Source organism: Agrobacterium tumefaciens (assembly GCF_031801495.1).
GTDB lineage: Bacteria > Pseudomonadota > Alphaproteobacteria > Rhizobiales > Rhizobiaceae > Agrobacterium > Agrobacterium tumefaciens_K.
On record NZ_JAOEGC010000002.1, the window covers coordinates 569,945 to 683,108 of the forward strand.

The 113,164-nt window shown below is 59.6% G+C and carries 106 protein-coding genes (1 of these 106 only partly in view); 62 read left to right on the forward strand and 44 right to left on the reverse strand.

The features are described 5' to 3' along the window. Positions 1–25 precede the first annotated feature (25 nt). Positions 26–1,663 carry a chaperonin GroEL gene (gene groL, locus N7578_RS12185; protein ID WP_311110587.1) on the reverse strand — a complete coding sequence of 546 codons (1,638 nt, stop codon included), beginning with the start codon at positions 1,661–1,663 and terminating at the stop codon, positions 26–28. Between the two features lie 77 nt (positions 1,664–1,740). Continuing rightward, on the reverse strand, positions 1,741–2,037 hold the full coding sequence (gene groES, locus N7578_RS12190; RefSeq protein WP_138794654.1) for a co-chaperone GroES: 297 nt from the start codon (positions 2,035–2,037) through the stop codon (positions 1,741–1,743). Between the two features lie 310 nt (positions 2,038–2,347). Between groES and N7578_RS12195 the strand changes: the two genes are divergently transcribed. From N7578_RS12195 to N7578_RS12215, 5 genes are all read left to right on the forward strand, one after another. Beyond that, positions 2,348–3,196 (forward strand): TIGR01459 family HAD-type hydrolase, encoded by an 849-nt coding sequence (locus tag N7578_RS12195; protein WP_311110588.1) that lies wholly within the window; start codon positions 2,348–2,350, stop codon positions 3,194–3,196. A 36-nt stretch (positions 3,197–3,232) separates the two neighbouring features. Then, the gene (locus tag N7578_RS12200; RefSeq protein WP_311110589.1) at positions 3,233–4,213 is read left to right on the forward strand and encodes a bifunctional riboflavin kinase/FAD synthetase; all 981 of its coding nucleotides are present in this window, start codon (positions 3,233–3,235) and stop codon (positions 4,211–4,213) included. Between the two features lie 261 nt (positions 4,214–4,474). After that, complete coding sequence (gene ileS, locus N7578_RS12205) at positions 4,475–7,378, forward strand: isoleucine--tRNA ligase (RefSeq protein ID WP_311110590.1); 2,904 nt, start codon at positions 4,475–4,477, stop codon at positions 7,376–7,378. 144 nt (positions 7,379–7,522) lie between these two features. Next, positions 7,523–8,164 carry a hypothetical protein gene (locus tag N7578_RS12210; protein WP_311110591.1) on the forward strand — a complete coding sequence of 214 codons (642 nt, stop codon included), beginning with the start codon at positions 7,523–7,525 and terminating at the stop codon, positions 8,162–8,164. A gap of 84 nt (positions 8,165–8,248) precedes the next feature. Next, positions 8,249–8,728, forward strand: coding sequence for a GNAT family N-acetyltransferase (locus N7578_RS12215; protein WP_311110592.1), 480 nt, complete (start codon positions 8,249–8,251; stop codon positions 8,726–8,728). 3 nt (positions 8,729–8,731) lie between these two features. Here N7578_RS12215 and N7578_RS12220 read toward each other — a convergent pair whose 3' ends face one another. Further along, positions 8,732–9,190, reverse strand: coding sequence for a nucleoside deaminase (locus N7578_RS12220; RefSeq protein ID WP_311110593.1), 459 nt, complete (start codon positions 9,188–9,190; stop codon positions 8,732–8,734). A 71-nt stretch (positions 9,191–9,261) separates the two neighbouring features. Between N7578_RS12220 and N7578_RS12225 the strand changes: the two genes are divergently transcribed. The 3 genes from N7578_RS12225 (at position 9,262) to N7578_RS12235 (ending at position 12,723) form a co-directional block, all read left to right on the forward strand. After that, positions 9,262–11,184, forward strand: a complete 1,923-nt coding sequence (locus N7578_RS12225) for a pseudouridine synthase (protein ID WP_311110594.1) — start codon at positions 9,262–9,264, stop codon at positions 11,182–11,184. Next, a complete protein-coding gene (rsmD, locus tag N7578_RS12230) occupies positions 11,165–11,722 on the forward strand; it encodes a 16S rRNA (guanine(966)-N(2))-methyltransferase RsmD (RefSeq protein WP_311110595.1) in 558 nt (185 codons plus the stop codon). Before N7578_RS12225 ends, rsmD begins: the two co-directional genes overlap by 20 nt. A 98-nt stretch (positions 11,723–11,820) precedes the next feature. Continuing rightward, positions 11,821–12,723, forward strand: coding sequence for a patatin-like phospholipase family protein (locus N7578_RS12235; protein WP_422646705.1), 903 nt, complete (start codon positions 11,821–11,823; stop codon positions 12,721–12,723). Positions 12,724–12,733: 10 nt separating this feature from the next. Here N7578_RS12235 and N7578_RS12240 read toward each other — a convergent pair whose 3' ends face one another. After that, the gene (locus N7578_RS12240; protein ID WP_311110596.1) at positions 12,734–14,551 is read right to left on the reverse strand and encodes a monovalent cation:proton antiporter-2 (CPA2) family protein; all 1,818 of its coding nucleotides are present in this window, start codon (positions 14,549–14,551) and stop codon (positions 12,734–12,736) included. A gap of 115 nt (positions 14,552–14,666) precedes the next feature. On the opposite strand from N7578_RS12240, the gene N7578_RS12245 reads away from it, so the two are divergent. The 6 genes from N7578_RS12245 (at position 14,667) to lpxK (ending at position 20,615) form a co-directional block, all read left to right on the forward strand. Further along, positions 14,667–16,013, forward strand: coding sequence for a TldD/PmbA family protein (locus N7578_RS12245; protein WP_311112488.1), 1,347 nt, complete (start codon positions 14,667–14,669; stop codon positions 16,011–16,013). 89 nt (positions 16,014–16,102) lie between these two features. Next, on the forward strand, positions 16,103–16,909 hold the full coding sequence (locus tag N7578_RS12250; protein ID WP_311110597.1) for a 3'(2'),5'-bisphosphate nucleotidase CysQ: 807 nt from the start codon (positions 16,103–16,105) through the stop codon (positions 16,907–16,909). A gap of 62 nt (positions 16,910–16,971) precedes the next feature. Next, positions 16,972–17,211 (forward strand): DUF4170 domain-containing protein, encoded by a 240-nt coding sequence (locus N7578_RS12255; RefSeq protein WP_311110598.1) that lies wholly within the window; start codon positions 16,972–16,974, stop codon positions 17,209–17,211. A 212-nt stretch (positions 17,212–17,423) separates the two neighbouring features. After that, the gene (gene waaA / locus N7578_RS12260) at positions 17,424–18,746 is read left to right on the forward strand and encodes a lipid IV(A) 3-deoxy-D-manno-octulosonic acid transferase (RefSeq protein WP_311110599.1); all 1,323 of its coding nucleotides are present in this window, start codon (positions 17,424–17,426) and stop codon (positions 18,744–18,746) included. Continuing rightward, positions 18,746–19,480 carry an HAD family hydrolase gene (locus tag N7578_RS12265; protein WP_311110600.1) on the forward strand — a complete coding sequence of 245 codons (735 nt, stop codon included), beginning with the start codon at positions 18,746–18,748 and terminating at the stop codon, positions 19,478–19,480. The genes waaA and N7578_RS12265 overlap by 1 nt, the downstream gene beginning before the upstream one ends. Positions 19,481–19,580: 100 nt before the next feature. Further along, positions 19,581–20,615, forward strand: a complete 1,035-nt coding sequence (gene lpxK / locus N7578_RS12270; RefSeq protein ID WP_311110601.1) for a tetraacyldisaccharide 4'-kinase — start codon at positions 19,581–19,583, stop codon at positions 20,613–20,615. 82 nt (positions 20,616–20,697) lie between these two features. Here lpxK and N7578_RS12275 read toward each other — a convergent pair whose 3' ends face one another. Both N7578_RS12275 and mutL read right to left on the reverse strand, forming a co-directional pair. After that, positions 20,698–20,919, reverse strand: a complete 222-nt coding sequence (locus tag N7578_RS12275; RefSeq protein ID WP_311110602.1) for a DUF2093 domain-containing protein — start codon at positions 20,917–20,919, stop codon at positions 20,698–20,700. Between the two features lie 143 nt (positions 20,920–21,062). Further along, positions 21,063–22,886: a DNA mismatch repair endonuclease MutL gene (gene mutL, locus N7578_RS12280; protein WP_311110603.1), complete on the reverse strand. Its 1,824-nt coding sequence runs from the start codon at positions 22,884–22,886 to the stop codon at positions 21,063–21,065. Between the two features lie 381 nt (positions 22,887–23,267). On the opposite strand from mutL, the gene N7578_RS12285 reads away from it, so the two are divergent. Then, positions 23,268–24,902 (forward strand): response regulator, encoded by a 1,635-nt coding sequence (locus N7578_RS12285; protein WP_311112489.1) that lies wholly within the window; start codon positions 23,268–23,270, stop codon positions 24,900–24,902. 107 nt (positions 24,903–25,009) lie between these two features. Further along, a complete protein-coding gene (locus N7578_RS12290) occupies positions 25,010–26,362 on the forward strand; it encodes an EAL domain-containing protein (protein WP_311110604.1) in 1,353 nt (450 codons plus the stop codon). A 101-nt stretch (positions 26,363–26,463) separates the two neighbouring features. Here the strand turns inward: N7578_RS12290 and N7578_RS12295 are convergent, their stop codons facing one another. From N7578_RS12295 to N7578_RS12310, 4 genes are read right to left on the reverse strand one after another with little or no spacing between them, the layout of a single operon-like run. Continuing rightward, a complete protein-coding gene (locus tag N7578_RS12295; RefSeq protein WP_311110605.1) occupies positions 26,464–27,351 on the reverse strand; it encodes an SMP-30/gluconolactonase/LRE family protein in 888 nt (295 codons plus the stop codon). A gap of 4 nt (positions 27,352–27,355) precedes the next feature. Beyond that, positions 27,356–27,985 (reverse strand): 2-dehydro-3-deoxy-6-phosphogalactonate aldolase, encoded by a 630-nt coding sequence (locus tag N7578_RS12300; RefSeq protein ID WP_311110606.1) that lies wholly within the window; start codon positions 27,983–27,985, stop codon positions 27,356–27,358. An 11-nt stretch (positions 27,986–27,996) separates the two neighbouring features. After that, positions 27,997–28,911 carry a 2-dehydro-3-deoxygalactonokinase gene (locus tag N7578_RS12305; RefSeq protein ID WP_311110607.1) on the reverse strand — a complete coding sequence of 305 codons (915 nt, stop codon included), beginning with the start codon at positions 28,909–28,911 and terminating at the stop codon, positions 27,997–27,999. Further along, complete coding sequence (locus N7578_RS12310) at positions 28,911–29,681, reverse strand: SDR family oxidoreductase (protein WP_311110608.1); 771 nt, start codon at positions 29,679–29,681, stop codon at positions 28,911–28,913. Before N7578_RS12310 ends, N7578_RS12305 begins: the two co-directional genes overlap by 1 nt. Before the next feature lie 109 nt (positions 29,682–29,790). On the opposite strand from N7578_RS12310, the gene N7578_RS12315 reads away from it, so the two are divergent. From N7578_RS12315 to N7578_RS12380, 14 genes are all read left to right on the forward strand, one after another. Continuing rightward, positions 29,791–30,633, forward strand: a complete 843-nt coding sequence (locus N7578_RS12315) for an IclR family transcriptional regulator (RefSeq protein WP_311110609.1) — start codon at positions 29,791–29,793, stop codon at positions 30,631–30,633. A gap of 154 nt (positions 30,634–30,787) precedes the next feature. Continuing rightward, entirely contained in the window at positions 30,788–31,528 is a 741-nt protein-coding gene (locus tag N7578_RS12320) for an autoinducer binding domain-containing protein (RefSeq protein ID WP_311110610.1), read from the forward strand. 78 nt (positions 31,529–31,606) lie between these two features. Beyond that, positions 31,607–32,830 (forward strand): CmpA/NrtA family ABC transporter substrate-binding protein, encoded by a 1,224-nt coding sequence (locus N7578_RS12325; protein WP_311110611.1) that lies wholly within the window; start codon positions 31,607–31,609, stop codon positions 32,828–32,830. 113 nt (positions 32,831–32,943) lie between these two features. Next, the gene (locus N7578_RS12330) at positions 32,944–34,077 is read left to right on the forward strand and encodes an Mrp/NBP35 family ATP-binding protein (RefSeq protein WP_311110612.1); all 1,134 of its coding nucleotides are present in this window, start codon (positions 32,944–32,946) and stop codon (positions 34,075–34,077) included. 340 nt (positions 34,078–34,417) lie between these two features. Next, positions 34,418–35,395, forward strand: a complete 978-nt coding sequence (locus tag N7578_RS12335; protein ID WP_311110613.1) for a magnesium transporter CorA family protein — start codon at positions 34,418–34,420, stop codon at positions 35,393–35,395. Positions 35,396–35,410: 15 nt separating this feature from the next. Then, on the forward strand, positions 35,411–37,330 hold the full coding sequence (locus N7578_RS12340) for a potassium transporter Kup (RefSeq protein WP_311110614.1): 1,920 nt from the start codon (positions 35,411–35,413) through the stop codon (positions 37,328–37,330). A 146-nt stretch (positions 37,331–37,476) separates the two neighbouring features. Further along, positions 37,477–38,625: a cell wall hydrolase gene (locus tag N7578_RS12345; protein WP_311110615.1), complete on the forward strand. Its 1,149-nt coding sequence runs from the start codon at positions 37,477–37,479 to the stop codon at positions 38,623–38,625. 270 nt (positions 38,626–38,895) lie between these two features. Beyond that, positions 38,896–39,261 (forward strand): AtpZ/AtpI family protein, encoded by a 366-nt coding sequence (locus tag N7578_RS12350; RefSeq protein ID WP_311110616.1) that lies wholly within the window; start codon positions 38,896–38,898, stop codon positions 39,259–39,261. A gap of 62 nt (positions 39,262–39,323) precedes the next feature. Continuing rightward, the gene (locus N7578_RS12355; RefSeq protein ID WP_311110617.1) at positions 39,324–40,073 is read left to right on the forward strand and encodes a F0F1 ATP synthase subunit A; all 750 of its coding nucleotides are present in this window, start codon (positions 39,324–39,326) and stop codon (positions 40,071–40,073) included. A 74-nt stretch (positions 40,074–40,147) separates the two neighbouring features. Continuing rightward, positions 40,148–40,375 (forward strand): F0F1 ATP synthase subunit C, encoded by a 228-nt coding sequence (locus N7578_RS12360; protein ID WP_003494147.1) that lies wholly within the window; start codon positions 40,148–40,150, stop codon positions 40,373–40,375. An 80-nt stretch (positions 40,376–40,455) separates the two neighbouring features. Continuing rightward, positions 40,456–41,091 (forward strand): F0F1 ATP synthase subunit B, encoded by a 636-nt coding sequence (locus tag N7578_RS12365; RefSeq protein WP_311110618.1) that lies wholly within the window; start codon positions 40,456–40,458, stop codon positions 41,089–41,091. 2 nt (positions 41,092–41,093) lie between these two features. Beyond that, positions 41,094–41,579: a F0F1 ATP synthase subunit B gene (locus N7578_RS12370; RefSeq protein WP_311110619.1), complete on the forward strand. Its 486-nt coding sequence runs from the start codon at positions 41,094–41,096 to the stop codon at positions 41,577–41,579. A gap of 243 nt (positions 41,580–41,822) precedes the next feature. Then, complete coding sequence (locus N7578_RS12375; RefSeq protein WP_311110620.1) at positions 41,823–42,542, forward strand: YafY family protein; 720 nt, start codon at positions 41,823–41,825, stop codon at positions 42,540–42,542. A gap of 44 nt (positions 42,543–42,586) precedes the next feature. Further along, on the forward strand, positions 42,587–42,958 hold the full coding sequence (locus tag N7578_RS12380; protein ID WP_311110621.1) for a DUF1330 domain-containing protein: 372 nt from the start codon (positions 42,587–42,589) through the stop codon (positions 42,956–42,958). A 140-nt stretch (positions 42,959–43,098) separates the two neighbouring features. Here N7578_RS12380 and N7578_RS12385 read toward each other — a convergent pair whose 3' ends face one another. Both N7578_RS12385 and N7578_RS12390 read right to left on the reverse strand, forming a co-directional pair. Then, positions 43,099–43,752, reverse strand: a complete 654-nt coding sequence (locus tag N7578_RS12385; protein WP_311112490.1) for a ribonuclease HII — start codon at positions 43,750–43,752, stop codon at positions 43,099–43,101. Between the two features lie 243 nt (positions 43,753–43,995). After that, positions 43,996–45,153, reverse strand: coding sequence for a PA0069 family radical SAM protein (locus N7578_RS12390; RefSeq protein ID WP_311110622.1), 1,158 nt, complete (start codon positions 45,151–45,153; stop codon positions 43,996–43,998). A gap of 287 nt (positions 45,154–45,440) precedes the next feature. Between N7578_RS12390 and N7578_RS12395 the strand changes: the two genes are divergently transcribed. Beyond that, a complete protein-coding gene (locus tag N7578_RS12395) occupies positions 45,441–45,959 on the forward strand; it encodes a glycosyl transferase (protein WP_311110623.1) in 519 nt (172 codons plus the stop codon). 14 nt (positions 45,960–45,973) lie between these two features. Here N7578_RS12395 and moaB read toward each other — a convergent pair whose 3' ends face one another. From moaB to N7578_RS12415, 4 genes are all read right to left on the reverse strand, one after another. Beyond that, positions 45,974–46,513 carry a molybdenum cofactor biosynthesis protein B gene (gene moaB, locus N7578_RS12400; RefSeq protein WP_311110624.1) on the reverse strand — a complete coding sequence of 180 codons (540 nt, stop codon included), beginning with the start codon at positions 46,511–46,513 and terminating at the stop codon, positions 45,974–45,976. Between the two features lie 18 nt (positions 46,514–46,531). Next, on the reverse strand, positions 46,532–47,416 hold the full coding sequence (locus N7578_RS12405) for a 4-(cytidine 5'-diphospho)-2-C-methyl-D-erythritol kinase (RefSeq protein ID WP_311110625.1): 885 nt from the start codon (positions 47,414–47,416) through the stop codon (positions 46,532–46,534). A 6-nt stretch (positions 47,417–47,422) separates the two neighbouring features. Next, positions 47,423–49,258, reverse strand: a complete 1,836-nt coding sequence (locus tag N7578_RS12410) for a tetratricopeptide repeat protein (protein WP_311110626.1) — start codon at positions 49,256–49,258, stop codon at positions 47,423–47,425. 170 nt (positions 49,259–49,428) lie between these two features. Next, positions 49,429–50,445: a polyprenyl synthetase family protein gene (locus N7578_RS12415; protein WP_311110627.1), complete on the reverse strand. Its 1,017-nt coding sequence runs from the start codon at positions 50,443–50,445 to the stop codon at positions 49,429–49,431. A gap of 121 nt (positions 50,446–50,566) precedes the next feature. On the opposite strand from N7578_RS12415, the gene N7578_RS12420 reads away from it, so the two are divergent. From N7578_RS12420 to N7578_RS12465, 10 genes are all read left to right on the forward strand, one after another. Then, complete coding sequence (locus tag N7578_RS12420; RefSeq protein WP_311110628.1) at positions 50,567–50,797, forward strand: DUF2007 domain-containing protein; 231 nt, start codon at positions 50,567–50,569, stop codon at positions 50,795–50,797. 5 nt (positions 50,798–50,802) lie between these two features. Beyond that, positions 50,803–51,603 carry a tRNA1(Val) (adenine(37)-N6)-methyltransferase gene (locus N7578_RS12425; RefSeq protein WP_311112491.1) on the forward strand — a complete coding sequence of 267 codons (801 nt, stop codon included), beginning with the start codon at positions 50,803–50,805 and terminating at the stop codon, positions 51,601–51,603. A gap of 89 nt (positions 51,604–51,692) precedes the next feature. Continuing rightward, positions 51,693–52,562 carry a S49 family peptidase gene (locus N7578_RS12430; protein ID WP_311110629.1) on the forward strand — a complete coding sequence of 290 codons (870 nt, stop codon included), beginning with the start codon at positions 51,693–51,695 and terminating at the stop codon, positions 52,560–52,562. Between the two features lie 24 nt (positions 52,563–52,586). Continuing rightward, positions 52,587–52,781 (forward strand): hypothetical protein, encoded by a 195-nt coding sequence (locus N7578_RS12435; protein ID WP_311110630.1) that lies wholly within the window; start codon positions 52,587–52,589, stop codon positions 52,779–52,781. A 103-nt stretch (positions 52,782–52,884) separates the two neighbouring features. Further along, a complete protein-coding gene (locus N7578_RS12440; protein WP_311110631.1) occupies positions 52,885–53,841 on the forward strand; it encodes a glycine--tRNA ligase subunit alpha in 957 nt (318 codons plus the stop codon). An 82-nt stretch (positions 53,842–53,923) separates the two neighbouring features. After that, on the forward strand, positions 53,924–54,475 hold the full coding sequence (locus N7578_RS12445; RefSeq protein ID WP_004432753.1) for a LemA family protein: 552 nt from the start codon (positions 53,924–53,926) through the stop codon (positions 54,473–54,475). Between the two features lie 52 nt (positions 54,476–54,527). Next, positions 54,528–55,805, forward strand: coding sequence for a 3-phosphoshikimate 1-carboxyvinyltransferase (aroA, locus tag N7578_RS12450; RefSeq protein ID WP_311110632.1), 1,278 nt, complete (start codon positions 54,528–54,530; stop codon positions 55,803–55,805). A 22-nt stretch (positions 55,806–55,827) separates the two neighbouring features. After that, a complete protein-coding gene (locus tag N7578_RS12455) occupies positions 55,828–57,765 on the forward strand; it encodes a DUF2207 domain-containing protein (protein ID WP_311112492.1) in 1,938 nt (645 codons plus the stop codon). Between the two features lie 100 nt (positions 57,766–57,865). Beyond that, on the forward strand, positions 57,866–60,019 hold the full coding sequence (gene glyS / locus N7578_RS12460) for a glycine--tRNA ligase subunit beta (RefSeq protein WP_311110633.1): 2,154 nt from the start codon (positions 57,866–57,868) through the stop codon (positions 60,017–60,019). A gap of 14 nt (positions 60,020–60,033) precedes the next feature. Then, positions 60,034–60,519 (forward strand): DUF523 domain-containing protein, encoded by a 486-nt coding sequence (locus tag N7578_RS12465; RefSeq protein WP_311110634.1) that lies wholly within the window; start codon positions 60,034–60,036, stop codon positions 60,517–60,519. Positions 60,520–60,713: 194 nt separating this feature from the next. Here the strand turns inward: N7578_RS12465 and N7578_RS12470 are convergent, their stop codons facing one another. The 3 genes from N7578_RS12470 to purD form a co-directional block, all read right to left on the reverse strand. Beyond that, positions 60,714–62,543, reverse strand: coding sequence for a methyl-accepting chemotaxis protein (locus N7578_RS12470; RefSeq protein ID WP_311110635.1), 1,830 nt, complete (start codon positions 62,541–62,543; stop codon positions 60,714–60,716). 327 nt (positions 62,544–62,870) lie between these two features. Beyond that, entirely contained in the window at positions 62,871–63,368 is a 498-nt protein-coding gene (locus N7578_RS12475) for a plant virulence effector HPE1-like domain-containing protein (protein WP_311110636.1), read from the reverse strand. A 133-nt stretch (positions 63,369–63,501) separates the two neighbouring features. Next, positions 63,502–64,773, reverse strand: a complete 1,272-nt coding sequence (gene purD, locus N7578_RS12480) for a phosphoribosylamine--glycine ligase (protein WP_311110637.1) — start codon at positions 64,771–64,773, stop codon at positions 63,502–63,504. A gap of 184 nt (positions 64,774–64,957) precedes the next feature. Here purD and N7578_RS12485 point away from each other — a divergent pair, with 184 nt between their 5' ends. The 4 genes from N7578_RS12485 (at position 64,958) to ubiA (ending at position 70,689) form a co-directional block, all read left to right on the forward strand. Further along, complete coding sequence (locus N7578_RS12485) at positions 64,958–67,270, forward strand: Tex family protein (RefSeq protein WP_311110638.1); 2,313 nt, start codon at positions 64,958–64,960, stop codon at positions 67,268–67,270. 169 nt (positions 67,271–67,439) lie between these two features. Continuing rightward, positions 67,440–68,696 (forward strand): cyclopropane-fatty-acyl-phospholipid synthase family protein, encoded by a 1,257-nt coding sequence (locus N7578_RS12490; protein ID WP_311110639.1) that lies wholly within the window; start codon positions 67,440–67,442, stop codon positions 68,694–68,696. Between the two features lie 131 nt (positions 68,697–68,827). After that, a complete protein-coding gene (locus N7578_RS12495) occupies positions 68,828–69,628 on the forward strand; it encodes a MipA/OmpV family protein (protein WP_311110640.1) in 801 nt (266 codons plus the stop codon). A 107-nt stretch (positions 69,629–69,735) separates the two neighbouring features. Next, the gene (gene ubiA, locus N7578_RS12500; protein ID WP_311110641.1) at positions 69,736–70,689 is read left to right on the forward strand and encodes a 4-hydroxybenzoate octaprenyltransferase; all 954 of its coding nucleotides are present in this window, start codon (positions 69,736–69,738) and stop codon (positions 70,687–70,689) included. A gap of 84 nt (positions 70,690–70,773) precedes the next feature. Here the strand turns inward: ubiA and N7578_RS12505 are convergent, their stop codons facing one another. Further along, positions 70,774–71,340 (reverse strand): DUF6101 family protein, encoded by a 567-nt coding sequence (locus tag N7578_RS12505; RefSeq protein WP_311110642.1) that lies wholly within the window; start codon positions 71,338–71,340, stop codon positions 70,774–70,776. 303 nt (positions 71,341–71,643) lie between these two features. Between N7578_RS12505 and N7578_RS12510 the strand changes: the two genes are divergently transcribed. Further along, positions 71,644–74,079: a DUF1217 domain-containing protein gene (locus tag N7578_RS12510; protein ID WP_311110643.1), complete on the forward strand. Its 2,436-nt coding sequence runs from the start codon at positions 71,644–71,646 to the stop codon at positions 74,077–74,079. 4 nt (positions 74,080–74,083) lie between these two features. Here N7578_RS12510 and N7578_RS12515 read toward each other — a convergent pair whose 3' ends face one another. Genes N7578_RS12515 through N7578_RS12525 form a run of 3 tightly spaced genes read right to left on the reverse strand, consistent with a single transcriptional unit; the run spans position 74,084 to position 77,208 of the window. Then, positions 74,084–75,514, reverse strand: coding sequence for an FAD-binding oxidoreductase (locus N7578_RS12515; RefSeq protein WP_311110644.1), 1,431 nt, complete (start codon positions 75,512–75,514; stop codon positions 74,084–74,086). Positions 75,515–75,567: 53 nt separating this feature from the next. After that, on the reverse strand, positions 75,568–76,545 hold the full coding sequence (locus N7578_RS12520) for an L-threonylcarbamoyladenylate synthase (RefSeq protein ID WP_311110645.1): 978 nt from the start codon (positions 76,543–76,545) through the stop codon (positions 75,568–75,570). Between the two features lie 54 nt (positions 76,546–76,599). Beyond that, positions 76,600–77,208 carry a DUF6656 family protein gene (locus N7578_RS12525; protein WP_311110646.1) on the reverse strand — a complete coding sequence of 203 codons (609 nt, stop codon included), beginning with the start codon at positions 77,206–77,208 and terminating at the stop codon, positions 76,600–76,602. A 324-nt stretch (positions 77,209–77,532) separates the two neighbouring features. Between N7578_RS12525 and N7578_RS12530 the strand changes: the two genes are divergently transcribed. The 4 genes from N7578_RS12530 (at position 77,533) to N7578_RS12545 (ending at position 81,202) form a co-directional block, all read left to right on the forward strand. Continuing rightward, positions 77,533–78,777: an aromatic ring-hydroxylating dioxygenase subunit alpha gene (locus tag N7578_RS12530; RefSeq protein WP_311112493.1), complete on the forward strand. Its 1,245-nt coding sequence runs from the start codon at positions 77,533–77,535 to the stop codon at positions 78,775–78,777. Positions 78,778–78,784: 7 nt separating this feature from the next. Beyond that, on the forward strand, positions 78,785–79,867 hold the full coding sequence (locus N7578_RS12535) for a hybrid-cluster NAD(P)-dependent oxidoreductase (protein ID WP_311110647.1): 1,083 nt from the start codon (positions 78,785–78,787) through the stop codon (positions 79,865–79,867). A gap of 162 nt (positions 79,868–80,029) precedes the next feature. After that, positions 80,030–80,491 (forward strand): BA14K family protein, encoded by a 462-nt coding sequence (locus tag N7578_RS12540; RefSeq protein ID WP_311110648.1) that lies wholly within the window; start codon positions 80,030–80,032, stop codon positions 80,489–80,491. A gap of 219 nt (positions 80,492–80,710) precedes the next feature. After that, positions 80,711–81,202 (forward strand): BA14K family protein, encoded by a 492-nt coding sequence (locus N7578_RS12545; RefSeq protein ID WP_311110649.1) that lies wholly within the window; start codon positions 80,711–80,713, stop codon positions 81,200–81,202. Positions 81,203–81,265: 63 nt separating this feature from the next. On the opposite strand, the gene N7578_RS12550 is transcribed toward N7578_RS12545, so the two are convergent. Continuing rightward, positions 81,266–82,261 (reverse strand): transporter, encoded by a 996-nt coding sequence (locus N7578_RS12550; RefSeq protein ID WP_311110650.1) that lies wholly within the window; start codon positions 82,259–82,261, stop codon positions 81,266–81,268. Positions 82,262–82,485: 224 nt separating this feature from the next. Here N7578_RS12550 and N7578_RS12555 point away from each other — a divergent pair, with 224 nt between their 5' ends. From N7578_RS12555 to N7578_RS12565, 3 genes are all read left to right on the forward strand, one after another. Next, on the forward strand, positions 82,486–84,270 hold the full coding sequence (locus N7578_RS12555) for an acyl-CoA dehydrogenase (RefSeq protein ID WP_311110651.1): 1,785 nt from the start codon (positions 82,486–82,488) through the stop codon (positions 84,268–84,270). 10 nt (positions 84,271–84,280) lie between these two features. Next, a complete protein-coding gene (locus N7578_RS12560; RefSeq protein ID WP_311110652.1) occupies positions 84,281–85,039 on the forward strand; it encodes a crotonase/enoyl-CoA hydratase family protein in 759 nt (252 codons plus the stop codon). A 92-nt stretch (positions 85,040–85,131) separates the two neighbouring features. After that, positions 85,132–85,458 (forward strand): hypothetical protein, encoded by a 327-nt coding sequence (locus N7578_RS12565; RefSeq protein ID WP_311110653.1) that lies wholly within the window; start codon positions 85,132–85,134, stop codon positions 85,456–85,458. On the opposite strand, the gene N7578_RS12570 is transcribed toward N7578_RS12565, so the two are convergent. Continuing rightward, the gene (locus N7578_RS12570; RefSeq protein ID WP_311110654.1) at positions 85,459–86,709 is read right to left on the reverse strand and encodes a class I SAM-dependent RNA methyltransferase; all 1,251 of its coding nucleotides are present in this window, start codon (positions 86,707–86,709) and stop codon (positions 85,459–85,461) included. Continuing rightward, the gene (locus N7578_RS12575; protein ID WP_311110655.1) at positions 86,706–87,458 is read right to left on the reverse strand and encodes a TlyA family RNA methyltransferase; all 753 of its coding nucleotides are present in this window, start codon (positions 87,456–87,458) and stop codon (positions 86,706–86,708) included. Before N7578_RS12575 ends, N7578_RS12570 begins: the two co-directional genes overlap by 4 nt. A gap of 290 nt (positions 87,459–87,748) precedes the next feature. Between N7578_RS12575 and N7578_RS12580 the strand changes: the two genes are divergently transcribed. Continuing rightward, the gene (locus N7578_RS12580; RefSeq protein WP_311110656.1) at positions 87,749–89,770 is read left to right on the forward strand and encodes a methyl-accepting chemotaxis protein; all 2,022 of its coding nucleotides are present in this window, start codon (positions 87,749–87,751) and stop codon (positions 89,768–89,770) included. Between the two features lie 90 nt (positions 89,771–89,860). Here the strand turns inward: N7578_RS12580 and dxs are convergent, their stop codons facing one another. The 7 genes from dxs to N7578_RS12615 form a co-directional block, all read right to left on the reverse strand. Further along, positions 89,861–91,780, reverse strand: a complete 1,920-nt coding sequence (gene dxs / locus N7578_RS12585; protein ID WP_311110657.1) for a 1-deoxy-D-xylulose-5-phosphate synthase — start codon at positions 91,778–91,780, stop codon at positions 89,861–89,863. Between the two features lie 92 nt (positions 91,781–91,872). Next, positions 91,873–92,796 (reverse strand): pirin family protein, encoded by a 924-nt coding sequence (locus N7578_RS12590; protein ID WP_311110658.1) that lies wholly within the window; start codon positions 92,794–92,796, stop codon positions 91,873–91,875. Positions 92,797–92,904: 108 nt separating this feature from the next. Beyond that, complete coding sequence (locus N7578_RS12595) at positions 92,905–93,159, reverse strand: exodeoxyribonuclease VII small subunit (RefSeq protein WP_003503059.1); 255 nt, start codon at positions 93,157–93,159, stop codon at positions 92,905–92,907. Positions 93,160–93,161: 2 nt separating this feature from the next. Further along, positions 93,162–94,097: a histone deacetylase family protein gene (locus N7578_RS12600; protein WP_311110659.1), complete on the reverse strand. Its 936-nt coding sequence runs from the start codon at positions 94,095–94,097 to the stop codon at positions 93,162–93,164. A gap of 25 nt (positions 94,098–94,122) precedes the next feature. Continuing rightward, on the reverse strand, positions 94,123–94,686 hold the full coding sequence (locus tag N7578_RS12605; RefSeq protein WP_311110660.1) for a biotin transporter BioY: 564 nt from the start codon (positions 94,684–94,686) through the stop codon (positions 94,123–94,125). 30 nt (positions 94,687–94,716) lie between these two features. Further along, positions 94,717–95,322: an energy-coupling factor transporter transmembrane protein EcfT gene (locus N7578_RS12610; protein ID WP_311110661.1), complete on the reverse strand. Its 606-nt coding sequence runs from the start codon at positions 95,320–95,322 to the stop codon at positions 94,717–94,719. After that, positions 95,319–95,999 (reverse strand): ABC transporter ATP-binding protein, encoded by a 681-nt coding sequence (locus N7578_RS12615; protein WP_311110662.1) that lies wholly within the window; start codon positions 95,997–95,999, stop codon positions 95,319–95,321. Before N7578_RS12615 ends, N7578_RS12610 begins: the two co-directional genes overlap by 4 nt. A gap of 112 nt (positions 96,000–96,111) precedes the next feature. On the opposite strand from N7578_RS12615, the gene N7578_RS12620 reads away from it, so the two are divergent. Further along, complete coding sequence (locus tag N7578_RS12620) at positions 96,112–97,302, forward strand: winged helix-turn-helix domain-containing protein (protein WP_311110663.1); 1,191 nt, start codon at positions 96,112–96,114, stop codon at positions 97,300–97,302. Between the two features lie 183 nt (positions 97,303–97,485). Here the strand turns inward: N7578_RS12620 and ribB are convergent, their stop codons facing one another. Together ribB and aroC are read right to left on the reverse strand one after the other, a co-directional pair. Further along, positions 97,486–98,595: a 3,4-dihydroxy-2-butanone-4-phosphate synthase gene (gene ribB / locus N7578_RS12625; RefSeq protein WP_311110664.1), complete on the reverse strand. Its 1,110-nt coding sequence runs from the start codon at positions 98,593–98,595 to the stop codon at positions 97,486–97,488. A gap of 12 nt (positions 98,596–98,607) precedes the next feature. Continuing rightward, positions 98,608–99,705, reverse strand: a complete 1,098-nt coding sequence (gene aroC / locus N7578_RS12630; protein WP_311110665.1) for a chorismate synthase — start codon at positions 99,703–99,705, stop codon at positions 98,608–98,610. A gap of 440 nt (positions 99,706–100,145) precedes the next feature. Between aroC and N7578_RS12635 the strand changes: the two genes are divergently transcribed. Next, positions 100,146–100,406 carry a DUF1344 domain-containing protein gene (locus N7578_RS12635; protein WP_311110666.1) on the forward strand — a complete coding sequence of 87 codons (261 nt, stop codon included), beginning with the start codon at positions 100,146–100,148 and terminating at the stop codon, positions 100,404–100,406. Between the two features lie 75 nt (positions 100,407–100,481). Here N7578_RS12635 and N7578_RS12640 read toward each other — a convergent pair whose 3' ends face one another. The 4 genes from N7578_RS12640 to N7578_RS12655 form a co-directional block, all read right to left on the reverse strand. Beyond that, complete coding sequence (locus N7578_RS12640; RefSeq protein WP_311110667.1) at positions 100,482–101,075, reverse strand: histidine phosphatase family protein; 594 nt, start codon at positions 101,073–101,075, stop codon at positions 100,482–100,484. Between the two features lie 32 nt (positions 101,076–101,107). Then, positions 101,108–101,926, reverse strand: a complete 819-nt coding sequence (gene fabI, locus N7578_RS12645; protein ID WP_311110668.1) for an enoyl-ACP reductase FabI — start codon at positions 101,924–101,926, stop codon at positions 101,108–101,110. Positions 101,927–102,057: 131 nt separating this feature from the next. Beyond that, positions 102,058–103,173, reverse strand: a complete 1,116-nt coding sequence (locus tag N7578_RS12650; RefSeq protein ID WP_311110669.1) for a DnaJ C-terminal domain-containing protein — start codon at positions 103,171–103,173, stop codon at positions 102,058–102,060. A gap of 207 nt (positions 103,174–103,380) precedes the next feature. Next, positions 103,381–103,830: an RT0821/Lpp0805 family surface protein gene (locus tag N7578_RS12655; protein WP_311110670.1), complete on the reverse strand. Its 450-nt coding sequence runs from the start codon at positions 103,828–103,830 to the stop codon at positions 103,381–103,383. Between the two features lie 57 nt (positions 103,831–103,887). Here N7578_RS12655 and pdxH point away from each other — a divergent pair, with 57 nt between their 5' ends. Next, positions 103,888–104,508 (forward strand): pyridoxamine 5'-phosphate oxidase, encoded by a 621-nt coding sequence (gene pdxH / locus N7578_RS12660; protein ID WP_311110671.1) that lies wholly within the window; start codon positions 103,888–103,890, stop codon positions 104,506–104,508. An 18-nt stretch (positions 104,509–104,526) separates the two neighbouring features. Here pdxH and N7578_RS12665 read toward each other — a convergent pair whose 3' ends face one another. Then, the gene (locus N7578_RS12665; protein WP_311110672.1) at positions 104,527–105,318 is read right to left on the reverse strand and encodes a sulfite exporter TauE/SafE family protein; all 792 of its coding nucleotides are present in this window, start codon (positions 105,316–105,318) and stop codon (positions 104,527–104,529) included. A 169-nt stretch (positions 105,319–105,487) separates the two neighbouring features. Here N7578_RS12665 and N7578_RS12670 point away from each other — a divergent pair, with 169 nt between their 5' ends. Then, positions 105,488–105,826, forward strand: coding sequence for a MazG nucleotide pyrophosphohydrolase domain-containing protein (locus tag N7578_RS12670; protein ID WP_311110673.1), 339 nt, complete (start codon positions 105,488–105,490; stop codon positions 105,824–105,826). On the opposite strand, the gene N7578_RS12675 is transcribed toward N7578_RS12670, so the two are convergent. From N7578_RS12675 to N7578_RS12690, 4 genes are all read right to left on the reverse strand, one after another. Beyond that, positions 105,799–106,482, reverse strand: a complete 684-nt coding sequence (locus N7578_RS12675; RefSeq protein WP_311110674.1) for an HAD family phosphatase — start codon at positions 106,480–106,482, stop codon at positions 105,799–105,801. The genes N7578_RS12670 and N7578_RS12675 overlap by 28 nt on opposite strands. A 2-nt stretch (positions 106,483–106,484) precedes the next feature. Then, positions 106,485–106,922 (reverse strand): VOC family protein, encoded by a 438-nt coding sequence (locus N7578_RS12680; protein ID WP_311110675.1) that lies wholly within the window; start codon positions 106,920–106,922, stop codon positions 106,485–106,487. A gap of 139 nt (positions 106,923–107,061) precedes the next feature. Next, positions 107,062–108,477: a metalloprotease TldD gene (gene tldD, locus N7578_RS12685; RefSeq protein WP_311110676.1), complete on the reverse strand. Its 1,416-nt coding sequence runs from the start codon at positions 108,475–108,477 to the stop codon at positions 107,062–107,064. 81 nt (positions 108,478–108,558) lie between these two features. Next, complete coding sequence (locus N7578_RS12690) at positions 108,559–109,080, reverse strand: invasion associated locus B family protein (protein WP_311110677.1); 522 nt, start codon at positions 109,078–109,080, stop codon at positions 108,559–108,561. Positions 109,081–109,477: 397 nt separating this feature from the next. Between N7578_RS12690 and coxB the strand changes: the two genes are divergently transcribed. The 4 genes from coxB to N7578_RS12710 form a co-directional block, all read left to right on the forward strand. After that, positions 109,478–110,341 (forward strand): cytochrome c oxidase subunit II, encoded by an 864-nt coding sequence (gene coxB / locus N7578_RS12695; protein ID WP_422646723.1) that lies wholly within the window; start codon positions 109,478–109,480, stop codon positions 110,339–110,341. Between the two features lie 18 nt (positions 110,342–110,359). Then, complete coding sequence (gene ctaD, locus N7578_RS12700) at positions 110,360–112,060, forward strand: cytochrome c oxidase subunit I (protein ID WP_311110679.1); 1,701 nt, start codon at positions 110,360–110,362, stop codon at positions 112,058–112,060. A 144-nt stretch (positions 112,061–112,204) separates the two neighbouring features. Beyond that, positions 112,205–113,158, forward strand: a complete 954-nt coding sequence (locus tag N7578_RS12705; RefSeq protein ID WP_311110680.1) for a heme o synthase — start codon at positions 112,205–112,207, stop codon at positions 113,156–113,158. Continuing rightward, on the forward strand, positions 113,158–113,164 hold the 5' end (the start) of the coding sequence (locus tag N7578_RS12710; protein ID WP_003521105.1) for a hypothetical protein. Its footprint extends 125 nt past the window's final position; only the first 7 of its 132 coding nucleotides appear in the window; the start codon lies at positions 113,158–113,160; its stop codon lies off the right edge, out of view. Before N7578_RS12705 ends, N7578_RS12710 begins: the two co-directional genes overlap by 1 nt.

Below are 113,164 nucleotides of genomic sequence, written 5' to 3' on the forward strand. Positions count from 1 at the left end.
TGAGACTGTCTGGAGACAGGACTTCTTAGAAGTCCATGCCGCCCATGCCGCCCATGCCGCCGCCAGGCATAGCCGGAGCGTCTTTCTTGGGCAGTTCTGCAATCATGGCTTCCGTCGTGATCAGCAGCGAAGCAACCGAAGCTGCGTTCTGCAGAGCCGTGCGAACAACCTTGACCGGGTCGACGATGCCGAGAGCGATCAGATCACCGTACTCGCCCGTCTGAGCGTTGTAGCCATAATTGTCTTCGTTCTTGTCGAGGATCTTGCCAACAACGATGGAAGCTTCGTCACCAGCGTTTTCAGCGATCTGGCGAACCAGAGCCTGAAGAGCGCGGCGAACGATGTTGACGCCGGCTTCCTGATCGTCGTTTGCACCCTTTACGGTGATCTTCGTGGAGGAACGCAGCAGCGCAACGCCGCCGCCCGGTACGATACCTTCCTGAACAGCAGCGCGCGTCGCGTTCAGAGCGTCGTCGATGCGGTCCTTCTTTTCCTTGACTTCAACTTCCGTCGAGCCGCCAACGCGGATAACGGCAACGCCGCCAGCGAGCTTGGCAAGGCGTTCCTGCAGCTTTTCGCGGTCGTAGTCGGAAGAGGTTTCTTCGATCTGGGCCTTGATCTGCGCAACGCGGCCTTCGATGTCGGACTTCTGACCTGCACCGTCAACGATCGTCGTGTTTTCCTTGGAGATCGAAACCTTCTTGGACTTGCCGAGCATGTCCAGCGTAACGTTTTCGAGCTTGATGCCGAGGTCTTCGGAGATCACCGTACCACCGGTCAGGATGGCGATGTCTTCGAGCATGGCCTTGCGGCGGTCGCCGAAGCCAGGAGCCTTTACGGCAGCGATCTTGAGGCCGCCACGCAGCTTGTTGACGACGAGCGTTGCAAGAGCTTCGCCTTCTACGTCTTCAGCGATGATGACGAGCGGCTTGCCGGTCTGAACGACAGCTTCGAGAACCGGCAGCATGGCCTGGAGGTTCGAAAGCTTCTTTTCGTGAAGAAGGATGTATGCGTCTTCGAGGTCCGCAATCATCTTTTCCGGGTTGGTCACGAAGTAAGGCGACAGGTAACCGCGGTCGAACTGCATGCCTTCAACGACTTCGAGTTCGGTTTCAGCGGTCTTGGCTTCTTCGACGGTGATGACGCCTTCGTTGCCAACCTTCTGCATTGCTTCAGCAATGTCGAGACCGATCTGACGCTCGCCGTTTGCAGAGATCGTGCCGACCTGTGCAACTTCTTCGGACGTGTTGATCTTCTTCGCCTTTGCCTGCAGGTCCTTGACGACTTCTGCGACAGCGAGGTCGATACCGCGCTTCAGGTCCATCGGGTTCATGCCGGCAGCAACTGCCTTTGCACCTTCGCGAACGATGGCCTGTGCCAGAACGGTCGCGGTGGTGGTGCCGTCACCGGCGATGTCGTTGGTCTTGGAAGCGACTTCGCGAACGAGCTGTGCGCCCATGTTCTCGAACTTGTCTTCCAGTTCGATTTCCTTGGCGACGGAAACGCCGTCCTTGGTGATGCGCGGAGCGCCGAAAGACTTGTCGATAACGACGTTACGACCCTTCGGGCCGAGCGTGACCTTCACTGCGTCAGCGAGGATGTCGACGCCCTTGAGCATCTTTTCGCGTGCGCTGCGGCCGAATTTTACTTCTTTAGCTGCCATTTTCAAAACTCCTGGTTTCGAATGGCCGGAACAATGTCCGGCTTGAAATTTTTAAGGAACGACGGGTTCGGCGAAAATCAGCCGATGATGCCCATGATGTCGGATTCCTTCATGATCAGAAGGTCTTCGCCATTGAGCTTGACTTCGGTGCCGGACCACTTGCCGAACAGAACGCGGTCGCCAGCCTTGACGTCGAGAGCGACGACCTTGCCGGACTCGTCACGTGCGCCAGAACCGACGGCGACGATTTCGCCTTCCTGCGGCTTTTCCTTGGCGGTATCGGGAATGATGATGCCACCCTTGGTCTTTTCTTCGGACTCAACGCGACGAACGACAACGCGGTCGTGCAGCGGGCGGAAATTGGTGCTTGTCATTGTCTAATCCCTCGATCAAATGACTTGGTGCGTTTTGGGCGCACATGATGGTTGTTAGCACTCGCCTTGCTGGAGTGCCAGCGAGACCGAGATAAGGAGGCCGTCACTGGGAGTCAAGGATGGCCTGCCGTAAAAATTTCGCGCCTTATGGTTATCAGCGCTTCATGACAGAAATTTCCGCATCCTGAAGAGAGGCGGGCATCGCGGCGCAAGGCTTTGGCTTGTTCGGGTGGCCTGTCTTTTTTTCTTGCCATCGCTGCCCGGCTTTGCGATGTCAGCCCTGTCTCATTCAGCATCCGGAAAGCGCATCATGGCCCATCGCATTGCAACCCTCGGCGAAATCACGGCGGAGTTCGATGTCGTTCTCTCCGATGTCTGGGGCGTGCTGCACAACGGCGTCGCGGTGTTTCCCGATGCGGCGATTGCACTGCATGAGGCTCGCAAGGCGGGCAAGACGGTGGTGCTGATTACCAACTCCCCGCGTCCGGCGCCTGGCGTCATCACGCAGCTGCGCGCGCTCGGCGTTCCTGACGAAGCCTATGACCGGATCATCACCTCCGGCGACGTCACCCGTGGCCTGATCGCGGAAGGTCCGAAAAAGGTCTTCCTGCTCGGTCCCGAGCGTGACCTGCCGCTGCTGGATGGTCTGGCTGTCGAGCGGGTCGACGAGGCGGAAGCCCAGGCGGTCGTGTGCACCGGCTTCTTCGATGACGAGACGGAAACGCCGGAAGATTGCACCGACATGCTGAAAGGCTTCATCGCCCGCAAGGTGCCGATGATCTGCGCCAACCCCGATCTGGTGGTGGAACGCGGCGAGCGCATCATTCCCTGCGCCGGTGCCATGGCGGCCTATTACGAGCAGCTCGGTGGCGAGGTCCGCATCGCTGGCAAACCGCATACGCCGATTTATGAAGCCTGCCTCGCTGCCGCAAAAGAAGTGCGCGGCGATTTCGACAAATCCCGAGTGCTGGCCATCGGCGACGGCATGCCGACGGACGTGAAGGGCGCGATTTCGAACGGTCTGCAACTGCTCTATATCAGCGGCGGTATCCATGCCGCGGAATATACGCTGAATGGCCAGACGGACGAGGCGCTTCTGAACGCCTATCTGAAAGGTCAGGGCGCGGCACCCGGCTGGTGGATGCCGCGTCTTGGCTGAAGAACGTCTGATGTGAGAAGAAATAGGCAGGCTGTCATGACCGTCTTTCATCGCAACGAGAAGAAAGAGCCGTTGCCCGAAAATCTTCGTGGCGGCGTCATCGCTATTGGTAACTTCGATGGCGTTCACCGTGGTCACCGGGCCGTGCTGGATCGGGCACTTGAACTGGCGGACGCGCGCGGGGTTCCGGCTCTCGTGCTGACGTTCGAGCCGCATCCTCGTTCCGTCTTCCGGCCTGACATGCCCGTCTTCCGTTTGTCTCCGGCGCCTCTGAAAGCGCGGCTTCTGGAAGCCATCGGTTTCCAGTCCGTTATCGAATATCCTTTCGACCGCGAATTTTCGCAAAGGTCCGCCGACGAATTCGTCAAGTCTATCCTCGTGGACTGGTTGGGCGCGAGCGCCGTTGTCACCGGTTTCGACTTCCACTTCGGCAAGGGCCGTGAAGGCGGTCCTGCTTTCCTGATGGAAGCCGGGAAACGCAACGGTTTCGATGTGACGCTGGTGGATGCCTTTCGCGACGAGGGGGCCGATGTCGTCTCGTCGAGCCGCATCCGCGATCTTTTGTGCGAAGGCGACGTGGCCGCCGCGGCCGGTCTTTTGGGCTATCGCTTTACGGTCGAGGCCGAAGTGATCGGCGGGCAAAAGCTTGGCCGCACGCTCGGGTTTCCCACCGCGAACATGGCTCTGCCGCCGGAAACCGAACTCAAGGCGGGCATCTACGCCGTTCGCTTCCGCCGCGCCGATGGGACGCTTTACGACGGCGTGGCGAGTTTCGGCTATCGCCCGACGGTGACCGACAACGGCGCGGCCCTTCTCGAAACCTACGTCTTCGATTTCTCCGGCGATCTCTATGGCGAAATCTGTTCGGTGTCCTTCTTCGGCCACCTGCGCGACGAACTGAAGTTCGACGGTCTGGAGCCGCTGGTCGCCCAGATCAGGCGTGACGAGGAAGAGGCAAGGGCGCTGCTGGCCGGTATCCGGCCGCTCAGCGAACTGGACGCCAGAATATCCTTCTGATGTGCTGGGTACCCTACCTCTCTGATACAAAGACGGAACGGCATACAAAAAACTTCCTTTTTGCCCGGAAAGGTCTTAAACAACCGGTCATGCACCAATATCGGTCGACGTTCATATCCCGAATTATTGGCCCGGCCTTCCGCCCGCTCTGAGAGCCGGAAGGTCCGGGATTTTGGCGTTTTCTTAAAGCGCCCTCCGTTTTGCCCTCTTTGCAATTAAGACGGCGCGGTCCTTCGGGGGCGCCGCGACAATGGTACGATCATGAACGACACCGCAGAAAAAATCGATTACTCCTCAACGCTTTACCTGCCGCAGACGGATTTTCCGATGCGTGCTGGCCTTCCGCAGAAAGAGCCGGAAACCGTCAAGCGCTGGCAGGAAATGGGCCTCTACAAGAGGCTGCGCGCCTCTGCCGCCGGCCGCGAAAAATTCGTGCTGCATGACGGCCCTCCCTATGCCAACGGCAACATCCACATCGGCCACGCGCTGAACAAGATCCTGAAAGACGTCATCACCCGCTCGTTCCAGATGCGCGGTTATGACTCGAACTATGTCCCAGGCTGGGATTGCCACGGCCTGCCGATCGAATGGAAGATCGAGGAAGCCTACCGCGCCAAGGGCAAGGACAAAAACGAAGTTCCAATCAACGAATTCCGCAAGGAATGCCGTGAGTTTGCGGCTGGCTGGATCAAGGTTCAGGCGGAAGAGTTCAAGCGGCTCGGCATCGAAGGCGATTTCGAAAATCCCTACACGACCATGAATTTTCACGCGGAAGCCCGTATCGCTGGCGAACTGCTGAAGATCGCGAAGTCTGGACAGCTGTATCGTGGCTCGAAGCCGGTCATGTGGTCGGTCGTCGAGCGCACGGCGCTTGCGGAAGCCGAAGTTGAATATGCCGATGTCGAAAGCGACATGATCTGGGTGAAGTTCCCGATCGTGGAGGGCACTGCCGATCTCAAGGGTGATTTCGTCGTCATCTGGACGACGACGCCCTGGACGATCCCCGGCAACCGCGCCATCGCGTTCTCGTCACGCTTCCCTTACGGCCTTTATGAGGTCGAGAGCGCCGAAAACGACTTTGGTCCGCAGCCCGGCGAAAAGCTGATCTTCGCAACGAAACTTGCGGATGAAGCTGCCAAAAAAGCAAAGTTGACATTCAAGCTGGTTCGTCCTGTCTCAGCGGATGAACTGGCCGCCGTCACCTGTGCGCATCCGTTGGCTTCGCTCGGTTACGATTTCAAGGTTCCGCTGCTGGATGGCGATCATGTCACCGATGACGCCGGTACGGGCTTCGTGCACACAGCGCCGAGCCACGGCCGCGAAGACTTTGATGCGTGGACCTCGAATGCTCGTGAAATCGAGGCTCGCGGCATCTCGTCCAAGATCCCGTTCCCGGTCGGCGATGACGGTTTCTACACCGAAGACGCGCCCGGTTTCGGCCCGTCTGCCGAAGGTGGTGCGGCTCGCGTCATGGATGACAACGGCAAGAAGGGCGATGCCAACGAACGCGTCATCAAGGCGCTGATCGCGGCAGGCAACCTGTTTGCCCGCGGCCGCATGAAGCACAGCTATCCGCACAGCTGGCGTTCGAAGAAGCCGGTCATCTTCCGCAACACGCCGCAATGGTTCGTCTACATGGACAAGGAACTGGGCGACGGCACCACGCTGCGCTCGCGTTCGCTCGCTGCCATCGACCAGACGCGTTTCGTTCCGGCCTCCGGCCAGAACCGCCTGCGCGCCATGATCGAAGGCCGTCCAGACTGGGTTCTGTCGCGCCAGCGCGCCTGGGGTGTGCCGATTGCCGTGTTTGCAGACGAGAAGGGTGAGGTACTGGTCGACGACGCCGTCAACCAGCGCATCATCGATGCCTTCGAGGTGGAAGGCGCCGATGCCTGGTTCGCGGAAGGCGCCAAGGAGCGTTTCCTGGGCAAGGATCATGACCACGCCAAGTGGGTGCAGGTCATGGACATTCTCGACGTCTGGTTTGATAGCGGCTCCACCCACACATTCACGCTGGAAGACCGCCCCGACCTCAAATGGCCGGCGGATGTCTATCTGGAAGGCTCCGACCAGCATCGCGGCTGGTTCCACTCGTCGCTGCTGGAAAGCTGCGCGACGCGTGGCCGTGCGCCTTACAATGCCGTTGTCACCCACGGCTTCACCATGGATGAACAGGGCCGCAAGCAATCCAAGTCGCTCGGCAACGTGGTTGCCCCGCAGGATGTTATGAAGGAATCCGGCGCGGATATCCTGCGTCTGTGGGTCATGACCACGGATTACTGGGAAGATCAGCGTCTCGGCAAGGCCATCATTCAGACCAACGTGGACTCCTATCGCAAGCTGCGCAACACCATCCGGTGGATGCTGGGAACGCTTGCCCATTATGAAGGTGAGGAAGTCGCCTATGCCGACCTGCCGGATCTGGAGAAGCTGGTGCTGCATCGCCTCTCCGAACTGGATCAGGTCGTGCGTGACGGGTACGACGCGTTCGAGTTCAAGAAGATCGCCCGCGCGCTGATCGATTTCTCGAATGTGGAGCTTTCGGCCTTCTATTTCGATATCCGCAAGGACACGCTTTACTGCGATGCGCCGTCTTCGCTGAAGCGCCGTGCCGCGCTGTCGGTCATCGCCAAGCTGTTCGATTGCCTGGTGACGTGGCTTGCGCCGATGCTGCCCTTCACCACGGACGAGGCATGGCTTTCGCGTTATCCGGATGCCGAATCTGTGCATCTCGTGCAGTTCCCCGGCATCCCGGCGGAATGGAAGAACGATGCGCTGGAAGCGAAGTGGGAAAAGATCCGCAAGGTCCGTACCGCTGTTACCGGCGCGTTGGAAATCGAGCGTCGTGAAAAGCGCATCGGTTCGTCGCTGGAAGCAGCCCCCGTGGTTCACATCGCCGACGCCGATCTCATGGCGGCGCTAGAAGGCGAGGATTTTGCGGAAATCTGCATCACCTCGGCCATCTCTGTGGTTGCCGGCGAAGGTCCGGCCGATGCCTTCCGTTTGCCGGAAGTGCAGAAGGTTGCAGTCGAACAGAAGCTGGCGGAAGGTCGCAAATGTGCCCGTTCCTGGCGCATCACCACCGACGTTGGTTCTGACCCGCAATATCCCGATGTCTCGGCGCGCGATGCCGAGGCGCTGCGTGAGCTTGCCGCTCTCGCGTGAGGAAAATGGCCGGATGAATTGCGCTTTGCCTCTTCATCCGGTACATCTGCCTGAAAATGGCCGGATTTTCGCGGCAATGCGGGCTGCCGCGTGCTGATTGACAAGTGGTCTGGCGAAACGGGACGGACGGCTGGAAGGGTTTCGATGAAGACGTTGCAGGGTAACGGGCAGGGTTTTGGCATGGTTCGAACGGTTGCGGGCATCACGGCTGTGGGCATTTTGCTCGGCTCGTGCACCAGTCCGACTTACGGAACCGGCAAGACCGCCGCCGAACAGCTTGTCGATGACCTTGGCAGCGCCACCTCCATCACCGGCGACCAGTCCAAGCGCAATCTGAAGTATAATCCGCGTCCGGGTCTTGTGGTTCCCGCGCAGGCGCGTGCCGAACAGCTGGCCGAGCCGCAGCAGAACATGGCAAGCCGCGAAACCAACCCGCAATGGGTTGAATCGCCGGAAGAAACACGCGAACGTCTGCGTGAAGAGGCCGACGCCAACAAGGATAACCCGCACTATCGTTCGCCGCTTCTGGCTGGCAACGGTACCGCAGGCCAGATGACCGAGAGCCAGAAGTGGGAAGCCTTCCGCAAGGCAAAGGCCGATGCCCAGGGCGGCACCGTCATCAATTCGCAGCGGAAGTTCCTGACCGATCCGCCGACCGAGTATCGCAGCGTTCCGCAGGAACAGCTGACCGATCTGGGCGAGCCGGAGCAGAAGAAGGAAAAGCGCCGCAAGAAGGAAGCGGCGGTTGCAGGTTCCGGCAAGAGCTGGTGGAACCCCTTCCAGTAAAAGCTGCCTTCATGGAGATTTTTTCAAACGCGGTGCTTCGAGCACCGCGTTTTGGTTTCCGGGCCATTCATGGTGGAGATGTGCGTGACATTCGTAATTCGTGAGGCCGTGGCGGGTGATGCCGAGGTTATCCTTCGTTTCATTCGCGAACTGGCGATCTATGAGAAGGCTGAACACGAGGTTGAAGCGACTGTGGAGAGCATCACCACCTCGCTGTTCGGTAATGGCTCGGTTTCGTCCGGGCTGATCTGCGAAAAAGACGGACAGCCCATCGGTTTTGCGATCTGGTTCCTGAGTTATTCCACGTGGCTTGCGAAAAACGGTCTGTATCTGGAAGACCTGTATGTCACGCCGGATGCCCGTGGCTCGGGCGCGGGGAAAGCCTTGCTGAAGCGGCTCGCGGCGATTGCCGTCGAAAAAGGGTGTGGCCGTTTCGAATGGAGCGTTCTGGATTGGAACGAGCCGGCCATCCGCGTCTACAAGGGCATCGGTGCCGAGGCTATGGACGAATGGACGCGCTACCGGTTGTCCGGCGATGCCTTGAAGGAATTTGCTGCCGATTGACCGTCAACGCTCCGGTCTGCGCTCCTGAAAGAAGTGTTGCAGAATATCCCGAGCTTGCGTCTCGGCGAACCCTGAGTAAACTTCCGGCGCATGATGACAGGTGGGTTGGCTGAAAAAGCGTACGCCGCTGTCGACCGCGCCGCCCTTGGGATCTTCCGCGCCGTAATAGAGACGCCGGATGCGTGCAAAGGAGATTGCCGCCGCGCACATCGTGCAGGGCTCCAGCGTCACATAGAGGTCGGCGCCCGGAAGTCGTTCCTGTCCAAGTGCCTCGCAGGCCATGCGGATCACGGCGACTTCGGCATGCGCTGTCGGGTCGTTCCCCTCGCGGGTCCGGTTGCCAGAACGTGCGATGACCTTGCCGTCGAGGACCAGAACGGCACCGATCGGAACCTCCCCACGTTCGGCCGCGGCGTGGGCTTCTGCCAGCGCCAACTCCATGAAATGCGTCCTTTCGGCCATTGCGTTTCAATTTCCTCTTAACCCTTGTGCTTGGACCTGATAGGACAGCCCAAACAACAGGCAAACAGCAAATGACTTTTAAAGACAAGCCGAAGCGTGACGGCGGCAAGACATTTAGCCGCGACAAGAAGCCGAAGGGTCCGGGCAAGCCGGACGCCGCTCGCGAAAAGAAGCCGTCGGTTGCGAAAACCGAGACGGTTGAAAGCACTGCCATGGCCGGTGGGAAGCCGGAGCGCATCTCCAAGATCATGGCCCGCGCAGGGGTCGCTTCGCGTCGCGATGTGGAGCGCATGATCATGGAAGGCCGCGTGTCGCTGAACGGCGTCAAGCTGGACAGTCCGGTCGTCAATGCCACGCTCGCGGACAAGATCGAAGTGGACGGCATGCCGATCCGTGGTGCTGAACGCACCCGTCTGTGGCTCTACCACAAGCCTGCCGGTCTGGTGACGACCAATTCCGATCCGGAAGGTCGCCCGACCGTCTTCGACAATCTGCCGGGTGAATTGCCGCGCGTTCTGTCGATCGGCCGTCTCGATATCAACACCGAAGGCCTGTTGCTGCTGACCAATGATGGCGGCCTGTCGCGTGTTCTGGAACTGCCGACGACCGGCTGGCTGCGCCGCTACCGCGTGCGCGCCCACGGTGAAGTCGAACAGGCGGATCTCGACAAGCTGAAGGACGGTATTGCCGTCGACGGCGTGCTCTATGGTGCCATCGACGCCACGCTCGACCGCACGCAGGGGCATAACGTCTGGATCACGATGGGCCTTCGCGAAGGCAAGAACCGCGAAATCAAGAACGTGCTCGGCGCGCTTGGTCTTGAGGTCAACCGCCTGATCCGTATTTCCTACGGTCCTTTCCAGCTCGGCGATCTGGCCGAAGGCAAGGTGCTGGAAGTGCGCGGTCGCATGCTGCGCGACCAGCTCGGCCCGCGTCTGATCGAGCAGGCCGGTGCCAACTTCGATGCGCCGATCTACGATACCCCCGCTGACGAGGACGAGGAGCAGCCTGCAAAGAGCGCGGTGAAGTCCGAATGGGCCAGGAGCGATGCCCGCGAAGGCAAGCCTCGCTTTGACAAGGCCGGTGGCAAGCCTGAAGACCGCCGCGAACGTGCGCTTGGCCGTCTGGACACCAAGCGTGGCGACAAGCCCGCTGGCAAGTTCGGCGCCAAGTTCGCAGGCAAGGGCCGCGACGAGGAAGATGGCGAGCGCCGTCCTAATCGCCCGCCGTCTGGAACCAGCCGCACCGCGAACGTATGGATGGCGCCGGGCGCCAAGCCGACACGCGACGGTAAGGCCCGCAAGTCTTTCCGCGATGAAGCCGAAGCTGTTTTCAAGAAGCCTTCCGCCGAAGCAGAGGCCCGTCGCGCAATCGTCAGACATGCGGACTCCGAGGGTGAGTGGATCCGTGCGGACAAGCCCGCGCAGGACGAAAGCCGTGGACGCGGCAGGGATGGCGGACGAGGCGAGAAGTCGTTCGGCGACCGCAAACCGCGTGAAGCTGGCGATCGTCCGCGCGGCGAACGCTCCTTTGGAGATCGCCCCAACCGAGGCGAAAAATCGTTTGGCGACCGCCCGGGTCGTGGCGGCGAACGTGGGGATCGTCCGCGTGGAGATCGCCCTGAACGCGCCGGAAAACCGTTTGGTGATCGTCCCCCGCGTGGTGAAAAATCCTTCGGCGACCGTCCTGCACGCGGGGACCGCCCGTTCCGTGATCGTCCCCGCGAAGAGGGCGACAGCCCGCGTGGCGAGCGGCCTTTCGGTGACAAGCCGAGAGGTGGAAAGCTCGGTGGCAAACCTGCATTCGGTAAGCCTTCCTTCGGGAAGTCGGGTGAGCGCGGCGAGCGTTCGGGTTTTGCAGGCAAGGGCAAAGGCGCTGGCGGCAAAGGCCCCGGCGGCGGCAAGCCTGGCGGTAAAGGCCCCGGTGGTAAACCTGCTGGTGGCAAACCTTCTGGTGGCAGGGGAATGACACGTAATGCGGATCGTAGGCGGTGAGTTCCGCGGCCGGACACTGGCCGCGCCGAAAACAAATTCCATTCGTCCAACGATCGACAGGACACGGGAAAGCCTCTTTAACATCCTGAGCCACGCTTATCCGGAAAGTCTGGACGGCACACGCGTTCTGGATGTTTTCGCCGGTACGGGCGCCGTCGGGCTCGAAGCGCTGTCACGCGGTTGCCGCGTGGCGCTCTTCGTCGAAAACGGCGTCGAGGGCAGGGGGCTTCTGTGGGAAAACATTGATGCTCTCGGCCTGCATGGCCGCGCCCGCATTCTGCGGCGGGATGCGACCAAGCTCGGTGGCGTCAACAATATCGAGCCTTTCGACGTGCTGTTTGCCGATCCGCCCTATGGGTACGGTCATGGTGAGAAAGCCTTTGCGGCCGCCCACGCGGGCGGCTGGCTGGTGCCCGGCGCACTCGCGATCCTAGAGGAACGTGGTGATGTGGCCGTGACCGTCGATCCTGTGTTCAAGCTGCTCGAAAGCCGTACCTTCGGCGATACGAAAATGCATTTTTACCGCTACGAACCCTGACGGGACGGTTTTTTCCGTCTCGCCATGGCTCTGTCGTGTTTGCGCAATAGGCAAGCATTTCCCGTCGAGCGAAGTGGTTGTTGGGTATGAAGCAGGATATGGGCGAGAATCCCCCGGTTGTCAGCGATTTGCTGCATAACCGGATCAGCGGCGATGAACCGACCTTCGGGCTTGCGCTCGGTGGCGGGGGCGCCCGCGGCATCTGCCATATCAATGTCGTCGAGGCGCTGGACGAACTTGGCATCCGCCCGGTTGTCATCTCCGGCTCCTCCATCGGTTCCATCATCGGCGCGGGCATGGCGGCGGGAATGACCGGGCGCGAAATTCGCGACTACACGCTTGAACTGATGGGGCGAAAAGGCTCTGTCGCCAACCGGCTCTGGAGCCTCGGCCCGGCGTCTATGCGTCATGCGGTCGATGGTTTCCGTCTCGGCCAGTTCAATCTTGAACTCATTCTCCACGCGCTGATGCCGCAGGCTTTGCGGAAGGATTTCTCGCAGCTTGCAATTCCGATGAAGATCATCACGACCGACTATTACGCCCAGACGGAAGTGGTCGTGGAAAGCGGCGAGGTCATCCAGGCGCTTGCGGCGTCGGCGGCGATCCCCGCGCTGTTCATGCCGGTGCGGATGAACGGCCGGATCATGATTGACGGAGGCATCTTCAATCCCGTTCCCTACGAACACCTGCTGGATCAGGCCGATATCGTCATCGGGGTGGATGTCGTCGGCGGACCGGAGGGAGATGGCACAACCATGCCAAACCGGCTGGACAGCCTCTTTGGCGCCAGCCAGCTGATGATGCAGGCGGCGATTGCCCTGAAACTCAGATTGCGCCCGCCGCACATTTTCCTGCGTCCGCCCGTCAATCGTTTTCGTGTGCTGGATTTTCTCAAGGCCGATGAGGTTCTGGCGGCATCGTCCGCTATCAAGGACGAGTTGAAGCGGAAGATCGAGGTGGAGGTGGAACAGTTCCACCGTGGGCGCGGTGTCGAAGCCTGACCAGCGACATTCAGAGCACCGCTTCGTCTTCTTCCGTTTCCTCTTCGCGTTTTTCTGCCCGGCTCTTGGGTTTTACCAGCGGCTCAGGTTTCACCTCCCTGACCGGCTTGTTGTGCAGCATCTGCGTGCCTGCCGCCAATCCTTCCACGGCCTGTAACTGCAACCGGTCTTCGTCGCGTTCGCGAATGTCGTCGGCGATCGAACGCGCCAGGTCACCATCCATGTCCAGACCTTCCAGCATACGCCGGCCGAACAGCAGGCCGGATTCCAGCGTTTCGCGCAGTTCGTATTCAACCCCTTTTTCCCGAAGCGCGATCGAATGGATGCGGTCATAGGATCGCGCAAAGATACGTACGGTCGGAAATTCCGACTGGATCATGTCGATGATCCGGTCGGTGGTCTCTCTTTTGTGAGTGCATACGGCGACGATATCGGCCCGTTCTATACCGGCGGCGATCAGCACATCCTTGCGGGTGCCGTCACCGAAGAAGATCCGGAAACCGAAACGCGCCGCCTGCCGCACGCGATTGGCGGAGCTGTCGATGACGGTCACGTCTCGCCCGCCCGCCAGCAAAATCTGCGAGGCGATCTGGCCGAAACGGGAAAAGCCGATCATGAGCACATCCGCGCCAGCACCATTGAAATCTTCGTCCAGTGCGTCCTCTTCCGCTTCATCTGCAGTCAGGCGTCGCGATATAACGGCCAGAAGCGGGGTCAGCGCCATCGAAAGCGTCACGATCGCGACCAGTATCGAGGCCGTCGCCTGCGGGAAAAGCCCGGAAGCCGCTGCCGTCGTGAACAGCACGAAACCGAATTCGCCGCCCTGCGCGAGAAGCAGCGCGATGCGGCTGGACGCGTAGCGGGACGAGCCCGCGATGCGGCAGAGCGCGTGGATAAGCGTGGCCTTGACGAGCATCATCACCGGGACCGCCACGAGGATGAGCACGATATGTTCGTAGATGGTGTGGATGTGCAGCGACATGCCGACGGCCATGAAGAACAGCGCCAGAAACAGCCCGCGGAAAGGCTCGATGTCAGCCTCCAGCTCGTGCCGATAGGACGATTCCGAAAGCATCAGGCCCGCCAGCAATGCGCCCATGCCCATGGAAAGGCCGACCGCTTCCATGATGGCGGCAGCGCCGATCACCACGAACAGCGCGGCGGCAATCATCACCTCGCGCGCGCCGGTGCGTGCGATGATCTGGAACATCGGCGTCAACAGGTAACGCCCGGCAAGGATCATGCCGGTAACGGCAACGACGGAGGCGAAGAGATCCGACACCATGGAATCGGTGGGAACATCAGGCCGGTTGGACAGGATGGTAACGAGCGCAAGCAGCGGCACGATGGCGAGATCCTGAAACAGCAGGATCGAGAAGGAGCGGTTGCCATGTTTCGTGTTCATGTCGCCGTCATCGGCAAGGATCTGCAACGCGAAGGCGGTTGAAGAAAGCGCCAGCCCGAAACCGGCCACGATGCTGCCTCGCCACTCGATCAGCCCTGCCCACCAGACGATTGCCGCAAGCGCTCCGCCGGTCACGAGGACCTGCGCCAGCCCCAGCCCCAGAATATCCCGCCGCATCTGCCAGATGCGCGACGGCTTGAGTTCCAGGCCGATGATGAACAGCAGGAAAACGACGCCGAGTTCGGAAACGTTGAAGATGTCCTTCGCATCCGTGACCAGATGCAGGAACGGCCCGATGATGAGGCCGGCGACCAGATAACCAAGCACGGTTCCAAGCCCGAGCTTGCGGAAAATGGAGGCCGCGATCACCGCGCCTGCCAGAAGCAGCAAGGGTTCTGAAAAGAGAGCGTCGTGCTCGGTCATGCGGGCGGACTTTCGAATATGATGGCGAGATGGCCATTCGGGCAGAGAATGCGGCTTACACCCTTGATGCGGGGGTGATGGCACAATAAATGGAACAGGAATGAAAGGCCAACTCATGTCCGCAGAAATAGATTCTTCCAAGCTTCTTGATCGTGCCAGCCAGCTGGTCGACCTCGCCCGCGCCGCGGGTGCGGATGAAGCCGATGCTGTCGTCGTCCGTTCCCGCTCCCAGTCCATCGGCGTGCGGCTCGGCAAGGTGGAAAATACCGAGTCCTCCGAAAGCGATGATTTTTCGTTGCGCGTTTTTGTCGGCCGCCGTGTCGCAAGCGTGTCCGCCAATCCTGGTTTCGACCTGAAGACGCTGGCGGAGCGTGCCGTGGCAATGGCGAAGGTTTCGCCGGAAGATCCCTATGCATGCCTGGCGGACAAGGACCGGCTGGCGACATCCTATGACGATCTCCAGCTTTTCGATGCCACCGAAGTTTCGTCCGACAGCCTGCGCGAGGCAGCCCTTGCTGCGGAAGAGGCAGCGCTGGCTGTAAAGGGTGTGACCAATTCCTCCGGTGCCGGTGCATCGAGCGGCATGGGTGGCCTTGTCCTCGTCACCTCTCACGGCTTTGCGGGCAGCTATATGGGCAGTCGCTTCAGCCGTTCCGTCAGCGTCATTGCCGGCGAAGGCACGAAGATGGAGCGCGACTACGATTTCGACAGCCGCCTCTATTATGCCGATCTGGACACGGCAGAAGAGATTGGCCGCCGCGCGGGCGAAAAGGTGGTGCAGCGGGTAGGCCCGCGGCAGGTCGACACCGGCAGCAACATGACGATCGTTTTCGATCCACGCATCGCCCGCGGTTTTGTCGGCGCCATCGCTGGTGCCATCAATGGCGCATCTGTCGCCCGTAAGACCAGCTTCCTGCGTGACAGGATGGGCCAGCAGGTTCTGAAGAACGGCCTCAGCCTGACCGACGATCCGCAGATCGTGCGTGGTCCTTCCTCGCGCCCCTTCGACGGCGAAGGTGTAAGGGGCGAGCGCATGGTGATGATCGAGGATGGTGTGTTGAAGCACTGGTTCCTCTCCACCTCGGCAGCGCGTGAACTCGGGCTTGAAACCAATGGCCGCGGCGTGCGCGGCGGCACGGCGGTTTCTCCGGCCTCCACAAATCTTGCACTTGAGCCCGGTGATGTCTCTCCGCAAGACCTGCTGCGCCAAGTCGGTACGGGCTTTTATGTCACCGAACTCATCGGCCACGGCGCTAACATGCTGACAGGCGAGTATAGCTGCGGAGCGAGCGGTTTCTGGATCGAGAACGGTGAAAAGTCCTTCCCCGTCTCGGAGGTGACGATTGCTTCGAACCTCAAGGACATGTTCATGCGGATTACGCCGGCGAACGACATCGATCGCAAATATGGCATTGCCGCTCCGACCCTTGCCATCGAAGGCATGACGATCGCTGGCAAGTGATGCCTCTTGCCGATTGCTTTCGTCGCTGGTTCGTGTGCAAGTGCGAATAACAACAGCGCGCGGTTTGAGCGCGCGGAAAAGACAGCGCGATGAAAGACCTGGACGAAGCCCGATGGGCTTCCGATTTGACGCTTATTCTGGAAGCGGCGCGTCGCGCCGCTGAAACCGCTCTCGGGTTCTTCCGCAAGGATCCGGAAGTCTGGTGGAAGAATGGCGGGCTCTCGCCCGTCAGCGCTGCCGATTATGCGGCGAATGAAATTCTCGAAACAGCTTTGCGCTCCGCCCGGCCCGATTACGGTTGGCTTTCGGAGGAGACGGACGATGACGCAGCGCGTCTCGCCCGTGATACGGTTTTCGTGATCGACCCCATCGATGGTACGCGGGCGTTCATCGGCGGACGCGACACCTGGTGCGTCAGTGTCGCGGTCGTTCATAAGGGCAGGCCGGTTGCCGCTGCCCTTGTCGCGCCCGCTCTCGGTGAGGAGTTCACCGCGGTTGAAAAAGGCGAGGCGTTGAAGAACGGCCAGCCCATTTCCGCCTCGCATGGCAATGATGGCGTCTTGCATCTGGCCGCGCCGGAAGATGTGATCGCGCACCTCTCTCCGGATGTTCGCGCCGTGGTACGGCGCATTCCGCACGTGCCTTCCCTGGCCTACCGGCTGGCCATGGTGGCAGATGGCCGTATCGATGGAACGCTGGTCAAGGCGAACTCCCATGAATGGGATCTGGCTGCCGCCGATCTGATCCTCGAAAGGGCAGGCGGACAGCTCGTCGGCCTTGATGGGAAACCTCTGGCGTACAACCGGAGGCAGGTGAACCACCCGGCGTTGTGCGCCGCAGCAAATTATGCGCTTCCGGAGCTTCTGGACGCATTTTCGCATCTGTATGAGAGTTGACGTTTACCGGGAAATCCCGCAGATGAAGGGCTCTCTCAGCCATATAGAAAGAGACAAAGAAAATGACCGAAACTGGCAAACCGAAACAGCTTCTGCACCTCGTGTTCGGCGGCGAACTCGAAAACCTGCAGGATGTTCAGTTCCGGGATTTGAATGCGCTGGATATCGTTGGCATCTATCCCGACTATGCGACTGCGCTCACGGCGTGGAAATCCAAGGCGCAGATGACGGTCGACAACGCCCATATGCGATATTTTATCGTGCATATGCATCGTCTTCTCAATCCTGACGACAAAAAATAAGTACCTTTGCCCTTGCGTTGTAATATCATCGGGAAACGGCGGTTTCCCGGTGATTCTGGTTTGAAGCATGCAGATCGGATGCCAGTGTGCAAAAATGTGATCGTGCAAATGCCTGCCGTGACAAAAAATGACGCAATTTGAGAAGAATTAGGCGGCAATAACTCGAAGAACAGGGACAAGGCATTGCGCGGAACGATCAGGGGCAGAATGTCATGAGTAGCCGTATCGCACGTTTTGCCCTTTCCGGTTATCGGATTGCCGGCATCGCGGCATATCCCTTCGCCAAGCCCTATCTTTCCTATCGCGCTGCGAAAGGAAAGGAAGACAGGCGCCGTCGTCTTGAACGCTTTGGTTATGCCAGTGTCGAACGCCCCCGCGGGCCTCTCGTATGGTTCCACGCGGCAAGTGTGGGCGAAACGCTGGCGCTTATTCCGCTCATCCGTGAAATACGCAAGCGCGACATCTTCGTGCTCCTGACCACCGGCACGGTCACATCCGCCGAACTGACACGGACGCGTCTCGGTGATGACGTCATCCATCAATACGTGCCGCTTGATATCAAGATCGCGGTCAATCGTTTCCTGACCTACTGGGCGCCGGATGCGGCGATCACCGCTGAATCGGAAATCTGGCCGGTCACGATGATGGAACTGGAGCGTCGGCATATCCCGCAGATCAGGGTCAATGCACGACTGTCCGACCGTTCGTTCGGACGTTGGAGAAACCGGCAGGATATTGCCGAGTCGCTGTTTTCCAAACTCGCTCTGGTGGTTGCGCAATCCGATCTCGATGCCGAGCGCTTTCGTGATCTCGGCTCCTGGCCGGTGGTGATTTCCGGCAACCTGAAGGGCGATACCGACCCGCCGCCCTGTGACGAGGCCGTGCTGGAGCGTTACCGCCAGCAGGTCGGCAATCGCAAGACATGGGCGGCGATCTCTACGTTCGAGGGTGAGGAAAAGGCGGCCGCCACCGTGCATGCGGCGATAAAATCCCGCAATGGCCAGCTGACGATCATCGTGCCGCGCCACCCGGAGCGTGGTGATGACGTGGAAGCCATGCTCAAGGGTATGGGGCTGACCGTGGCGCGCCGCAGCCGCGATGACGCGATCACACCGGAAACGGACATCTTCCTGGGGGACTCCATCGGCGAGATGGGGCTTTACCTGCGCCTGACGGAACTTGCATTCGTCGGCCGGTCGCTCACGGCAGAGGGTGGGCAGAACCCGCTCGAACCCGCCATGCTCGGCTGCGCCGTTCTCTCGGGCGCACATGTCCAGAACTTCCGCGAAGCCTATCAGAAGCTTATCCGCGCCGGCGGCGGACGGATCATCCGCGATGTGGAGATGCTGGCCAAGGCCGTTCACTACCTGCTGGTCAACGACAATGAGCGCTACAAGATGATCGATGCGGGCAACCGCGTCATTCAGGACATGCGCGGCGCGCTGTCTGCGACCGTCAAGGCTCTGGAACCCTATATCAATCCTTTGACCGTTTCGGCCAAGCTTCAGCCCCGCAGCGCGGTTGGATCATGGTAGTGGAAACTTCGGCCCGCTCGATCGCGGCCGTTCTGTTCGACAAGGACGGGACGTTGCTCGGTTACGATGCAAGCTGGGGGCCCGTCAATCGCGAGCTCGCGGCTATTGCAGCCAAGGGCGACGCCGAACTGGCAGACAGGCTCCTTGCCGCCTGCGGCATGGATCCGGTAACGGGTCATGTGGTCGCTGACAGTCTTCTGGCTGCGGGCAACACGGCGGAAATCGCCGCAGGCCTCGTGGCCGCCGGTTCCCCGTGCGATGTCGGCGAACTGACGGCGCGTCTCGACCGGCTTTTTACCGAAGCTGCCGACAAGTCCGTTCCCGTCACTGACCTCAAGGGCTTTTTCAACCGTCTGAAGGCGCGGGGCTACAGGCTTGGCATCGCCTCCAGCGATAACGAAAGCTCCATCCGCCGTCTGGCGGCTCGTTTCGGCTTTGAAGCCGATATCGATTTTGTTGCCGGTTATGACAGCGGCTACGGCACAAAGCCACAGCCGGGCATGGTGCTTGGCTTCTGTGAGGCGATGGGTGTTGCGCCCGAACAGGTGGCGGTCGTGGGGGATAACAACCACGATCTGCACATGGCGAAGAACGCGGGCGCGGGCCTGCGCATAGCGGTTCTGACCGGGACCGGATCGCGTGAAAGCCTTGGTGCCGATGCCCACTATTGTTTCGACGACATCACGTCGCTGGAAACCCTCCTGCCGGAGCGCGCCTTTCTGGAAAGAGCCTGACGTCAAAGGCGCAGTTTTGCAATTCCCTGCTTTTTCTGGCACATACCACTTTCGGCACGACAAGTTAAAACCGCAGGATGTGCGGCGGGAGCGGGTATAGATGGTTTCTGAAGCGCCGCCTTTCTGGTGGCAGAAGGCAGGCTGGCAGGCATGGGCTCTGTCGCCGTTTTCCCTTCTCTACGGCAGGATTGCCGGGCGCCGGATGCGTACCGCAAAGCGTGCAACTGTTCCCGTCCCCGTTATCTGCATCGGTAATTTCACGGTTGGTGGAGCGGGAAAGACCCCGACCGCCATCGCTGTCGCCCGTGCCGCGACGAGCAAGGGTCTGAAACCGGGTTTTCTCAGTCGCGGTTATGGCGGCACGCTTGACGTCACGACACTGGTGGACCTCGAACATCATCGCGCCGCCGATGTCGGTGATGAGCCGCTGCTGCTGGCGCGTGAAGCGATGACGGTCATTTCCCGTAAGAGGGTGGAAGGTGCCGAACGGCTGGTGAGGGAGGGCGTCGATCTCATCATCATGGATGACGGATTCCAGAGCGCCCGTCTGACGCTGGACTATGCGCTGGTGGTGATCGACACGGTGAGAGGTATCGGCAACGGCCACCTCGTCCCCGGAGGGCCAGTTCGTGCGCCGCTTGCCGAACAGATGCGGCATATGACCGGACTTCTGAAAGTGGGGAAGGGGCATGCGGCGGACATGATCGTAAGAGCCGCGGCCAAGGCGGCGAAGCCGGTTTTCGTTTCCACGATAGAGCCGCGTGAACTGCCGGACATCGGCGGGCGACGCGTTCTGGCTTACGCGGGCATCGCCGATCCGGCCAAGTTTTACAGAACGGTCGGGGCTCTGGGCGGCGAGATCGTCCAGCAACGGTCATTTCCCGACCACCACCATTTCAGCGATGACGAAATCGCCGATCTTCTGTCCGATGCGAAGAAGGAAGACCTGCTGCTCGTCACGACGGCCAAGGATGCGGTCCGTCTGAACGGGCATCACGGACGGGCTGAGGAGCTGCTCTGGAGCAGTCTGGTGGCGGAGATCGACATGGTGTTCGACGATCCGAATGCCACCTCCATCATCATCGATCAGGCCGTGGAGCACTGCCGTATCCGCAGGCTCAAGTCATCGGACTGAAAAGCGTAACGCGGGCTTCGAAAAACCGATGCTGGACATGGAATACCATCCCGCCGGGTGACCACCGCCGGGATGTGATGTGTTACGTGGGCAGGTTGCCAGCCTTTGTTTCGGCTTCCAGTGATGCAGCGGCATCCACATAGGCCTCCTGCCGCGCGACGCTCCAGTAACGCAACTCGTCGAGCGGAATGATCTTGCCCGTTACGGCACAGATGACGTGGGAACCCGTCTGCACGATCCGGAAGTCTGCATCGAGATACTCGATGATCGCGGCCCGGTTTCCGCCCCCCTCAAATCTGTTCATCCGTTTTCGTCTCCTGCCATTTCCAGTGAATGCACCCAGCCCCAAACGTCGCAGCGTTTTTCTGAACAATGCGGATGCTCCAGTGATTTTGATTTATACCGCCCGGCGGCGCATAGCGCCAGACCGATCCAGTCATTGTAGCATCAGCTACGGCCGAACAGTCGCTCTATATCGGAAAGTTTCAACTCGATATAGGTCGGGCGACCATGATTGCACTGTCCGGAGCCAGGGGTGTTTTCCATCTGCCGCAGCAAAGCGTTCATTTCTTCCGGTCGCATGCGACGCCCGGAGCGCACCGAGCCGTGGCACGCCATGGTCGCCGCCACATATTCCAGCTTGTTGGCAAGCGAGGATGCGGCGTCCCATTCGGCGATCTCGTCCGCCAGCTGTCGCACCAGACCCTGCACATTGACTTCGCCCAGCATGGCGGGTGTTTCGCGCACGGCGACCGCGCCGGGGCCGAACCGCTCAACCACAAGTCCCAGCTTGTCGAAGCCTTCGGCATGTTCCATCAGCCGGTCGCAATCCTCTTCCGGCAGATCGATGATTTCAGGGATCAGCAGAACCTGTGAGGCCGGGCGCTTGGCGTGCAGCGCGTTGCGCATTTCCTCGAACACCAGCCGCTCATGCGCCGCATGCTGGTCCACGATGACAAGGCCATCTTCGGTCTGCGCGACAATGTAATTCTCATGCAACTGCGCCCGTGCCGCGCCAAGCGGAAAACGGGCCGGCTCAGTCGATGCTGCCGATGTGGGCGCGACATAGGGTTCGACGGCTTCCGCACGGGCTGTGGGCATGGTGATATCGGTGAAGCGGGATTGAACCGCTTCCGCAAACTGTGTGTCGCCGGAAAAGCTCAGCGGGCGCGAAGGGGAGGCAGACGGCGACCATGCCGCTGACGGAAAGGGCCGCACATTGGACGGGCTGTATCCCGGACGGAAAGCGTTCACCATCTGGCTGGAGCCCGTGGTTGCCGCCCTGTCGCCATCTCGCATCAGTGCCTGACGGATAGCGCCGACGATCAGGCCACGGATCAGGCCGGGGTCGCGAAACCGCACGTCGGACTTGGCGGGATGAACATTGACATCCACCAGCGCCGGATCGAGCGTAATCGACAGCACCGCGACCGGATAACGTCCATGCGGCACGGTTTCCGCATAGGCGCCGCGGATGGCGGAAAGCAGCAGCTTGTCCTGCACCGGACGGCCGTTGACGAACATGTACTGGTGCGCGGAATTGCCACGATTGAAAGTCGGCACGCCCGCAAATCCGGTCAGCGTCACATCTTCGCGTCCGGCATCGATCTCGATGGCGTTGTCCTTGAATTCCGCCCCGAGGATCTGGGCCATGCGCGCAAGGTGGTCGTCGCCGGTCGCCGGAATTTCCAGCGTCGACCGGTCGGTGCCGGACAGCACGAAGCGGATATGAGGAAAGGCGATCGCCATGCGCTTGACCACCTCGGTGATGGCGGCAGCCTCGGCGCGTTCCGTCTTCAGGAATTTCAGGCGGGCGGGGGTCGCGAAAAACAGGTCGCGCACTTCGACGATCGTTCCGGCATTGGCCGCAGCAGGCCGCACCTCGGAAACCTTGCCGCCGGTCACCGAAATGATCGAGCCCTGACCGGCACCCTGACGGCGGCTTGTGATCGAAAGTTTTGCGACCGATCCGATGGACGGCAGCGCCTCCCCGCGAAAGCCGAGCGTGTGAATATCGTCAAGCGTATCGGAGATTTTGGATGTACAATGCCGTCTGACGGCAAGCTCCAGATCCTCAGGTGTCATGCCGGAGCCGTTGTCGGTCACGCGCACCAATCCCTTGCCGCCGCCCGCCGTCGCGACCTCGATGCGGGTTGCGCCTGCGTCAATGGCATTTTCGACGAGTTCCTTCGTCGCGCTGGAGGGCCGTTCGATGACCTCGCCCGCGGCGATCTGGTTGATGAGGGTTTCGGAGAGTTGCTTGATGACCATGCTGGTTATTTTCGCGGATTCGCGGTGTGTTCGGAAGTAAAATCGGTTTCCGGCGAAAATATGCACATGTTTTGACGGCAGTTGATGGAGTGCCGTATTCTTCCTGCATTCTTTACAATGTTAATCGCCCTTTAATCGGCCCGGGATAAGGTCGGCCGACTTGAAATGAATGCATGAATGAGGCCTTCCCCTCAGGAAGGAAATCGACGGCGATGCGGGTACCCGTCCTATTATCCTCGGGATTGCTTCAAGCGACATACCCTGATGTCTCTTTTTTGGAAACGCGACGATTCCAGCAGAAGCATGAGCCTGATTGAAAGAACAGGTGGGGGTGTGCAGTTGAGCGATTTGGCGCCATCCGGCGCAGGCATTTATACGGCTATGCTTGATGCTCTTTGCGACGCACTTGGTGCGGCGGTCGTCGTCTATGATCGTAATGACCACATCGTTTTTGCCAGCCGCAAGCTTTTATCCTTTTTTCCCTTGAATGAAGCGGCAATCTCCGCAGGGACGCGTCTGCGCGATTATCTCGGCGCCCTCTACGATTGTTGCCTTGATGACGCTGGCAATCCCGCCGTCAGTGCCGGTCGGTTTGGTCGCGAGGAGTGGATCGGAGAGCGCCTTGCGCTGCACTGGCGTGAGCGGTCTGAGAAGACGGAGCGTCACAAGGGCGAGCGCTGGCTGCGGTTCGTCATGAACCGGTTGCCTTCCGGACTTGGCATCAGCGTCATTGCCGATATTTCCGAGCAAAAGAAGCGGGAGGAACAGTGGCGGCTGGATCTCGAGCGCGTACAATTGGTCGAGGATATTCTCGACAATCTGCCGTTTTCCATCTTCGTGAAAGACCGCAACACTGCTTACGTCGCGGTCAACAAGGCTGGTTGTGCGCTGCTTGAAACCAGCGCCGAAACCATTCTCGGGCGCACGGTTTTCGATCTTCATTCGCGCAATGTCGCCGAAAGGATCGATGCGGCGGACCGGCTGGTTCTCGACAACGGCACACAGACGACTCTTCCGGAGCGGGTAACGCGTCTGAACGGCGAAGAAGTGCTCACCATCACCCGCAAGCAGCGGGTCGGCCGTCCGGGACGCTATTTCCTGGTGACGACGATGGAGGACATTACCGCGCTGGCGGTGAGAGACGCGCAGGGAACGCCGGTCATTCCCTCGTTGGAACACCTGTCCTTCGTCGTGTCTGCGTTCGGTAAAGGCGGTGACGATGCTGAAACCCCGGCGGCGGATGACAGGGCTCTGAAAGGCAGGGCGGTTCTTCTGGTGACGGCAAATCCCCGATTTGCGGAAGCGGCTGGACGCCGGCTTGCAGAGTGCGGAATCGAGTATGCCGTTGTCGCAAGCGAAGATGAGCAGCGCGACTTCATCGATATCGCCGCCTCTGCCGGTGTGGCGATCGATATCGTCGTCGTAGACAATCAGATGAGTGTTGCCTGCCTCGATCACGCCGAGGCTGGAAAACTGCCTGTCGTGACGATCGACGGGAATCAGATCGAAGCGACACTGTTGCGCAGCCTTGCATCCGCCTTTGAGATGTCGGATCGGGAAGTTTCCGACGAGGATGACAGCTGGGAAATCGTGACGGAGGATACGCCGGCATTTCTCCGGTGCGATGACACCGGTGATGTGCTGCTCGTCGAAGACAACAAGGTCAACCAGATCGTCTTTTCTCAGATACTCGAGGGACTTGGGCTCGGATGCAGGCTCGCGACCTCGGGTGAAGAGGCGTTGCGACTGTTTGCCGAACAGCGCCCATCCGTGGTGCTCCTTGATACCACGCTTGTCGATATCGACGGTTTTGAAGTCGCTCGCCGGATGCGTGAACTGGAAAATGGAGAACGTGTTCCCATTGTTGGCGTCATCACCCATGCATTCGAAGGTGATCGGGAAAAATGCGTATCGGCGGGCATGGACGAAATGTTGCTCAAGCCCGTCAGCCCCGACATGGTGGAGGCGGTTTTTCAGCGTGTCTTCGGAAAGAGGGACGTTCGCGAGCGGGCCTGACGGCAGGTGATGGCCATGTTTCGTGCATCTGCTTGGGGAGCTATGGCTTTTTTAATACTTGCCCTGCATTGTGAGCGCGGTCGACGGGCGATTCATAGGGATGAGGTATGAAACGGGCAGAACCGCACATGTTGCAGGTCAGCCAGAACGAGTTGCAAGCCATGGCGTACAGCGATCCGCTGACCGGGCTTGGTAACCGATACCGTCTGCGTGACAAGGTGCGCATGCTCGCCAGCGAGCGCTCAAACGATCCGGCGCCGTTTACCGTCGGCATTGCCAACATCGATGGCTTCAAGCCGATCAACGATCTTTTCGGTGCGCAGGCCGGTGATGAAATCCTCTGTCAGGTTGCTCATCGTCTCAAAGCCTGCATTCCCGATGGTGCTGTCGTCACCCGCCATGATGGCGATGAATTTGCTTTCGTCCTGCCGCTGGTGTTCGAAAGAACCGGTGCCGAACGCATCGGCAACATGATCAAGGATGTGCTGTCCGCGCCCTACGATTTGGGTGACCGCAATGTGCGCCTTTCGTCGTCTTTCGGTTTTGCGATCTATCCTTTTGCAGGCCATGAGTTCGAGGATCTTCTGAAAAGCGCCGAAACGGCCCTCTACCGGTCCAAGCGTCGCGGACGTGGCCAGATCACCGTTTATTCGCGTGAAATCGCGCAGGAAATGAAGCGCGCCACGCAGCTTGAGCAGGCGTTGAGAAACGCCATCATTGCCGATGCCATCGATGTGCATTTCCAGCCGATCGTCAGGTTGGAAGAAGCAAAGGTCGTCGGCTTCGAGGCGCTGGCGCGCTGGAACGATCCCGATCTCGGTTTCGTTTCGCCGGCAGTCTTCGTGCCGCTTGCCGAAGAGCGCGGCTTTATTGACGCTCTTTCGGAAACCCTGTTGAGAAAAGCGGCGGAAGCCGCACTGTTCTGGCCGCGCGAGCTGTTCCTGTCTTTCAACCTGTCGTCCGCGCAGCTGATGGACCCGGGCACGGCCGACAACATTCTTTCCATTCTGGCCCGCGTTGGCCTCGATCCGCATCGCGTCGAGCTCGAAATCACCGAAACGGCGGTAATGACATCGGCGGACACCGCCCAGCGGATCATTAGCGATTTGCAGGCCGCTGGCGTTCGCATCTCGCTGGATGATTTCGGTACGGGCCAGTCCAGCCTCGGTCGCTTGCGCGATTTTACCTTTGACAAGGTGAAGATCGATCGGGCTTTCGTTTCCCGCATCAGCACGGACCGCCCTTCCGAACACATCATCAAGGCTATCGTCGCCATGTGCGAAGGTCTTGATCTGGAGGTCGTAGCCGAAGGGATAGAGGATCGCCTGGAAGAGGAAAAGCTGCGTGCGCTTGGCTGCGCCATGGGGCAGGGCTATTTTTACGGCCGTCCCGCCGATGCCGCCGCTACGCAGCGCTACCTTCACGAAAATTACCGGGAAATGCCGTTCGAGACGCCATAATGCGCCGTCCGCTAGCAACCAAGGTTCAAAAAAACGCCCCGAAACAGTCTTAAACCGTTTCGGGGCTTTTTTTGATTAAAGCGCGAGGGGCCAGTTCCCCGTCAGAGCCGGTAGGCCGGTTCGAAGACGCCCTTGACCTCGATGCCCAGATCGAATGTCTGGCCGTGCTGCGGATTGGCGGTGACGGCGTCATCATCCAGGTTTTCGCGGGCGGACGTGACGAGCAAGCGTGAGGCATCCGGTCCGATGAAGGCCGGGCAGGTTGTCTGGCCCGCTGGCAACATGTACCGCGCTACATGGTTGCCGTCGGGATCGTAGCGGTCGACCGCGCCGATGCCCCAGCGCGCATTCCAGATATGGCCTTGCGCGTCGCAGACCGAGCCGTCGATCCCGCCGTCCGCATCCGAAGAGTCGACAAAAACTTCGGCCGGTCCGACAGGCAGACCCGTCTGTGGGTCGAGCGGCACCTTCATCAGCTTGTTGACCTTGGTGTCGGTGTAATAGCCGATCGTGCCGTCCGGCGAGAAGCAGATCGAGTTGGGAATGCTGACGTTCGAAAACAGCTTGGTCACGACGCCCTTCGCGACGTGATAGATACTGCCTGCACCGGTTTCCGCCTTGCGCCCCATGGTGCCGATCCACAGTGCGCCCGAAGGGTGCACGCGTCCGTCATTGGAGCGGTTGCCGGGAATATCCTTCTCGAGTTCGGCGTGAAGGGTAAAAGCGCCCGTCGCCGTGTCGCGGATGAACAGGCCATCGTCCGATGCGATCAGCTGTCTGCCGTCATCGATCTTCGCAAGGGCGCTTCCCATGAACGGCAATGCGTGCACGGTCTTGCGACCGGAGGCAAGGTGCAGCTCATGAAGTTCGCGCTTGAGAATGTTGAACCACCAGGCGGTGCCCGTTGCGGGGTCGAAGGTCGGACCTTCGCCAAGCATCAGCGGCGCGGTACAAAGCACTGTTCCGGCAAAGGGATGGGTGGTCGTCATCAGCTCAGCCTCCGATTGCTGCATCATAGGCGGCAAGCGTGACGACCGCCCGCTCGCGAACATCTGCTGCGGTCATGCCGGGTTTGTAGAGGCTTGTGCCGAGGCCGAAGGCGGTGATGCCAGCGCTTGTGTATTCGCCGAAGTTCTTGTCCGAAACGCCACCCACTGCGGCAATGAGCAGATCCTTCGGCAGGATCGTGCGGATCGCGTTGATGCCGGAAGGGCCGATGATGCTGGCCGGGAAGAATTTCAGACCCGTTGCGCCAGCCTTGGCGGCGACCAGTGCCTCGGTCGGTGTCAAAACGCCCGGCATGGTCACCATGCCCTTTACGCGGGCTGCGATGATGACGTCCGGGTCTGCGTTGGGGCTGACCATCAGCTTGCCGCCAGCCGCATCCAGTTGATCGACCTGTTCCGTCGTCAGCACGGTTCCGGCGCCGATCAGGCAATCGGCAGGGGCCATTTTTGCTGCGATCTCGATGGAGCGGAACGGATCGGGAGAGTTCAGCGGAATTTCGATGGCGCGGAAGCCGGTTTCGATCAGGGCGCCAACGACACCCTCCGTTTCTTCGGGCTTGAGGCCGCGCAGAATGGCGATCAGCGGATATTTGATGGAAGGAAAGGGAATGCGCATGATGGTTTTCCTTATGCCCAGATGGCGTTTGCGGCGGCGAGCAATCCGCGCCGTACGGCCTCGTCTGCGTCAATGACCGTATAGTGGATGGACAGTGTTTTGAAGGCAGCTTCGTACAGCGCGCTGAGTGGACCGGAGCCGATCAGCACCACGGGCGTGTCTTTCGAGGCGATAGAGTGTGCACCGGCGATTTCGAGGCCGATCATGATGCCGGAGAGCTTGGCCTTGGCGTCTGTCGGGGAAAGTCCGTGCAGCAGCTGTCCCGAACGCAGGGTGAAGAAACGGTTGGTCGCCATATGCGGTCGTTCGTAGATATCGGCGACGGCTGCCCGGAACGCTTCGTGTTCGCCGGTGAAGCTTTCGGCCTCGGCCAGCGCGTGCGACAGGATCGTCTGTTTGGAGATGACGTCGAACAGCTCCCCGGTCATAAAGGTCGCGAAACCCGTGACCTTTTCGCCATCGACCGTAACCCACTTGGAATGCGTGCCGGGCATGCAGACCAGTTTTTCGCCTCCGCCCGCTGACGTGAGCGCGCCCAGCAATTGGGTTTCCTCACCGCGGATGACATCCGGAGACGTCGCGGCTCTCTGGGCCAGACCCGGCAGAATGCGGACATCCCGTGCCTGTCCGGGAACGCGCACCGCGCTCTCCATGACGGAGGCAAGCGTGGCAGGAACGTCGATGTAACCGGCCTCGACCCAGCCTTGCCGTGCTCCCGCCATGCCGCAGACGAGAACCGGCAGGTCTTGCGGAGCCTGAATGGCGTCGAGATGCGTTTGCAGCACCTCGGGGAAGCCGGTTCGCATGGCGGTCGTCATGCCTTCTGCGCTGCGCCGTTCGGCAAGCACCTCGCCCGATCGGCTGAGAAGCCATAGCCGGAAGCTGGTGGTTCCCCAGTCAACGGCGATGAAAGCGGGTTCGGACATTATAAAAGACCTCCGTCTACGATAATGGATTGCGCCGTGATGGCGCGTGATGCCGAGGATGCGAGAAACAGGCATGGGCCTGCCAGATCTGCTGCGTAAAGCGTGTTCTTGAGACACTGCCGCCCGGTCGTCGTGGCGATGCCGTCGTCCGTCAGCCACAGTTCCTTTTGCCGCTCCGTCACGATCATGCCGGGCAACAGCGCATTGACGCGGATGTTTTCCGGCCCAAGCCGTCCGGCGAGGCTTTTCGTCAGCCCGATGATCCCGGCTTTTGCCGCGGCGTAGGATGGCAGCTCTCCCATGTTGAGCAGAAAGGAGATCGACGAGAAATTGATGATGGACGCATCGCGTGCTTGTCTGAGGTGGGGCAGCGCCGCCTGGATGGTGAAGAACATCTGCTTGAGATTGACGGACTGGTTGTTGTCCCAATAGGCTTCCGTCACGGTATCGATGTCGTGGCGGTCATCCCAGGCAGCGTTGTTGACCAGCACCTTGATGCCGCCCGTGCTCGTGGCAGCTTCGTTCACCACGTCGCCGATCGCTTTCACATCGCGCAGATCGGCCTTGAAAAATGTCACGGGATGACGCGCCGTTGCCGAAAGCCGGGCTGCGAGGGCAGCGCTTGGCTCCTCGGCGATATCGATGAAAGCAACTCTCGCGCCCTGAGCGGCAAAGGCTTCCACCAACGCGGCGCCAATGCCGGAGCCTCCACCTGTAATCAGAACGCCTGCGTCCTTGAGGTCGGGAAACTGCGCTTCGATCATCGGCATCGTCTCGTGATTTGAACTTGCGTGTTCCATTATTTGGAACTAGATTTTAATAGGTGGAATTATTCTCTTGGCTTCGAACGGATGTCAAGGCGCTAGCGGAAGATGCGGCATGGGCGATAACGAAAAGCGTGACGTGGTTCCGGTCGAGGGCCAGCAGACGGAAAATGCGACCGGCACGCTTGGCAAAGCGATGTCGCTGCTCGAGCTGATTGCGCTATCTGAAAGGCCGATGCGCTTTACCGATGTTCTGGAAGCGTCCGGCCAGCCACGGGGGACTGTCCATCGCCAGTTGAGCCATCTTCTTGCGGAGGGGTTGATCGAGCAGTCGACCGACCAGACCTACGTGGCAGGTCTCAGGCTTCTGAGATTTGCTGCCCGCGCGTGGAGCAGCAACGATCTTCGCAACGTCGCCGCACCTCATCTGGCCGCGCTGCATGAAGCGACCGGTGAGTCCGTACATCTTGGCGTTCTCCACGGTGGAGAGATAACCTATCTGGACAAGATAGAGGGCAAACACGCCCTGCGCATGCATTCGCAAGTCGGCAATGCGTCTCCGGCCTATTGCACGGGGGTCGGCAAGGCGGCGCTGTCGCTTCTGCCCGACGACGAAATGCGGATTGTCGCGGAAAGTCTGGATTTTCGCCGCTTCACGGAGAATACCCTTGCAGGGCCGGAGGCGCTTCTCGCTGAGGTGGCCGCGATCCGCGCTGCTGGATTCGGGTTCGATCTCGAGGAGCATGAGGTCGGCATTCACTGTGTCGCCGCACCCGTTCGGGCGGAGGGGCGTGCTTTTCAGGCTGCGATTTCGGTAACAGGTCCCGCATACCGTATCAGCCTGGAGCAGTTGACGCAGTGGGGGCCGCTTGTGCGTGAAACCGCTGGAAAGATCGCGTTGGAGCTTGCCTGCAGGTTGCCGCCCGTGGCCACGCGCGGCTCACAGTACAAAGCATGATGGCCTGTGTGGAAATTTCTTCCAACCGTGCGTGTGTGATCGAATATTCAACTTGTGTTTGCATGAATCATTATCCAGAGTAAAACTCACAACAATTGCCGTGTGAAGGATTTGGCTTTCGCAAAGGCATTCCCCATTTTCGAAGAATCGCTTCATGCAGAATACAGAGACGACCGCCATTTCGACGATTGGTGTTGATTGCGTTCGCGAGATCGCACTTCTCAACACCCAGTTCGATATTTTCCGTTTTTTGAAACGGTTGACCGAGGCATGGGGCTTCAAGGCCTTCATGGTGCTCGATCTGTCCGCGGAAATCATGAGCGACCTGTCGCAGCACACCATTATCACCAGCTGGCCGGCCGAGCTTTTGCAGCGTTATGACGAAGAAGGCCTTTTGCAGAAAAGCAAGGTGATGGCGCAGCTGAGAAAGACCACGACGCCATTTGCCGTTTCGCTTGATTTTCTCTCAAAGGAGGCGGATGCGACCGTCAAGAAAACGGCCACCGGCCTGTTCGAGCGGTTTGAAATGGTCAATTCGGTCTGGTTTCCGGTCCATGATGTGACCGCTTACAGGGGGGCTGTTTCCTTTTCGGGGAACAAGACGCCTCTGCAGCAGGGCCAGATCGCGGAGCTATTTTATATCGCGACTCATATATTCGCACGTCTTTCGGACATCCGCCGTCTCGACCTGCGCGTTCCCGAAACGTTGAGCGAACGTGAGATTGATTGCCTGAATTGGACGGCCGCCGGCAAGACAAGTGCGGAAATCGCCGAAATCATGATGTTGTCCGAACATACCATCAATCATTATCTGAACCGGGCGACAAAGAAACTTGATACCGTGAACCGCACGCAGGCGGTTGCCAAAGCACTGAGAGTTGGCCTGATAAAATAACGAAACCGCTATTTTATCATTGTGATAAACGGTTTCGTGGGCGATCCTCTTTCCGAATCACCGGAAAGGAGAAATCGTTTGCCGGAAAAGCGTAAGGTAAAAGCGGGATTTTCTCCTACCGTCGATTGCGCTGTGCTGGTCATTGCTGCCGAAAAGGGCTTTGCTGCCGATGAAGGGGTGGCTCTGGAGCTTGTCCGCAAGAAAACCTCCCGCGCCGTGATCGGCGCACTGAGCGAGAACGAAGTCGAGATTGCCCATGTTCCGGCACCTGTTCCGGTTGGTTCAGCACTGGGACTGGACGATCTTCCGGAAAATATAATCGGCGTGTTCACGCTGGCGCTTGGCGGTTCGGCCATCGCTGTTTCCCACGAATTTTATGATGAGCTTTATCGCGAGGGCATGAAACTGCCCGACCCGGCGGCGTTTGGCCGCGCCATGGCGCGTGTCTGTGCGGCCCGCAGGTCTGCAGGGGAACATCCGCCCGTATTTGCAGTCGAGAGTATCTTTTCCACGCCGTTTTATACGCTGCGCTACCTGCTCGGAAGTTGCGGCGTTCTGCTTGGGCGGGACATGGAAATGATCGAGGCGTCTCCGCAAACCTTGCCGGAATTGATGGAGGCCGGAAAGGTCGACGCGATTTTCAATTCCGAACCCGCAGGCAGTGCTGCCGTTCTCGGCGGCGCTGGCAGGATTGTCACGACCGGCGCCCTGATATGGCAGAACGCGCCCGAGAAACTTCTTGCCACCAGACGCTCCTGGGCGGATGAAAATGCGGGCACGCTGGAAGGCCTGCTGCGTGCACTTTACCGTGCGGGGGAGTGGTGCAGCAATCCTGCCAATATCGAGGAACTGGCCGGCATTCTGGCCGCTCCTCATTATCTTCACACGGGGGGCGATTTTCTCCTGCCCGCCTTGACCGGTTATATCTCGACGTCGCTACGCGACATGCAGCGATATCCCGATTTTTTCATAACGAGCGCCAAGGCAGCCAATTTTCCCTGGCAGAGTCAGGCGTTGTGGTTCTTCAGTCAGATGATGCGCTGGGGCGAGGTCCATGGAAACCTGCGCCATGATGCGGCCACGGTGGAAGCCGTGCGGAACTCTTACAGGCCGGATATTTTTCGCAAGGCGATGAAACCGCTTTTCGTGCCTGTCCCGGCTGCGAACCTGAAACTCGAGGGTACGTTGATACATCCTGTTTATGTCGGAGCCTCACGAACAGGTCTTGTGCTCGGTCCGGATCGCTTTTTTGACGGCCACGTTTTCGACCCGGAAACGCTCGATATGGACGACGAAATCTGAAAGCTGACGACGGATGATGCTTTGACAGATTGTCGGAGCGCTCCGGCTTGTCTATGGGTGACGTGGAAACGCATCCCTGTTCCAGGCGGATGATGCAGTGGAGTACGAAGCACATGGCAGAGGTCAGCAAACATCAGGTCGAAAAGGCGCTGGAGGCTATCGTGTATCCCGATAGTGGCAGAAGCATCGTCAGCCTCGGTATGGTGTCGGAAATTTTCATTGCCGATTCCAAGGCTTATTTCTCCATCACCGTTCCCGCCGACAAAGCCGAGGAAATGGAGCCGCTGAGACTTGCCGCTGAAAACGCCGCAAAGAGCGTGCCGGGGATTGCAGGAGCGGTCGTCGCCCTGACGGCGGATCGCAAGCCGGGCCAGCAGCAACCGGCGCGCCCGGCGGCTGCAGCGGGCCGTCCGCCAGCGCAGACCCAGGCACCGCGCGGGGCGAAAGTGGGCGTACCCGGCATCGCTGCCATCATTGCTGTCGCTTCGGGCAAGGGCGGCGTCGGCAAGTCGACGACTGCCGTCAATCTGGCGCTTGGGCTTCAGACCCTCGGCCTGCGCGTGGGCATTCTCGATGCGGATATCTATGGTCCGTCGCTTCCCCGGCTCCTGAAAATTTCGGGGCGGCCGCAGCAGCTTGAAGGCCGCATTATCGTTCCGATGGAAAATTACGGTCTGAAAGTCATGTCCATGGGCTTCCTTGTGGATGAGGAAGCGGCAATGATCTGGCGCGGCCCGATGGTGCAGTCTGCCCTGATGCAGATGCTGCGCGAGGTTGCCTGGGGCGAGCTGGATGTGCTGGTGCTGGATATGCCGCCCGGCACGGGTGATGCGCAACTGACCATTGCCCAGCAGGTGCCGTTGGCCGGTGCGGTCATTGTTTCCACCCCGCAGGATCTTGCCCTCATCGATGCGCGCAAGGGCATCACCATGTTCCGCAAGGTCGAAGTGCCGTTGCTCGGCATCATCGAGAACATGAGCTACTTCATCACTCCCGATACCGGTGCCCGTTACGATATTTTCGGCCATGGCGGCGCGAAGGCGGAAGCTGAACGTATCGGCGTGCCGTTCCTCGGAGAGGTGCCGCTGACCATAGGCATCCGCGAAATGTCGGATGCGGGAACGCCGGTCGTTGCTGCCGAGCCGAATGGTCCGCAGGCGCAGGTCTACCGTGAGATCGCCGAAAAAGTATGGGCCAGAATTGGCTCCGGTGAACGGAAAGCGGCACCCAGAATTGTTTTCGAATAAGACCAAAGTATAGGTCCGGTATTTTGAAGACTATACCCGCCGCGCGAAATAAGCCGGTCAAAACAGTTCGTTAAATGGTCGTCGTCCGAAACTGATACGCATGTCAGGACGTTGATGCAGCAAGCTCCCGACACGTTTGAAAAAATAGTTCTTGATTCCATCTTGCATTGGGCGCATACGCCAGCGCCGTTTGGCTCATGGATCACCTCAAGGCAGGTGGAACGTGAAATCTGGGGCGGTAGAATGTTCTTTCATGCGACATTCTACGGTTTGCCGATAGCGAGTTGAATGTGTTAATCAGCACTGCGGTCGGAGCGCGAACGCAGACCGGAGAAACAGATTGATAAAAGCCTATCGCGCCAATTGCGAGGCAATCGGCCTGTCACCAGAAGATGGGACCGGTCAGATTCCGGGCGATGTCGTGTGGATTGATCTGGTCAATCCCGATAGGGCGGAAGAGCAGCATGTGGAAAGGCTGCTCGGCCTTGACCTGCCGACCCGCGAAGATCTCAAGGATATCGAACCGTCCAGCCGCCTCTATATCGAGAACGGTAATGTCTTTATGACCGGCTCCCTGGTTTGGAAGGCGGATTCAGACGATCCACGCCTCACCGATGTCGCCTTCATTCTTGCGGGCGAGCGCCTGGTGACGATCCGTTACGCCGAGCCAAAATCGTTCCATCTGTTCATCGCCGCCATCACCCGCGTACCGCAGGAGATGCGCAGTGGGGCCGCGCTGCTGCTGAAGCTGCTGGAAACCATCGTCGATCGCACGGCGGAGATTCTCGAAAATTCCGTGGCGGGTATCGACAGTCTCGCGGCAGACATTCTTGGCAGCCAGTCACGCAACAAGCGCAAGCAGCCGCGATATCTCGAAGACCGCCTTGCCAACATCGCCGCCTATCACCGCCTCATCTCGAAGGTTCGCGACAGTCTGGCCTCGCTGGCGAGGGTGCAGACCTTTCTGCACACCAGTGTCCAGATCCAGAAGGACAAGGAGGCGAGAGAGCTGGGCAAGGTGATCGCGCGGGATATCCAGTCGCTATCCGAGCATGCGTCTTTCGTTTCCGGCAACCTGACCTTCCTGCTGGATGCATCGCTTGGCATCATCAATGTCGAGCAGAACGCCATCATCAAGATTTTTTCCATCGCTTCGGTGGTGTTCCTGCCGCCAACGCTCGTGGCATCGGTTTATGGTATGAACTTTGAGTTCATGCCGGAGTTGAAATGGGCGCTCGGTTATCCGGCAGCGCTCGTCATCATGCTGATGTCCGCAATCATCCCGTTTCTCTTTTTCCGCTGGAAGGGCTGGCTCTGAAGGGCCAGGATCATCATGTCGCAAGTCTTCGACAAGGACACTACCGAAAAACCGGAAGCCGATGAAGGGCACGAGAACAAGGGACTTTATGCAGCCATCCTTGGGTCCATCGGCGTTGTCTATGGCGATATCGGCACAAGCCCGCTCTATGCCTTCCGCGAAGCGCTGCGGCCGATTTCCCATGACGGCGTTACCCCGGAGGAAGTGATCGGCCTGACATCGCTGATGATCTGGGCGCTGACAATCATCGTCACCTTTAAATACATCAGCCTCCTTCTGAGGGCGGACAACGATGGTGAAGGCGGTACGCTTTCGCTGCTGGCGCTGCTGATGAAAACGGCTGGCACGCACCGCAGCGTTCTTATCTTCCTTGGCCTGATCGGTGCGGCGCTGTTCCTTGGCGATGCGATGATCACGCCGGCACTTTCCGTCCTTTCCGCGGTTGAAGGTCTGAAACTCGTGACGCCCGAGATGGACGCGTTCGTGATCCCTATTTCCGTAGGTATTCTGATCGGTCTTTTCGCCATCCAGTCGCATGGCACGGGAACGGTCGCAAAATTCTTCGGCCCGATCACGGCAATCTGGTTCATCGTCATGGGGCTGGCAGGTCTTGTCCACATCGCGGATGACTTCAGCATTCTGTATGCGTTCAACCCGTGGCACGCCGTTGAGTTTCTGGCCAGCGAAGGCTTTTACGGTGTCATCGTCCTTGGTGCGGTGTTTCTGACCATCACCGGCGCGGAAGCGCTCTATGCGGACCTTGGCCATTTCGGCCGCCGTCCGATCCAGTGGGCATGGTTCTGCCTGGTGTTCCCGGCGCTGACGCTCAACTATCTCGGTCAGGGCGCGCTTGTCCTGAAAGACCCGGCCGCGATGGCCAATCCCTTCTACCTGATGTTCCCGCAATGGGCGATCCTGCCTGCCGTCATTCTGGCGACGGCCGCCACCATCATTGCAAGCCAGGCGGTCATCACCGGCGCGTTTTCTCTCGTTCGCCAGGCCATTCACCTTGGCTATCTGCCGCGGATGGAGATTCTCTTCACGTCGGAAACCAATACGGGGCAGATCTACCTTCCGGCCGTCAATACCGTTCTGCTCTTCGGTGTCGTGGCCCTCGTTCTGACCTTCAAAAGCTCGGACGCGCTTGCGACGGCCTACGGCATTTCCGTGACCGGCGCGATGGTCGTGACCAGCCTGATGTTCTTCGAATTCGTCCGCAAGCGCTGGCAGTGGCCGCTTTATCTCGCCGTGGGCGTGCTCGCGCCGCTTCTGGCGCTTGAACTGGTCTTCCTTGGCGCGAACCTTATCAAGATCCACGATGGCGGCTACGTTCCCGTTCTGCTGGCGATTGCCTTCACCATCATCATGACCACCTGGCAGCGCGGTTCGAAAATCCTGTTCGCCAAGACCCGCCGCACGGATGTGCCGCTGAAGGCATTCATCGCTTCGGTCGAGAAGGAAAGCGCGCATGCGCCGGTGCGCGTGGCGGGAACGGCGATCTTCCTGACGGGCGATCCGGAAACCGCGCCTGCTGCCCTGCTGCATAACCTCAAGCACAACCACGTTCTGCACGACAAGAACGTCATCCTCACGATCCGCACCGAGGATCAGCCACGCGTTCATCCGGAAGATCGATATACCCTGACGAAGATGAGCGAGCGTTTCGCCGTGGTGGAGCTGCATTTCGGCTTCATGGAAACGCAGAACGTCACGCAGGCGCTCGGTTATCTCAGGCGCACGGGCTACAAGTTCGATATCATGTCGACATCGTTCTACCTCGGTCGCCGCAAGCTGGTGCCGGACCCCAAATCAGGCATGCCAGGGTGGCAGAACCGTCTCTTCATCGCACTTGCCGAAACCGCCGCCGACCCGTCGGATTATTTCCGGCTCCCGGCAAACCGGGTGGTGGAACTCGGCTCTCACGTCGTCATCTGAGTGTTAGAAACTCGTTACACATTAACGTGAAGCCGTATCCACGCCCGGCGTTAACCAACCATCAAGGTTAATAAGAGATTCTCGAACGCATGTAACAAGTATGGTTGCCTGCGTTCGGAGTGCTGGTTTTGCGTTCGAAAAAAGTCATGCGTGGTCGGTCCTTCGGGTCTGTTGAGAAATGGGCTTCGCCCGCTGTGTTCGGTTTGGCCGTCTGGCTCGCCTTTCCGTCATTGGCCGCTCGTGCGGACCTCGCCTCACTGCTGGCGGGGCTCGACAGGGGCGGTGAGCAATGGCGAATGGTACTGACCAATTCGCCTGCGGGCTCCGTGCATAATGCTTCCCTTGCGTTTGACGATGCCGATGATGGCGTGCTCTCGGGCAGCGGCATGACCCTGCCGGATGGTCGCAAGGTCGCTTTCGTGACCAACAAGAAGGGCGAACAGACGTCGCCGGACAGCGATCGCGTCAACCGTTCGACAAAGAAGGGCCGGGTGGTTGCGACCGAAATCATGCAGCCGCCAAAGGCATTCACCGCGGGTTCGGTTCTTCAGCGCACCAGCATGCTGGATCTAGAGCCTCTGAAGCGCAAGGATCGCGCCGTCTTCGTCAAGCCGAAACGCGGCAAGGACGTGGAACTGGCATCTTTCTACTTCCGCCGTGAGAATAAGAAGCAGGACAAGTCCGTTTCGCCCATGCTGGCAGAACTTGTCACGAACCGTACTCCGGATATTCTCGCCACCGCTTACGCGCCCGCCGAACCCGATTTTGCCCGCGAATCGCCTTTCGATGCGATCCTGAAGAAACCGGAAGCGGGTCGCTTCGTGCCGCAGATCGGCGAGGGCGATCACGCCTGGGCCGCGACGCCATTGCCCGCTGACGTGTTCTCCGCCACCGAACAACAGTGCCTGGCATCCGGCATCTATTTTGAGGCGCGTGGCGAATCCGTCAAGGGGCAGGCCGCCGTCGCACAGGTCATCCTGAACCGTGTCCGCAACCCCGCTTATCCAAAAACCATCTGTGGCGTGGTTTACCAGAACAAGGACTGGCGCAATCGCTGCCAGTTTTCCTTCGCCTGCGACAACATCAAGGACCGCGTGAATTCGCAGCGTCACTGGAAAATGGCGCGTGAAGTTGCCATGGCCACCACTGCCGGCAAGATCTGGTTGACGGAAGTCGGCTCTGCCACCCATTATCACGCCGTCTACGTCCGTCCCGCATGGGGCAAGACGATGAAGAAGGTGGGAAGAATCGGGTTGCACGTCTTCTACCGCACGTATGGCGGCGGCTGGAGCTGATAAGCGCCCGAAATTGGCGCATTTTTCGTGTCAAAAATGCCGATTCCCGCGACAAACATCGACCGCAAATGGCAGATTGAAGGCAAGTCATTGTTTTTCAATGATTAATTTGTGCTGAATCAAGCGGTGTCAGTGCCTTGACTACAGAAGCCCCTAAAACTATGTTGCGGCCGACTTCAGAGCGGGCTGGAACAGGCTTAATCCGTAACCGTTTACAACTCCAAAGGGTTCTGGCATGGCTGGAACGGAGGAAATGGGCAGGATTTCGAGATGACCGGCAACCGTAACGATAGTCTGGACGAGCGCCGCAAGCGCCTTGCCGATGAGTTGGCGAAGGTGAAGGCGGAGGACGAGGCGGAAGAGAGGGCGGAGCGCAACGCAGCCGAGAGCCGTAAGGGTTTTGGGGTAGCGGTAAAGCTTTCCTCCGAGTTCATTTCGGCCATCGTGGTCGGCGCTATGCTGGGTTATCTTCTGGACTATTTTGCCGGCACGTCGCCGTGGGGGATGATCATTCTTCTTCTTCTCGGTTTCTGCGCAGGCGTACTGAATGTGTTGCGCTCGGCGGGCATGGTGGCAAAGCCGCTTTCGCCGGAGAGCACAGATAAACAGGACGAGGGTGGAAAGCGCGGTCGCTGACCAGCTTTTCGAACAGTTGAGATGGTGCCGCTATGTGCGGCGACAGGTAAAGAGGGCAGCCGGTGGCAAACGATCCGACCCATCAGTTCTTGGTGCAGCCGATCATTCCGATCGAAATCGGTGGTGTCGATTTTTCGTTCACCAATGCGTCGCTTTTCATGGTTGCGACCGTCGCAGCAGCTTCCGGTTTCCTGTATTTCTCGACGTCGACGCGCGGTCTTATCCCCACCCGCATGCAGTCCGTCGCGGAAATGTCCTATGAGTTCATCGCTTCGATGCTGCGCGAAGGCGCTGGCAAGAAGGGCATGGTCTTCTTCCCGTTCGTGTTCTCGCTGTTCATGTTCGTGCTGACAGCCAACCTTCTCGGCATGTTCCCGTATTTCTTCACGGTCACGAGCCAGATCATCGTCACCTTTGCGCTCGCCTGCCTGGTCATCGGCACGGTCGTCGTTTACGGTTTCTACAAGCACGGTCTGCATTTCTTCGGTATCTTTGCGCCTTCAGGCGTGCCCAAGGTGCTGCTGCCGCTTGTGGCGTCCATTGAAATCATCTCGTTCCTGTCGCGTCCCATCAGCCTTTCCGTTCGTCTCTTCGCGAACATGCTGGCTGGTCACATCACGCTGAAGATTTTCGCAGGTTTCGTCGCCTCCATGGGTGCCCTGGGCGCTCTGGGTGTCGGTGGTGCAGTCCTGCCGCTCATCATGACCGTCGCAGTGATCGGTCTGGAATTTCTCGTCGCCTTCCTGCAGGCATACGTCTTCGCGGTACTGACGTGCATGTACCTGAACGACGCCGTGCATGGTGGTCACTGAGAAAGTTAAGTCGCTGGCCCCGGTAACCGGGTGTCAAGAATAGCCGCAACAACCAATATCTCAAGGAGTCTCACATGGAAGCGGAAGCAGCAAAGTACATCGGCGCAGGTCTCGCATGCCTCGGCATGGCTGGTACGTCCCTCGCACTCGGCCGTATCTTCGGTGATTACCTCTCCGGCGCACTGCGCAACCCCTCTGCTGCCGACAGCCAGTTCGGCCGTCTGGTATTCGGCTTCGCCGTTACGGAAGCTCTGGGCATCTTCTCGCTGCTCGTTGCTCTCCTTCTCCTGTTCGCTGTCTAATATCGGCATCAGGTTTGGATCACGGCTCGCAGATCAGCGTGCCGTGATCCTTCGCATTTGCAGTACCCCTGGAGGTGAGCATGTTCGTGACCGAGGCTTTTGCCCAGTCAGCACCGGCGTCAACTGAAACGACGCAAACACCGGCTGCAGGCCACGCGGCCCCGGAAGCCACGCATACGGAAACCGGCGTGGCGCATGGCGCCGAACACGGTTCCGGCGTATTTCCGCCGTTCGACCAGTCGACCTATGCATCCCAGCTTTTGTGGCTGGCCATTACGTTCGGCCTTTTCTACGTGCTCATGCAAAAGGTCATCGTACCGCGCGTTGGCGGCATCCTTGAGGATCGCCACGGGCGCATCGCACAGGATCTCGACGAAGCGGCCCGGCTGAAATCTGAAGCTGACGCAGCCGTCGAAACCTATGAAAAAGAACTCGCTGCTGCCCGCGCAAAGGCAGGCTCGATCGGTTCTGCCGCCCGCGACGCCGCAAAGGCGAAAGCGGACGCTGACCGCGCTGCCATTGAAGCAGGCCTTGCGGAAAAGCTTGCTGCTGCTGAAAAGCGCATCGCTGGCATCAAGGAACAGGCTTTTGCCGACGTCGGTAGCATTGCCGAGGAAACCGCGACCGCAATCGTTGACCAGCTGGTTGGCGCCAAGGTCAAGGACGCGGATGTGAAGTCTGCCGTTGCTGCCGCTTCTGAAGCGAAGGGAGCCTGATCATGGCGTTTGATGCATCATTTTTTGCTCTCGTCGGCCTTATCCTTTTCTTCGTTCTGATCGCCTACCTCAAGGTTCCGGGCATGCTGGCGAAATCGCTGGACGAGCGCGCGCAGAACATCACCGAGGAACTGGCGGAAGCCAAGCGCCTTCGTGAAGAGGCACAGCATCTGCTGGCCGAGTACCAGCGCAAGCGTAAGGAAGCCGAAGCTGAGGCCGCTGGCATCGTTGCCGCCGCCGAGCGCGAAGCGGCTGCTCTGACGGCGGAAGCCAAGGCCAAGACGGAAGAATTCGTCGCCCGTCGCACGGCTCTTTCCGAGCAGAAGATCAAGCAGGCGGAAGAAGACGCGATCGGCGCTGTACGCTCCGCCGCCGTCGATATCGCGATCGCTGCTTCCGAGAAGCTGATCGCGGAAAAGACGACGGCTGCCGCCAAGGCAAAGCTTTTCACCGCGACGATCGGTGAAGTGAAGTCGAAGCTGAACTGACACCTGTTCAGCGCGCCATTCGAAACCCCTCCGGCTCCGCCGCGAGGGGTTTTTTATTTTCGGTTTTGAGAAGGTTGGGCCTGTGATGAAGTGCACGCCGCCTCTGGCCGTCCGCGATGCGGTGCTCGGTGCCGTGAGCGTTCCCGACAGGGGATACATGTCGTAGCTCCGTTTTGCACCAGAGCCGGTCATCAGTGAGGTGTGCTAAAGTGTGGCTGCGAGGATGTTGAAGAAGAGGCGTGAATGTCGAGAACGGGTCGTCTATTCGAAATGCTCAGCGTTCTTCGTGCGCGAAGATCTCCGGTAACCGCTATCGAACTGGCGCGCGAACTTGGGGTATCTCAGCGCAGTGTCTACCGGGACATCGAGACTTTACGGCTCCTCGGAGCGCCTCTCGACGGACAGGCGGGTGTTGGCTTTCGCCTGAAGGAAGGCTTCTTTCTTCCGCATCTCGCGTTTTCACCTGACGAGCTGGATGCCTTGATACTTGGATTGGAGTGGGTGCAGCAGCGAGCTGATCCTGCTTTGGTCCGAAGCGCCGAGGCTGCTTTGGCGAAGGTATTGTCAGCGCGGTCTGCCAGCACCTTGCTGGGCGCCGAATCTCCGCGTTCCCTGATAGCCGCCACAGCGTCTGAGCGCACCGATCCTCCTCACGTCGCCCCGATGAGGGACGCTATCCGTCGGCAACGTAAAGTCTCCATTGAATATATGGATGCTCAAGGCACCGTATCGAGCCGAACAATCTGGCCGATTGCCGTTGTTTATTTTGATGATGTGCGCATTGTGGCGGCTTGGTGCGAAAATAGGGCCGCTTTCCGCCACTTCCGTGTAGATCGCGTGCGAGGGACGACCTTATTGGAGGAACGCTACCCGGAGCGCCGCCATTCGCTGATGAAACGTTGGCGGGATCAGGACCGCGATTGGCGTTCATTCATGACAGTTTCTGACGTGGAGGTTCGTTAAACTCATGCTGCCGTGATTAGCGGTGTCATATCAGAGGAAAATCAATGGTTGCCTTCTCTCCTGCTGCATTTGCCGATTTCGTGACCGCCGACGATGATTCAGCCATCGTAATGTTGAACCTTTTGCGGTTTGATCCCAATGGTGGCCGGGCTAGGCATATTGAATACCTGAAAATGGCGGCTCCGATCTTGGCGCGCTTCGGTGCGCGGATTTTGTTCCGCGGCGATGGCCTGCCTATTCTAACGGATGGCAGAGTTGAGATGTGGGACGCGGTTTTGCTGGTACAGTATCCGGGAAGAGCTGCATTCCAGGCAATGGTAGAGGATCCGGAGTACCAGATCGCGTTTCAAGTTGGAAAATCAGCGCTCGCGGATATTGTGCTGCAGCCGCTAAAGGAGTCCGATACTCTTGCATAGTGCCAGACTTAGAATGCCGTGCAGATAACGATGGCGATCTCCGGCCTTCCTGTCGCGGTTAGAAAAGCCCTTATGGCCGCTTGGGCAGAAAGCAGAACTTACTGCCGGATTTTTTTCGCAGTCTAAACGGGGCGCTAACATCAAACCTGCCGTAGCGGCCGAAAGCTCATGCGATGCAGCGGGCAGGGGCCGTGGGTTTCTATGGCGCGCAGGTGGGCGGCGGTACCATATCCGGCGTGGCCGTCGAAGCCGTAGGCGGGATAGATTTGCGCAGAGCGTTCCATCATTCGATCTCGCGTGACCTTAGCGATGATTGATGCGGCTGCTATTGAAAGCGAGCGTCCATCGCCTTTGATGACCGCTTTGACCGGGCAGGCGATGCCGGGCGGCATGTCGCGTCCATCTGCGAGAACCAGTTGAGGAGATACGGGCAGGCCCAGAACAGCGCGGCGCATTGCGTCTAGGCTGGCGCGCAGGATATTCATATCGTCGATCAGCTTCGGGCCTGAAGAGGCGATGGAAACCAGCGAGGTTTCCATGATCTGCTTGAAGAGGGTTTCGCGTTTCGCCTTCGAAAGCTTCTTGGAATCGTTGAGACCGGATGGGATATTGTCCGGATCGAGAATGACGGCGGCTGCTACGACCGGCCCTGCAAGCGGCCCGCGACCGGCCTCGTCGGTTCCGACAACCGGCCAAAGCCCCTTGGATTTTCCGTCCAGCTCAAGGGAAAAATCCGGGCCGGTTTGAAGCAGGTCGAAAAGAGCGGGAGAATCGGGTGCGGTGCGGCGTTTCATGCGGCGGAAACTGGCACACACACCCGATCTCCTGCAAGCCCCCGGAAGCGGGCGATGGGATGCAACCTGCCGATCAAGGGGCGTGGCCGGTTGCATCCAGAAGGCCGTCATGACCTTTCTTCTCCTTAAGGGCGGCAGGAAGAAGAGTATCGCACGCGAGGCGGCGGTCCGGGGGCATACGACCGGTGCGCCAGGGAAAACGCGCCGGGCATCTCGTTGAGCGGAGGCTCTCTCCGCAATGGTTCAAAGGAGTGATAGCTGCACGCCGGATCCGCCCGGCGGCTTGAACAGATCGTCGCGCAGCTGAATGCCGCGACGCACAAGGCCGAGCCTTTTCGTGGTCATTTCGAACCGGCGGCCGATCTGCCATGCATAGGGACCGGCCCCCTTCATCCGTTTGCCGAACTCGGCGTCGTAATCCTTGCCGTCACGCATGGAGCGGACGAGAGACATCACATGCCGGTAGCGATCCGGATAGTTTCGCAGAAGCCAGTCGCGAAACAGCGGGCTGACCTCCAGCGGCAGACGCAGCAAGACGTAGGATGCTTCGCTGGCACCTGCGGCCTTGCCAGCTTCCAGTACCCGCTCGATCTCATGGTCGTTCAGGGCCGGAATAATCGGAGACATCATGATTGCTGCGGGAATGCCGGCATCGGTCAGCGTCTTGATGGCTTCCAGCCGTTTTGCCGGTGTCGAGGCGCGTGGTTCCATGGTGCGGGCCAGCTTGCGGTCGAGCGTTGTCACCGAAATGCCGACCTTTGCCAGACCCTTTTTTGCCATCGGTGCCAGAATATCGATATCCCGCGTGATCAGCGCCGATTTGGTGACGATGGCAACGGGATGCTCTGCCTCTGCCAGAACCTCGAGGATCTGGCGCATGATGCGCCATTCACGCTCGATTGGCTGATAGGGGTCCGTGTTGGTGCCGATGGCAATCACACGCGGCTTGTAGCCCGGTTTGGCCAGTTCTCTCTCAAGCAGTCTGGCCGCATCCGGTTTGGCGAACAGCTTCGATTCAAAATCCAATCCGGCGGAAAGGCCCATATAGCTGTGCGTCGGCCGTGCGAAGCAATAGATGCAGCCGTGTTCACAGCCGCGATAGGGATTGATCGAGCGGTCGAAAGGGATATCGGGAGATTCGTTGCGGGTGATGATGGCGCGTGGCTTCTCGACCTGAACCTCGGTGCGGAATTCCGGCATGTCCTCCAGCGTCTGCCAGCCGTCATCATAGACTTCCCGCTGAAGCTGTTCGAAGCGCCCGCCCGGATTGAGCCCGGCAGCGCGGCCACGACGGCGGTCGATCTCGATCCGCAGGCCCGATTCATCGGCCATCGCATTGGCAATATCCTGCCTATGGCCAGGCTGAAAGGCAGCCTCGCCTGAAAGCATGTGATCTCTCATCTGGGTGCTCCCCAGGGCGTCATGTATCCACCAAGGCACATGAAACGCCCTAAACCGTTCCTGCTCGCGCATCGATCTCATCGCCTGCCCGATGATTAAATTCCTACTCCAGAAATGAGAACAATACAAGAACAAAATGAAGTTGATCTGTCTTCACGGGTTGAAGGGGGCGCGCGGACGGTCCTGTCGCCGATTGAAGCGCGCACATTAATTTTAATGGAAGAGATCCTGTTTTCGAAACGCTGGCGCAGTGGCAATTTATTGTGCGATGCGTTAAAGCTGGGCACATGTTGACAGTCATAATGGAATGCCGGGATCAGGAACCGGAACTGGCGCATACGCTTTCGGCGCTGGTGACCGGAGCCGTGGAAGGGCTGGTAAGCGATGTGGTGATCCTTGACCACGGTTCGCGCGATGGATCGTCGCGCGTTGCCGATGCGGCTGGCTGCCGGTTTTATCAGCAGTGGAACATCGATGACGTCATGCGTTCCGTGCGTGGTGAATGGATACTGCTGGTGGAACCGGGTGCACGCCCCCAAACCGGCTGGATCGAGGACATTCTCGAATATGTGTCGATCAACAAGTCGCCCGCGAGGTTTTCTCCGTCGCGACATTACAAGCGCTCTTTTTTCAGCCGTATGGTGCGCCGCCAGCCGCCTCTGGAATACGGTTATCTTATGCCGAAGAAACACGCCATGACGATTGCGAAGCCGGGCATGAACCTTGCACAGCTCGTCCATGCGCAGAAGCCGCGCCGCCTGACTGCGGAACTCATTCCGTCATGGGTGTTGAGCGCGGCCCGATAAGCGGAAGATTCCTGCTAAGACGCGCCGCGTTTCAGGTGCTCGTCAAGCCGCGGCATGATTTCCACAAAATTGCAGGGCATATGCCGGTAGTCCAGCTGTGCCTTGATGATGCCATCCCAGGCATCCTTGCAGGCACCGGGTGAACCGGGCAGCACGAAGATGAAGGTCGCGTTTGCCACACCGCCCGTCGCGCGGGATTGGATGGTCGAGGTTCCTATCTTGTCATAGGAAATGCGATGGAAGACCTCGGAAAAGCCGTCCATACGCTTCTCGAACAGAGGCTCCAGCGCTTCCGGCGTTACGTCGCGCCCGGTGAAGCCCGTACCGCCGGTGGTGATGACCACATCCACATTGTCTGAAAGTGTCCAGTCGCGGACCGTTTCGAAGATCGCCGCCTTGTCGTCCGGAACGATGGCGCGAGCCGCGAGGCGATGCCCGGCCTCGGTGATTCTCGCAGCGAGCGTATCGCCGGACCTGTCATTTTCCAGCGTGCGTGTATCGGAAACGGTCAGAACCGCAATGCCGATGGGGATAAACTGTCTCTCGTTTGCCATGGCATCATCCTCAAATGGTCAAATCGTTTGTGTTGCCTGAAAATACCAGCCCGGCCGTTTGCTTCGAAGCGATGTTTCGGCTTTTTTCGCTGCTTCTTGAGAGGCAAACACTCCGAAGCAGGTAGCGCCCGAACCGGACATGCGAACCGTCGAGGCGCCTTCCTGAGCAAGCAGGGCGGAAACCTCGCCGATCTCAGGCAATAGTGCCTTTGTAGGTGCCTCAAGATCGTTGCGGCTTGCAGCAATGAACGCCAGCCAGTCATTCGCCGGTGTTTCGGGCAGGGGAGGGTTGGTCTTGCTGGTCAGCCGCCGGAAGATATCGGGCGTCGAGACGGCCATCAGCGGATTGGCCAGCACCAGAAAAAGCCGGGGTAGATCGTTAACGGGCTGAATATCCTCACCGATGCCACGCGCGATCAGGGACTGGCTTTCAAGGCACATCGGCACGTCGGCGCCCAGCCCAAGCGCAATCGCGGCAAGAGAACCGCCATCGATCTGCCCCTTCCAATGTCGCAGCAGTCCCCGCAACGTTGCCGCCGCATCGGCAGAACCGCCACCGATGCCGGAAGCGACAGGCAGGTTCTTTTCGAGATGGATGGCGACCGGGCGTGCATTTTGATTGCTGTCCACAAGAGCGGTGCGAAGGAGATCGCGCGCGCGGGTCACGATATTATCGTTGCCATCGCCAGCGCGAAGAATATCGCCGAACGGGCCGGAGATCGAAAAGCTGTCCTTGTCCGCATCGCGGATGCGGATCAGATCGCCGGCCTCGGTGAAGGCGACCAGCGTTTCCAGAAGATGATAACCATCGGCCCGCTGGCCGGTCACATGCAGAGCAAGATTGATCTTGGCCGGGGCGGTTTCGAGTGTCTCCACCGCTCCGGAAATGTCATTCGCTTGCATGCCACATCAGGACTTCTTGTCCGGGGCAGGTGCCGGTGCAGGCGGAGCAGGCGGCTGCGGTGCAGCTTCCTTCTTGGCCGTGTTTTCGGCGTCCTTTTCCAGCGGCGGCAGGCCGTTGGCGATCTTTTCCTGAACCTTGGCCTTGTCCACGTCGTCACTGTCACCGATCAGCGACCGGTTCCATTGATAGACGGCCTCGATCTTGCGGCCGACACGCCAGTAGGCATCGCCAAGGTGGTCGTTGATGGTCGGATCGCCCGCCTTGAGTTCGATGGCCCGCTCAAGCTCGGTCACCGCCTCATCGAAGGCACCAAGACGATAATGTGCCCATCCGAGCGAATCGACGATGTAACCGTCGTTCGGGCGAAGTTCGACGGCACGGCGGATCATGTCCATGCCTTCATCGAGGTTTACGTTGCGGTCCACCCAGGAATAGCCCAGATAGTTCAGAACCTGCGGCTGCTCGGGGTTCAGCTCCAGCGCGCGCTTGAAGTTCGGCTCTGCCTTGTCCCACTCCTTGAGGCGCTCATAGGCGATGCCCCGCTGGAAGAACACGGACCAGTCGGACTTCTGCGGCACGGAACCGATGGTTTCGATGGCCTTGTCGTAGTTTTCCGCCATGGCCTTGTAGTCCTTGGCATCGGAAAGAACGCTGCCATAGGCGAGGTAGGAGCGGATGTCCTTCGGATCGGAGTCGAGCAGCGATTTCAGATGCTGGCGCGCTTCGTCCACCTTGCCGGTCTGCGCCAGTGTCAGGCCAAGCTGCAGCTCGGAGATGCGGTGCATCGGCGAGTCCTTCGGCACTTCGCGGTAGAAGGCGATGGCGCGCTCCGGCTGTTTCTGCACTTCGGAAAGGCCGCCGAGCAGGATCAGCGTGTCAGCGCTGTTCGGGTCGAGGCCACGCGATGTCTGGAGATAGAGCGTGACGATCTCCTCCGCGCCCTCGCGGTTCAATGCACCGGCAATGGAAAACATCACGGAGGCTGCGCCTTCGACGGCGTTTGTTACCTGCTGCGCGGGCTTTTCACCCTTTTCGATGGATTCGCGCAGCGCCTTCAGCGGCGCATAGTTCGGCGCGAAGGTGTCGCCAACGGCAACGGCGTCGAGCGCCTTCTGCTTGTTGCCAGCGGTCGCTTCCAGACGCGCCAGCGCCATGACGGCGCGCATGTAGGTGTCGGAAGCCGTCGCGCCGCCTTCGCGGTCGGTTACCGCTTCATTCAGGCTCTTGCGTGCGGCGTCCGTATTCCCGGCGACAAGCGCAATCGCGCCCGCATTGTATTTCTGGAAGATCGAGATCCAGCCCGGACCCTTCATGTTGTTGACGAGCGCCAGCGCCTCTTTCGGCTTGCCGGAACCGGCACGCGCCCATGCGCTCAGCAGCGTGTTGACCATACGGTCAAGATCATTCGGACCGGTGTATTTCAGGATCTTCTCGGCCTTGGAGAATTCCTTGTGCTTGATGGCGTCCAGCGCCCGCACGATGGTCGTCACGCGCTCCACGGAGGCGTCATCCTTGAGCGTGTCGGCAATCTTTGCACCTGCGTCGAAATTGCCGCTCAGCAGTTCGGCGATCATCAGGCGCTGACGGATTTCCGAATTGGCGGGATCGTATTCCAGCGCCTTTTTGTAGAGCGAGATGGCCGTTGCGTAATCCTGGTCGACATCGGCCGTGCGGGCGGCAAGGAAAGCGCCGGAAAAGGTGTTGACCTTGCCGGCATCGAACGTGACGGTCTTGTCTTCCGGTTTCGTCTCCGCGAAGCCGGGGGTGGCGCCTGCTCCTATGGTGAGAGCGGCGATGAGAGCCGCGCTGCAAAGAAGACGGGATGCTGGTTTGCGCCGCATGAAGGAACCTTTGCCTTTGTGCCGAAGCACGGAAAAATCAGTTTCCATTGTTTGGTCACGACAGAATGGCTTTTTTGGAGCAGGCCCGCAAGAAATTATGGCCGTGTTTGCTCTGTCGGAACCACCGGGCGGATGAAGCAGTCACCCGCCTTCTGGTTGTGTACATGAAATCAGTTCAGGCGCTCGATGCAGAAATCGATGACTTCCAGCAGCGCGTTTTTCCACGGGCTCTGCGGCAGCGGCGCAAGCGCGTCACGGGCAATGGTGCCATAATGGTTGGCGCGGCTGATCGTATCTCCAAGCCCGTTATACTTGGTGATGAGGCCCAGCGCCTTTTCAAGGTTTTCGTCGCTGCTTTCGCCCTTTTCGATGGCGGTGCGCCAGAAGGCGCGTTCGTCTTCGGTGCCCCGGCGATAGGAAAGAATGACGGGCAGGGTGATCTTGCCTTCGCGGAAGTCGTCACCGGTATTCTTGCCGAGATCAGCGGATTTGCCGCCGTAATCCAACACGTCGTCGACCAGCTGGAAGGCGAGGCCGAGGTTCATGCCGTAGGATTTCAGCGCGCTGCGGGTTGCCTTGTCCGTCTTGGCGACGATAGGGCCGACTTCCGCGGCGGCGGCAAAAAGTGCTGCCGTCTTGGCGCGAATCACCTGCAGGTAGTCATCCTCGGTGGTTTCCATGTTCTTGGCGACGGAAAGCTGGAGAACTTCACCCTCGGCAATCACGGATGCGGCGGTGGACAGAACATCCAGCGCCTCCAGCGAGCCGACGTCGACCATCATGCGGAATGCCTGACCTAGCAGGAAGTCACCGACGAGAACGCTGGCCTGATTGCCCCAGATGGTGCGCGCGGTGGACTTGCCGCGGCGCAGGTCGCTTTCGTCCACGACGTCGTCATGCAGAAGCGTTGCCGTGTGCATGAACTCGACGCTGGTCGCCAGCTTGATGTGGTTGTCACCCTCGTAACCGAACATCGACGCGGATGCGAGCGTGAGCATCGGGCGCAGACGCTTTCCGCCGGACGAAATGAGATGGTTGGCAACTTCCGGAATCATCTGGACATCGGAACCGGCTCTGGAAAGGATAAGCTGGTTCACCCGTTCCATGTCGGGGCGGGTCAGGTCGACAAGCGGCTTGACGGATGCGAGTTTGTTTTTGCTTTCTTCAAGCGGTATGACGACGCCCAAGGGACCGGACTCCTGTTCGAATTTGCATTCGACAATAAAAACTGGCGCTTGTCGCGGCAAGGGGCGAATTGCCGCTCGCCATTCAAAAAGATGGGAATTCAGGAATAAAGCAGGATTATTGATGAAAGAACTGATTCGTACCAACGATGCCGTGTTGTTGTCCTTTGCTGAAAGTCTCATGAAGGACGCGGGCATTCATTGCCTAATCGCCGACCAGACGATGAGTATCCTCGAAGGGTCGCTTGGCCTTCTGCCTCGCCGGTTCCTGGTGGAAGAAGATCGCGCCGAAGAGGCACGCACCATTCTGGTGGATGCCGGTCTTGGCGACGAGCTGCGTGACGGGAAGGCTTGACGGGCGTGTCCGGCGACATTTCAGAAACAGTCGATGCCTTTCATCGCGGCCGTTTTCACGTTATCCAGCCGAAGGGCAGAGGACACCGGGCAGGCATGGATGCGATGCTTCTCGCTTCGCTGGTGGCCGATGAGAAACCTTGCCGCGTTGCCGATCTCGGCGCCGGTGCGGGTGCGGCGGGCATGGCGGTGGCCGCAAGGCTCGTAAACGCCGAGGTGACGCTGTTCGAGCGTTCGCCGGAAATGGCGGAGTTCGCTCGTCGCAGCCTTGCATTGCCGGAAAATGCTGCCTTCTCGGCGCACGTCTCCGTTAGGGAAGCGGACGTTACCCTGCGCGCCAAAGCTCGTGCAGAGGTCGGCCTTGTCGAGGGGTATTTCCACCACGTCATCATGAACCCGCCCTACAACGATGCTGGCGATCGCAGGACGCCGGATGCGCTGAAGGCCGAAGCGCACGCCATGACGGACGGATTGTTCGAGGACTGGATCCGAACGGCAGGTGCGATCATGGTATCGGGCGGGCAGCTTTCCCTCATTTCCCGGCCGCAATCCGTGGCGGACATCATCGCCGCATGCGGCCGCCGTTTCGGCGGAATCGAGATAACCCTCATCCATCCGCGCCCCGGTGAGGATGCCGTCCGCATGCTGGTCACGGCCATCAAGGGATCGCGGGCGCGGCTGTCTTTCCGTGCGCCGTTTGTCATGCATCTGGATGACAGCCATGCCTTCACGCCCTTCGTGGATGACCTGAACAACGGTCGCAGGGCGTATGCCCGCCACGTCAACACGACGAACCGCAATAGATAAATATCGCGGATGGACGGGGAGCGAACCATTGTGTTTTCCGGCGCGATACATACATCGGTGCGGAAGATTTCAGTTCGAGTGAGGATTTTATGGCCGGTTTTCTGAAGCGTCTGATGCCGAAGCGGTTTCGCAAGCAGGAAACCGTCATTCCCGTGGTGCGTATGCAGGGCGCAATCATGGCGGGCGGAAGCCAGTTCCGGCCAGCGCTCAACCTCGCATCCTACGCGCCGCTTCTCGACAAGGCATTTGCCATGAAGGATGCACCGGTCGTTGCCATTTCGCTCAATTCGCCGGGTGGTTCGCCCGTGCAGTCGCGCATGATCTACAACCGCATCCGCCAGCTTGCCGATGAAAAGAACAAGAAGGTGCTGATCTTCGTTGAGGACGTGGCGGCTTCCGGCGGCTATATGATCGCGCTGGCGGGTGACGAGATCATCGCCGATCCCACCTCCATTGTCGGCTCCATCGGCGTCGTTTCGGGGGGCTTCGGTTTTCCGGACATGCTGCGCAAGATCGGTGTCGAGCGTCGCGTCTATACGGCGGGTGAAAACAAGGTCATCCTCGATCCGTTCCAGCCGGAAAAGGAAGGCGATATTGAATATCTGAAGTCTCTGCAGGTGGAGATCCACAATGTCTTCATCGACATGGTGAAGATGCGGCGTGGATCGAGGCTGAAAGATGAGCCGGTGATATTCTCCGGCCTGTTCTGGACGGGCATGCGCGGCCTCGACCTCGGTCTGATCGATGGCCTCGGCGACATGAAGGAAGTGCTCCGCCGCCGTTATGGCGACAAGGTAAAGCTCCAGCTCATTACTGGGGGGCGCTCGCTGTTTGGCAAGAAGCTTCCGGGTGTGGATGCCGCTTTCGGGATGAGCGCGGAGCGTCTGGCTGCGGGTGCGGTCTCGGGGCTTGCGGAAGTTGCCGAAGAAAAGGCATTGTGGTCCCGTTACGGCCTCTGACAGTTCGGGATAAAGCTTTTTCTGATGGCGCAGCTCATTACAATTCTCATTCTGGTGGTCGGTGCCATCATACTCTACCGCCGTTTCATCAAGGACGCGGAGAAGCTGACGGCGAAGTCGCGTCAGCGCGAAAAGGAACGCCAGACCGGCGCGATCGGCACGCTCATCAAGGATCCGGAAACCGGCGAATACCGTGTGAAACGGGAGGACGAGCCGTGAGCGCCTGTTCGCGGCGCATAAATCCTTGACCCCCCGGCTTAGGCATGGCACCTGTCCGCATCCGACGTAGGTATAATCCCTACTTGTACTCTTTAACGCTGTGATGACCGCAATGACCGACGTTCCAGACCATATGAACCCGAAGCGCTCCTTTCAGGCGCTGATCCTGACGTTGCACAACTACTGGGCCGACAAGGGCTGCGCGGTTCTGCAACCGTACGATATGGAAGTGGGTGCCGGTACGTTCCATCCGGCAACGACGCTGCGTGCTCTGGGGCCGAAGCCTTGGAAGGCCGCTTACGTGCAGCCGTCACGCCGGCCGTCTGACGGCCGCTACGGGGAAAACCCCAACCGTCTGCAGCATTATTACCAGTACCAGGTCATTCTGAAGCCGAATCCCTCGAATCTTCAGGAACTCTATCTCGGCTCGCTGAAGGCCATCGGCCTCGACCCGCTGCTGCATGACGTGCGTTTCGTGGAAGACGACTGGGAAAGCCCGACGCTCGGCGCATGGGGTCTTGGCTGGGAATGCTGGTGCGACGGCATGGAAATCTCACAGTTCACGTACTTCCAGCAGGTCTGCGGCATCGAATGCTCGCCGGTTGCGGGCGAGCTGACCTATGGTCTTGAGCGTCTGGCCATGTATGTACAGGGCGTCGATAACGTCTACGACCTGAACTTCAACGGTCGCGAAGGCGATGAGAAAATCTCCTACGGCGATGTCTTCCTTCAGGCCGAGCAGGAATATTCGCGCCACAACTTCGAATTTGCCGATACGGCCATGCTGCATCGCCACTTCATCGACGCGGAAAAGGAATGCCAGGCATTGCTGGCGGCCGGTGCGCCGGGCGACTCCGGCGCCCTGCATAAATGCGTTCTGCCCGCATATGACCAGTGCATCAAGGCGTCGCACGTCTTCAACCTGCTCGATGCGCGCGGTGTGATCTCGGTCACGGAACGTCAGAGCTACATTTTGCGCGTGCGCACGCTTGCCAAGGCCTGCGGCGAAGCCTTCCTGCTGACTGATGCGGGTGGCGCGAACTGGAACAAGGCCGCCTGACGGTTTATATCGTCAGGTGATGACGGCGGGTCAGCCACGCATTATCGTGCGGCCCGTCGAGGTTTCATGAGGGGGATCCGAAATGTTCATCACGCTGGCAATCATCGCGGCCATCGCGCTTTATGTGGTCTTTATCTACAACGGCCTCGTCAAGGCGCGGCAGATGAAGGAAGAGGCGTGGTCCGGCATCGATGTGCAGTTGAAGCGTCGCGCCGATCTGATCCCCAACCTCATCGAAACCGTCAAGGGTTACGCGGCGCATGAAAAAAGCACCTTCGAGGAGGTGATTGCCATGCGCAACCGGGCTCAGGCTGTGCCTGCCGGTGATGTCGAAGGCCGCGCCCAGGCCGAAGGTCTGCTGAGCCAGGCGCTTGGCAAGCTGTTTGCGCTGGCGGAAGCCTACCCCGACCTCAAGGCAAACACCAATTTTCTGGAATTGCAGCGTTCGCTCGAAACCATCGAGGGCGAAATCCAGATGTCGCGCCGTTATTACAACGGTGCGGCACGAGACCTGAACGTCAAGGTGGAAAGCTTCCCGTCCAATCTGGTCGCCGGGCAGTTCGGTTTTGCGAAAGCACCTTATTTCGAGATCGACAACCCGGCGGATCGCGCCGTTCCAACCGTGAAATTCTGACCTTTCCGCCCGCCCGTGTGGCGTGACAGAACCATTGCAGAAACAAAAAACCATGATCGAATTGACCATCACACCGCCCGGCCATCCGCTTTCCGGCAGGGTCGAGCCGCCGGGTTCTAAATCCATCACCAACCGCGCGCTTCTGCTAGCAGGTCTGGCGAAAGGCAAAAGCCGCCTGACCGGCGCGCTGAAAAGCGATGATACGCTTTATATGGCCGAAGCGCTGCGCGCCATGGGCGTCAAGGTGACGGAGCCGGATGCGACGACCTTCGTCGTTGAAGGCACCGGTATTCTTTCACAGCCTGAAAAGCCGCTGTTCCTCGGCAATGCCGGGACTGCCACGCGCTTCCTGACGGCCGCGGCCGCACTGGTGAAGGGTGCGGTGATCGTCGATGGCGACGAGCATATGCGCAAGCGTCCGATTCTGCCGCTGGTGGAAGCCCTGCGCTCGCTCGGTATCGAGGCGGATGCCCCGACCGGCTGCCCGCCGGTAACGATCTGCGGCAAGGGCAACGGTTTTCCCAAGCAAAGCGTCACAATCGACGCCAATCTCTCCAGTCAGTACGTGTCAGCGCTGTTGATGGCGGCTGCCTGCGGCGACAAGCCGGTCGATATCATTCTGGCGGGCGAGGAGATCGGCGCGAAGGGCTATATCGATCTTACCACCGCCGCCATGGAAGCCTTCGGCGGCAAGGTCGAGCGGGTCAGCAACGCAATCTGGCGCGTGCATCCGACCGGTTACAAGGCCACCGATTTCCACATCGAGCCGGATGCGTCGGCTGCGACCTATCTCTGGGGCGCGGAGCTTCTGACCGGCGGCAAGATCGACATCGGCACGCCCGCAGACAAATTTACCCAGCCGGATGCCAAGGCATACGAGGTGATGGCCAAGTTCCCGCACCTGCCTGCCGAAATCGACGGTTCGCAGATGCAGGACGCCATCCCAACGATTGCCGTGCTGGCTGCCTTCAACGAGACGCCGGTGCGTTTTGTCGGTATCGCCAACCTGCGCGTCAAGGAATGCGACCGCATCCGCGCCGTTTCGCTCGGCCTCAATCAAATCCGCGAAGGGCTGGCGCATGAGGAAGGCGACGACCTGATCGTGCATTCCGATCCGGCCCTTCAGGGACAGACGGTCGATGCGTCCATCGACACCTTCCACGACCACCGCATCGCCATGAGCTTTGCGCTGGCGGCACTGAAAACCGGCGGCATAGCCATCCAGAACCCGGCCTGCGTCGGCAAGACCTATCCCGGTTACTGGAAGGCGCTGGCCTCGCTGGGTGTTGAATATGTCGAAGAAGAAAGCGCTGCCGAACCGCAGCACTGAGCATAGTGAGAGGGGCCGCCCGTTGAAGACCATCGCCGCAAGACTTCTCGCGCTGTTTGTCTTCCTCGGCGCGGCCTTTCCCGCCTTTGCCGAAGAGTTCATCCGCTCCTATCACTCGGTCGTGGAGATCGCTCAGAACAGCACCCTGACGGTGACGGAAACCATCACCGCCCGCGCCGAGGGAAACAATATCAAGCGCGGTATTTTCCGTGACTTTCCGCTGTATGCGCTGGATGCGAACGACCGCCGCACAAAGGTGGATTTCAACGTCGTCTCCGTTGAACGCGATGGCGCGCCAGAAAATTGGCGGACCGAAAACATCGATGGCGGCATCCGCATCTATACGGGCAGCGCAGACCGGTTTCTGTCGACCGGCGAACATATCTTCCAGATCACCTACACGACCGCCCGGCAGATCCGTTATTTCGCCGATTACGACGAACTCACCTGGAACGTCACCGGCAATGGCTGGCAGTTCCCGATGGGCGAGATTTCCGCGACCATCGTTTTGCCGGAAGGCGTGCGCGCAACCGATACGGCCGTCTTCACCGGCGCTTTTGGTGCCAAAGGCACCGATGCACGGGTTCTGAACGAAGGCAACGAGGTTTTTTTCGCTTCTACCCGGCCGTTTTCGGTGGGCGAGGGTATGACGGTTGCCGTCAAGCTGCCGAAGGGGGCCGTTGCCGCGCCGGATTCCTCCCAGGAAGCGGGCTGGTGGCTGCGTGACAATCTGGCGATCATCCTGTCCGGCGGCGGGCTTTTCGCGGTACTGCTCTATTATCTGCGCGCATGGTTCGCGGTCGGACGCGATCCGTCGAAAGGTGTCGTCGTGCCGCGTTGGGACGCGCCGGACGGGCTGTCTCCAGCGCTGGTCAACTACGTCGACAACAAGGGTTTTTCGGGTGCGGGCTGGACGGCGCTGTCCGCCTCGGCGCTTGATCTTGCCGTCAAGGGATATGTGGTTCTCGAAGACCTGAAGAATTCCATCGTCATTCGCCGCACCGAAAAGCAGCAGGGCGCAGACCTGCCGGTCGGGCAAAAGACGCTGCTCTCTGCCATCGGTGGACCGGGCAAAACGCTGACCATCGACAAGGCGCATGGTACTGAGGTCGAAAAGGTCGGCCAGCAGTTCCGCGCGGCCATCGAGAAAGAACATCGCGGCAAATATTACAGAAGCAATGCCGGTTATACGGTGTTCGGCGTCATCCTCAGTGTCGCGATCATCGTCGCGACGCTGGTCTTTGGCGATCTGGATGAAAGCGCCATCGCCGCCGTGATGGTGCTCGGTTTCTTCGCGTTCTTCTTCAGCATTCTTTCGATCGGTATCGGCAGGCAATTCGCGCGCGGAGCGCAGCTGCGCAGGCGCATTGGCGGCATCGTCGCCTTGGCCTTTATCGGCTTCACCGCCATTTCGACCGTCGGCGGCATTGTCACGCAACTTGTGCTGGATGTGACGCACGACACGAAGTCGCTGGCGCTGGCCATGATGGGCGCCATCATTCTGGTCAACGCGCTTTTCCTGTTCCTGATGGGTGCGCCGACCCCGCTCGGGCGCAAGCTGATGGATGGCATCGAGGGGCTTCGAACCTATCTGACGCTGGCGGAAAAAGACCGGATGAACATGGCGGACGCGCCCACCATGTCGCCGCAGCATTTCGAAAAGCTTCTGCCCTATGCCGTGGCGCTCGGCGTCGAAAAGCCATGGAGCCGCACCTTCGAAACCTGGCTTGCCACGGCCGCTGCAGGTGCCGCGACAGCCGCCTATGCGCCCGGCTGGTATGCAGGCAGCAACTACGGCAGCTTCGGTGACAGGATCGGCGGTTTCTCGTCGTCTATGGCAAGTACCATCGCATCCACCATTCCCCAACCCGTCAGCTCGTCCGGCTCCAGCTTTTCCGGTGGGGGAGGCGGCGGTTTTTCAGGTTCCGGCGGCGGCGGTGGTGGCGGCGGCGGCTGGTAACGCCCCAAGCCGGTAAATTAACCGATTGCCTTGATGACTTTTGCCGCTGGTCTTGCTAAGTCCGCCACACTATTTTGCAACAGATTAAAGTCTTGATCCCATGCCCGATCTTCTGCTTGAACTCCGCTCCGAGGAAATCCCGGCCCGCATGCAGCGCAAGGCTGCTGGTGATCTGAAGAAACTCGTCACCGATGCGCTGGTGGAGGCGGGCCTGACCTATGAGGGTGTGCGCGAATACTGGACGCCGCGCCGCCTGACGCTGGACATCCGTGGCCTGAACGCCCGCTCCGCCGATGTGCGCGAGGAAAAGAAGGGGCCGCGCACCGACGCGAACGAAAAGGCCATCGAAGGCTTCCTGCGGGGCGCGGGCCTCAGCGATATCTCGCAGGCGCAGGTCGTTTCCGATCCGAAAAAGGGTGATTTCTACATCGCCATCATCAACAAGCCCGGTCGCGCTGCGGAAGAGATCATCGCTGAAGTGATGCCCGGCATCATTCGCTCCTTCCCCTGGCCGAAATCCATGCGTTCCGGCGCAGCTTCCATGCCGAAGGGTTCCAGCTATGGCGGCATCGAGGGCAAGGGCTCCGAGAGCCTGCGCTGGGTGCGCCCGCTGCAATCCATCGTCTGCATGTTCGGCCCCGAGCATGATGAAACGCAGGTCATTCCCTTTGCGGTTGACGGCATCGTGGCCGGCAACGTGACCTATGGCCATCGTTTCCATGCGCCCGGTCCGATCACCGTGCGCCGTTTCGAGGATTACGTTTCCAATCTCGAAAAGGCAAAGGTCGTTCTGGATGCGGAGCGCCGCAAGGATATCATCCTGCACGACGCCAAGGATCTGGCTTTCGCCAACGGTCTTGAATTGGTGGAAGACGAGGGACTTCTGGAAGAAGTCTCCGGCCTCGTCGAATGGCCGCAGGTTCTGATCGGCACGTTCGAGGAAGACTATCTGCAAATCCCGGCAGAAATCATCCGTCTGACGATCAAGACCAACCAGAAGTGTTTCGTTACCCGCCCGCAGGGCGCGACGGAAGGTCTGTCCAATCGCTTCATCCTCGTGTCGAACATCGAGGCCATCGATGGCGGCAAGGAGATCATGCACGGCAACGGCAAGGTCGTGCGCGCCCGCCTGTCGGACGCCAAGCATTTCTGGACCCGTGACCAGGGCGACCTGCCGGACCTCGAAACGCTCAAGGATTCCGCCGCCAAATTCGGCCTTGATCTGAAAAAGCCGCTCGATCAGCGTATGGCCAAGCTCGATGCGCTGAACGTGACCTTCCACGCCAAGCTCGGCACGCAGGGCGAGCGCGTGGCGCGCATCCGCGAACTGGCAAAGTCGCTGGCCCCCGTCGTCGGTGCGGATGCCGCTCTTGTGGACCGCGCCGTCGTTCTGGCAAAGGCTGACCTGCGCACCGAAGCTGTCGGCGAATTCCCCGAGCTTCAGGGCTTGATGGGCCGCAAATACGCGACCCTCCAGGGCGAAAACGAGAGCGTCGCCGCCGCCATCGAAGACCACTACAAGCCGCAAGGCCCGTCGGACCGCGTGCCGCAGGATAAGGTCGCGATCACCGTTGCACTGGCTGACAAGCTCGATACGCTTGTCGGCTTTTGGGCCATCGATGAAAAGCCGACAGGCTCGAAGGATCCTTACGCGCTGCGCCGCGCTGCGCTGGGTGTGGTTCGTATCATTACGGAGCGCAACGTGCGGCTTCCCCTGTTGAGCGTCGTCAATGATGCCAACTTGCTCTCCTTCTTCCACGACCGCCTGAAAGTTTATCTGCGCGATCTCGGCGCTCGTTACGATCTCATCGAAGCGGTACTGACGCCGGAATCGGATGACCTGCTGATGGTTGCCCGTCGCGTCGAAGCGCTGACGGCCTTCATCACCGGTGAGGAAGGCAAGAACCTGCTGGCAGGCACCAAGCGCGCCACGCAGCTTCTTGCCGCCGAAGAGAAGAAGGGCACTGTCGTCGCCGATGGCGTTTCCGAAGAGCTGCTGAAACTCGACGCTGAAAAGGCGCTGTATGCGGCGATCAAGACCGCCTCCGCCGATGCGGCCAAGGCTGTTTCGGGTGAGGATTTCCGCTCCGGCATGCAGGCGCTTTCGACGCTGCGCGCGCCGGTCGACAAGTTCTTCGAAGACGTTCTCGTCAACGATGAGGATGCGGCCATCCGCGCCAACCGTCTGGCCCTCTTGAAAGCCATCCGCGAAGCCACCGGCACTGTTGCAGATTTCTCGAAGATCACGGGTTAAGGCATGACGCGCTGATGGTGGGAAAAGTCCTCATCAGCGCCTGCCTGCTCGGTCATGCCGTGCGTTATGACGGCAAGGGCAAGCCGCTTTCCCATCCAGCCATAGAACGCTGGAAGCAGCAGGGCAGTCTGGTGACGATCTGTCCGGAGATGGCAGGCGCCATGCCTGTGCCGCGTCCGCCCGCCGAAATCGAAAACGGCGCTTGCGGTCTCGATGTTCTGGAAGGCCGCGCCCGCGTGCTGGAAGTCACCGGCGGCGATGTGACGGCTGAATTCATCGCCGGGGCGAGGAAAGCGCTGGCATTCGCGCAGGAAAACGGCTGCACCTATGCGCTTCTCATCGATGGCAGCCCGTCCTGTGGGTCGGTTGCGATCTATGACGGCTCGTTTTCGGGCATCAAACATGCTGGAAACGGCGTGACAGCGGCGCTTTTGCAAAAGGCCGGAATTGCCGTTTTTTCCCATACGGATATCGACGCGCTGGACAGGCTGACGCGGTGACATCGAGAGATATGCCTGTGGTGCGGTATCGATCAGAGCCTCTCCCAACACTCCACGTCATCCTCGCCACTGAGACGAGGATCCATAACCGATGCGACGGATGATGACGTTTTCTATGGGGTGAGGCTACCTCCAAACAAAAAAAGCCGGGGCAAGACCCCGGCGTTTTTCGTTGTTTGTCTGTCGTCGACTTCTCAGGCGGCACGCATCTGCTTTGCCATGCCGTGCAGCTGATTGCCGGACGTGTTGGACGAGACACGGAAGCTGCGGATGAGGTTCAGCAGTTCTTCCGTATCGACGGCCAGCGCTTCCGCCGAGGCCGTGGTTTCTTCCGCCATCGCTGCGTTGTGCTGTGTTGCGACGTCGAGCTGGTTGAGCGACGACGAGATCGAACGCAACGTCGTATCCTGCTCGGCGGCGGAATGGGCGATCTTGGTGACGATATCGTTCGCGGAGCGGATCTGGTCGGAAATGCGCTTCAGCGCATCGCCAGCCTCGCCGACGAGACGGACGCCGTTTTCCACCTGACCGGAGGAGCGGGCGATCTGGTCCTTGATCTCCTTGGCCGCTGCCGCGGATTTCTGCGCCAGTTCGCGCACTTCCTGCGCCACGACGGCAAAGCCTTTGCCTGCCTCGCCAGCACGCGCTGCCTCGACACCGGCATTCAGCGCCAGAAGGTTGGTCTGGAAGGCGATGTCGTCGATCACGCCGATGATCTTGGAAATTTCATCGGAGGACTGTTCGATGCCGCTCATGGCGGTGATGGCTTCTTCCACCACGCGGTCGCTGCGGATCGCATCGGAGCTGACGGAGGTGACACGTTGAGCTGCATCGGCCGCACCTTCTGCCGTCTGGCGAACGGCAACCGTCAGTTCGTCAAGCGCTGCGGAGGTTTCCTCAAGGTTGGCCGCCTGACGTTCCGTGCGCTGCGACAGCTCGTTGGAGGCCTTGCGGATTTCCTCCTTGGAGGCGCCTATGTCGACGCTCTTGGCATTCACCTTGGCCATGGCCGCATCAAGGTGCGTCAGGGCTTCGTTGAAATTGTCCCGCAGGCCCGCGTAACGACTGCCCAGATCGCGGCAGCGCACGGTCAGATCGCCGGCTGCCAGCTTCTCCAGCGCCTCGCCGATCGTGTTTACGACGCGGGCCTGAAGTTCGGCTTCGTCCCGCTGCATATCGATGTTGGTCTGCCGCTCGGTGTCGAGCTGCTGCTGCTGCTCTTCCTGACGACGCTGCATGGCATGGCGCTCGCGCACCTTTTCCTGAAGCGATGCGGTGGCCTTCGCCATCATGCCCACTTCGTTCGTCAGGCTCGTATGCGGAATGGTCATGGAGACATTTTCATTGGCAACTTCGCCAAGCGCACGATGAATATCGCCAAGCGGTTTGGAAATGCCGCGGATGACATAGAAAGCCGCGCAAATTGCGAGCAGGAAGATCGCCGCGCCAATGGTCAGCGCCTTGATGATCTCGCCGCGAACCTGCGCATCGAGGTCATCGATGTAGACGCCGGTGACGACCACGAGCTCCCATGGCTCGAATGCAAGTGCGTAGGAACTCTTGGCATAGTCATCGCCTGACATGCCGGGTTTTGGACCGTAAAACTCGGTCTGGCCGCCGCCGTTGCGTCCAAGGCGAACAAGCTCGTCGCGATAGGCGTAGCCCTTGCTGTCGGGCTTGCCCTTGAAGCTTTCACCGACGCGTTTCGCATCGGGGTGGAATTTCATCGTCACGTTGTAGTCGTAGCCGAACAGATAGCCGTCAGGTGTGAATTTCATGGCGTTGACGACCGTGAATGCCTGTCGCATCGCCTCTTCGCGTGTCAGAACGCCAGCCTTTTCCTTCTCCTGGAATGACTGCAGGATGGAAATGGCCGATTGAACCTGGGTTCGCAGCATCCCGTAGCGTTCGGAATAGATCGCATCGGTCGCGGATTTCAGCTGATAGTAGGTCGCCATCGCGAAGGCGGCCATCAAAGCCACCACAAGAACGATGAGTTGCCGGGAAATGGAAAGGTTTTTCATAGGCGCTCATAAGCGTTGATTGCGTCGTAACCTGGCGGCTGTACGCGAGTGACAATAGGGGAGCGGAAAGGGACGCCTGATGCGCGTATTGAACGGCCTGAGCAGCAACGGCATTTCAGGCCTTCACGATGTGCTGCATCGCACAATGTGTCCAAATAGCCGCCAGAAATTTGAATAAAGATTTAATTTATATCGCGTGAGGCGCGATATTGGGAGAAACAGCCTAAAAGAATAGAAAAATATACTATTTAATTCTACTTTGGGTTGGTGCTGGTCGGTGTATGACAGGCTTGCGTTTTATCAATCTTCTTCTTCTGTGCGGTAGGCTCAGTCGGTGCGCAGCTTGAAGTCGGAAAAATCAGGCGCAGTCGAGGCCGATACACCCGAAGCAGCATCACCCTTGATGGCGGCTGTGGTGGCTGATGTGTCGACGCCTGTCTCAACGGTGGAAACGGCTTCCGCAGCGGGTGTCGTCGGCGTCTTCTCCCCATCGCTGGCAATTGCCGTGCCCGCCTCGTCCAGCGGAAGCCATGTGGGTGTTTTGCTGATGAATGTGACGGGCGCGCCGCCGAGCCAGGCTTCGGTGCGGACTATTTCCCGACGACCGTCGATCTCGCGCATTTCGCTCTGCTGTGTGCCCGGAGCGATGGAAGGGATGCTATAGCCGTCGGCTTTCGGCTTTTCCTTCAGCGGCGGGCAACTTACACATTCCAAGGGGGTGAAGCTGCCGTTGTTGGCCTTCGTGCCATACACGTATTCGATCGACGATGCCATCGCCGACCCGCTGGTCAGCGCAATGATCGCTGTCACAAAAGCACGACGCATGAAAAGCCCCCGAGATTACGGCATGGAAGCCGTCATATACCTTCGGGGATCGTACCGGGGTTTCGTTTCCATCCGGTCAGCAAACTTGGTAAAAATTGAACGAACGGGTGAAGGCCGCGTCCCGGTTTGAGGATCAGGCCTTTTCCCGCGCCACGGCCTGCCAGCCGATATCGCGACGGCAGAAGCCGTTTTCCCATTCAACCCTGTCGGCCAGTTCGTAGGCCCGTGCCTGCGCTTCCGTGACGGTCTTGCCGAAAGCCGTGGCGTTGAGGACGCGCCCGCCGGTGGCGACGAGCTTGCCGTCCTTCAGCGCTGTTCCGGCATGAAACACCTTCGCATCGGCGCTGGCGTCCGGAATGTGTGCGATCGGTGTATTCTTGTCGTAGGAGCCGGGATAGCCCTTGGAGGCGAGAACCACGGTCAGGGCCGCATCATCGCGCCATTCCGCTGTCACCGTATCGAGCGTACCGGTCGCCGTGGCATAAAGGATCGGCAGCATATCGCTCTTCAGGCGCATCATCAGCACCTGACATTCGGGATCGCCGAAACGAACGTTGTATTCGATGAGTTCCGGACCTTTTTTCGTGATCATCAGGCCAGCGAAGAACACGCCGGAGAACGGATGACCGTCCTTTGCCATGCCCTTGATCGTCGGCTCGATGATCTCCTTCATGGTGCGCTCCACCATGGCGGGCGTCATGACCGGCGCGGGGGAATAGGCGCCCATGCCGCCGGTGTTCGGGCCGGTGTCGCCATCGCCGACGCGCTTATGGTCCTGCGCGGTGGCGAGCGCCAGTGCGGTCTTGCCATCGGAAAGGCAGAAAAAGCTCGCTTCTTCGCCGTCGAGGAAGGCTTCAACGACAACTTCCGCGCCGGCGGCACCGAATGCGCCGTCGAAGCAGTCATCGATGGCCGCCAGAGCCTCAGCTTCGGTCATCGCAACGGTTACGCCCTTGCCAGCCGCAAGGCCATCCGCCTTGATGACGATGGGTGCGCCCTGTTCGCGGACGTAAGCCCTGGCAGGATCGGCGGACTTGAAGCGCTGATAGGCGCCAGTCGGAATGTCGTAGCGGGCGCAGAGATCCTTCGTGAAACCCTTGGAGCCTTCAAGCTGTGCTGCGGCCTTGGACGGGCCGAAGGTCGGAATGCCTGCTGCGCGAAGGTCATCCGCCAGGCCGGCGACCAGTGGTGCTTCCGGGCCGACGACGACGAAATCGATCGACTTCTCTTTTGCAAATGCGATGACGGCGGCGTGATCTTCGACATTGAGCGAAACCAGTGTGGCGTGGTCGGCAATGCCGGGATTGCCGGGGGCGGCATAAAGCTCTTCAAGCAGGGGAGACTGGGCAATTTTCCAGGCGAGTGCGTGCTCGCGTCCGCCGGAACCGATCAACAGAACTTTCATGGTCAATACCCCTGCAATCTCGTCTGTTACCTTGTTTCTCGGGCGTTAAGGGCAGGGGGGCGAAAGGTCAAGCGCAAAGCGGACACGAATGCCTGCCTTTCCTGTGGAATCGCCATGATGGCAGGTTGTCATGCCACAATCAGCCTCTATGTTCGGCCCCACTTAAAACAGCCCCGAGAACACCATGTCAGCAGATAACTCGCGCCTTGCGCCCATCATCGCCTCCGAGATCAACGCTCGCGCCGAGCAGGTTAAGGCGGCGATAGAATTGCTGGATGAGGGCGCGACCGTTCCTTTCATCGCCCGTTACCGCAAGGAAGTCACCGGCGGTCTGGACGATACCCAGCTTCGCACGCTGGCCGAGCGTCTGTCCTATCTGCGTGAACTCAACGCACGACGCGCATCGATCGTGGACACCATCAACGGTCAGGGCAAGATGACCGACGAACTGATGGTCAAGATCATGCAGGCTGCCACCAAGGCGGAACTCGAGGACCTGTACCTGCCCTACAAGCCCAAGCGCCGTACTCGTGCCGAAATTGCCCGCGAGCGCGGTCTTGGCCCATTGGCGGAGGCGATCTGGGACAACCGCAGTGCCGATCCCGCCAAGCTTGCGGAAGCTTACGTGCAGGGCGAAGTTGCTGACGTGAAGGCGGCTCTGGAAGGCGCCCGCGATATCGTTGCCGAAACCATGACGGAGAATGCCGATCTCCTGAAACGCCTGCGCGACTACATGCGCCAGGGTGCCATGCTGCGGGCCAAGGTGGTGGATGGCAAGCAGGCGACGGGCGAGAAATTCTCCGATTATTTCGACCACTCGGAAAAGTGGGCAACGGCGCCCGGCCACCGGGCGCTCGCCATGCTGCGCGGTTGGAACGAGGAAGTGCTGACATTGACCATAGATGTCGACGCTGACGATCCATCGCCGGTCAAGCCGTCGCAGCGCACGATTGCCGCCGCTTTCGATATCCGCAACGCCGGTCCGGCCGATGCGTGGCTGATGGAGGTGGCGGGCTGGACATGGCGCGTGAAGCTTTCGATGTCGCTGTCGCTTGACCTGATGCGTGAACTGCGCGAACGGGCGGAAGAAGAGGCCATCCACGTCTTTGCCCGCAACCTCAAGGATCTGCTGCTGGCTGCACCTGCCGGTTCCCGCGCCACCATGGGCCTCGATCCGGGCATCCGCACCGGCGTCAAGGTGGCGATTGTCGATGGTACCGGCAAGCTGCTCGATACGACGACCGTTTATCCGTTCCCTCCGAAGAACGATATTCGTGGCACCCAGGCCGAACTGGCCTCGCTCATCCGCAAGCACAATGTCGAACTGATCGCCATCGGCAACGGCACAGGCAGCCGCGAGACGGAAAAGCTGGTGGCCGATATGCTGACGCAGTTGACTGGTCCGAAACCCACGAAGGTCATCGTCTCGGAAGCAGGGGCTTCGGTCTATTCGGCGTCTGAACGGGCCGCCGCCGAATTCCCCAATCTCGATGTGTCTTTGCGCGGTGCCGTTTCGATCGCCCGCCGCCTTCAGGATCCCCTGGCGGAACTGGTGAAGATCGAGCCGAAGTCCATCGGTGTCGGCCAGTACCAGCACGACGTCGATCAGGGCAAGTTGTCCCGTTCGCTGGATGCCGTGGTGGAAGATGCGGTGAATGCCGTCGGCGTCGATCTCAACACGGCCTCTGCCCCGCTGCTGGCCCGCGTTTCCGGTCTGGGCAGCTCGATTGCCGACGCCATCGTCCTGCACCGCGATCAGGTCGGCCCGTTCGTGAGCCGCAAGGAACTGCTGAAGGTTCCACGCCTTGGCCAGCGTACTTTCGAACAGTGCGCAGGCTTCCTGCGCATCCCCAATGGCAAGGAGCCGCTCGATGCTTCGTCGGTCCATCCGGAAGCCTATGGTGTGGCGAAAAAGATCGTTGCCGCCTGCGGCCGCGACCTGCGTACGCTGATGGGGGACAGCGCTACCCTCAAGGCGCTCGACCCGAAACAGTTCATCGATGAGCAGTTCGGTCTGCCGACCGTGAAGGACATCATCGCCGAGCTTGAAAAGCCGGGCCGCGATCCGCGCCCGAGCTTCAAGACCGCGACGTTTGCAGATGGCGTGGACGAAATCACCGACCTGAAGCCCGGCATGCTGCTCGAAGGCACGGTGACGAATGTCGCCGCCTTCGGTGCCTTCGTCGATATCGGCGTGCACCAGGATGGCCTCGTTCATGTCTCGCAGCTGGCCGACCGCTTCATCAAGGATCCGCATGAGGTGGTGAAGGCTGGTGACGTGGTGAAGGTGCGAGTCGTCGAAGTCGACGTGAAGCGCAAGCGCATCGGACTCACCATGCGCAAGGATGGCGGCGAGGCTGCTCCCCAGTCGATGCGCGAAAAGGGTAATTCGAATGCCATGCGCCATGCCAGCGCCAAGCCGAAAGACCGCAACGAAGGGTCGCAATCCGGTGGTGCTCTGGCCGCGGCACTGGCTGAGGCGATGAAGCGCCGGTAATCTCTGGTTGCATTTGATGACTTATGGAAAGCCCTGCGCGGATGACGCGCAGGGCTTTTTTGTTTGATGAAATCGTTCAATTTTTTTGAAAAAAAGCTATCTTGAAACTTGCGTTGAAAAGAATACGGTCAGGGAAATTGATAAGCGAGACTTAGCAATTGGGGGTGCCATGGCGTTGTCTCTGCATGCTCTGCTTGAAAAAATCATCAAGACCGGCGATCTGCTGGTAATGTCACCCACAGGGAGCCACGCCTACGGCAATGGTTCCGGAAAAAAAGTTGTCCTGCATTTTTCCGATGAAGCCGCGATGCAGGAAATTGCGGACGATCCCGCCCTGAAACTTGCCGAAATGTTCATGGAAGGGCGGATGATTGTCGCGGAAGGCGACATCTACGACTTTCTCGCGCTGGTGAAGGGCAATACCCTCAGTGAAGCACTCTCGTTCGGCATGATCTGGCGCGGTGTCGCGCGCATCATCGCAGCGCGTATCAAGATGTATCTGCCGGTCAATAACAACAAGAGCAACGTCGCTCATCACTATGACCTGTCGGCCAAGTTGTTCGACTTGTTTCTGGATGAGGACTGGCAGTATTCCTGTGCATACTTCAACCCGCCGGGCATCAGCCTTTATGAAGCGCAGGTTGCCAAGAAGCGGCATATCGCTGCAAAGCTGATGACCAAGCCCGGCCAGAGCGTGCTCGAAATCGGCTCCGGCTGGGGCGGTATGGCCATGTATATCGCCGAAAGCGCGGATGCGGACGTAACCGGCATCACGCTCAGCGAAGAACAGTTGCGTGTGTCCAGGGACAGGGCGCGGAAGCGTGGCCTCGCGAACCGGGTCCGCTTTGAACTACAGGACTATCGCCACCTTCCGGCCTCCAGACAATTCGACCGCATCGTGTCGGTCGGCATGTTCGAGCATGTCGGGCCGACGCATTACCGTGATTATTTCAACAAGGTCGCGGAGGTGCTCGACGACGACGGGGTGATGGTCCTGCATTCCATCGGTCAGCCCTATCCCGGCCTTGCCACCAATCCCTTCATTGAGAAGTACATTTTCCCCGGCGGCTACATTCCCTCGCTGGCGGAGGTTCTTCCGGCCATCGAGAAATCGAGGCTGCTCGTGAAGGATATCGAAATCCTGCCGATGCACTATGCCCACACGCTGCGGCACTGGCGGGAACGCTTCGTCGCACGCAAGGCTGACGCCATCGCCCTCTATGACGAGCGTTTCTTCCGGATGTGGGAATTTTATCTCGCCGGGTCTGAAATGGCATTCTCCCATGAGAATTTCCATATTTTCCAGATCCAGCTCGCCAAGGCCCGTGACGCCGTTCCCCACGATCGCGACTATATCGCAGCCAATGAGACGCGGCTTTTGGAGTTCGAGAAAACGCGGCCTCCACTGGAAAAGGTCACGTTCTGAAAGTGTGAATTCGAATGTCATGATGACATTGGGTGTTCCCCGCCTCTTTTCCTGCTGGTTAATGGAATGGAAACGGAATCCTTCTAATTCTGCGGGTCTCCTGTTTATTTTGCGTTTCTGGGGACCATTTCATGTTCAAGCCATCAGCGGCCGTCGCTGCTTGCGTTCTCTCGTTTTTTGCTGTCGGCAATGCCCATGCCGAAGGCTGGTTTTCCGGCGACTGGTATCTGAAGCTCGGTGCCGAGGGTTTCTCCGCACCGAAATATCAGGGCGACAACGGAAACAAGCTCGGTTGGTCGCCCAAGATCGCGATCGGCCGCGCCGGACAGGGCGCCCGTTTCACCTCCCGCAACGACAGTGCCTCCGTGTCCCTGCTGGACAATGGCCCGATCAGCGCCGGTCTGGCTGGCCGCCTGATCTCTCCGCGTGATGAAGGTGACTCTGCCGATCTCAAGGGCATGCGGCGCATCAAGCGTGGCGGTGAACTCGGCGGTTTCGCAGAAGCCTATCCGACCGACTGGCTTCGTGTCCGCGGTGAGGTTCGTCAGGGCTTCCGCAGTCACAGCGGCGTTGTCGCAGACGTTTCAGCCGATGTTTTCACGGATATCGCTCCCGGCATTCAGGTTTCGGCTGGTCCTCGCGCAACCTGGGTCAGCAAGAAGTACAACGAGCGCTATTACGGCGTGACGCCTGAGCAGACCGCCGCAGGTGCGCCGTCGCCCTATAGCCCGAACGGTGGTCTTCACTCGGTCGGCGTTGGCGCGGCCATCACCTGGAAAGTCACGGAAAATGCCGAGATCGGTTCTTTCGCCGAATATCGCCGCCTGACCGGCGATGCTGGCGCAAGCACGCTTGTCCGCGAGCGTGGCTCGCGTAACGAGTTTATCGTCGGCGTGCAGGCAAGCTACAAGTTCGGTTTCTCGCTGCCCTGATCAGGGACGTATCTATGGAAGAAGGCTTCGTGGCGAAAACCGCCGCGGAGCCTTCTGTTTTTCTAAAAACGATTCCGATTTGCGGGACGATGCTGTAAAACCGCTGCATGGTTCATCATAGCGATTTGTCAGGCCGCGTTTCGGACGCGCCATCCAACAACTGGGTCTACCGGATCTTGCCGAGAACCCTCTGGCCATATGCGCAGCTGGCGCGCTGGGATCGCCCCATCGGCTGGCAGCTTCTGATGTGGCCCTGCTTCTGGTCGGCGGCGCTTGCCGCCAATGTCGCGGCGCAGACCGGCACGTTTTCCTGGGCGACGCTGATCTGGCATCTGGTGCTGTTTTTCGTCGGCTCGGTCGCCATGCGCGGTGCAGGCTGCACCTATAACGATCTGGTCGACCACAAGATCGACATGGCTGTGGCGCGCACCCGTTCGCGCCCTCTGCCATCCGGCAGGGTCAGCCGGGGACAGGCCAAGCTGTTCATCGTGCTGCAGGCGCTTGTTGGGCTTGTGGTCCTGTTGCAGTTCAACAGCTTTGCCATCGCAGCGGGTATCTTTTCGTTGATCTTCGTGGCGATCTATCCGTTCGCGAAGCGCTTTACCAACTGGCCGCAGTTTTTCCTTGGCCTCGCATTCTGCTGGGGTGCGTTGATGGGTTGGGCGACACAGTTCGGTGCGCTTGCCGTGCCACCCGTACTTCTCTATGTCGGCGCGATCGCGTGGACGATCGGTTATGACACAATCTATGCCCACCAGGACAAGGAAGACGACACCGCCGTCGGCATCGGCTCGACGGCTCTCCTGTTCGGGGACAGGACACATGGCTGGCTTGTTTTTCTTTATGGGACAGCTCTCATCTGCATCATCGCGTCGTTGTTGACGGCGGGTGTTAACGTTTTTGCTTTCAGCGGCGTTGCGGTCGCCGCAGTGATGCTGTTCCGACAGGTATGGGTAATGGATATCGACGACGTGGTGCAGTGCCTGGCTTTGTTCAAATCCAACAACCGTGTCGGCGCGCTGGTATTCGCCGGTCTTATGCTGCCGCTTTTTCTGGGCTGACAGGATCGCAATTGCCGTAAACGAACAAAAAAAGCCCGGCGCTCCTCCGCGCCGGGCTTCTGTCTCCTCCGGGGAGCCGCAATCTCAGGTGCGGGCGATGATTTCCTTGCCTTCGATCTTCATGCTCATGCCGAGCGAACCGGTCGAGCGGCGAACCAGGAAGCGCGGACGGCGTTCCGCGAAATAGGAGTGACGACGGCGAGGCCGAGCATTTTTCGTGCGTACCTTGCCGAGATGTTCTTCGAGCGGACGGGCAACGCCGTCGGCTTCCACCATCAGCATCGGAATGCGGTAGGCTTCCGACCAGCTGCGCCAGTCGGCAGCGATGTCACAGAGATCGTGGGCCACCAGCAGCGGAATGCAAAGATCGGGATCATCGTGGTGAAGTTCCAGCGTCACCGTGACCTGGCCGTTGCCGTGATCGATGGCGCGGGCTGCCACGCCCTTGAACGCGCGGGCCGGCAGGGCGAAAGACAGCGGCAGGCCGCTGGAGGCGAGAACCTTGCGCATGACCGCGCCGCGCTCATCGAGTGTCACGACAACATCGGTCGCGTCGTGGCCTTTTCCGTATGTGACCTGCTGCGGGAACCGCGTGGGATCGACTCTGAGTGTGGCAATGGCCCAGTCGGGCTTCAGAACGGTCTTGGTCATGTTTATTCTACCCTTGTTTTACCTGAGAGCCGGTTTCCGGTCTTCTCATCGGGACTTTTCGTCCTCTGATATGGTCAGGATAGTCGCCGCCTGTTCGAGACTGCTTAAAAATCGCGGTTAAGAAAACTTTGCATTTCCTGATGGTTATCAAAACCCACCGAGGCATGGTTTCGATGAGGTAAAGCAGATTGTGACAATGCAGCTTTTTCGACGCGGGCAAGTGCATCAAGCTACGGGCAAGGCGGAGCCTGCATGGTGCCGTCTGGCGCGTTGCGCCCTGTGGTGCACCTGTGGAGTTTTCGGATGGTATCGACCTATCTCAGCTACGACCTTATCAATCGCGATATGAAGGCGAGCCTTTCACGCGTGTCGCAGCAGGCAGTGATCGAGCGGCAGGCGAATTATTATAAGGAGAACATCGGCAAGGTAACGTCCGTCGATGAATTCCTCGATAACTATCAGCTCTACTCCTATGCGATGGACGCCTACGGCCTCGGCGAAATGACCTACGCCAAGGCGTTCATGAAGCAGGTTCTGGAAAGCGATCTCAACGACGACAACAGCTTCGCGAACAAGCTGAGCGACGAGCGTTATCGTCAGTTCGCCGCCGCCTTCAATTTCACCTCGTCCACCGCTTCCGTCCAGACCGAGGCGCAGCTCGACAAGATGATCGGCCTATACGATACGTCGATATCGGATTTGGACGACAGCCTTGCCGAGGAGACGCGCTATTACAAGGCGATGATGGGCACTGTTACCAGTGTCGATCAGGTTCTGCGCAATGACAGGCTGCGCGCCTATGTCTTTCAGGTCTTCAGCATCGATGAGTCGACCTATTCCTATGCGCACATCAAGGGCTTGATGACGAGCGACATCGATGACCCCGACAGCTACCTCAATCAGAAATACGGTGCCGCCTTTGAAAGCGCGGTTGAGAAGCTGACGACGAAGGGCAATATCGAGTTGCATGCGCAGGTAACGACCCGCATCGCGGCAATCGACACGGAGCTTCAGGACGCGACTTTGACGGCCGAGGAACGGGCTGAGCTGGAAGAGGAAAAGACCACGCGTCAGGATCAGCTCACACAGCTTGAAGCGGTGCTGCCGCCACAGGATGAATGGGAAGCGACACTTGCGGCGATCAAGGCGGAGCAATCCAAGCTCACCAGCATCGTCAACCAGTACAACAGCATGGCGCAGATTGCCGCCGCGTTCGAGTTCAAGAACGATGGTACCGTTGCTGCGGGTGAGGCGCAGAACGCCGATAATCTCAAGGTCATGACCGACGCCTATCTGATCAGCGCGCCGCGTGTGACGCCGACGGTCGCCACTCTGAACCGCGATTATTTCGAATCGACGATCGGTTCGATCAAGACGGTCAACGAGCTGGTCGCCGACACGCGGCTGCTGAACTACATCAAGATTGCTTTCGATCTCAATGACCTGACGATCGTGACGGCAACGATCAAGAACATCCTGACCAGCGACCTCAACGATCCCAACAATTACATCGCGACCTTCGGCAAGAATGACGAGCGTTATCTCGCTTTGCGCAAGGCCTTCAATTTCCAGACGGACGGCACGCTTGCTGCAGGTGATCTGCCGCAGACGATCACGCAGACGACGACCACCACCAACGGCTACATGGTCCACTACAATGACAAGGATGATGCTGCTGACGAAAACGCCTTGAAACTCTTCAAGAGCGACATCAAGAGCGTCACGTCGGTTTCTGACTTTCTGAGCAGTAGCGCGGTTTACGATTATGCCCTCAAGGCGGTCGGGCTCGATCCGGACAAGGTGAACCCTGCCGATATCCGCAAGGTTCTGACAAGCGATTTGCAGGACAGCAAGAGCTTTGTCTATACGCTCAAGGACGAGCGCTACGTGAAGCTGGCAGATCTGTTCAATTTCAAGTCCGACGGAACGGTCGGTGCGCCGGTTCTGGCGCAGTCCGAGATTGAGATGCAGACCATGGCGTCCGACTATATCAAGGCAAAATCCGCGTTTGGTACAGACAAGGAAAAGGAAGACGCCAAGAAGGAGTCGGAGTACTTCACCACCGAAATGCAGAAGATCAAGACGCTTACGGAATTCCTCGCCAACGACCGGCTGACGGCATTCGCGATGGAATCGATGGGTATCGACCCGGCAAGCGTCACCAAGGATCAGCTCGAGAAGATGTTCGCGTCCGATCTGGACGACGCGGAAAGCTATCTCAATAAGGAGATGGACCCGGTTTTCCGCCGTCTCGTGACAGCCTTTAATTTCGATGCTGATGGCAATCTCATGCGCGAGGATCGCAGCTCGATCCAGACGCGCCGAGGTCTTTACGAGGCGCTCGACAACTACCTGCAACAGACACTCGAAACGCAGGCCGGTGAGGAGAATGCCGGTGTGCGACTGGCGCTCTATTTCCAGCGCATGGCGAGAGAGACGACCTCCTATTACACGATCCTGGCCGATACCGCGATCCAGGAATTCGTCAACACGGCGTACGGTATTCCCGACGAAATGGCGAACGCGGATGTGGATACGCAGGTCACGATGATGCAGAAATACTTCGACATCCAGGACTTTCAGGACCCGGATAAACTCAAGACGCTGATCGCCCGCTTCACCATCATGTATGACAACGAACAGAACGCGAGCGATCCTATCCTGACCCTGTTCAGCGGCGGTTCGGTAGGCATCAGTGCCGAAACGCTGTTTGCCGTCGCCACCCTGAGAGGGGGCTAACGCCTTATCGCGCGGTGAGAACCTTGCCGGGATTCATGATCCCGGCGGGATCGAAGGCGAGCTTGATACGCCGCATCAGGTCCATTTCGATGCCGGAGCGGATCGAGGCCAGCTCGTCACGCTTCAGCTGTCCGATGCCGTGTTCCGCCGAGATCGAGCCGTTCAGCGAAAGAACGATGCCGTGGACGATTTCGTTGACCTCGTGCCAGCGGCTCAGGAACTCGGCCTTGTCGGCGCCGACCGGCTGGGAGATGTTGTAGTGGATATTCCCGTCGCCGAGGTGGCCGAAGGCGCAGACGCGGGCGCCGGGCACAGCGGCGATGACAGCCTTTTCGGCCGTCGCCATGAATTCCGGTATTTTCGAAACCGGCACGGAAACATCGTGCTTGATGGAGCCGCCTTCCGGCTTCTGTGCATCGGACATGCTTTCACGCATATGCCATAAAGCCTTCCGCTGTGCTTCGGACGCGGCAATGACAGCATCCTGAACCAGCCCCGCTTCGAAGCCCTGTTCCAGTAGAGCCTGCATCATCGTTTCGGCGGTTTCGGCGGAATCGGACGTGGAAATGTCGATCAGCGTGTACCATTCATGCGGGCTTTCCAGCGGATCGCGAACGCCGGGAATGTGCTTGGCGGTAAACTCCACGCCGATGCGCGGCATCAGTTCGAAGCCGGTCAGCGCCGTGCCGCACAGGTTGGAGGCCATTTCGAACAACCTGAGGGCGTCGTCTGTGGATTGCAGCCCCGCAAAGGCAACCTGATGACCGAGCGGCGTTGGGAAAAGTTTCAGAACCGCGCCGGTGATGACGCCAAGCGTGCCTTCGGAGCCGATGAACAGATCACGCAGATCGTAACCCGTATTGTCCTTTTTCAACCGGCGCAGGCCGTCCCAGATCTCACCGGTTGGCAATACGACCTCAAGGCCGATGCAGAGGTTGCGCATGTTGCCATAGGCCAGCACGGCAGTGCCGCCCGCATTCGTCGCAAGATTGCCGCCGATACGGCAAGATCCCTGCGAGCCGAGGGAAAGCGGGAAGATGCGGTTGACCTTTTCCGCCGCTTTGTGGATTTCCTCCAGAATGCAGCCGCCATCGGCAACGATGACGTTTGCAACGGGATCGATGTCGCGAATGCGGTTCATGCGCTCGAGGGACAGGATGATGTCGCCGCCATCCGGACGTGGCGTCTGTCCGCCCACGAGTCCGGTGTTTCCGGTCTGCGGCACAATGGGTGTGCCGGTTTCGCTCGCCAGCTTCATGATGGCTGCGACCTCTTCCGTCGAACCCGGCTTGAGCAGGAGCGGAGACGCGCCATGATAAAGCCCCCGGTTTTCCACGAGACGTGGCGCGAGTTCGTCCGCGTCGCGTATGGTGTTCTTCTCGCCGACGATGGCGGTAAAGCGGTCGAGGAGAGCAGGGGAGGCAGAAGCGGTCATTGGCGTCGTCTCTTTGGAACTTGATGGATGGCGGGCGGCCTTGGTATCTCGGATTACGGTCTGGGAGCTGCCGCGCGGGAAAGGCGGTCATTGATCGCTTCGCCAAGACCGTGGTCGGGAATGGCGGTGACGGCGATGCTTGTCGCGCCGGTTGCGTCGGCTGCTTTCAGATAGTCGAAAAGATTGGCGGCAGCTTCCGCAAGATCGCCGGAAGGGCTGAGGTCCAGAACGATCCGCGCGTCGCCTTCGCCATCCACGGAAGCGCTACCGAACCGGATCAGCGCCTCGTCGCGCACCACTGACGTCGCGCCAAGGCGCACGGTTGCGCCGGGGGCGTAATGGGATGCGAGCATGCCGGGTGCCTCGATTGCCGCGGACGCCTTTTCGGGACGCTCAAGCCGGACACCGGCAACACGCTCGATATCCTTAGCGACGATGCCGCCGGGCCGAAGCAGTCTCACCCTGCCGTCACTCTCCACCTTGATGATGGTCGATTCGACGCCGACAGAAGCTGCGCCTCCGTCGAGAATGAGATTGATCCTGGCGCCGAGATCCGCGTCCACATGGAGGGCGCTGGTCGGGCTGATCTTGCCGGAACTGTTGGCGCTTGGAGCTGCCAGCGGTTTGCCGAAATGGCGGATCAGGTCGCCGGCGAAACCCAGCGGTATACGTATGCCGACCGTATCGAGCCCGGCGGTCGCCAGTGAATGAATGCCGCTTCCCTCCTTGAGCGGAAGGACCAGCGTCAGCGGACCGGGCCAGAAGGCCTCCGCCAGTCTGCGGGAAACGGGATCGAACGTCGCATAACGTTCGGCCATGGCGATGTCGGCCATGTGGCAGATCAGCGGGTTGAACTGCGGGCGGCCTTTCGTCTCGTAGATTCGGGCGATGGCTGCCGGATTGGTGGCGTCGGCGGCAAGCCCGTAGACGGTTTCGGTCGGGAGTGCGATGGGCAGGCCACGCGACAGTTCGGCCACGGCCTCTTCCAGCGCAGCGTTCCGCTGGCTCACGATATCGATATGACGCGCCATGATGCTTAACCTTTCAGGCGGTCAATAGCGTATTTCGGGTGGTTCTGGAAAGCTCTATATCGCCCGGATGATCTTGCGCATTTCGTCTGAACGCGCGCCCAGCATCAACACGTTTTTCAGGGCGATCTTCGGATCGTGCGTCTGGAACAGCAGGCCGTCGCGATGGAACGACTTGTTGATCGTCACGCTGCGGTCGGGAAGCACGTCCATGGCAATCGCGAAATACATCCGAGAGTAACGCGGATCGATGTTTTCGAAGAAGTTCTCCGAACCGCTCAGTTCCGCGAAGAAATTTGCGAAGTAGAAAGACCACAGCACATGGCGCTGCGCATCGAAGCTGGTCTTCGATGCGGTGACGTGACAGTAGCCAAGATGCGGCCGGTCATCGAGCAGATGATGGAAGACCATCTTGGGAAAGCGGATGGATTTGTGAAAGGCATTGAGGCGGCTGTGTGTCGCGTCGGCTGCGGCTTCCAGCTTACGGCCTGTGATCTCGGCAACTTCCTCGTGGGTGTAATATGTCCGCTCTCTGGGCAGCCAGCGTTCTTCGTAGCGGGTGATGCGCCCGGTGCGCAGGAATTCGGAATGCGCGGCTTTCGAGCGCACGGGCGTTACCGTCCGTTTGCTCGCATCGAAGTAGCGTATGCGTGTTGCCTTTTCCACGGACCGTACCCTCGTTGCCGTTGATATCCCACTGTAAAATGGGGGGCGTTAAAAGTCCGTTTCGGAGCGTGTGCCGTTTTTCGACGTTTGCGAACCGGGTCGTGTGTCATATTGCGACGCATTGGCAGATGAAATTACCTGCTGGATTCTACTGCGAAATAGGGGAACGCCGGGGATCGGGCGATGTCGCAATTTGTCGCCAATGCGGAAGCCGATGTCGCTGCCTGCGCTGCTGCAAATGCCGGTGGATGTTTAGATATCGGCATGTTCCCGCGGCCCGAGTTGCATCATGCCGGGCGGGGCGGATCAATCGAGGATGTGGCCATGGAATTGCGTGATACCGTATTGCGCCAGCTTAAAAACCGTCGCGAGGGTTTCAGTCTGGAACAGCCCTTCTATACGGATCCGGACTATTTCAAGCTGGATATGGAAACGATCTGGTATCGTGACTGGCTGTTCGTGGCCCATGATTGCGAAGTGCCGAAGCCCGGCAATTACGTTACCGTGCAGGTCGGGGCCTATTCGGTCGTGATCGTCCGCGGTCGCGACGGCGCAATCCGCGCCTTCCACAATTCCTGCCGCCATCGCGGCTCACGCGTCTGCACCTCCCACAAGGGGCAATCGGCCCGTCTCGTCTGTCCCTATCACCAGTGGACCTACGATCTGGACGGCAAGCTGCTTTTCGCCCGCCATATGGGCGATGACTTCGACAAGGCGGAATTCGGTTTGAAATCCGTCGCCTGTGAGAGCGTTGCCGGTTATGTCTTCATCTGTCTTGGCGCGCAGCCTGCCGATTTTTCGCCAGTCCGTGCCGAGGTCGAAAACTACATGGCCCCGCACCGTATCAAGGAGGCCAAGGTCGCGCATGAAAGCACGATCATCGAGAAGGGCAACTGGAAGCTGGTGTGGGAAAACAACCGGGAATGTTACCATTGCGCCGCCAACCATCCTGAACTCTGCCGCACCTATCCAGAAAACCCGAGCGTGACGGGGACGGATGGTGGTGCCAGCGATCCGGAAATCGGCGGCCACTGGGCGCGGTGCGAGGCCGCCGGTCTGCCAAGCCGTTTCAAGATCGACCCGAAAGGCCAGTTCCGCGTTGCCCGTATGCCGTTGATCGGCGATGCCGAAAGCTACACGATGTCGGGCAAGCGCGCCGTGCGTCGCCCGCTTTCGGATGACGTCACAATCAGCCATATCGGTGCGCTGCTTCTGTTCCATTATCCGACGACCTGGAACCATTTCCTCGGCGATCATACCATTTCCTTCCGCGTTCTGCCGCTCAGCGCCGAGGAAACCATGGTCACCACCAAGTGGCTGGTACACAAGGACGCGGTGGAAGGCGTCGATTACGATCTCGAGGACCTGACGCACGTCTGGAACGAGACGAATGACCAGGACCGCCGCATCGTTGAGGAAAACGCTTTCGGCATCCGCTCACCGGCCTATGAGCCCGGCCCTTATTCCATGGAGGACGAGGGAGGCGTGATGCAGTTCGTCAACTGGTACGCCGATTTCATGGTCGACCGGCTGTCCGGCGACAAGGCAAGGCTTTCCGCAGTCGCGTGATCCGAAGATGAATATGGCCGTAAGTTACAAGCACATCGACGAAATGAAGCCGTGGAGCGACAAGCTGCACCTCTTGGAGTGCATTTCGGTCACGCCCGAAACCCCGGATGTCATGACGTTCCTGTTCCGCTCCGAGGACGAGAACTGGTTCCGCTATCTGCCGGGCCAGTTCGTGACACTCGAGCTGCCCGTCGGACAGGAGCCGCTGTTCCGGACCTACACCCTGTCGTCCAGCCCGTCGCGGCCCTATTCCCTTGCGGTCACGGTCAAGGCACAGGGAAACAGCATCGGCACCCGCTGGATGTTCGAGAATCTGAAGCCCGGCATGAAGATCCGTGCGCTCGGACCGCTCGGCGATTTCTCCTATGTCCGCCATCCGGGTGAGAAGTATCTGTTCGTTTCGGCCGGCTCCGGCGTTACGCCCATGATGTCGATGGTGCGCGACATGAGCGACCGTGCGCCGCAAAACGATATCGCCTTCATCAATTGTTCGCGCTCCCCATCCGATATCGTCTTTCGTCACGAACTGGAATATCTGGCACGCTTCATGCCGAAGCTGTCGCTTGGCTTCATCGTGGAAGGTTGTGGCCGAACCGATCTGTGGTCCGGCCTGAAGGGCATGATCGACAAGGCAAAGATCGCGCTGCTGGCGCCGGACTTCATGGATCGTACCGTGTTCTGCTGCGGCCCGGAGCCGTTCATGGCGGCCGTTCGCTCCATGCTCGAGGCGTCGGGCTTCGATATGGCGCGGTATCATCAGGAAAGTTTTGCCCCTGCCGCCCCGGTCTTCGTTGGCGACAGCGCCGTTATCGATGCCGATGGTGAAGGCATGGCGACGGTCGGGTTCACCGTTTCGGGCAAGGAAGCGCCATGCCAGCCCGGCCAGACGATCCTGATGACGGCCCGTTCAGCGGGCGTGCGGATTGGTGCGGCATGCGAATCCGGCATATGCGGCACCTGCCGGGTGCTGAAACTTTCCGGCGAGGTGGAGATGAACCACAATGGCGGCATTCTCGATGAGGAGATCGAGGAAGGCTATATCCTTGCCTGCTGCTCACGACCTCTGACCGATGTGAAGGTCGAGGCCTGACGTCCATCTCCCCCTTCTGGTGTGATGGAACTTATTTTCCCCCTAAGCGTTTGACGGACATCGGGTTCTTTTCGGGTTTCACGGGGCTGACCGTTATTGCCGACAAGAACGGATGATAACCGGCGCGCAGAGCAGCGCGCGACAGAAAACGGAGGAAACACCATGCTGAATTTCCGGACAACGAGCGTCGCCACAGCGCTCGTCGTGTTCCTGACTAGTTTCACGCCGTCGCAGGCGTTTCAGGTGCCGGTTCCAACCCCGAAGCCGGTTTCGTCGGTGTCGGATACTGTCGTGCCGGTCCAGTACCGTGAATGGGACCGTAGAGGGCCGCCACGCGACCGCATGTATCGCCCGCGGCCGCCCCGTGACGGCTACTATAATGGCCACCGCGGCTACCGTGATCGTCGTCCCGGCTACCGTTATCACAACGGTTACTGGTTCCCGCTGGCAGCCTTTACGGCTGGTGCGATCATCGGTGGCGCAGTGCAGCAGCCACGTCCGGTCTATGGTGGAAGCCACGTTGAATGGTGCCAGAACCGCTGGCGCTCGTATCGGGCTTACGACAATTCCTACCAGCCGACCAGCGGCCCGCGCCGCATCTGCGTGTCACCTTACAGCCGTTGATTGTCTGCGAAAGCCCGGATACGTTCCGGGCTTTCTGCTCTCATGACACGGTTCGATAAACGATACGTGATTGCATCGTTAATGCTGGGTTCAGGAGAAAAAGCCTAGCCTGACGCAGTGAAAACCGCGCCAATGCTGATAAATTGGCCGAAATGGGAAGAAAAACTGCTATTATTCACGCGTAACGGCTTATGGACCGTCGTGAATGGAGGAAGTCAGATGAAGAGTTATCTCAAGACTATCTTTGCTGCCGGTCTTTCTGCGATCGTGGTTGCAGGCGCTATCGTTCCGGCCCAGGCCATGCCCTTGCCGGTCGCGCCTCAGAGCGTCCCGACGGCAAGCAATGATGTCGTGAACGTGCAGTATTACCGGGATCGCTACGAGCGTCGTGGATGGTATAACGGCCATCGCGGCTATCGTGACTATCGTCCCGGTTATCGTCATCGTGACGGCTACTGGTTCCCGCTTGCTGCCTTTGCAACGGGCGCAATCATCGGCGGTGCGCTCTCGCAGCCGCGTGAAGTCTACCGTCCCGTACCCGAATACCGGCCGCGTCCCGTGTACCGCGAATATCGTCCAGCCTATCGCGGCGGTATGAGCCGGGCTCATGTGAACTGGTGCGCTGGCCGCTATCGCTCCTATGATGCCTATAGCAACACGTTCCAGCCGTATCACGGCCCGCGTCAGCCCTGCTATTCTCCGTACGGCTGATTGCCAGACATGGCACAGGTCGAGAAAAGCCGCCCGTTTCGGGCGGCTTTTTTGTTTGAGGCTTCAGAGAATACGTGCGCGTTTCAGCACGAACCAGGCCAGCATGACCGATATCACGATGAACACGCTGGCCGAGAGCGTGCCTCCGGTGCCGACCGTAAAAGGCAGCTCGTCCGTGTTCATGCCGAAGAAACCTGTCACCAGCGATGGCGGCAGAAGAAAGGCGGTCATCAGCGACAGGATGTAGAGGTGGCGGTTGGTCTCCGACGATAGCTTGGAATCGACTTCCTCGTGCAGAAGCCGCGCCCTTTCCTGCAGGGCATAGACATCGTGGTCCACGGCCTCCAGGCGCCCCATCAGCCGTGATGCGACGTCCTCGAACCCGTCGGGCATCTCGTCCTCGTCAGCCGCCGAGGCGCGGCGCATCAGGGTCAGCACCGTGCGCAGATGGCGGTGGAGGCGGACGACGGTCCGGCGCAACGGAGCAAGGCGGCGTCGCTCATCCCGCGTCTCGCTGTCGTAGACGATATCCTCGATGGCATTCAGTTGTTCCGTCGTCTCCATCACGAGGCTGATGAGCGAGCGCTGGAATTCCGCAACCAGCCCCTCGAAGACATGCGACGGCGTGATGTAGCGGTTGGCGTTCTTGTCGATTGCCGCCTTCAGGCGATCCACGGAGCGCAGGGGTTGAAGGCGCGTGGTGATGATGAACCGGTCGCTGACGGCAAAATGCAGCCAGCCGAAATCGCGCGTTTCCTGGTCGAATTCCCGCTGAAAATCGACGAGCGTGCCGTAGAGCGACTTTTCGTCGACGGTGATGGAAGGATGGGTTTCATGGGTGGTCAGCGTTGCACGCGCTGCCGGATCAAGGCCGCTGATCGTTTCGAGAAAACCGACCACCCGTTGATCCGCCAGATTGAGGTGCAGCCAGAAAAACCCACCGCAATCCGCAATTTCATCGAAGCGGGCTTCGGGTGCTAGACGTCTGCACGGCGCAGCGTCGGGCTGGAAGTGATAGGCCCAGACGAGGCCGGGGATGACGGGCGTTACGAGATCCATCGTGGCAGTCCTGACCGGCTGGATGGGAGGAGGGGCGGTATTCGCTGTTCTGCACGCAACGGCAGCGACACTGCTGCATCGCTCCGCTCATGCAGAGCAAATTCATGTGACAGTTTTATAACGGGCGTCTTCGATGCAGCGCAGAATTTTCAAATTGACGTTTACGTAAAAATAATTTAGCCCGAAAAAGAGCATAGTACGGAACAGCTTCGGGAGGAGGCAGGATGTATACCGCGCCGGTAGACGAGATCGCGTTCACGCTGAAACATGTCGCAGGTCTTTCAGATGCGTTGGCGAATGCCGCGCTGGGTGACCTCGATGAAGACGTCGTGGATGCCATCCTGCACGAGGCAGGCCGCTTCGCCACGGATCAGGTCGCACCGCTGGCCGACATCGGCGACCGGCAGGGTGCCAGGCTGGTTGATGGCAAGGTCCTGACGCCGGATGGCTGGGCCGATCTCTATCGCCGCTGGGCTGAGGCAGGCTGGAACAGCCTGACCGCTCCGGAGGAATTCGGCGGCCAGAACCTGCCGCATATGCTGAACGTCGCAGCACTTGAAATGTGGAACTCCGGTTCGATGGCTTTCGCGCTCGCTCCGACCTTGACGATGGGCGCGGTCGAAGCATTGGTGGCGCATGGCAGCAACGATCTGAAGCGGGCCTATCTTCCCAAACTCGTTTCAGGTGAATGGACCGGCACGATGAACCTCACCGAACCGCATGCCGGTTCGGACCTCGGCGCGCTCAAGGCGCGTGCCGAGCGAAACGTCGATGGCACCTACAGGATTTTCGGACAGAAGATTTTCATCACCTGGGGCGAACACGACGCGGCGGATAACATCATCCACCTTGTTTTGGCCCGTCTGCCGGATGCGCCCGCCGGAACCAGAGGCATCTCGCTGTTTCTGGTGCCGAAATTCCTTCTCGATGACGACGGACGACCGGCAGGGCGGAACGATGTGTTCTGCCATTCCCTTGAACACAAGTTAGGCATTCACGGCTCTCCCACCTGCACGATGATCTTCGGCGACGGGAAGTTCGGAGAAGGAAAAGGTGCGCTTGGCTGGCTGGTAGGCGAGGAGAACAAGGGGCTTGCCTGCATGTTCACCATGATGAACAATGCTCGTCTCGCCGTCGGCATGCAGGGCGTTGCGATCTGCGAAGCGGCGACACAGAAGGCGATCGCCTACGCAAAGGAGCGCACGCAGGGCAAGGCGCCCGGCTGGCAGGGCTCCGGCATGAGCCCTATCATCGAACATCCCGATGTCGCCAGAGCGCTTCTGACGATGAAGGCGCTGACGCAAGGGTCTCGCGCCATTTCCTTCAGCTGCGCTCATGCCCTCGATATGGCGCATGCGGCTGAGGATGCGGCGCAGCGCGCTCACTGGCAGGAGCGCGCTGCGCTTTTGACCCCAATCGCCAAATCCTTCTCCACCGATGCCGGGGTCGATGTGGCCTCCATGGGCATTCAGGTGCACGGCGGCATGGGCTTCATCGAGGAAACCGGCGCAGCCCGCTATCTGCGCGACGCCCGCATCGCCCCGATCTACGAAGGCACCAACGGCATTCAGGCCATCGATCTGGTGATGCGCAAGCTACCGCTGTCGGGCGGCGAGCAGGTGCGCGGCTTCATTCGGGAATTGCGGCAGATTGTAGCCCGGCTTTCCGCGTCCAATCGGGATGACCTCGGGAAGACATCGACCTATCTGGAAACGAGCCTCGGTGATCTCGAAACTACGACGGAATGGCTTCTGGAGCAGATCAAGACCGGTGAAACCGATACGGCACTAGCCGGAGCAACATCCTATCAGCGCCTCTTCGGGCTAGCGCTGACCGGTGCCTATCTCGCCAAGGGCGCACTGGCCTCAGTAGACGATGGCAACGGCGCAAACCGTGCTTCGCTCTGCAGATTCAGCGCGGAAAACCTGCTGGCTGAAACCGCCGCGCTGAAAGACCGCGTCATCAATGGTGCCGCAAGCCTCGCAGCGGCGCGCGCCGTGCTGGGTTGAAGGAGCCGACATGTCTGACGATCATATTCTTGTCGAACGGATCGATGGCGCATCCGGCGTTTTGACCATCCGCTTCAACCGGCCGGAAAAGAAAAACGCCATTACCGATGCGATGTATCGGCGGATGGCGGAAGCGCTTGTCGCGGCCAATGCCGACCCGGATATTCGCGTTGTCGCCTTTCTGGGCACCGAAGGATGCTTTTCCGCCGGCAACGACATGGCGGATTTTCTGGCCTTTGCGATGTCGGGCGGCAAGGGCAAGCTCGCTGTTCTCGATTTCCTGCAGGCTCTGGCGACATTTCAAAAGCCGCTGGTGTCGGGTGTGGACGGTCTGGCGATCGGTATCGGAACCACCCTTCACCTGCACTGTGACATGACGGTTGCCTCTGCCCGCAGCCTGTTCAAGACGCCCTTCGTCGATCTGGCGCTGGTGCCGGAAGCGGCCTCTAGCCTGCTGGTGCCGAGGATCGTTGGTCATCAGCGCGCCTTTGCACTGCTGGCAATGGGAGAGGGCTTTTCCGCAGGTGAGGCTCTTTCAGCCGGACTGATCTGGAAGGTGGTCGAGCCGGGCGCGGTGGAGGGCGAAACGCTTGCCATCGCCACGCGTCTTGCCGCAAAGCCGCCGGAGGCCTTGAAGATTGCCCGTGATCTGCTGCGAGGCAAACCGGATGAGGTTCTGGCCCGGATCGAGGAGGAGGCCCGGCATTTCACCGCGCGGCTGCAAAGCGCTGAGGCGCGGGCGGCTTTCGAGGCATTCATGCGCCGTTAAGCGTGCCTGCGGGAATTTCCCACAGTTAAGGAACCCGGCAATATCTGCCGGGTTAGATCGCGGGAAACATCGTCAGCCGAAAGCCGTCATCCATGCGAAAAACTGTCTTCGCCGCAATTGCAATGATCCTGTCCGCCAACGTCGCGGAGGCCTCGGCACTGACCCCGCAGATGTCGCTTCCTGCCGGGCAGGATATCATCCTCGCCCAGTCGGTCATCACGCAGGATGATGGCCCGAACTACAACTCCGGTTACGACCGCCAGCGTCAACGGCGGGAACGGTTCGTCTGTGTCGTTACCCCACCAGCCAGCGCCAACCGCAGCCGGCCCTACGTCTGCCCCGTCCAGCAGGGGCGTGTCGGTGGACGCTGCCGCTGCTCCGGTGTCGTGGGCAACGGCAACATCGATACCGCGTGGTAACTACTTCTCCAGCGTGGCGACGGCTTCCACATGTGGCGACCAGAGGAACTGGTCGACGGGCGTCACGCGGGTAAGGCGGTAGCCGCCTTCGATCAAAATGGCGAGATCTCGCGCCAGCGTCAGGGGATTGCAGCTGACGGCAACGATCTTCTTCACCGTGCTGCGCGCCAGTTCCTTGCACTGGAATTCCGCGCCCGCACGCGGCGGATCGAACACCACGGCATCGTAGTTCTTCAGTTCGCTCGTCATCAGCGGGCGTCGGAACAGGTCGCGCTTCTCAACGCTGACCGGCTTCAGTCCCTGCGTGTTGCGGGCGGCGAAATCCAGCGCCTTCAATGGCTTGTCCTCCGCTTCCACGGCATGCACCTTGCCGATGCGCGCCAGTCTCAGCGCAAACGTGCCCGTCCCGGCAAACAGATCGGCGATGCGCTTCGACTTGCCGACATGGGCAAGCACCAGCTCCGCCATCGCATCTTCCGCCTCTTTCGTGGCTTGCGTGAAGGCTCCGGCGGGCGGCGATACCGGGACGCCGCCAAAATCGAGCAAAGGCTTCTGCGGTTCGATCAGGATTTCACCAGACAGCGAGACACGGGCGATGCCGCGCATGGAAAGCACGGTTTCGGTGAGCGTACGGCGCTGCTTGTCACTGATGGATTTGATGCCTTCGATGGAAATGTCGAGGCCGGACAGCGTTTCCAGCACCGTCATGCGAAACGGTTCGGTGTTGGACGGCAGCGTGATGCCGATGGCCCGCAGTGCATCGAGCCGCGACACGATACCGGGCGAGGTCACGGGACATTCCTCGATGGCGACGATGTGGTGGCTGTTGGCCTGGCTGAAGCCGAGCAGCAGTCCCTTTTCCGTCTTGCGGGCGGCGAACACCGCGCGGCGGCGCTCGCCGGGGCGACAGATGACCAGATCGTCCACCTCGGGAGTGAGTCCCTTCGATTTTAGGGCGGAAACGACGAGATCGCGTTTGAAACTGCGATAGGGAGCATCGGCCAGATGTTGCAGGGAGCATCCCCCGCAGGTGCCGTTCTTGCCGTCAGGTCCGAAATGGCGACAGGCAGGCTCGCGGCGGTCTGACGAGGCGTCCGCAATCGACATGACTGTGCCATGATCCTTGACGCGTGCAATGGCCACGGTTTCGCCGGGCAGGGCGAAAGGCACATACACCGTCCCGTCGGGGCAGTGCGCGATGCCATCGCCCTGTGCACCGAGGGTTTTGATTGTGACCGTCTGCGTGCTCATGGCTTTTCGCCTCCGAGAAGAAATTCGATATTGCCGTCTCCACCGGAAATCGGTGAGGGGATGAGGCCGAGGCTTTTCCAGCCCATGTCCTCCGTGAGCCAGCGCTCCAGCTCGGCGGCGACCGCCGGTGCCGTTTCCGGCTCCTTCAGCAGACCCGCCTTGCTGATGGCGTCACGGCCGGCCTCGAATTGCGGTTTGACTAGCAATGCGGCACGACAGCCCGGTGCGGCAAGCTGCAATGCCGGGGCCAGCGCCAGCTTGAGGGAAATGAACGACACGTCGGAAACGATGAAATCGATCTCCCGGTCGTCTATGTCGTCGTCTGTCAGGTAGCGGGCATTCAGCCCTTCGAGATTGGTGACGCGGGGGTCATTCTCGACGCGGGGATGCATCTGGCCATGGCCGACATCGATAGCGGTCACATGTTTTGCGCCGCGCTGCAGCAGCACCTCCGTGAAGCCGCCGGTCGATGCGCCGACATCCAGGCATTCACAGCCGGAGGGGTCCAGCTTGAAATGGTCGAGCGCGGCAACAAGTTTCAGCGCAGCTCGTGAAACGTAGTCCTGCGCAGGATCGCTGATGACGATCTCGGCGGCTGCAGCGACGCTGAGGCTGGGCTTTGTGATGACCTTGCCATTGACGCTGACAGTGCCGCGTGTAACGGCGTCGCGCGCCCGCGAGCGGCTGGCGAAGTGGCCAAGCGACACGAGAAGCTGGTCAAGCCGTTCATTTTCAGATGTTTTGGACATGGCGAACGTCAATGACTGCCAAAACACGCGGATGCAAGCGATTTATCGCTATTTCGTCCCGACAATGCCGCAGGCAGCCCGTTACCACCCGGAGCGCGTGTTCCAGGGTGTTATACAGCACAACCAATTAATCCAATTTAAAGGCTTGTCGTGCACTGTCCGACCAACGGTCTGTGCGGCCATTGGAATTGCCATGAAGGCGCCTTCTCCAAATTCGTGAATTGTAGCCGTTGCGGCTCCCACGCCTGCCTTTCGGGCGTGCCTGCGGCGGTACGCTGAGAGAGCCTGCGATGTCGCTGAAAAACCTCCCGATCAATATCAAGCTTATTGCCACGTTCCTAACCCTGATGAGCGTCTGTCTCATCGCCTCCGCCGTTGTCTTCTGGCAGACGTTGGGAAGCGAGCGGATTGCAATTGAAAACAACAGAACCAACGACATCATTCAGGCGGTGGACGCCGCCAAGGCCGCGATGCTCGAGCAGGCTGTCAACCAGCGCGGCTTTCTGCTGTTTCGCAGCGACAGCACCTACAACGACGTTTTCGCTCAGCGCGAACTGATGCTGAAGAAGCTTGCGGAGGCGCGGACACTCGCTGCCGGCAGGCCGGAAATCCTCAAGGCTATCGATGAGATGCAGTCCACGGCGACAGTTTTCTTCAAGGAACTGGCAGAGCCGCAGATCGCAGCGCGTAAGACCACTGAGGCGCCGATCTCCGAGATCATCGAAATCGGCCGCAATCAGGCCAAGGGTCAGCTCGATGGTTTCCGCGCAGCGGCGGCCCGGATCAACGAGCAGCTTGACGGCCTCTCCAGTTCCTATTCGCAGGAACAGGCCCATGCCGCTGACAAACTGAAGATCGCGCTGCTTGGCGGCGGCGCCGTCGCCGGTCTGCTGGCCGTTTGCCTGATCTGGGCTCTGTCGCGGGCGATCGTTACGCCGATCGTTGGTATGACGGCTGCGATGAGCAAGCTGGCCGAAGGCGATCTTGCCACTGAAGTTCCGGCCGTGGATCGCCAGGACGAAGTCGGCAAGATGGCGAAGGCCGTGCTGGTCTTCAAGGAAGCCGGACTGGAAAAGTCCCGCCTCGCTGGCGAAACCGAGCGCATGCGCTCCGTCACCGAGAACGAGCGCCGCAGAAATGAAGAAGAGAAGGCACGCGACGAGGCGGCCAACACCTTCGCCCGCGACGAGCTTGGCAAGGGACTTGCCGCTCTTGCAGATGGCGATCTGGCCTACCGGATCGACGCGCCTTTCGCGCCGGCGATCGAGCCTATCCGCCATGATTTCAACAACGCCGTAACGAAACTCCAGCAGGCATTGCGCGCGGTTGGCGAGAATGCAGCGGCCATCAATGCCGGTGCTTCGGAGATGCTGTCGGCTGCCGATGACCTCTCCCGCCGCACCGAGCAGCAGGCCGCCTCCATCGAGGAAACTGCAGCCGCACTGGAAGAAGTCACGACAACGGTCCGCGACTCAGCCAGAGGCGCGGAAGAAGCTGGCAGCCTGGTCCAGCGTGCGCGCACCGGTGCCGAGCAATCCGGTGTGGTCGTCCGCAAGGCCGTCGCCGCCATGAAGGAAATCGAAAAGTCCTCCGGCGAAATCGGCAACATCATCGGTGTCATCGACGATATCGCCTTCCAGACGAACCTTCTGGCGCTGAATGCAGGCGTTGAAGCCGCCCGCGCCGGTGAGGCAGGCAAGGGCTTCGCCGTCGTTGCCCAGGAAGTGCGCGAACTGGCACAGCGTTCCGCCAATGCAGCCAAGGAAATCAAGAGCCTGATCGGCGCATCCAGCCAGCAGGTCGAAAACGGCGTCAATCTGGTCGACGAGACCGGCAAGGCGCTGGAGCGCATCGTCGCGGAAGTCGAGGAAATCAACTCGCATGTCAGCGCCATCGTCACAGCAGCCCGCGAACAATCGACCGGCCTGCAGGAAATCAACACGGCCGTGAACACCATGGATCAGGGCACGCAGCAGAATGCCGCGATGGTCGAACAGCAGACGGCGGCAAGCCATGCTCTGGCCCGTGAAGCCGAGGCGCTGAACGGTCTGCTTGGCCAGTTCCGGATGGGTAGCATGGGTGGTTCGTCCGCAACCCGCACCGCAGCCGCGCCGCGCTCGTCCGCACAGCCGGCTTTCCAGCCTGCCGCAGCAGCACCGATAAAGAAGGCAGCCCCGATCAAGGCCGCTTCTCCAGCAGCTCGCCCCGTTGCTTCGCCCGCTCGCGCACTCGGTCAGAGCCTGGCGCGTGCCTTCGGTGCCAAGCAGGAAACCGCCGTGTCCGCCAAGGAGCAGGACTGGACCGAGTTCTGAGACATTCCGATACGGATCGTTAAATAAAAAACCTCCGCGAAGTGATCTTCGCGGAGGTTTTTCTTTTTCGACCGTGTGGCGAAAGCTTGGCTATCCTGCGAACCCGACGTCGATCTGACGCTGTCCAAGCGCGTTGAAGACAGTGGACACGATGCCAGCGCGATCCAGACCGGCATCGGCATACATGGTTTCCGGCTTGGCCTGCTCTACCCAGAGATCGGGGAGGGTCAGCGTCCTTACCTTCGGGCCATGGTCGAGCAATCCGGCAGATGCCATGAAATGCAGGACATGCGCGCCGAAACCGCCGACGGAGCCTTCTTCGATTGTCACCAGAACCTCGTGATGAGCCGCCAGCTGGCGGATCAGATCGAGATCGAGCGGCTTGGCAAAGCGCGCATCGGCGACGGTAGTGGAAAGTCCTGCGGCATCGAGATCCTCCGCCGCTGCGAGGCATTCGGCAAGTCGTGTTCCGAATGACAGAAGCGCAACCTTGGTGCCTTCCTTGATGATCCGGCCCTTGCCGATCTCAAGAATCTGACCGCGTGCAGGCATTTCGATACCTACGCCTTCACCGCGCGGATAGCGGAACGAAATCGGGCCTTCGTCATAGGCGGCTGCCGTGCGCACCATGTGCTTCAGTTCGGCCTCGTCGGATGCCGCCATCACCACCATGCCGGGCAGGGTGGCGAGGAATGTGGTATCGAACGAGCCCGCATGGGTCGGACCGTCCGCGCCGACGAAACCGGCGCGGTCGATGGGGAAACGAACCGGCAGATTCTGGATCGCCACGTCATGCACCACCTGATCGTAACCGCGCTGCAGGAACGTGGAGTAGAGCGCGCAGAACGGCTTGTAGCCATCCGCGGCGAGCCCCGCGGCGAACGTCACCGCATGCTGCTCGGCAATGCCGACATCGAAAGTGCGCGACGGGAAAAGGTCGGCAAGTTTATCCAGCCCCGTGCCATTCGGCATAGCGGCGGTGACGCCGACGATCTTCTCGTCAAGCGTTGCCTCCTGCACGAGAGCTTCGGCAAAAACGCTGGTGTAGCTCGGAGCGTTCGGCTTGGCCTTCGCCTGTGCGCCGGTGATGACGTCGAACTTGTTGACGCCGTGATACTTGTCCGCGGCCGCCTCGGCAGGCGCGTAACCCTTGCCCTTCTGCGTGACCACATGGATGAGGACCGGCCCCTTCTGGTTATCGCGTACGTTGCGCAGCACCGGCAGAAGATGGTCGAAGGAATGGCCGTCGATCGGGCCGATATGGTAGAATCCCAGTTCCTCGAACAGCGTACCGCCGGTCACATAACCGCGGGCATGGGTAACGGCGCGGGTAATCGCCCGGTCGACTGTCTTGCCGAGGTAAGCCGTCAGTTTCTTGCCGAAATCGCGGAAGCCCATATAGGTCCGGCCTGATGCGAGACGGGCGAGATAGGCGCTCATCGCGCCGGTTGGCGGCGCAATCGACATGTCGTTGTCGTTGAGAATGACGATCAGCCGCGCGTCGAGCGCACCGGCGTTATTGAGCGCCTCGAATGCCATGCCGGCCGACATCGAGCCGTCGCCGATCACGGAGATCACCTTGCGGTCGCTCTTGTCCAGCCCGGCGGCCACGGCCATGCCCAGCCCCGCGGAAATCGATGTGGACGAGTGGCCAGCGCCAAAATCGTCATATTCGCTTTCTGCGCGGCGCGTGAATCCCGAAAGACCGCCTTCCTGACGTAGCGTGCGGATACGGTCACGCCTGCCCGTCAGTATCTTGTGCGGATAACACTGGTGCCCGACATCGAAGATCAGCCGGTCTTCCGGCGTGTTGAACACTTTGTGGATGGCAATCGTCAGTTCGACAACACCGAGGCCAGCCCCCAGATGGCCGCCCGTACTCGACACGGCATCGATCATCTCGTCGCGCAGTTCCCTTGCCAGTTGTGGCAGGTCGCGATCATCGATGTCCTTGAGGTCGGATGGGAATTTCACCCGGTCAAGCAATGGTGTCTCTGGCATTCCGGTCAATCGTTCGGCCTTTTCTTGTCATGGGCGAAGCGCGTCCCTGTCATTCCCATGAGGGGCGTTCGGCTCTGCATGTCGTTCACTTCTATCGAATTTCAACCCTCGGGCAAAGGGACAAACTCTTCTTCGTCTCCCGGAACGATATCGAAGCGCCCGGTTCTCCACTCCTGTTTGGCTTGCTCTATGCGTTCTTTTGATGACGAAACGAAGTTCCACCAGATGTACCGGCGTGAGTTGAGCGCCGCGCCACCGAAGATCATGATGTGACAGCCGTTCGCCCCACCCTTCAGTGTGATGTCATCGCCGGGACGGAACACGAGCAATTGATCCGCCGCAAACACGTCGCCCGCAACCTCGAGAGAACCGGAGAGAATGTAGATCGCCCGTTCCTCGTGATTGGCGGAGAACGGAAATTTGACGCCCGGCTCGAGGCTGATGTCCACATAGAGCGTATCGGTAAAGGCAGAAACGGGAGAGTTCATGCCTTCGAAACTGCCGATCACGACGCGGCCTGACACGCCTTTCGTATCGATCAGCGGCATGTGCTCCTTTCCGGTGTGGGAGAAGGCCGGGTCGATCTCTTCCATGTTATCTGGTAGGGCGAGCCACGTCTGCAGACCGGACATGGAAAGCGGATGGCCGCGCAGGTTTTCCGGCGTCCGCTCCGAATGCACGATGCCGCGCCCGGCCGTCATGAGGTTGATGTCTCCTGGCCGGATGACAAGTTCCGTGCCGAGACTGTCACGATGCTTGATTTCACCGTCGAACAGATAGGTGACGGTGGAAAGTCCGATATGCGGGTGCGGTTTGACGTCGAGCGCTTCCCCGGCTTTGAGGATTGCCGGTCCCATGCGGTCGAAAAAGATGAATGGGCCGACGAGCCTGCGCTGCCGGGTGGGCAGCGCCCGCCGCACGGCAAAACCGCCAATGTCGCTGGAGCGCGGGATGATGAGGTTTTCGATGGCGTCGCAGGCGAATGCATCGCCCGCGGCCGGGTCGTTTCCGGGGAAGAAGGACATTGAAAGCTCCTCTTGATCGTTGCGCGAAAGTCTATCACGAACGGCAGAGGATGGGAGCGTTCGCTACCGAACGCTGTGTCACCCGGTTCGTTTGCCTGTTCTTGGGCGTTATTCGCCGTCCAGCGGCTCCACGCCCTGCGGTTTTCCAGCACGGTCGAGGCGGATTTTCTCGATCCGCTTCTCGGCGGCATTCAGCAGGGTTTCGCAATGCTTCTTCAAGGCTTCGCCGCGTTCGTAGATTGCGATGGACTCGTCAAGCGCAACATCTCCGCGCTCGAGGCGTGCGACAATGCTTTCCAGCTCGGCGACGGCCTTTTCAAAGGAATAACCGCTGACATCGGCTGTGTTGGCATTTTCCGTCATTTTCAACCCTTCATCATTCTCAAGATATGCATGGCTGCCGATTCCGCCAGCCCTTCAAGATCATAGCCGCCTTCGAGCAGGCTGACGACCCGGTTCGAGGCGTATTTGTCAGCCATTTCCAGAAGGCGGCCCGTTGCCCAGTCGAAATCCTCACCCACCAGATTGATATGCGCCAGCGGGTCGCGGTGATGCGCGTCGAAACCGGCGGAGATGATAATCAGATCAGGAGAGAAATCGGCAATCGCCGGCAGGACGCGGGACTTGAATGCCTCACGGAAATGATCGCTGCCGGTATTGGGCGACAGCGGCGCATTGACGACGTTGTTCTTGACGCCCGTCTCGTTCTTGTCGCCGCTCCAGGGATAAAGCGGCATCTGATGCGTGGAACAGAACAGCACGGACGTGTCGTTCCAGAAGATGTCCTGCGTGCCATTGCCGTGATGGACGTCCCAGTCAACGATGGCGACGCGTTCCGCGCCGTGCACCTTCTGTGCATGGCGGGCGGCGATGGCGGCGTTGTTGAACAGACAGAAGCCCATGGCCTTCGCCGTCTCGGCGTGGTGGCCGGGTGGGCGCCCGGCGACGAAAACATTGTCGGCATTGTGGGAAAACACGTCGTCCACGCCCGCCATCGCCGCACCGATGCCGGTCAAGGCGGCTTGCAGGCTCTTCGGCGAGGCATAGGTGTCCGCTTCGATGCGGTTGATCTCGCCGTCTTCTTCCGGAATGGAGCGCATCACCGAAAGAAGGTGTTCTTCCGGATGCGCCAGGAGCACGGCATCCTCGTTCGCCTGCGGCGCCTGTTTGCGCTCCAGCCGTTCGAAATTCGGATGCTCCAGCGCGATGTTCAGGGAACGCAGGCGGTCGGGCCGCTCGGGATGCCCTTCGGGCGTGATATGCTCGAGAAAGATCGGATGCTCGTAGAGGCGTGTCGCCATTCTGTTTCTCCCGCAGACCGGTCTGTCAGGCGCGCTGCGGCAGAAGCGGATAACCGGCCATGACGGCGCGTCCGGCGAGTGCGGCCAGAAGCGCCTTCAGCGCATCACCCGGAATGAAGGCCATCGAGCCGAGAAAGGCCTTGCTGAAACCCATGCCTGTGGCAAAGGCGAGGTAGGTGATGCCGAAGGCATACAGAACGACCACACCGCCAATCAGGCTTGCGATGAAGAAGCCTGTACCCTGCGCCAGCGCTGACTGGCTGCGGTTGACGAACTTTTCAGAAAGATAGCCGGTCGTGAAGGCCGCTGCGATCCAGCCGATCAGGTAACCCGTTGTCGGGGTGTAGAAAATCGAAAGCCCGCCACGTCCGCCCGAAAGCACCGGCAAGCCGATGGCCGCGATGAGGATCGTCAGCAGTACGGCCAGCGTGCCGCGTTTTGCACCGAGAATGACACCTGCCAGCATGACGCCGAGCGACTGTGCCGTGATCGGCACGGGAATGAAGCCGAGGGTGATCGGCGGCAGAAGCCCCAGCGCGATGATGATGGCGGAAAACAGCGAGATCAGCACAAGGTCACGGGTTTTCATGGCGACGGGCTCCTGATGATTGTCAGGTTGTCAGCTTTGGCCTCTGAAACCGCGCGCGTCAATGGCATCGGCAATGGCGTCGGCATCCTTCAACGTCATAATGATGACCGGAACGATGATTGTGGCGGCTTTGACGGGGATGCCACGCGCCCGGTGCGCATCGCTGACGGCATGGTAACGATTGACGATTTCCGGCACGAAGCGCACGACGAGGCCGACGGCAAGCCCGATGTCTGCCGCCTTGGCCAGCCCCAATTTCTCAAGCGGCCTCGCTGCCAGCGTTATCTCGTCCATGAACTGCGAAATGCTGACGGTGATGGTGATGGCGGTGGCGAGAAAGGCAAGCGCGGTCAACCGCAGAAGGGCAATGGTCGCATCGGCGGCGGAGATCAGCGCGTAGCTGAAGGCGGCGACCAGAAGAATGGTCAGCATCACCGGACGCAGACGCAGGAAGATATCCCGGAAAGATAGCCGCGTCTGCTGAAGGACGAACGCGGCAAAAACAACTGCCCCGTAAAGCAGCAGAAGATCGCGGGTCAGAAACAAGGCGATACTGAACGCGGCAAGCGCGAAAAGCTTGACCCGAGGGGAAAGGCGATGCAGCCAGCCTGTGCCTTCAACATGCAGCGATTTCATGAACCTGCCACCTCCCCATACCGGCGGATCGCCTCGTCCGGCGTCGCGTCCGCAACAAGCGCACCTTCATGGAACACCAGTACCCGTTCGAACCCGGCAAGCAGCGGCAGGTCGTGGGTGATGACGATCAGATCCTGCGAAAGCGCGGCCATCGTCTTTTCCACGATGGCGCGGTTTTTCAGATCGAGCTGGTTGGTCGGCTCGTCAAGAATCAGAACCTTCGGCTCAGTCACCAGCAGGGCGGCAAGGGCGGAAAGCTGCAACTCACCGCCGGAGAGTTCGTGGGCGCGCCGTTCCTCCAGATGTGCGATGCCGAGGCTGGAGAGAACCGCTTTCACCCGGGCCTCGACCTCGTTTTTTGCAAGACCCAGGCGTTTGAGGCCAAAGCCGATATCGTCACGCACGATCGGCAGGATGATCTGGTTCTGTGGGTTCTGGAAAATGAAGCCGACGGTTCGAAGCACGGCATCCGCATCCCTGACCGTATCGAGGCCGTTGACGGCAACCTTGCCGTCTGTGGGCTTGGTCAGGCCGTTGATGAGGCGAGCGAAGGTCGTTTTGCCGGAACCGTTGAGACCGATCACGCCGATCCGCCGCTCCGTCAACGCCAGAGACAGGGGTTGCAACACCTGCCTGCCTTCGAGGTTTACGCTGGTTGCGTCAAAACGAATGTCCAAGTTTGTTCCTCTAGCCCCGTTCCCGGTTCTATAGCCCGTCATCAAAGGAAGTGAAACAAGGAACAAAAAAAGAACATTGCATTTGCCGTAAAGCCGCCGTACCGTTCCGGGCATGGCGATTCAGATCTCGAACGAAGCAGCAAGACGGATTTTTCTGGCGCGGCAGGGACTTTCCTCACCGCCGGGCAAGGCGCTTTCGAAAGACGCGCTGCTACGGCTCATCACCGACATCGGTTTCGTGCAGGTCGACAGCATCGGCACGGTGGAGCGTGCCCATCACCAGATCATCTTTTCCCGCAACCAGACCTACAAGCGCGAACATCTGACCGCGCTCTTGGAAAAGGATCGCACTCTTTTCGAGCACTGGACGCATGATGCCTCCATTCTGCCGACCGCATTTTATCCCTATTGGAAACATCGTTTCCGTCGCCGTGAGCCGATCATTCAGGAGCGGTGGCGCAAATGGCATGGAGAGGGATTCGACGCCGCCTTTGGAGATACGCTGGAACGCATTTCTGCGAGCGGGCCAGTCATGGCGCGGGAATTGAAGGAAGAGGGGCACCAGTCCGGAGGCTGGTGGAACTGGCATCCCTCCAAGACCGCGCTCGAATATCTGTGGCACACCGGCAAGCTGGCCATTTCCGGCCGCGTCAACTTTCAGAAAGTCTACGATCTGGCTGAACGTGTGATCCCGGTCGAACACCACGAAACGGAAATCGAGCATGAGGCGTTTGTTGACTGGGCCTGTCGCGAAGCGCTGAACAGGCTCGGTTTCGCCACCCATGGCGAAATCGCCGCTTTTTTCGATATCGTCACCCCGCAGGAGGCAAAGAACTGGGTGACCGCCCATCGCGATGAATTGAGCGAGGTTCTGATCGGCTGCAGCGATGGCGATACACTTCGCCAGTCCTACGCCTTTGCGGATTTCAGCGCCGATATATCCGGCCTGTCTGAGCCTTCGTCGCGCGTTCGGGTGCTCAGCCCTTTCGATCCCTTGCTGCGGGACAGGAACCGGACCGAGAGGCTTTTTGGCTTCTACTATCGCATCGAGGTTTTTGTACCGGAGCCGAAACGGCAATATGGCTACTATGTCTTCCCGCTGCTGGAAGGCGACCGCCTGATCGGCCGCATCGACATGAAGGCGGATCGCAAACGCGGAACGCTGGATGTGCGCCGCCTGTGGCTGGAAAAGGGCGTGCGCGCCTCCGCCGGGCGTCTCGAGAAGCTGGATGCCGAATTATCGCGGCTTGCCCGGTTTACGGGGGTGGAAAGCGTCAACTATCTGGATGGCTGGCTGGCGTAAGGATGGGTGGTCTTTTTCCGCCGCCAGCACGTCCGCACAAGCGTTGCCTCACATTCGGGTCATCCTCGCCCTTGAGGCGGGGATTGAAAATTGGCCGCTTATGGATCCTCGGGTCAGGCCCGAGGATGACGTCGAATGGTCGCGAGGTTCATCAAAACCGAAGCGGTTTTCAATGTCCTGAAATCAGCAGATTTCCGTCGCAGAAATCTGGATGCCGAAACCTTCGAGGCCGACATAATGACGCTCGCGGGTGGTCAGAAGCTTGATGGAACTGATGCCGAGATCTTTCAGGATCTGGGCGCCGAGGCCGATTTCCAGCCATTCATGTTCTCGGGAGCGGGCCTGAGCATGATCTTCGTCGATGCTGGTTTTCTTGCGGTTGCGGCTGGGGTCCGTCGCCTGACCAACGCCGACCGAACCTTCGCGAAGATAGACGATAACGCCTCTGCCTTCTTCCGCGATCTTCTGCATGTAGTGGCGCACAGGCTGGCGGCCGCCGAATACGTCGTCGGCAACGTTTTCCGGGTGCAGGCGGACCGGAATATCGATGCCGTCGCGAACGTCCCCGAAGATCACGGCCATATGCTGCATGGGATCCCATGGCAGGGAATAGGTGTGCGCCTTGGCGGGGCCAAACGGTGTTTCGATGGTGAAGGACGATTCCATCTCCACCAGCGTTTCCTTGCGCTGGCGGTAGGCGATCAGATCGGCGACCGAAACTTGCTTCATGCCGTGCGTTTCGGCAAAGGCTGACACCTGCGGGCCGCGCATGACGGTACCGTCGTCGTTGACGAGTTCGCTGATGACGCCGATCAGCGGCAGGCCCGCGAGCTTGCACAGGTCAACCGCCGCCTCCGTATGGCCCGAGCGCATCAGTACGCCGCCTTCACGCGAGACCAGCGGGAAGATGTGGCCGGGACGCGTGAAATCCGCAGCGCCGACATTCGGATTGGCCAGATTGCGCACCGTCAGCGTGCGGTCGTCTGCGGAAATGCCGGTGGTCGTGCCGTGCTTGAAATCGACGCTGACCGTGAAGGCCGTGGTATGGGCGCTGTCGTTTTCCGCCACCATGGCATTGAGATTGAGGCGCTTGGCTTCCTCGCGTGGCATGGGCGCGCAGACGATGCCGGATGTGTGGCGAACGATGAAGGCCATCTTTTCCGGCGTGCAATGCACGGCCGCGATGATCAGATCGCCTTCGTTCTCGCGGTCGTCGTCATCCATGACCACGACGATCTCGCCTGCCTCGAATGCGCGGATAGCTTCCACGACACGCTTCTGGTCATATGCCATTTCGGATGCCCTCTATTTCAGCCGGCCGGTCTGGCCGCGATCTCTCAGATAATGGTCGGCAACGGTGCAGGCGATCATCGCCTCGCCGATCGGCACGGCGCGGATGCCGACGCAGGGATCGTGACGGCCCTTGGTGCGAACATCGACGTTATTTCCGTCGGCATCGATGGACTGGCGTTCAGTCAGGATGGAAGAGGTCGGCTTAATCGCAAAGCGCGCGATCACCGGCTCTCCGGTCGCAATACCACCGAGAATACCGCCCGCATGGTTGGACAAAAAGATCGGCTTGCCGTCATTGCCCATGCGCATTTCATCGGCGTTTTCTTCACCGGAAAGCTCGGCGGACGCGAAGCCTTCCCCGATCTCGACACCCTTGACGGCGTTGATCGACATTAAGTTGGAGGCAATGTCCTGATCGAGCTTGGCGTAGATCGGTGCGCCGATACCGGCCGGAACGCCCTCAGCGACGACTTCGATGACGGCGCCGATCGAGGAGCCTGCCTTGCGGATGCCGTCGAGATATTCTTCCCAAACGGGCACCATGGCGGCGTCAGGGCAGAAGAACGGGTTCTGGTCGACCTGATCCCAGTCCCAGTTGTCGCGGTTGATCTTGTGTTTGCCGATCTGTACCAGCGCGCCGCGCACGTTGAGGCTCGGCACGACTTTGCGGGCGATTGCGCCTGCGGCAACGCGGGCCGCCGTCTCGCGGGCCGACGAACGGCCGCCACCGCGATAATCGCGGATACCGTATTTCAGGTCGTAGGTGAAATCGGCATGGCCAGGACGGAAGCGGCGGGCAATCTCGCCGTAATCCTTGGAACGCTGGTCGGTGTTTTCGATCAGCATGGAGATTGGCGTGCCGGTGGTGATCAGCGTTTCGCCGTCCTCGTCCTGCATGACGCCGGACAGGACTTTCACGATGTCGTCTTCTCGCCGCTGGGTAACGAAACGGCTCTGGCCGGGTTTCCTCTTGTCCATCCACTGCTGCACCTCGGCAAGCGTGAAACGGATGCCGGATGGGCAGCCATCAACGACACAGCCCAATGCCGGACCGTGGCTTTCCCCCCAGGTGGTAACGCGAAAAAGATGACCGAAGCTATTATGCGACATACTGCACAGACCGGAAAACAGGGCGCACCTGCGGGCAGGGGCCGTTAGAAACAAGCGGACCTGTCATAGTGTAAAATGACAATAAGGCAAAAGCCTTTCTTTCGTTCAGCGCTCGCGATCGGGTGACACAGTGTCCATGGCCCGGTTCCGGTCGGGCGAGGCCGGGAATCCTGTTCCTGATCCTCTCATATGATTCGGGCCTGCCGGTTAGGATACGGAAGCCGGAAGCAACCGCGAAACCCGACGTCGCGGTACAAATCGTCGGTTTTCCCGCGCTTGCGGAAAATGCGGTGTAAAATTTCCTAACGGCTTGATCGTTACGCTAAATCCGTTCATCAATTGGGCCGAAAATGTCATGGTTGCGGGCAATTTCCGCCACATTCGAAAGGCACTTCTTCATGCATCAAAAGTTTTCACGCAAATCCACGAAAGCTAGCTCGATGCGTATGATGATTGCCGCCCTTCTGGCCACCGCCAATCTGCTGGCTCCTATCAACAGCTATGCCCAGAGCGTCGATGTGGAAGGCACGATCAGCAAGATCGACGTGAATGCGCTGACAATCACGCTAAACGACGGCAAGACCTACCGCGTGCCCGAGGAGTTCAACTTCGAAGGCCTGAAAGCCGGCGTGAAGGTCGTGGTCTTTTACACGGAAGTCGACGGAAAGCGCGTCGTCGACGACATGGACGTCCTGCCGTAATGGATCGTTGCACGCCCTCGCATAGATGAGGGCATCGTACTCTGTTTTCCGTCAAGCTAAGCTTGTCGCTTTATATCACGCTATCCATTCGGCGATATTCTTGTCGATCTCGACCTTGAGAATGCGATCCTGCGGGATCTGCGTCGTGGATGCTTCGTGCTTGTCCATGCCTGCGATCAGACGGAAGATCGACCGGATAACGCCGCCGTGACAGACGCAGACCGTAGGGGCGCTGATCGATGAAAGCCATGCGCCGATGCGCCAGGAAAGTATTTCGTAGCTTTCGGCGTCTTCACCCGGCGGAATGAAATCCCACTTGTTGGCCTTGCGTGCCTTCACCCGATCGGGAAATGAAATCTTGAGTTCCGGAAGGGTTTGACCTTCCCAGTCACCGAACGACAGTTCGACAAGGCGATCGTCCGTGCGGTAGGCGAGGGGATCGAGCCCCATCGCGCCGCGCATCAGTTCCATCGTTTCGCGTGTGCGCCCGAGCGGACTAGCCACATAGTCGAAATCGCTGGCGGTTTCGCCCAGTATGCGGGCGAGAGTCTCACCGTTTCCGACCGCCTGAGAGCGGCCGAAATCGTTGAGCGGAACGTCCTTTTGACCCTGAAGTCGACGTATCGCGTTCCAGTCTGTCTGTCCGTGCCGGATCACATAGACGAGCAAGGCGATACCCCTGTTTCAGAAGTCTTGAAAGGTCAGTCTTTGACCACGGAGATATCCGGGGCGTCCACAGCCTTCATGCCGATGGTGTGGTAGCCGGAATCGACGTGGTGAATTTCACCCGTCACGCCGGTCGACAGGTCGGACAGCAGATAGAGCGCCGATTTGCCGACTTCTTCAATGGAAACGGTACGCTTCAGCGGCGCGTTGTATTCGTTCCATTTCAGGATGTAGCGGAAATCGCCGATGCCGGAAGCGGCAAGCGTCTTGATCGGACCGGCGGAAACGGCGTTGACGCGGATACCACGGTTGCCGAGGTCGACGGCGAGGTAGCGAACGCTGGCTTCGAGCGCCGCCTTTGCAACGCCCATGACGTTATAGTTCGGCATTACCTTTTCCGCACCGTAATAGGTGAGGGTGATGATCGAACCGCCATCGTTCATGACCGGGTCGGCGCGCTTCGCAACGGCCGCCAGCGAGAAGACGGAAATATCCATGGTACGGTTGAAGTTGTCGCGGCTCGTGTCGAGGTAACGGCCGGTCAGTTCATCCTTGTCGGAGAAGGCGATGGCGTGAACGACGAAATCGATCTTGCCCCAGTGCTTTTCCAGGTTGGCGAAGACGGCATCGATCGTCTCGAGATCCGTGACATCACAGTGGCCGGCCATGAAGGCGCCCAGTTCCTGCGCCAGCGGTTCGACGCGCTTCTTCAGCGCATCGCCCTGCCAGGTCAATGCAATTTCCGCACCTGCGTCTGCGCATGCCTTGGCAATGCCCCAAGCGATTGAGCGATTGTTTGCGACGCCCATGATGAGGCCGCGTTTGCCAGCCATAAGGCCGGATGCCTGAGCCATTTTATGCTCCCTGATGCTTTCGATTGATCCTGCCTATGGCATAGGCTGCAATCCTGTTCAAGATTGCCCAGTATCATCAACTGTTAGGGATCGTAACAAAGGGTGCTTTGTCCAAATTATTCGTGGAACTGTCACAAATACAGGCCTTCGCGCATGTGGCGCATCAGGTCCGTTACCTTGTCGTCGGGCTTTTCGAGCAGCAGGATACGCAACTCCACGACAAAATCGCCAAATCCGCCGGTGCCGTCGGGAAGCCCCTTGCCCTCCAGACGCAGCATCTTGTCGGAGCCCGACCACGCCGGGATCGTCACGGTTTCCTCGCCGCGAGGTGTCTGCACCTTGGTTTCGCAACCGAGAACGGCATCGCCGAGCGAGATCGGTAACGATGTGTGGATATCGAAGCCGCGAATGGAGAAGGCGTCGTCGCGTGCTGCCAGCAGTGTGATGGCGAGATCACCGCGCGCCATGCCGGGAAGCTTCAAGCCCTGTCCCTTCAGGCGTACGACATGGCCATCGCTCATGCCGGCTTCGAGCTGGAAGCGGACTTCGCGCTCCTCCGGGAGGGGAAGCGTGATCCATCTGCGCTCGAGCAGATCGGCGACGGTGATTGTTGCCTCGGCGGTAATGTTGGGCGCTTTTTCCAAAGCCGGCTGGCCTGGCATGAAACGGCGCACTAGCGCACCGAACAGGTTGGAGGCAAGAAAGGACGGAGCCGCCGTCTTCTCCTCGGTCGCGATGGCTGTTTCGGTTTCCGTTGCCACGGCGGCATCAGCTTTCGCACTTGCGGCCTTCGTCGCTTCGGCTGCAGCCTGTTGCACCTTTGGATCGTTTTGTGCCTGCGCGCCGAATATGCGCTCCACGACATCTTCGGCCGCTTCAAACTTGCCGTCGGCTTTCGGACCCGCTGTGTTGCGGGTGCGTGCTTCGGCGCGTGCCAGCTCTTCCATCAGCTTTTCCGCAGCCTTGGCACGTTCCGCGGCCTCGCGGGCTGCCTCCCGCTGCTGCATGATGGTCTGGTCGCGTTTTTTCTTGTCGGCGGCCTGACGGGCCTGATCGTAAAGACCGCGTTTCTTCGGATCTTTCAGAAGATCGTAGGCCTGACCGACTTCAGCGAAACGAGCCGTGGCGTTGGGATCGTCGCGATTCGCGTCCGGATGGACGGATTTCGCCTTCGTCCGCCACGCGGCTTTGATTTCATCTGATGCGGCGTCACGTTTTACGCCGAGGACCGAATAAGGATCGCGCATGCGAAACACCGTAAACATTTGTCGCGGCAGTCACCTCAATCATGGCGCAGCCGCGAAAAGAACTCTTGCGGGATGGCAACGATCATTCGCGCACACGACCCGTTTTTGAACTAACGTCGACTGTCGCAATAAGTTGCTAATCAGACCTTTACGGCACGCCGGGCGCATTCGGCAGCCGGTGGAATTCTGGCCAATAAGGTAAATGGATTATTTCTGCTCGAAACGAGTGAGCAGCCATTCTCCGGTTTCGGAGAGACAGGCCTGCCCGGCGTAGCTCGCAACACCCTGGAAGGAGTGGCGTGTCGTTCTGAAATCGCGGCAGACAAAGCCGCTGGCGCTGTTTTCGTTGATGGCGGTGACAACACCAGCGCTGCCGGTTGCGGCGTTCGCCCAGGGCAGAGGCTGGTCGGCCAGCTTGGAGAGATCCGCCGATGTCACGGCGTTTCGAATGGTCGCGTCGTCTGTCTGCGGAGCATTGTTGGGCTGGTTGGGGACGGAGGCGGTGGAAAGGGAACGATCCACCTTGTCGCCGCCGAACAGGTCGAGGCTGACGCATCCGCTCAGCACCACAAGCATTGAAACGACAGCGGAAATTTCCGCAACCGATGACAGGAGGCTCTTTGTTCGACTGTTCGACTTTGCTATGACGATCACCATCTTTCGCCAGACTACATCTCTGGTGCCCAAACTCAAATCGGGAGCATTTTAGTCAATATGTCGGAAACGGGGTTAACATCCAGTGACTTCACGGAAGAAAATGAACCGTTCACACTTTTTGCCGAATGGCTGAAGGACGCGACAGCTTCCGAAATCAACGATCCGAACGCTGTCGCGCTGGCGACAGTCGATGAAAATGGCCTGCCGAATGTGCGCATGGTGCTGCTGAAGGGCGTCGATGATCGTGGCTTCGTGTTCTACACGAATTTCGAAAGCCAGAAGGGCAGGGAAATTCTGGGACAGAAGAAGGCGGCCATGTGCTTCCACTGGAAAAGCCTTCGCAGGCAGGTGCGTCTGCGCGGCGAGGTGGAGGTCGTGAGCGACGAGGAGGCGGATGCCTATTATGCTTCGCGTCCGCGTGGAAGCCGCATTGGCGCCTGGGCCTCGAAGCAGTCGCGTCCGCTGGAAGGCCGCTTCGCGCTGGAAAAGGCTGTAGCCGAATATACGCTGAAATACGCGATCGGCGACATTCCGCGTCCGCCGTACTGGTCCGGCTTCCGCATTCGCCCGCTCAGCATTGAATTCTGGCACGATCGGCCGTTCCGCCTGCATGACCGCATGGAGTTCCGCCGCGATACACCGGATGGCGACTGGTCCAAGGTGCGTATGTTCCCGTAATGCGGTTTCGTGAACCTGTTATTTCAGCAGGGAATCGAAAACCGGCAGACCGATGATCGCGGAGATGGCGATCAGGCCGTAACAGATGCGCCTGAACGTCGTTTCGTCGGCAATCCCATGCAGACGCGCGCCGCAATAGAGGCCTGCGGCGTAAAACGGAACGGCGAGCAGTGAGAAGACGAAAACGCTCGCCGTAAACAGCCCGCCGAAAAAGTAGCTGGTCACCGAAAGCACGGTGGAAATCGCGAAGTAGAGAATGACATTGGCCCGCACGAACGGGCCTTTCAGCGCGCCGCCAAGCCAGTAGGCGACCACGGGCGGGCCGCCAAGCTGCGCCGCGCCGGAAAACACGCCGGCGACAAATCCTGTGAAAACGGTCAGCAGTGTTTTCGGGCGCCCGCCATAACGCCATCCGGAAATGAGAAACAGCAGAAGAAGGACGACAACGCAGGATATCAGCCATCGCAGCATGAGCGGATTGCCGTATGAGAGAAGCGCGGCTCCTGCCGGTACGCCGATCAATGCGCCCGTGGACATGGTGAAAACCTCGCGCCGGTCCGCCATTCGCCACGCAGCCGGTATCATGCCAAGCGTCAAAATGCCGTCGACGACAAGCAGAACGGCCGAGGCAATGCGGGGGCCGACAATGGCGCTTGCAAGGGGAATGAAGATCAGGGCCGCACCAAACCCTGAGAAACCACGCGCCAGACCGGCGAGAAGTGCCGCACCGGCAAACATCGCAAGAACGGCAGGGCTGTGGCCGTCGGTAAGCTGAAAAAGGAGGTCGGAATAGGACATGGCGGATGACATTCAGATTTTCGATTTCTTCCTCCTAGCCTCTTCCTTCCCGGTTGTCGTGGAAAATTCCGGACCACTGAACGTCAGGCGTGGCGGGCCTGATTTCGAGGTGCCGATTTCAATTCGACAATGCGGATGAATCGTGATTAATGTTGCGATGACTGGAACAAAGGATGAACATATGCTTGCCGTGATGATGCAGCAGTTCGAGAAGGCGTCGCAGAAATATGCGCGGATCAACGGCATCGAGCGTGATCCCGACTGGTTTATGCTGAAGCTTCAGGAAGAGGTGGGCGAAGTCACGCAGGCGTGGAATCGCCTGAGTGGCCGGGGGCGGAGCAAGGGAAAGACCGAGGCCGAAATACGTCAGGAACTGGCGGATGAAACCGCTGATCTTCTTGGCCACGTGCTGCTTCTGGCCCACCGCAACGGTCTGGATATCGAGGCATCGATAGAGCGCAAGTGGCGCTTCACGCTGGCAGGCGCAAACTTTCAGGAACCTGCGAAAACGCCAGAATGAGCTTTTTGCAGCAACGACGCCACGGAAAAGAGGTCGTCGCAGATGGCAACGCAGCGGTCCTGCATTTCCTCCGTGGGCGGGGCGACATCGGGCACCATGATCGTCATCATGCCCGCGGCGGAAGCCGAGCGGACGCCGTGATAGGAATCTTCCAGAGCAAGGCAATGGACCGGATCGATGTCCAGCCGTTGCGCGGCCGTCAGATAGGGCAGCGGGGAGGGCTTCGGTGCTGCGTAATCGCCACGCGCGACGATCTGGTCGAAGCGCTGCGGTAGATCGAAGGGTGAAAGATGCCGCTGCACCGAATCATGCTGGGAGGATGTCGCGATCGCACGGCGGATGGAAAATCGGTCGAGCAGATCGAGGATTTCTATAACGCCGGGTTTCAGCGCCACACCGTCAGCCATCATGATGCGAAGATGCTTCAGCCATGCGTCCCTGAAGGTATCGATCGGAAAATCCGCGCCGTAGTCAGCCAGGATCGCCTTGGTAATGGTGTCCCACGGACTGCCGCAAACCTTCTGGTAGGTTTCAACGTGCATGCCATGGCCGCCTTCGCGGGACGCTGCCAAAAATGAATCGCGATAGAGCGTTTCGCTCTCGATCAGCAGTCCGTCCATATCGAAAATGACGGCTTTGGGCAGGCGTGGCAACATCGTCAGGTAAACCGGAACGGTCGTTCGCCGATGTTTTCGAATGGACGGATCAGATAACCATCCGGATCGGCAACGATGAACTGGCGGTTGCCCGTCTCGACGGCGCCGTGCCGGTACCATTTTTCTTCGAGCGCCATCACCAGTTCGATACCCGCCCGCTCAAGCCGTGACAGGATCGGCTGCAGGGACGGAACCGCAAGCTGCAGGTTCATGCCGCGCCCAAGCGGCATTTCCAGTGGAGCGTTATCGGAGACGAATGTGCGCGTTGCGCCGATCTGGTCGATCATCAATTGCGCATCGCCGAGTCCAAGATAGGCGAAACCTTCCTCGGGGCGTTCATAAACCACATGAAAACCGATGAGATCGCAGTAGAAAGCGCGGCTTTTCTGCCAGTCGCTGACGGCGAGTTCGGGAACGAGAGCATTGCTGGGACCGGTCATTTCATCCTTTGAACTGATAAAAGTGCAGGGTCGGATACCTCCCGTATAGGAGACAAAACCTTATATCTTTCTCAAGGCATTGTCCGAAAAATATACTCCGCGGTCTATGTCAGTGGCAGGCGAAAAGAATCGTCGTCCGTCAGGCCCTGGTGCCACCGACCGTAATCTGATCCATACGCAGATGAGGCTGGCCGACGCCAACCGGCACCCACTGACCGGCCTTGCCGCAATTGCCGATGCCTGTATCGAGCTTGGAATCGTTGCCTATCATCGATACGCGCTTCATGGCGTCCGGGCCATTGCCAATCAGCATCGCGCCCTTCACAGGCGCGCCGAGCTTGCCGTTTTCGATCATATAGGCTTCCGTGCAGCCGAAAACGAACTTGCCGGAGGTGATGTCCACCTGTCCGCCGCCGAACGACACCGCATAGATACCTTTTTTCACCGAAGCGATGATCTCTTCCGGGGTCTTGTCGCCGGAAAGCATGTAGGTGTTCGTCATGCGCGGCATCGGTACATGCGAATAACCCTGACGGCGGCCGTTGCCGGTCGGACGCATGCCCATCAGCCGGGCGTTCTGCCGGTCCTGCATGTAGCCCACGAGCCTGCCGCTCTCGATCAGCACGTTGTAGCCGGATGGCGTGCCTTCGTCGTCGATGGTCAACGAACCGCGACGGGCGTCAATTGTGCCATCATCGACCACCGTCACGCCGGGAGCTGCGACCATCTCACCCAGCAGCCCGGCGAACGCCGAGGTTTTCTTGCGGTTGAAGTCGCCCTCCAGGCCGTGCCCGACTGCCTCGTGCAGCATCACGCCCGGCCAGCCGGATCCAAGCACCACATCCATCGTGCCAGCCGGAGCGTCGATGGCGGTCAGGTTGACGAGCGCCTGTCGCAACGCCTCGTCCGCGCCGCTCTGCCAGTTTTCGGTGGTAATGAAATCGCCAAAGCCGATGCGGCCGCCAATGCCGTAGGAGCCGCTTTCCTGCCGGTCGCCTTCGCCGGCAACGACGGAAATGTTGATGCGGGTCATCGGGCGCACATCGCTGACCCGGTGGCCGTCGGCGCGCAGAATGTCCACCACCTGCCAGCTTGCGGATATCGTGGCGGTCACCTGACGGACCTTCGCATCCTTGTCGCGCAGATACGTATCGATCTCGGTGAGAAGCTTTACCTTCTCCTCGAAGCTCGGGGCACCGATTGGGTTCTCGTCGCCATAGAGCTTCTTGTTGGTGCGCTGCGGCGCGGCGGCGTAGGAACCGGAATATCCCTTCGTTACGGCGCCGACCGCGTCCGAGGCGCGTTTCAGCGCAGCTTGCGAAAGTTCGCCCGCATGGGCGTAGCCGACCGTTTCGCCAGCGACGGCGCGAAGGCCAAAGCCCTGATCGGTGTTGAAGGAGCCGCCCTTTAGGCGACCGTTATCGAATGTCAGAGATTCGGCCTGCGCATGTTCGATGAACAGCTCGCCGTCGTCTGCCCCGGCAAGCGCTTCGCCGACCGCCTTGCGCAGCGTCCCTTCGTCACAATCGAAAAGGCTCACAAGATCATTGGTCATGGGGAAGGCTCCGGTCTTTATCGTTTCATGACCGATTTAGGGATTGGCGCGGCCGGAAGCAAGACCGCGATCCATCGTCGATCAGGGCAGGGCGTCGTAGCCATCGGCAAAACCGGTCAGCTCGATCGGAATGCCGACGCGATCCTGATCGACCGATTCACGCAGTGCGAAAACCGCGCTCTTGCCTGCGCGGAGCACTTTCAGCAGTTCGTCGTCGATGTCGACCTCGACATAGCAGCCTTCGGAGAAGCAGCGGGTGAAATAGGCGCGGCCGATATTGTTGTTGTCGATGTAAAGCTCCATGCCATCCTTCAGCAGCACACCAAGCGGCGCGAGGATGCGTAGGATGCGCGACTTGCGGTCTGCTGTCTTCAGGACAACGACCGAGAGGCCGACTTCCGGCCTGTCATCGGCAATCACGTTCTGCATCAGCGCGCATTGTTCTTCGGATGCGCCTGCTGGCTTGTCGCAGATCACCGACCATGCGCCATGCGTCGATTTCGGCGTTCCGGGCTGTTGCTGCGCAACGCTCGGCACGGCAGACGCGATGAAGGCAAGGCCGGCGGCCGCGAGAAAAGTGCGCGCAAGCGGGATAAGACGCATGGAAACCTCTGGAATTCGAATCAGTGCGGCTATTTTGACGTCGTAATCGTGAAAAAAAAGCCTTCTCCCTTCAATTCCAGTGGAGTTGGGCGGAAATAGGACCTCCAGCCTCCCTGTGCGGCCCGTTTTTTCGCGCCCGGAGATACCGGCTTCCCGGCACCCTCGTTTCACTGTGTCTTCCTGAAAGCACATTTGGTCCAATTGTTTGCGCGGAGATGACGAATGGTAAAATTGCCGAGCCTCCGTGCGGCCCGGCATATTGCGACAAAGGGCAAACTGTGGTTTGAAGTTAGTACCATAAGCATGGATTCTGCGTTTGTGATTGGTGGAGATCAAGGAGCAGGCGCGTGAGGGAGAGGGTACCGTGATTAATAGGATTTACGCAGCACTGGCGGGGATGACCTGTCTGCTCACGGCTGTCGGCGCCCACGCCGATCAGCCGGTGCATTGGCAGATGGGCATGCAGGAGGCCGCCACGCCGATCATGCACGAAATTCGGTGGTTCGAACAATATACGCTCTGGTTCATTGTTCCGGTTACGATTTTCGTTCTTGCCTTGCTCATTGTCGTGGTCTTGAAGTTTCGCGCTTCGACAAATCCTGTGCCTTCCAAGACAAGTCACAATACGGCCATCGAGGTCGTCTGGACGCTTGCTCCGGTCCTGATCCTTCTGTTCATCGCATTTCCGTCGTTCAATCTTCTGAATGCGCAGCTGACGCAGCCGGAAAATCCGGACCTGACGCTGAAGGCTACGGCAACGCAATGGCTGTGGAACTACGAATACCCGGCGGCTGAAGGCGCCGAGCCGCTCGCTTTCGACAGCTACATGCTGAAGGACAGCGACCGCGCGGCAGTGGGCAAGGAGGACAAGGCCCGCTATCCGCGTCTTCTCGCCGTGGACAACGAAATGGTGGTTCCGGTCGGCAAGACCGTCCGCCTGCTCGTCACCGCAGCGCCGACCGATGTTATCCATGCATTCGCGATGCCTGCTTTCGGCGTCAAGATCGATGCCGTTCCCGGCCGCCTGAACGAAACATGGTTCAAGCCGGAGAAGGAAGGCCTTTATTACGGGCAGTGCTCAGAGCTTTGCGGCAAGGACCATGCCTTCATGCCAATCGCCATTCGGGTGGTTTCCGAACAGCAGTACAACACCTGGCTTGCCGCCGCCGCTTCCGATCTCGGCGGTGCGAACCGGGCGTTGATGGCCTCCGTCGATGGCGCTCCGCGCACGGTCGACGTTGCAGCCAACGAAACCAACTGACGACTTGGGGTGAAGACAATGGCTGGACATTCCGAACACGACGATCATCACTCGCATGGTCACTCCGCACATGACGATCACGCTCATGATGCGCATCATTCTCATACGCCTGGCTTCTTTGCGCGCTGGTTCCTTTCGACCAACCACAAGGACATCGGCACGCTTTACCTGATCTTCGCGATCATGGCGGGCATCGTCGGCGGCGGACTTTCCGTCGTAATGCGCATGGAACTTCAGGAGCCCGGTATCCAGATCTTCCACGGCCTGGCAGCCATGGTTTACGGCTTCGAGGGCGACGCCGCCATCGACGGCGGCAAACACATGTTCAATGTGTTCACCACGGCACATGCACTCATCATGATCTTCTTCATGGTCATGCCCGCACTGATCGGCGGTTTTGCCAACTGGATGATCCCGATCATGATCGGCGCGCCGGACATGGCGTTCCCGCGTCTGAACAACATTTCCTTCTGGCTGCTCGTTCCCGCCTTCACCCTGCTGATCCTGTCGCTCTTCGTTGAAGGTCCGGCAGGTGCGTTTGGCGTCGGCGGCGGCTGGACGCTCTATCCGCCTCTGGCGACGAGCGGCATGCCGGGACCGGCGGTCGATCTGGCGATCTTCGCGCTGCACGTTTCGGGCGCGTCCTCGATCCTCGGTGCGATCAACTTCATCACCACCATTCTCAACATGCGCGCCCCAGGCATGACGCTGCACAAGATGCCGCTGTTTGCCTGGTCGGTTCTGGTCACCGCATTCCTCCTGCTCCTGTCCCTGCCGGTTCTGGCAGGCGGCATCACCATGCTTCTGACCGACCGCAACTTCGGTACGGCGTTCTTCTCGCCGGAAGGCGGCGGCGATCCGATCCTGTACCAGCACCTGTTCTGGTTCTTCGGTCACCCGGAAGTGTATATCCTGATCCTGCCGGGCTTCGGCATCATCAGCCACATCATTTCCACCTTCTCGAAGAAGCCTGTCTTCGGTTATCTCGGCATGGCCTACGCCATGGTCGCCATCGGCGCGGTCGGCTTCATCGTGTGGGCGCACCACATGTACACGGTCGGTCTTTCGCTGGAAGCGCAGCGCTATTTCGTGTTCGCAACCATGGTCATCGCGGTGCCGACCGGCATCAAGATCTTCTCGTGGATTGCGACGATGTGGGGCGGTTCTTTGACCTTCTCGACACCGATGGTCTGGGCGATCGGCTTCATCTTCCTGTTCACGGTCGGCGGCGTGACGGGCGTTCAGCTCGCCAATGCCGGTCTGGACCGTTCGCTGCACGATACCTATTACGTCGTGGCGCACTTCCACTACGTTCTTTCGCTTGGCGCCGTCTTTGCGATCTTTGCGGGCTGGTATTACTGGTTCCCGAAGATCAGCGGCTACATGTATAACGAAACCATCGGCAAGCTGCATTTCTGGGTGATGTTCGTCGGCGTGAACCTCGTGTTCTTCCCGCAGCACTTCCTCGGCCTTGCAGGCATGCCGCGTCGCTATATCGACTATCCGGATGCGTATGCCGGCTGGAATATGGTATCGTCCTACGGTTCCTACATTTCCGCCATCGGCGTCGTGATCTTCCTCTTCGGTATCTGGGAAGCTTTCGCCAGGAAGCGTCTTGCAGGTGACAATCCGTGGGGCGAGGGCGCAACGACACTGGAATGGCAGCTTTCTTCGCCTCCGCCATACCACCAGTGGGAACAGCTTCCGCGCATCCGCTGAGGCATTTTGTCCAAGCGAACCTTGCGGCTGCACATGATAAATGTCAGATGCAGCCGTATAGCATGCGGCTTGGCAGCATGCCCGGTGGAGGACAAGCAGGGGTGTCGCGGTGGAGCGGCACCTGGAAGAAAAGCAGGATAGGAAATGACCGTAATCGACAATCGCGAAACGCTGGGCGTTGAAAGCTCCGGGCTCTCGGAAGCCGGTGCGCGCGATTATTTCGAGTTGTTGAAGCCGCGCGTCATGTCGCTCGTCGTCTTCACGGCTTTCGCAGGTCTCGTGCTGGCACCGGGTGAAATCAACCCGGTTCTCGGACTCGTCGCCATTCTCTGTATTGCCGTTGGCGCAGGCGCGTCCGGCGCCCTGAACATGTGGTACGACGCCGATATCGACGCCGTCATGAGCCGCACCGCCAAACGTCCGATCCCGTCGGGACGCATCGCCCCGCGTGAGGCGCTCGCTTTCGGCCTGACATTGTCGGCCTTCTCGGTCGTCATTCTCGGCCTAGCGGTCAACTGGTTCTCGGCTGGCCTTCTGGCGTTCACCATCTTCTTTTACGCTGTCGTCTACACGATGTGGCTGAAGCGCTCGACGCCGCAGAACATCGTGATTGGCGGCGCGGCCGGCGCGTTCCCGCCCATGCTCGGCTGGGCATGTGTGACCGGCGGCGTCTCTCTGGACAGCATCATCCTGTTCCTCATCATCTTCCTGTGGACGCCCGCCCACTTCTGGGCGCTCGCGCTGTTCAAGATGCGCGACTACGGCTCCGTCGGCGTTCCGATGATGCCGAACGTTGCGGGTGAACGCTCCACCAAGAACCAGATGATCGTTTACGCGGTCCTGACCGCCGTCGTGGCCGTGGCGCCGTGGTTCACCGGTCTGGCGAGCGCCGGTTATGGAATTTTCGCGGCCGTGCTGAGTGCCATCTTCGTTTACTGTTCGATCGACGTGCGACGCATGCCGGACGGCGACGAGAAAATGATGCAGGCCAAGAAGATGTTCGCCTATTCCGTGCTCTATCTCTTTGCGATCTTTTCGGGCTTGCTGGCGGACCATTACGCTCCGGCCATGAAAGCCGTCATCTCGGGAGTTCTGTGATGGAAA

What these genes read in the sequence shown, in the direction of transcription:
- N7578_RS12545 (WP_311110649.1), top strand. Translation starts at nt 80,711, where the DNA reads ATGAAGAGTTATCTCAAGACTATCTTTGCTGCCGGTCTTTCTGCGATC.
- N7578_RS12520 (WP_311110645.1), bottom strand. Translation starts at nt 76,545, where the DNA reads ATGGCGCGTCATATCGATATCGTGAGCCAGCGGAACGCTGCGCTGGAA.
- N7578_RS12310 (WP_311110608.1), bottom strand. Translation starts at nt 29,681, where the DNA reads ATGCCGATGATCGAAGCGCAGTTTCCCGACCTCAAGGACGCAGGCGTT.
- purD (WP_311110637.1), bottom strand. Translation starts at nt 64,773, where the DNA reads ATGAAAGTTCTGTTGATCGGTTCCGGCGGACGCGAGCACGCACTCGCC.
- N7578_RS12430 (WP_311110629.1), top strand. Translation starts at nt 51,693, where the DNA reads ATGGCCGGTTTTCTGAAGCGTCTGATGCCGAAGCGGTTTCGCAAGCAG.
- N7578_RS12620 (WP_311110663.1), top strand. Translation starts at nt 96,112, where the DNA reads ATGGCGATTCAGATCTCGAACGAAGCAGCAAGACGGATTTTTCTGGCG.
- N7578_RS12410 (WP_311110626.1), bottom strand. Translation starts at nt 49,258, where the DNA reads ATGCGGCGCAAACCAGCATCCCGTCTTCTTTGCAGCGCGGCTCTCATC.
- N7578_RS12470 (WP_311110635.1), bottom strand. Translation starts at nt 62,543, where the DNA reads ATGAAAAACCTTTCCATTTCCCGGCAACTCATCGTTCTTGTGGTGGCT.
- aroC (WP_311110665.1), bottom strand. Translation starts at nt 99,705, where the DNA reads ATGTCGCATAATAGCTTCGGTCATCTTTTTCGCGTTACCACCTGGGGG.
- N7578_RS12390 (WP_311110622.1), bottom strand. Translation starts at nt 45,153, where the DNA reads ATGAGAGATCACATGCTTTCAGGCGAGGCTGCCTTTCAGCCTGGCCAT.
- N7578_RS12580 (WP_311110656.1), top strand. Translation starts at nt 87,749, where the DNA reads ATGTCGCTGAAAAACCTCCCGATCAATATCAAGCTTATTGCCACGTTC.
- aroA (WP_311110632.1), top strand. Translation starts at nt 54,528, where the DNA reads ATGATCGAATTGACCATCACACCGCCCGGCCATCCGCTTTCCGGCAGG.
- glyS (WP_311110633.1), top strand. Translation starts at nt 57,866, where the DNA reads ATGCCCGATCTTCTGCTTGAACTCCGCTCCGAGGAAATCCCGGCCCGC.
- N7578_RS12375 (WP_311110620.1), top strand. Translation starts at nt 41,823, where the DNA reads ATGTCGAGAACGGGTCGTCTATTCGAAATGCTCAGCGTTCTTCGTGCG.
- N7578_RS12420 (WP_311110628.1), top strand. Translation starts at nt 50,567, where the DNA reads ATGAAAGAACTGATTCGTACCAACGATGCCGTGTTGTTGTCCTTTGCT.
- N7578_RS12485 (WP_311110638.1), top strand. Translation starts at nt 64,958, where the DNA reads ATGTCAGCAGATAACTCGCGCCTTGCGCCCATCATCGCCTCCGAGATC.
- N7578_RS12285 (WP_311112489.1), top strand. Translation starts at nt 23,268, where the DNA reads ATGCTTGATGCTCTTTGCGACGCACTTGGTGCGGCGGTCGTCGTCTAT.
- waaA (WP_311110599.1), top strand. Translation starts at nt 17,424, where the DNA reads ATGAGTAGCCGTATCGCACGTTTTGCCCTTTCCGGTTATCGGATTGCC.
- N7578_RS12515 (WP_311110644.1), bottom strand. Translation starts at nt 75,514, where the DNA reads ATGACCGCTTCTGCCTCCCCTGCTCTCCTCGACCGCTTTACCGCCATC.
- N7578_RS12535 (WP_311110647.1), top strand. Translation starts at nt 78,785, where the DNA reads ATGAATATGGCCGTAAGTTACAAGCACATCGACGAAATGAAGCCGTGG.
- N7578_RS12650 (WP_311110669.1), bottom strand. Translation starts at nt 103,173, where the DNA reads ATGCGCGATCCTTATTCGGTCCTCGGCGTAAAACGTGACGCCGCATCA.
- ubiA (WP_311110641.1), top strand. Translation starts at nt 69,736, where the DNA reads ATGGTTCATCATAGCGATTTGTCAGGCCGCGTTTCGGACGCGCCATCC.
- N7578_RS12490 (WP_311110639.1), top strand. Translation starts at nt 67,440, where the DNA reads ATGGCGTTGTCTCTGCATGCTCTGCTTGAAAAAATCATCAAGACCGGC.
- N7578_RS12690 (WP_311110677.1), bottom strand. Translation starts at nt 109,080, where the DNA reads ATGCGTCTTATCCCGCTTGCGCGCACTTTTCTCGCGGCCGCCGGCCTT.
- N7578_RS12405 (WP_311110625.1), bottom strand. Translation starts at nt 47,416, where the DNA reads ATGCAAGCGAATGACATTTCCGGAGCGGTGGAGACACTCGAAACCGCC.
- N7578_RS12245 (WP_311112488.1), top strand. Translation starts at nt 14,667, where the DNA reads ATGTCCGCAGAAATAGATTCTTCCAAGCTTCTTGATCGTGCCAGCCAG.
- N7578_RS12290 (WP_311110604.1), top strand. Translation starts at nt 25,010, where the DNA reads ATGAAACGGGCAGAACCGCACATGTTGCAGGTCAGCCAGAACGAGTTG.
- ileS (WP_311110590.1), top strand. Translation starts at nt 4,475, where the DNA reads ATGAACGACACCGCAGAAAAAATCGATTACTCCTCAACGCTTTACCTG.
- N7578_RS12365 (WP_311110618.1), top strand. Translation starts at nt 40,456, where the DNA reads ATGTTCGTGACCGAGGCTTTTGCCCAGTCAGCACCGGCGTCAACTGAA.
- N7578_RS12275 (WP_311110602.1), bottom strand. Translation starts at nt 20,919, where the DNA reads ATGAACAGATTTGAGGGGGGCGGAAACCGGGCCGCGATCATCGAGTAT.
- N7578_RS12670 (WP_311110673.1), top strand. Translation starts at nt 105,488, where the DNA reads ATGCTTGCCGTGATGATGCAGCAGTTCGAGAAGGCGTCGCAGAAATAT.
- rsmD (WP_311110595.1), top strand. Translation starts at nt 11,165, where the DNA reads ATGCGGATCGTAGGCGGTGAGTTCCGCGGCCGGACACTGGCCGCGCCG.
- N7578_RS12605 (WP_311110660.1), bottom strand. Translation starts at nt 94,686, where the DNA reads ATGAAAACCCGTGACCTTGTGCTGATCTCGCTGTTTTCCGCCATCATC.
- N7578_RS12600 (WP_311110659.1), bottom strand. Translation starts at nt 94,097, where the DNA reads ATGGCGACACGCCTCTACGAGCATCCGATCTTTCTCGAGCATATCACG.
- N7578_RS12330 (WP_311110612.1), top strand. Translation starts at nt 32,944, where the DNA reads ATGGCAGAGGTCAGCAAACATCAGGTCGAAAAGGCGCTGGAGGCTATC.
- N7578_RS12345 (WP_311110615.1), top strand. Translation starts at nt 37,477, where the DNA reads ATGCGTGGTCGGTCCTTCGGGTCTGTTGAGAAATGGGCTTCGCCCGCT.
- N7578_RS12570 (WP_311110654.1), bottom strand. Translation starts at nt 86,709, where the DNA reads ATGAGCACGCAGACGGTCACAATCAAAACCCTCGGTGCACAGGGCGAT.
- N7578_RS12305 (WP_311110607.1), bottom strand. Translation starts at nt 28,911, where the DNA reads ATGTCCGAACCCGCTTTCATCGCCGTTGACTGGGGAACCACCAGCTTC.
- N7578_RS12465 (WP_311110634.1), top strand. Translation starts at nt 60,034, where the DNA reads ATGGTGGGAAAAGTCCTCATCAGCGCCTGCCTGCTCGGTCATGCCGTG.
- N7578_RS12360 (WP_003494147.1), top strand. Translation starts at nt 40,148, where the DNA reads ATGGAAGCGGAAGCAGCAAAGTACATCGGCGCAGGTCTCGCATGCCTC.
- N7578_RS12320 (WP_311110610.1), top strand. Translation starts at nt 30,788, where the DNA reads ATGCAGAATACAGAGACGACCGCCATTTCGACGATTGGTGTTGATTGC.
- N7578_RS12675 (WP_311110674.1), bottom strand. Translation starts at nt 106,482, where the DNA reads ATGTTGCCACGCCTGCCCAAAGCCGTCATTTTCGATATGGACGGACTG.
- N7578_RS12220 (WP_311110593.1), bottom strand. Translation starts at nt 9,190, where the DNA reads ATGGCCGAAAGGACGCATTTCATGGAGTTGGCGCTGGCAGAAGCCCAC.
- N7578_RS12530 (WP_311112493.1), top strand. Translation starts at nt 77,533, where the DNA reads ATGGAATTGCGTGATACCGTATTGCGCCAGCTTAAAAACCGTCGCGAG.
- N7578_RS12300 (WP_311110606.1), bottom strand. Translation starts at nt 27,985, where the DNA reads ATGCGCATTCCCTTTCCTTCCATCAAATATCCGCTGATCGCCATTCTG.
- N7578_RS12635 (WP_311110666.1), top strand. Translation starts at nt 100,146, where the DNA reads ATGCGTATGATGATTGCCGCCCTTCTGGCCACCGCCAATCTGCTGGCT.
- N7578_RS12350 (WP_311110616.1), top strand. Translation starts at nt 38,896, where the DNA reads ATGACCGGCAACCGTAACGATAGTCTGGACGAGCGCCGCAAGCGCCTT.
- N7578_RS12315 (WP_311110609.1), top strand. Translation starts at nt 29,791, where the DNA reads ATGGGCGATAACGAAAAGCGTGACGTGGTTCCGGTCGAGGGCCAGCAG.
- N7578_RS12510 (WP_311110643.1), top strand. Translation starts at nt 71,644, where the DNA reads ATGGTATCGACCTATCTCAGCTACGACCTTATCAATCGCGATATGAAG.
- fabI (WP_311110668.1), bottom strand. Translation starts at nt 101,926, where the DNA reads ATGGCTCAGGCATCCGGCCTTATGGCTGGCAAACGCGGCCTCATCATG.
- N7578_RS12475 (WP_311110636.1), bottom strand. Translation starts at nt 63,368, where the DNA reads ATGCGTCGTGCTTTTGTGACAGCGATCATTGCGCTGACCAGCGGGTCG.
- tldD (WP_311110676.1), bottom strand. Translation starts at nt 108,477, where the DNA reads ATGACCAATGATCTTGTGAGCCTTTTCGATTGTGACGAAGGGACGCTG.
- N7578_RS12250 (WP_311110597.1), top strand. Translation starts at nt 16,103, where the DNA reads ATGAAAGACCTGGACGAAGCCCGATGGGCTTCCGATTTGACGCTTATT.
- N7578_RS12340 (WP_311110614.1), top strand. Translation starts at nt 35,411, where the DNA reads ATGTCGCAAGTCTTCGACAAGGACACTACCGAAAAACCGGAAGCCGAT.
- N7578_RS12445 (WP_004432753.1), top strand. Translation starts at nt 53,924, where the DNA reads ATGTTCATCACGCTGGCAATCATCGCGGCCATCGCGCTTTATGTGGTC.
- N7578_RS12550 (WP_311110650.1), bottom strand. Translation starts at nt 82,261, where the DNA reads ATGGATCTCGTAACGCCCGTCATCCCCGGCCTCGTCTGGGCCTATCAC.
- N7578_RS12575 (WP_311110655.1), bottom strand. Translation starts at nt 87,458, where the DNA reads ATGTCCAAAACATCTGAAAATGAACGGCTTGACCAGCTTCTCGTGTCG.
- moaB (WP_311110624.1), bottom strand. Translation starts at nt 46,513, where the DNA reads ATGGCAAACGAGAGACAGTTTATCCCCATCGGCATTGCGGTTCTGACC.
- N7578_RS12435 (WP_311110630.1), top strand. Translation starts at nt 52,587, where the DNA reads ATGGCGCAGCTCATTACAATTCTCATTCTGGTGGTCGGTGCCATCATA.
- mutL (WP_311110603.1), bottom strand. Translation starts at nt 22,886, where the DNA reads ATGGTCATCAAGCAACTCTCCGAAACCCTCATCAACCAGATCGCCGCG.
- ribB (WP_311110664.1), bottom strand. Translation starts at nt 98,595, where the DNA reads ATGGCATATGACCAGAAGCGTGTCGTGGAAGCTATCCGCGCATTCGAG.
- N7578_RS12610 (WP_311110661.1), bottom strand. Translation starts at nt 95,322, where the DNA reads ATGAAATCGCTGCATGTTGAAGGCACAGGCTGGCTGCATCGCCTTTCC.
- pdxH (WP_311110671.1), top strand. Translation starts at nt 103,888, where the DNA reads ATGTCGGAAACGGGGTTAACATCCAGTGACTTCACGGAAGAAAATGAA.
- groL (WP_311110587.1), bottom strand. Translation starts at nt 1,663, where the DNA reads ATGGCAGCTAAAGAAGTAAAATTCGGCCGCAGCGCACGCGAAAAGATG.
- N7578_RS12590 (WP_311110658.1), bottom strand. Translation starts at nt 92,796, where the DNA reads ATGTCCTTCTTCCCCGGAAACGACCCGGCCGCGGGCGATGCATTCGCC.
- N7578_RS12595 (WP_003503059.1), bottom strand. Translation starts at nt 93,159, where the DNA reads ATGACGGAAAATGCCAACACAGCCGATGTCAGCGGTTATTCCTTTGAA.
- N7578_RS12655 (WP_311110670.1), bottom strand. Translation starts at nt 103,830, where the DNA reads ATGGTGATCGTCATAGCAAAGTCGAACAGTCGAACAAAGAGCCTCCTG.
- N7578_RS12440 (WP_311110631.1), top strand. Translation starts at nt 52,885, where the DNA reads ATGACCGCAATGACCGACGTTCCAGACCATATGAACCCGAAGCGCTCC.
- groES (WP_138794654.1), bottom strand. Translation starts at nt 2,037, where the DNA reads ATGACAAGCACCAATTTCCGCCCGCTGCACGACCGCGTTGTCGTTCGT.
- N7578_RS12295 (WP_311110605.1), bottom strand. Translation starts at nt 27,351, where the DNA reads ATGACGACCACCCATCCCTTTGCCGGAACAGTGCTTTGTACCGCGCCG.
- N7578_RS12680 (WP_311110675.1), bottom strand. Translation starts at nt 106,922, where the DNA reads ATGACCGGTCCCAGCAATGCTCTCGTTCCCGAACTCGCCGTCAGCGAC.
- N7578_RS12565 (WP_311110653.1), top strand. Translation starts at nt 85,132, where the DNA reads ATGCGAAAAACTGTCTTCGCCGCAATTGCAATGATCCTGTCCGCCAAC.
- N7578_RS12560 (WP_311110652.1), top strand. Translation starts at nt 84,281, where the DNA reads ATGTCTGACGATCATATTCTTGTCGAACGGATCGATGGCGCATCCGGC.
- N7578_RS12200 (WP_311110589.1), top strand. Translation starts at nt 3,233, where the DNA reads ATGACCGTCTTTCATCGCAACGAGAAGAAAGAGCCGTTGCCCGAAAAT.
- N7578_RS12195 (WP_311110588.1), top strand. Translation starts at nt 2,348, where the DNA reads ATGGCCCATCGCATTGCAACCCTCGGCGAAATCACGGCGGAGTTCGAT.
- N7578_RS12395 (WP_311110623.1), top strand. Translation starts at nt 45,441, where the DNA reads ATGTTGACAGTCATAATGGAATGCCGGGATCAGGAACCGGAACTGGCG.
- ctaD (WP_311110679.1), top strand. Translation starts at nt 110,360, where the DNA reads ATGGCTGGACATTCCGAACACGACGATCATCACTCGCATGGTCACTCC.
- N7578_RS12540 (WP_311110648.1), top strand. Translation starts at nt 80,030, where the DNA reads ATGCTGAATTTCCGGACAACGAGCGTCGCCACAGCGCTCGTCGTGTTC.
- N7578_RS12210 (WP_311110591.1), top strand. Translation starts at nt 7,523, where the DNA reads ATGAAGACGTTGCAGGGTAACGGGCAGGGTTTTGGCATGGTTCGAACG.
- N7578_RS12705 (WP_311110680.1), top strand. Translation starts at nt 112,205, where the DNA reads ATGACCGTAATCGACAATCGCGAAACGCTGGGCGTTGAAAGCTCCGGG.
- N7578_RS12495 (WP_311110640.1), top strand. Translation starts at nt 68,828, where the DNA reads ATGTTCAAGCCATCAGCGGCCGTCGCTGCTTGCGTTCTCTCGTTTTTT.
- N7578_RS12240 (WP_311110596.1), bottom strand. Translation starts at nt 14,551, where the DNA reads ATGACCGAGCACGACGCTCTCTTTTCAGAACCCTTGCTGCTTCTGGCA.
- N7578_RS12385 (WP_311112490.1), bottom strand. Translation starts at nt 43,752, where the DNA reads ATGAAACGCCGCACCGCACCCGATTCTCCCGCTCTTTTCGACCTGCTT.
- N7578_RS12380 (WP_311110621.1), top strand. Translation starts at nt 42,587, where the DNA reads ATGGTTGCCTTCTCTCCTGCTGCATTTGCCGATTTCGTGACCGCCGAC.
- N7578_RS12255 (WP_311110598.1), top strand. Translation starts at nt 16,972, where the DNA reads ATGACCGAAACTGGCAAACCGAAACAGCTTCTGCACCTCGTGTTCGGC.
- N7578_RS12505 (WP_311110642.1), bottom strand. Translation starts at nt 71,340, where the DNA reads ATGACCAAGACCGTTCTGAAGCCCGACTGGGCCATTGCCACACTCAGA.
- N7578_RS12370 (WP_311110619.1), top strand. Translation starts at nt 41,094, where the DNA reads ATGGCGTTTGATGCATCATTTTTTGCTCTCGTCGGCCTTATCCTTTTC.
- N7578_RS12225 (WP_311110594.1), top strand. Translation starts at nt 9,262, where the DNA reads ATGACTTTTAAAGACAAGCCGAAGCGTGACGGCGGCAAGACATTTAGC.
- coxB (WP_422646723.1), top strand. Translation starts at nt 109,478, where the DNA reads ATGACCTGTCTGCTCACGGCTGTCGGCGCCCACGCCGATCAGCCGGTG.
- N7578_RS12235 (WP_422646705.1), top strand. Translation starts at nt 11,821, where the DNA reads ATGGGCGAGAATCCCCCGGTTGTCAGCGATTTGCTGCATAACCGGATC.
- N7578_RS12665 (WP_311110672.1), bottom strand. Translation starts at nt 105,318, where the DNA reads ATGTCATCCGCCATGTCCTATTCCGACCTCCTTTTTCAGCTTACCGAC.
- lpxK (WP_311110601.1), top strand. Translation starts at nt 19,581, where the DNA reads ATGGTTTCTGAAGCGCCGCCTTTCTGGTGGCAGAAGGCAGGCTGGCAG.
- N7578_RS12555 (WP_311110651.1), top strand. Translation starts at nt 82,486, where the DNA reads ATGTATACCGCGCCGGTAGACGAGATCGCGTTCACGCTGAAACATGTC.